Origin of the sequence: Saccharopolyspora hattusasensis (assembly GCF_050972075.1) — a bacterium.
Lineage (GTDB): Bacteria > Actinomycetota > Actinomycetes > Mycobacteriales > Pseudonocardiaceae > Saccharopolyspora > Saccharopolyspora hattusasensis.
Genome location: NZ_JBPCDC010000001.1, coordinates 3,870,560 through 3,980,867 on the forward strand (window position 1 = coordinate 3,870,560; position 110,308 = coordinate 3,980,867).

Here is a 110,308-nt window from a genome sequence, read left to right on the forward strand (position 1 = left end):
CGATCGGCTCGGTTCACCTCGGCGACCACCCCGTGAACGCTGGGCACCGGCGCTGTCCAGCCAGTCATGCCTGGGCGCCCTCCACTCGTCCTACTCGCCTGGGCCGTTCGTTCGGAGCATACGACCGGATGGGTCCGGCGGTCGAACATCATGTACGGCACCCGGGGTAGCTGTACACCTCATTCGAGCAGGCCATCCAGGTGGCCAAGCCCCGCTTTGCAGCTACCGTCCGCAACTATTTGATCGCGCGCAGCGCTGCGTTACCAATACATCTGATGTTTTCGAGACGTGCAGCCAGCGGTTGTGCGCGGCCCAGAACTACACCCCGGAGGACCCGCGGTTCACACGCGGTGTCCGGATTTGGGCCATTCTGGTTAAAAACTAACACAGGGTCTACATCTCACGAAAACCTCTCGCCACACTTTTGGGGCACGATGCCTGGTCCCCCGACGACGCACTGCAACTACACCCCGAGAGGCATCGATGAGCCTTCCGAGTGGACGTGGTCGCCGATTACACCTGATCTCCTTAATATCGGTTGCCTGCGCAGGCGTTCTTCTCCTGTGCTCGCCCACGCAAGCCAGCACACCCCTTCCGGGAAGGGAAAGCGCGATGAGCACGCAGGTGACCGAAGAACCGCCGAGCGGAACCGAGACCAACGCCACGATGGGCTCGCAGATCCGCAAGCACGAGGGCGGCGGCGATGACCCGCTGCTGACCCCGGACGTCGACCCGCTGGCCACAGTGGCCGGCATGGACGTCGCCAGCTACCAGCGCAACGTGAACTGGAAGTCCTGGTGGGACCAGGGCATGCGGTTCGCCTACGTCAAGGCGACCGAGGGCACGAGTTACAAGAACCCGTACTTCGCCCAGCAGTACAACGGTTCCTACAACGTGGGCATGATCCGCGGGGCGTACCACTTCGCGCTGCCGGACCGCTCCAGCGGCGCCGCGCAGGCCAACTACTTCGTGGACAACGGCGGCGGCTGGTCCAAGGACGGCAAGACCCTGCCGGGCGCGCTGGACATGGAGTACAACCCGTACGGGGGCACCTGCTACGGCAAGTCCAAGAGCGGGATGACCGCCTGGATCAAGGACTTCAGCGACACCTACCACTCCCGGACCGGGCGCTGGCCGGTCATCTACACCAGCACCAGCTGGTGGAACCAGTGCGTGGGCGGCGACTTCAGCTCGACCAACCCGCTGTGGGTCGCCCGCTACGCGAGCGCCGTCGGACAGCTGCCCTACAACTGGGGCATCTGGACGATCTGGCAGTACACGTCGTCGCCGCTGGACAAGAACACGTTCAACGGCGCCTACGACCGCCTCCAAGCGCTGGCCAACGGCTGACCGGTCGACCACGCGGTGCCGGCAAACCCCGACACCGCGTCGTCGGCTTTCCCGGGCGCGCGCGGTCCGGGGTGGGTGGCGATTTCGCGCGAAATCGCCACATCCCACGCGTGCCGGATGACGATTTCGCGCGAAATCGCCGCTCCCCGAGCCCGAGCCGCGGCGTCGATGCGCGGCGTCGATGCGCGCAGGCTCCAGGTGCCGAATGGCGCGTCGCGCAAGGCAGAATCGCTCGCATGGGTGAACGCAAGATCGGCTTGGTCGCAACGATCGCCGTCGCCGTCGTGGTGCTGATCGGCGTCAGCATCGCCTTACTGGTCTTCGATCCCCGGACGACCGGCGCCGACGCGCTGCGAACCGGCGGGCTGGCGGCCGGCTCGGTCGTCGCTCTCTACGCGCTGTGGCTCAACGACCGGCGCCGACGCGTCGAGGAGAAGCGGCAGGAGCTCGATAGCCAGCCAGCGGCAGGAGCTGGATCGGCAGCGCTACGCGCTAGAACAGCAGCGGCAAGCCCTGGAGGATCGCCGGACCGACCAGGATCGGGACCGCGCGGCGGACGAGCGCTTCGCGCGGGCGGTGGAGCTGCTCGGCAACGAGGCCGACCAGGTGCGGGTGGGCGCCATGCACGCCCTCGCGGGGCTCGCCCGCAACCAACCCGAATACACCCAGACCGTGCTCGACGTGCTGTGCTCGTACCTGCGGCGACCGTTCGACCATCCGAAGTGGACGATCGAGCGGAGCGTGGACGTGGTCACCGATGAGCAGCAACGCGAGCGGACGGTGCGGCAGACCGCCGCCAAGCTCGTCGTGTCGCTGCTGCCGACCACCTCCGATGCGCACCCGCCCCGCTACGACATCGACGTCGCGGCCGCCCGATTGGACCGCTTCGACCTGTCCGGCAGGGTCGTCGGCACCTTCGAGGCCCAGGCCTGCTGGTTTCGCCACAAGACGAACTTCGAGGGGACAGTCTTCCTGGGCAAGGTGGACCTCGGCAACGCCACCTTCCTGCACCCGCTGCGCGCCGCCGGGGCGGTGTTCCGGGGCAGGGCCAGCTTGCAGTGCCTGCACGGTCGCGCACCGATCGATTTCGAGCTCGTGGAGTTCCACGGCGAGGTGGATATGCAGACGGCGAAGTGCGCCGAGCACGTGTCCTTCCGGCAGGCGGCCTTCCACGCCGGGCTCGACCTCCGGCACGCGCGCTTCGACGGCGGCGTCGATCTCCGCGTGCGCGAGCCGTTGCCCAGCGTCGCGCTGTACAACACCGAGGTCGACACATCGATCCACGCCCAGGTGCCGGAGGATTGGCAGCTCGAACCCCTGACGGATGCGAATCGCGCACGCATCCGGGTGCATGCGGTCGGGCAGAATCCTTCGCATGGATGAGCGCAAGATCGGGCTGGTCGCGACGATCGCCGTCGCCGTCGTGGTGCTCGTCGCCGTCAGCATCGCTTTGCTGATGTTTGACCCCAGGACGACCGGCGCCGACGCGCTGCGGACTGGCGGGTTGGCCGCCGGTTCGATCGTTGCGCTCTACGCGCTCTGGCTCAACGACCGGCGGCGACGCATCGAGGAGGAGCGGCAGAAAACCGAGCGGCAGCGCCACGAACTGGAAAACCGGCGGGCGGAACTCGACCGCGATCGGGTCGCCGACGAGCGCTTCGCCCGCGCCGTGGAACTCCTCGGGCACGAGACCGATCAGGTCCGGGTCGGTGCGCTACACGCCCTCGCCGGGCTCGCGCGGAGCAACCCCGACTACGCGCAGACCGTGCTCGACGTGCTGTGCTCGTACCTGCGGCGACCGTTCACCCATCCTCGCTACAGCGCTGATTCCAACGCGCCCACCTCGGGATTCGCGGCCGATCAGGAGCGGCGTTGGACCGCGGAGGCCGTGGATGACGCGGAGCGGAAGCTCCAGGTGCGGCTGACCGCGCAGCGGCTAATCGCTGAACTGCTGCCGCGTGCGGAAGATGCCGATGCACCGGCATACGACCTCGACCTGACGAACGCGACGCTGGAGTACGTCGACCTGTCCGGCCGGAAGATCGGCACGCTCATGCTGCGTCACGCGAAGCTGTTCAGCAGCAACAACTTCAGCCGTTGCGAGTTCCGCGGCCCGGCGTGGTTCACGGCGACGACCCTCGGAACCGGCCGGCTGTTCGGCCGCTTCCGCTGCGAGAAGGCGGTTTTCCACGAGCGCGCGTGGTTCAGCCGAGTCAAGTTCCACGGCCGCGCGAGCTTCGACGGGACCCGCTTCAACGGCCGCAGCAAGTTCTCGGACGCCGTCTTCACCGACCGGATGTCCATGGTGGAAGCCGAGTTCACCGGCGAGGCCGACTTCCGAGCGATCCGCTTTGAAGCCGCCGCGATCATGCTCGACACCACATTCCACGGTGCAGTCCAGAACACCGGCATCACGACCAGCTCGGACCACGAAGTCATCCTCCCCGCCGGCTGGAAGGCCGGGAGCGCGTAGCCCGAGAAGGGGGTGGCCGGACGCCGGGTCGGGGGCGGAGCGCCCGGCCACCATGCGGTCCGGCGAGGGGAGGGGTTCCGCCGGACCAGGTCTCGCGGTCAGATGCGCAGGCGCGCGAGTGCTCGCCTGAAGCGCGCGAGTGCTCACCTGAGGCCAGAACATGGTTCTACCTGTGCGTTGAAGTTGACGTTTCAGCTGGTCAGGTCTCGTGAGTGTTGCTTCCGGTTCTTACCGGAAGCAACACTCACGACCTTGGTCTCCGTCGGCCTGTCAGGAGTACGCGGTGGGCGGTCACCTCGCGGACGACACCGGGGCCGTGACTGCGCTCAGCACGGTCTTCGACCGACTTTGCAAGCGCGCGTTGAGCGAGAAGCCGAGCCGAGACCTGATTGCGCGACATGCCGGTCGACGGGAGGTGCAACGATGGAGCTCTCCACTGGCCGATGAAGCGAACGGCCCGTTCGCCTCGATAGACGAGGTGAACGGGCCGTTCGCGGCGGCTCGGGATCAGCCGAAGAGCGCCGGGAGGGTGCCTTCCCAGGCTTCGCGGAGTTCCGCCAGGGGGATGTCCGCGACGTCCTGGATGTCCAGGCTCTGGGAGCCCGCGTCCGCGACACCGACCTTGGCCCACGGGAGGCCCCGGGCCGTGCACATGTCCGTGAAGCGGAGTTCCTCGGTGCGCGGGACCGCCACCAGGATCCGGCCCGCCGACTCGGAGAACAGCCAGATGAACGGGTCCGCGCCCTCGGGCAGGACCACCCGGGCACCGCACTCGCCGACCAGCGCCGTCTCCACCAGCGCCTGCGCCAGGCCGCCCTCGGAGAGGTCGTGCGCCGCCGAGATCATGCCGTCGCGGGAGCCCGCGACCACGATCTCCGCCAACAGCTTCTCGCGCGCCAGGTCGACCTTCGGCGGCACGCCGCCGAGGTGGTCGTGGGTGACGCGCGCCCACTCCGAGCCGCCGAACTCCTCGTGGGTCTCGCCGAGCAGCAGCAGCGTTTCGCCTTCCTCGCCACCGATTCCGGTGGGGATGCGGCGGGTCACGTCGTCGATCGTGCCCAGCACGCCGACCACCGGCGTGGGCAGGATCGGCTTGGCTCCGGTCTGGTTGTAGAAGCTGACGTTGCCGCCGGTCACCGGGATGCCCAGCTCCTGGCAGGCGTCGGCCAGGCCGCGCACCGCCTGCTGGAACTGCCACATGACGCCCGGGTCCTCCGGCGAACCGAAGTTCAGGCAGTTGGTGACCGCCACCGGCGTCGCACCGGTGGTCGCCACGTTGCGGTAGGCCTCGGCCAGCGCCAGCTGCGCGCCCGCGTACGGGTCGAGCCGGGTGTAGCGGGCGTTGCAGTCGGTGGCGACCGCGATGCCGCGCCCGGACTCCTCGTCGATGCGCAGCACGCCGCCGTCCGACGGCTGGGCCAGCACGGTGTTGCCGCGCACGTACCGGTCGTACTGGTCGGTGACCCACGCCCGGGAGCACAGGTTCGGCGACGCCACCATCCGCAGGATGGTCTCCCGCAGCTCGTCCGGAGTGGACGGGCGGGCCAGCGTGTTCGCGTTGTCCGCGACGACCAGGTCCTGCTCGGCGGGCCGCACGACCGGGCGCTCGTACACCGGGCCCTGGTGCGCGACGGTACGCGGCGGCACGTCCACCACGAGCTCGCCGTGCCAGTAGATCTCCAGGTTCTCGCCGTCGGTGACCTCGCCGATGACCGTCGCGGTGACGTCCCAGCGGCGGCAGACCTCCATGAAGGCCTCCACGTTGGACGGCTCCACGACGGCGCACATCCGCTCCTGCGACTCGCTGGAGAGGATCTCCGCGGGGTTCATCCCGGTCGCGCGCAGCGGGACCTGGTCCAGGTCCACCCGCATGCCGCCGTCACCGGCCGACGCCAGCTCCGAGGTGGCGCAGGACAAGCCCGCACCGCCGAGGTCCTGGATGCCCACGACCAGGCCCGCGTGGTACAGCTCCAGGCAGCACTCGATGAGCACCTTCTCGGCGAACGGGTCGCCGACCTGCACGCTGGGCAGCTTCTTGCGACCAGTGCCGCTCTCGTCGCCGTCAAACGTCTCCGACGCCAGCACCGACACGCCGCCGATGCCGTCCAGGCCGGTGCGCGCGCCGAACAGGATGATCTTGTTGTCCTTACCGCTGGCGTGCGCGAGGTGTAGGTCCTCGACCTTCATCACGCCGACGCACATGGCGTTGACCAGCGGGTTACCCGCATAGCACTCGTCGAAGACGACCTCGCCGCCGATGTTCGGCAGCCCCAGGCAGTTGCCGTAGCCGCCGACCCCGGCGACCACGCCAGGCAGCACGCGCTTGGTGTCCGGGGCGTCGGCCGGGCCGAAGCGCAGCGGGTCGGCCACCGCGACCGGCCGGGCGCCCATGGCCATGATGTCGCGGACGATGCCGCCGACGCCGGTGGCCGCGCCCTGGTAGGGCTCTACGTAGGACGGGTGGTTGTGGCTCTCCAGCTTGAACGTGACCGCCCAGCCGTCGCCGATGTCGACCACGCCGGCGTTCTCGCCGATGCCCGCGAGCATCTTCTCGCGCATCTCGTCCGTGGTGGTCTCGCCGAAGTACTTCAGGTGCACCTTCGACGACTTGTAGGAGCAGTGCTCGCTCCACATCACCGAGTACATGGCCAGCTCGGCCTCGGTGGGCCGGCGGCCCAGGATCTCCCTGATCCGGGCGTACTCGTCGTCCTTCAGCCCGAGCTCGCGGAACGGCTGGGCGGTATCCGGGGAGACTTTTGCCTGCTCGACTGTGTCGAATTCGACGGCCCGGCCGTCGGTGTCCACCTTTGCCAATTTGCTCACGCTGCCACCAGTGCATCCAGAACGGACAGGAACATGCCGAGGCCGTCGTCGGTGGGGCCGGTCAGGGGGTCGATCGCGTGCTCGGGGTGCGGCATCATGCCCGCGACCCGCCCGCGCGCGTCGGTGATGCCCGCGATTTCGCGCTGCGAACCGTTCGGGTTCTCGCCCTCGTAGCGGAACAGCACCCGGCCTTCGCCTTCGAGCTCGTCGAGGACGGCCTCATCGGCCATGTAGTTGCCCTCGCCGTGCTTGATCGGGATCAGCAGCTCGGCGCCCGCGTCGTAGCGGGTGGTCCAGGCGCTGCTGTTGTTCTCCACCTTCAACCACTGGTCGCGGCAGACGTAGTGCAGGCCCGCGTTGCGGGTCAGCACTCCGGGAAGCAGCCCGGACTCGCACAGGATCTGGAAGCCGTTGCACACCCCGAGCACCGGCATGCCCTTGCGCGCGGCCTCGACGACCTCGGTCATCACCGGGGCGAATTTGGCGATCGCGCCGCAGCGCAGGTAGTCGCCGTAGGAGAAGCCGCCGGGCACGACCACCGCGTCCACGCCCTTCAGGTCGTGGTCGGCGTGCCAGAGGGCGACCGATTCGGCACCGGCGCGGCGCACCGCGCGAGCGGCGTCGACGTCGTCGAGGGTGCCGGGGAAGGTGACCACGCCGATCTTCGCGCTCATGCTTCCACCCGGCGGACGGTCCAGTCCTCGATGACCGGGTTGGCCAGCAACGTCTCGGCGATCTTGGCGAGCGTGTCGTCGTCGACGTCGTCGGCGACCTCCAGCTCGAACCGCTTCCCCTGGCGGACTTCGGTGATGCCGTCGAATCCGAGACGGGGCAGCGCGTTGGCCACCGCCTGTCCCTGCGGATCGAGGATTTCCTGCTTCGGCATGACGTCGACAACGACTCGGGCCACGGGTGCTGCTCCCGGTTTCCGTGCAGATCCGCCGGGACCCCGGCGGATGGCCAGCAGTACCACCAAAGGGTAACTGAGCTGGGAGTTCGCCCTTCGCAGCAGGGGCCGCGGGTGCGGCGTGGCTCACCACCGACGCGTTCACGCGTGTCTTGTGTCACATTTTCGCCGGTTGTCTAAACCTTCGGGGCGTTCGGCCGTCTATATGTCCGGGGAAACCAAACCCCTGCGTTGATCGCAGATTATCTAGGGGGAACGCATACCCATGCGCACATTCAAGACGCTGCTGGCGGCCGGTCTGCTCACCGGCCTCGCGCTGACCACCACCGTTCCGGCGATGGCCGCTCCGAACTCCGCGCCGGTGGCCGCGGCGCCGGCGGAACCGCTGCTGACCGCCGACAAGGCGCAGGTCCGGGCGGGCAACACGCTGGTCCTGCGGCTGGAGCACGGCCCCGAGGGGGTCAACTGGATCTCGTCGGCGGCGTTCGTGCGCAACGGGGATCACCCGTTCGGCGCGGACGAGGGCCTGGCCCAGGTCGTGAACGACCGCGACGGCCGGGCCGAGGCAGTGGCCACCATCGCGGACGTCCCGCCGGGCGAGTACGACGTGCACACCCGCATCGGCGGCGGCGCCGGACCGACGATGAAGATCACCGTCACCAAGTGACCCGCCCCTCCGGGGGTTGAGCGAGGGGCATCCACGACCCGGCAATCCGTCCGGCAATCCGGGCACGGGTGCCCCTCACCCGTGAAAGTTCAGCTGCCGGCGTAAGGCGTTCACCTGCGACGATCTCGCGTCGTGGGACTTCCCGGTGTCGCGACTGCGGATCGACCAGGATGAAAAGGCTCAACGAAAATCGCGGATTGTCGGCGTGTTGCATCCCGACACGCCGACGGTTGTGGAGAACTTCCGCAATTTCAATGGAAATCGGACCTCTGATTTCCATTGAAATTGCGGTCCCCCTGGGGGGGACGTGGTCGGGTGGTCGCGTGTGACTAGTCGGAATGGTGGGGTTCGTCGGGCCTGCGCCGGAGCGGGTAGGTCGTGGAAGAGTGGGATTGCCGGCAGAGCTAGGAGGAAACACCGTGCAGATCACCCACTTCGGACATGCCTGCGTGCTGATCGAGACCGATTCGGCGCGGCTGCTCATCGACCCCGGCAAGTTCGCCGCGGACTTCGAGGACCTCCGGGACCTCGACGCCGTGCTGATCACGCACCAGCACTTCGACCACCTGGACCTCGACCGGCTGCCCGCCCTGCTCTCGGCCAACCCGGACGCCCACCTGGTCGTCGACCCGGGTTCGGCTTCGGCAGTCGCCGAGAAGGGGCTGGCGGCGACCACCGCGCGGCCCGGCGAGTCGCTGGAGCTTGGTGGCGCGGCGATCAACGTCGTCGGCGGCACCCACGCCGTGATCCACCCGGACATCCCGGTCATCGACAACATCGGGTACGTCGTCGACCACGGCGCCTTCTACCACCCCGGCGACTCGTTCTTCGTCCCCGAGCAGCGGATCGACGTGCTCGGCGTGCCGACCGGGGCGCCGTGGCTGAAGCTCTCCGAAGCGGTCGACTTCCTGCGCGCGGTGGCGCCGCGTGCGGCGGTGCCGATCCACGAAGCGGTGCTGGCGATGCCGCAGATGCACTACCGCATGTTCGAGCAGCTCGGCCCGAAGGACACCGCCGTCGAGGTCCTGCCCAAGGGCACCCAGACCACGCTGTGACCCACCTCCGGCCGACCTTCCCGTCGGCTTACGGCGCACGCGGACCGCTCGCTCCAGGTGGGACGCCTCGTCCTCGCAGGCTCGGAAGCCACGCACCGGAGACGACCGGCCCGCTGCGCCGATGGCGGGACTGGTGGTGTCAGTCGTCCCGGTCGTCGTCCCGGTCGTCGACGTGGTGGTGGTCGTCGACGTCTTGGTCGTCGACGTCTTGGTGGTGGTGGTCGCCATGCTGGTCGTCCAGATGGTCGTCGCAGTCGTCGAACCGATCAGCGGTCGTCGTCGAACCGATCAGCGGTCGTCGTCGAACCGATCAGCGGCGTCGTCGATGCAGGTCGGGGCCTGCTGGAATGGACGATCGGGAGCCCGCGCGCCGGAGGTTGGGCCGGCTGGGCCTTGCGGATGAAGTGGTTCTCATCCACTTCCGAGGTGCGCCGACCCGCGGGCGAACGAGGCATAGGTGACCGGTCGGGCGCCGTGGTGCAGCGCCAGGTCGATGGCGTCCAGCACCGCCTGCCGAGCACTCGGTTTCCGCAGCTCAGCGGCGTCCAGCGCGAGCCGGACCAACTGGCCGCGCCTGGCTGCCCGCCCGACCCCCAGCACGAGCGCCCGGCACCACCACGGCTCGACCCGCTCGCCCGGTCCCAGCACCCGGATCCGCGCCCGGTGCACCCTTCCGGTCGCGAGTTCGCGGACCGCCAGCGCATCCGCGCAGACCGAGAAGCCGCGCAGCTGCAATGCGGTGACCGTGCCGGGCGAGCCGAGCCAGCGCGGCGGGATGAAGGTGTTCGTCCGCAACCCGGATTGCTCCAGCACGGCCGACGCGGCGGCCAGCCGGAGCCCGGCTTCGTGCGCCGGAAGCCGAGCGGGCGCGAGTCGGGCGCGCAGGCCCGGGGACACCCGGGCGAAGCCGTGCAGGCTGACGGCATCGCGCCGCGCCAGGCGCTCCGCCACCCAGTGCAGCACCGGGGACTGCGGGCTACGGGCTTCGCGATGATCGGGGTGCGGCGAGATCAGTAGGGACAACGGGACCTGGCGGCTGTCCAGTGCGGCGGCGAAATCCGCGCACTGGTCCAGCACCCGGAGACCGAGGCCGGACAACGACACGACGAGCGGCGTGCTCACGGTCCCTCATTCCGCCCGGCCAGGGTGTCCGTGACCTGACCGCCAGGTGTCGCCCCGGCGCAAATCCGGCGAACCTCCACGTCGCCCACTTTCGGCACGCCCCGGCAGGTAGGGACGCCGACACGCCGACGCATTCCCCTACTAGATGATTGATTCCGTGAAGTTGGTGTTAGTGATCGAATGCGATGAGTGATCGTTTGCTGGTCGCGCCGGTTGTCCAGTTGTGCCAGATGGCGGCGGTCATGGCCAGTAGGCGTTGGGCGATGCGGGTGAACACGCCTGCTGGGGTGCGTCCGCCGTGTTGTTCGAGGCCGAGTTGGGCTTTGAGGGTCTGGTTGACCGACTCGATCCACTGGCGCACTCCGCCGAGGTTGCCGTTGCGGTAGGTCTCGTCCTTGCGGTCCGGGCGTAGCAAGCGCAGCGTCATCTGCTCGGTGAGATTCTTGAACTCCTTGCCGGAGAATCCCTTGTCAGCCAGCAGGATCTGGCCGTCGCGGATGAGGTGGTGGTTGTGGTCGAGCAGCGCGGCCAGCACCTCGCGTTCGCCGATCTTGGGGTTGGCCAGGCACCACATGATGGGTACCCCATCCCCGCTGCACACCAGGTACAGCTTGAGCCCCCAATACCAGCGGGCGTGTGACGCGCAGTACCCGTAGCCGGCGTGTCCGGCGAGGTCGGAGCGCTTGACGGTCTCGCGGGACATCCCGCAGGGCACAGGGGTGGCGTCGGTGATCCACAGGTCGTCGAACCAGGACGGGCAGCACGCAGCCACGGTCCGGATTGCCTTGCACAGCAACGGTTCCGCCGCACGTAAACGCTTGTTGTAGCCGGACTGTTTCGGCAGATACGGGAACATGGCGCGCCACTGCGGATCGCTGCGGATCGCTATGGATGTGCCGGATCCAGCGACGCTCCCCGTGGTAGCGCAGCAGGACCTGGGCCACGGCCAGCGTAATGAGCTCACTGTCCGTGAGTAGCGGTTGACGACCTCGCCCTGTGCGGGCGGGAACAACGTGGTCGTCGACGAGCACGTAGAGTGCGGTCAGGAGGGTGTTTAGTTCTTTGCTCACACATTGATCTTGAACACCCTCCTCCTCTACCCGCTCACCGGCCCTCCCTTCACGTGATCTTCACGGAATCAATCATCTAGGGGAAAGCGGCCGACCGCTGAAGGCCCGACGGTCGCGATTTCGCGAGAAATCACGCCCGGGTGGGGTGGCTTCGGCTTACTCCGCGGGGGCGAGCCAGTCGGCGAAGGACTGACCGGTGATCCGCTCGTAGGCCTCGACGTAGCGGGCACGGGTGGCGTCGATGACGTCGTCCGGCAGCGGAGGCGGCGGGGTGTCGGCCGCGCGGTCCCACCCGGAGGCGGGCGAGGTCAGCCAGTTGCGCACGAACTGCTTGTCGAACGACGGCTGAACCTTTCCGGACTCGTACCCGTCCGCCGGCCAGTACCTCGACGAGTCGGGCGTGAGCACCTCGTCGCCGAGCACCAGCGAACCGTCGCCGGCGAGGCCGAACTCGAACTTCGTGTCCGCCAGAATCACCCCGCGCCTGCGCGCGTGCTCCGCCGCCTGGCGGTACACCCGCAGCGTCAGGTCGCGCAGCTCCGCGGCGCGCCCCGCCCCTAGCTGCGCGGCAACCGCTGCGAAGCTCACGTTCTCGTCGTGCTCGCCGATCTCGGCCTTGGTCGCCGGGGTGAAGATCGGCTCGGGCAGCTCGGATGCCTCGGTGAGCCCGGCCGGCAGCTGCACCCCGCACACCGCGCCGGTGCGCTGGTAGTCGGCGAGCCCGGAGCCGGTCAGGTAGCCGCGCGCCACGCATTCCACCGGCAGCATCTCCAGCCGCTTCACCAGCAGGGCCCGGCCGCGCACCTCGGCGGGGATACGCGGGTCGTCGGCGGCGACCAGGTGGTTCGGCGTCACGTCGGCGAGCAGCTCGAACCAGAAGACACTCATCGCGGTCAGCACCCGGCCCTTGTCCGGGATGGGGGTGTCGAGCACGTGGTCGTACGCCGAGATGCGGTCGGAGGCGACCAGCAGCAGGTGTTCGTCGTCCACGGCGTGCAGCTGGCGAACCTTGCCTGCCGCGATCTGGGGGTAATCGGCGAGTGCAACCACGTGCGGATTGTCTCGCACCGGGCCCCGGGTGCTCGCACACGGGCGGTGGTAAGAACCCGACGTGGGTCGTCCGGACCAGCCCGAGCACAGGAGGACTTCGTGAGGACATTCACCGACTGGCTCCGCCAGCGCAGCGAGCCCGACTGGACCGCGGTCGTCACGCACCCGTTCACCCAGGGCCTGTTCGACGGGCTGGTGCCGGTCGCGTCGATGCGCTCCTACCTGGTGCAGGACTACCAGTTCGTCGACGACTTCCTGGCGCTGCTCGGTTCCGCGCTGGCAAAGGCCGACCGGTACTCGTCGCGGCTGGCGATCGCGGGCAGCATCGCCGTGGTCACCAGCGAGGAGAACACCTACTTCCGGCGCGCTTTCGATGCGTTGGGCGTCGGCGAGGCGGACCGGGTGCGTCCGAAGCTGGACGAGGCGACCGTGGCCTTCCGGGAGCTGATGAGCGACACCAATGCGCGCGGCAGCTACGCCGAGGTGTTGACGGTGCTGACCGTCGCGGAGTGGACCTACCTGGAGTGGGCGATGCGCGCGCCGGCCGCGCTGCCGGAGAACTTCGTGCACGCCGAGTGGATCACGCTGCACAACAACCCGGATTTCCGGTCCTGGGTCCGGTGGCTGTGCCGGGAACTGGACCGGGTGGGTGCGGACCTCGACGAGCGCGACCGGGCCCGCTGCCTGCGCCTGTTCCAGCACGCGACCCGCTGCGAACTCGACTTCTTCAATACCCACTGGTCGTGACGGCAGGTCTTCGGAAGCTCGTCTTGCCCAGTGGCGGATCCTCGCCGGCCGGTGTGGCGCGAACGGCCTGTTTGCCTCGTTAGCCGAGGTGAACGGCCCGTTCGCTCCATCCACCCAGCGTCGGTGTGGCGCTGCCGGTGCACACCCGCAACGCCACCAGCCGACTACGAGCCCTGCTCGTGCTGACCAACCTCGAAATCACCCGCCGACAAACGATCAACAAAAATGATCAGGACCGCCGACCAGCTCAAAGAAACCTGTCAGAGGATGTCGGCAGGGCGGTACGCCGCGGCCTCCGGGTGACGGGCCGTGATCTTCTCGATCTGCCCGACGATGTCGCCGACCTGGGCGGCTGCCGCGCCGGTGAAGGCGAGGCGGTCCGCCAGCAGGGCGTCCAGCTGGGCGCGGTCCAGCGGCAGCCGGTCGTCGGCCGCGAGCCGGTCCAGCAGGTCGTTGCGCTCCGCGCCCTGCTCGCGCATGGCCAGCGCGACCGCGACCGCGTTCTCCTTGATCGCCTCGTGCGCGGTCTCCCGGCCGACACCAGCCCGCACCGCCGCCATCAGCACCTTCGTGGTGGCCAGGAACGGCAGGTAGCGGTCGAGCTCGCGGGCGACCACCGCAGGGAACGCGCCGAACTCGTCGAGCACGGTCAGGAACGTCTCCAGCAGGCCGTCGAAGGCGAAGAACGCGTCCTGCAGCGCCACCCGGCGCACCACGGAGCAGGACACGTCGCCCTCGTTCCACTGGTCGCCGGCCAGCTCGCCGACCATCGACACATAGCCGCGCAGCACTACCGCGAGGCCGTTGACCCGCTCGCAGGACCGAGTGTTCATCTTGTGGGGCATCGCGCTGGAGCCGACCTGCCCCGGCTTGAAGCCCTCGGTCACCAGCTCGTGCCCGGCCATCAACCGGATCGTGGTGGCCACGTTGGACGGTGCGGCGGCGAGCTGGGCGAGCGCGGTGAGCACCTCGAAGTCCAGCGAGCGCGGGTAGACCTGGCCGACGCTGGTCAGCGTGCTGCCGAAGCCTAGGTGGCCTGCCACGCGGCGCTCCAGCTCGGTGAGCTTCGCCGGGTCGCCGCCGAGCAGGTCGAGCATGTCCTGCGCGGTGCCGACCGGGCCCTTGATGCCGCGCAGCGGGTAGCGCGCGAGCAGCTCCTTCACGCGGTGGAAGGCGACGAGCAGCTCGTCGGCGGCGGTGGCGATGCGCTTGCCGAGCGTGGTCGCCTGCGCGGCGACGTTGTGCGAGCGACCGGCCATCACGAGCTCGCCGTACTCGCCGGCGAGCTTGCCCAGCCGCGCCAGGACGGCGACCGTGCGGTCGCGGACCAGCTCCAGGCTGCGGCGGACCTGCAGCTGCTCGACGTTCTCGGTTAGGTCCCGGGAGGTCATGCCCTTGTGGATCTGCTCGTGGCCGGCGAGGGCGTTGAACTCCTCGATGCGTGCCTTGACGTCGTGGCGGGTGACGCGCTCGCGGGCGGCGATGGAGTCGAGGTCGACCTGCTCCAGCACCCGCTCGTAGTCGGCGACCGCCTGCGCGGGGACGTCGATGCCGAGGTCGGCCTGGGCGCGCAGCACTGCGAGCCAGAGCTTGCGCTCCAGGACGATCTTGTGCTGCGGGGACCACAGCTCGACCAGTTCGGGCGAGGCGTAGCGGGCGGCGAGGACGTTCGGGATGCTGGGCTTGACCGTCACGAACAGCCAGGATACCGGCGGGGTGTCGCCGTTCGGCTCACCCGGTCGCGCCATGCCGGAAGCCGCAACCGACGCGACGGGTGGGACGCGCGGGACAGGTGAAGGGCACTCGGCAGACCGCAGTCTCAATTGAAACCGCGGTCTCCTGGTCTCCCGGGGTCCCGGGGTCCCGGGGTCCCAGCACCAGTTTCAATTGAAACTGCGGGACACCTGGCGCCCTTCTTAACCCACCCGTTCGGTCGCAGCGCGGGTAGAGCACTTTCCCGCATTCCGCGCACAACCCGCGCCGTACGTCCGGTTCGCAGGTCTGTCCGCAGTCGGTGCATTCGAGGTGGGTGAATGTGCTACCGGCGGGAGTCGCCATGACCGCATCCTTACTCGGCACCACCCATTCGGTCCAGCCCTGCACGTGCACCCGGCCGCCCGCTTCTGCACGTGCGGCCGAAGATTACGGCAGGTAATCCCCGGAGCGAGTCCGGAAATCCCCGAACGACGGCAGGCGGTACATTAATCCAGAGCTAAATAATTCGGCCCGCGCTGGACGGCGAGAAATTCCGGCCATATCGTTGGGCCACCGAGTTGGCGCGAAAAAGGACTCGAACGGATGGTCATCGACGTGTTCGACGATGAACGGCAGGATGTCTTCTGGATCGTCGGCATGGGCCTGGTCGTGAGGCATGCCACCACCCTTCGCCCCGGTGCGGTGTACGCCGGGCAATCGATACCGTCCCTGTGCGGGGTTTCGATGAAGGTTCCGCAGCCCACCCCGAGCGGCCGAATGCCGAGCTCGAAGCCGATCACCGACAAATGCCCGGAATGCTCGAGGGAAGCGACCGAGGCGAATTTCGTGGAAACGACCTGGGACTTCTGACCCCGGCAGGCGGCGGAAAATCGATCGCCACGGAGCCGAGGCGCGCACTACCGTTGAACGCGCCATGACTCCGAACAGTGCCAGTTCGCTCCGATTCCTGTGGTCCCTGCTGGTGCAGCGGCCGGGCCTGCTGACGCTCGCGACGATTTCCGGCGCGTCGTGGATGCTGCCGACCGCCCTGATGCCGCTGGTCGTCGGCCAGGCGATCGACACCGGGATCCGCGGCGCCGACGGCGGCGCGCTGCTGCGCTGGGTGCTGGTCGTGCTGGCGCTCGGCGTCACGCTGATGGTCGCCGCCGGCGTGCTGAACTGGGCGGCGCACACGCTCTGGCTGCACGGCACGGCGGGCGCCCAGCGGATCGCGTTGAACCACGTGGTGGGCCTCGGCGGCACGCTGACCCGCAAGGTACGGGCCGGTGAGGTGGTCACGGTCGGTGCGTCGGACATCTTCCGCGTCGGCGGGCTGTTCGAGGTGATCGGCCGGGCGACCGGGTCGCTGGTTTCCTTCGCGGTCGCCGCGATCATGGTGCTGTGGATTTCGCCCGTAATGGGCGTCGTCGTGTTGATCGGCGTGCCGCTGGCGACCGTGGGCATCGGGCCGCTGCTGAACCCGCTGCGCCGCCGCAACGAGGCGCAACGGGAGCAGTTGGCGCAGGTCAGCGCCCAGGCGTCGGACATCGTGTCGGGCCTGCGGATCCTGCGCGGCGTCGGCGGCGAGTCCCGCTTTCACGTGCGGTTCGTCGACGCCTCCCGGCGGGTCCGGGACGCCGGGATCGCCGCCGGGCGGCTCGAGGCACTGCTGGCCGGTGCGGAAATCCTGCTGCCCGGCCTGGTCACGGTGCTGGTGACCTGGCTCGGCGCGCGGCTGGCGCTGGACGGCACCATCAGCGTCGGCGAGCTGGTCGCGTTCTACGGCGTGTCGGCGTTCCTGGTGATCCCGGTCCGCACCGCCACCGAGGCGGCCTACGCGTTGTCGGCCGGGCAAGTCGCGGCTGAACACATTCGTGCACTGTTGCGGCTGGAGCCCGAACCACCGCCGCCGAGGCGCCCGAAGTCGCTGCCGCCGGGCCCGCTGGACCTGTTCGACGAAGCGACCGGGCTGCGGATCCCGGCGGGCGAGCTGACCGTGATCGACGCTGGCGAGCAGGCGGAAGCCCTCGCCGAGCGCCTGGCCGCCGAGGCGATCGCCGGCGGCGTGCCGCTGTGCGAGGTCGATCGGGACGAGGCGCGCCACCGAATCGTGTTGGCGCACAACCAGGACCTGCTGTTCGCCGGACCGGCGCGGGCCGAACTTGACCTGGAGTCCGATGTGGATGTCGACAGCGCGTTGCATGCGGCCGATGCGCACGACGTGATGTCCGCGCTGCCGGCCGACGGGCTGCTGGACGAGCGCGCCCGCTCGCTGTCCGGCGGCCAGCGCCAGCGCTTGTTGCTCGCCCGCGCGTTGTGCGCGGACGCCGACGTGCTGATCCTCGACGAGCCGACCTCGGCGGTCGACGCGCACACCGAGGCGCGGATCGCCGAGCGGGTCAGCGAATTCCGCCGGGGCCGCACCACGGTCGTGCTCAGCCAAAGTCCGCTCTGGACAGCCGTGGCGGATCAGGTGAGGCGCGCGGGGGTCGGCGCATGACGACGAAGCTCCCGCTGGCGGACGGGACGGCGGTTCGCCGCTGGCTCTGGCGAACCCTCCTGGTGCACCGACGCCGGTTCGCCGCGATGATGCTGCTGTTCGGCCTGGCGACGCTGGTCGGGCTGATCGGCCCGCAGGTCCTCGGCGACCTCGTCGACTCGGTGATCATCGGCACCACCACCGGGCACATCGACCTGCTCGCCGCGGCATTCCTGGTGGTCCTCGTGACGCAGGCGCTGCTGGCGCGCTCGGCCCGGCTGCGCGCGACGATGCTCGGCGAACACCTGCTGGCGGAATCGCGCGAGAGCATGGTCGGCCACGCGCTGCGGCTGCCGCTGGGCATCGTCGAGGCGGCCGGCACCGGCGACCTGCTCAGCCGGGCCACCACGGACGTCGACCGGCTCGACTACACGATCCGCAACGCCGCGCCCGAGATCACCACCGCGCTGATCACGATCGTGCTGACCGGCGCCGCGATGATCGTCACCTCGCCGCTGCTCGCCTGCGGGATGCTGGTCGCCGTGCCGCTGATGGTCCTCAGCACGCGGTGGTACCTGCCGCGATCACTGCCGAACTTCCAGCAGATCGCGGAGTCCTGGTCGGAAGTCCAGTCGAGCACGCACGAATCCGTCGAGGGCGCGCGGACCATCGCCGCCCTGCGGCTGGCCGGGCGCCGCACCGCGCGCAACGAGCAGGTGCTGGGCCGGGCCCTGGAAGCCGAGAAGCGGCACCGGTTCCTGCTCACCGCGTGGCTGCCGTGCCTGGAGCTGTCGTACGTGCTGCCGATCGGCGCGATCCTGCTGATCGGCGGCTGGGCCTACCAGTCCGGGTTCGCCGAGCTCGGCACCATCATCACCGTCGTGCTCTACGCCCAGGCGATGTCGAACCCGTTCGACGAGCTGTTCATGTGGCTCGAAGAGCTGCAGACCGGGCACACGGCGCTGCAGCGCATCCTCGGTGTCCGCAAGGTCCCGGCGGCCGACGGCGGCGACTCCCCACGGCGCAACGGCGAGACGACTGGCCGCGACCTGTTGATCCGCAGCGCGCGCTTCTCCTACCGGCAGGACCGGGAAGTGCTGCACGGCGTCGACCTCACGGTGCCTGCCGGGCAGCGGCTCGTCATCGTCGGTCCGTCCGGGGCGGGGAAGTCCACGCTCGGCCGGTTGATCGCCGGGATCAGCCGCCCGGACTCCGGGTCGGTCGCCTTCGGCGGCACCGAGATCACCGAGCTGCCCGCCGAGCAGCTGCGCCGCGAAGTGGTGCTGCTGACCCAGGAACAGCACGTGTTCGCCTGCACGCTGCGGGACAACCTCACCCTGCCGGACGGCGAGGCGTCCGACGACCAGCTGACCGACGCGCTCAAGATGGTCGGGCTGCTGGACTGGGTGGAAGCGCTGCCGGACGGGCTCGACACCGTCCTGGGCGCCGGCGGTCACGCGGTTCCGGCAGCCCGCGCGCAGCAGCTCGCGCTGGCCCGGGTACTGCTCGCCGACCCGCACACCGTCGTCCTCGACGAAGCGACGTCGCTGCTGGACAACACCACTTCACGGGAACTGGAGCGGGCGCTTTCGACGCTGCTTGCCGGGCGCACGGTGATCGCGATCGCGCACCGCCTGCACAGCGCGCGCAACGCCGACCAGGTGGCCGTGATGGCGGAAGGACGCATCGTCGAGCTCGGCAGCCACGCGGAACTGCTCGCCGCCGACGGTTCGTACGCGCGGCTGTACCAGGTGGCTCAAAGAAGGTTCTGAAAGGGGTTTCCGCAACGGTGCGGGTAGCGGAACCTCAGACGCCGTCAAGACGGCGTCCTACGCAATTTCCGTCCTGCGGCACCCCTCGACTGTCCGGTGTGGACAACAGAAGTAAAAAATCGTCTCATGCACAGTGAGCACAAGTGTGCCGTTGCGGTGGCGGTGCGGGGGTATGTCGGCGTCGGGCGTCGGTGCTGCTGAGGTATGACGGTGCCCCGCACCTGTGGTGCGGGGCACCGTACTGGTGGCGGGGTCGCGACTAGGATCGGCTTCTCGTTTGTTCCCATTGAAACCAGTGCGAGAACCTGCCGCATCCGACTCGATACCTGGCAGCAAACAGACATCTGGCCCGCTATCGAACGCGTCCTCCAAAACAGCGACCACATCCGCCAACTACGCACCGAAGCCAACGCCACCCCGGCATGAACCGCCGCGTCGTGCATGGGGGTATCCGTTCCGGGTTCCCGACTGAAACGCTCTGATCAGGCGTTACAAGGAACCGCGGATCTGATCCGGTTGGAACTACCCCCTGTGGGTACCAGCCTTGGCGTGATCAGGACGTAGACACGACAGACCGGTCGGGGTGACGGCGATGTCTCCCGACCGGTCTGGTTTCTCCGTGATGACGGTTCGGCTACCGTGACCGCTGTGATTGATGTTCGCCACACCGCCCACGACGACGTGGTAGAACGCGCCGTTCCGTCCGGCTTGATCGGACCTCTGTCGTGTATGGGGAGTCCGGCGCGTCTGAGGGCTACCGCACCACGGCCGGCACATGGGTGCGCCTTGAGCGCCGCAACCGCGAACGTGCTGGCGGGCAAGCGTGGATCGGCCTCGAAGAATCCGCCACCATTCCCGGTGTCCGTAAGCCCTCGTGGTTCCAGTCGGCGACGTGGGACGACAAAGCGCGGGGGGTGGTGTGACGTGCAGATGAGGTGCAGCTCGTCACCGCCCCGACGGTCAGTAGTCTCGATACCGCCCTGACCCTGCCGGATTCGTGGTGGGCTGGCCTGTCGTCATCGCTTGATCAGCTCGCCGCGTACTCGACCACGCGCATCGGCATGAGTCAGCAGCACGTGACCCGCCGCATTACCGAGGTTTTCGGCGACGGTGCGGATACCACGGTGGACGAGTGGAGCACCGCCCACACGGATGTTCACTGGGACAACGTGACCACGGACGGATATCTGATCGATTGGGAGGATTGGGGCCGTGCGCCACGTGGACTTGACGCGGCATGTTTGTGGCAGGCGTCATTGCCGGTCCCGGAGCTGGCCGAACGGGTCCGGCAGGTATTCGCCGCCGATCTGGATACGCGTTCGGGGAAGCTGGCCATGCTGCTACAGGCGGCAAACGCGGTAAGGGCCGCTGCCCGGCTCGGCGGGCCGACACCATTGTCGGGGCCTGCGCGGGCAGCGGCCGATCAGCTACTTACCGAGCTGTAGAAACCCGGCAGCCAGCTCGGGCGTCAACTCGGCGCAGACACCCTCGTCTACGAGCATGCGCGCGATGGCGTCGGCAGGAACGCCGGTTTCGGCCGTGACCTGCTCGATGTTGACCGGGTTACCGGACAGCAGCGTGCGAACAACCGATTCGGCTTTCGCCGCAAACACAAGTTCTTTGCCGACTGCCCACACCGTCACGTCGTCCGGGCCGGTGATGATGTGCGGCGGAAAGTCAGTCAGGCACACCACGTCGGTCAACTCGCCGAACACGCCCCCAGTGATGACCCGACGTCGCGGCGGTCGCTCGGTCTCACGCGCCAACAGGTACGCATCTTGCGGGCAGCGGGCGATGAGTTGCGGCACCAGTTCCGCTAGCGTGTCGGTGTTGCCGTCGCGGTCCAGATCAAGCCGGAACGCCTCGTCCTGGCGGGACCGGTCAGCAATCCATGACAGCCAGTCCACCCCGGTTCGCTTCACAAATCCGAACGTGGCGTGAAGCGAGTAACCGGCTCGGTCGTCTGCTCGGTCGGTGCGAGTCGCCCGGTGCCAGTAGCCGCGTGGAATGTGAAGCACGTCCCCGGCCCGCATCGTGCCCGCCCAGAGAACTTCGTCGGGCGGCGCGTCGGCGCGTTCAACGTCGCGGTACATCGGCGCTACCCGCGAGGGTCCGCGCACTTCCCAGGACTTTTCGCCGCCGAGCTGCACGACCACAACGTCATGGTCGTCCCAATGCAGATTGAAACCGGCCGCATTGCTGGTCGTCAGGTAGGTATTCACCTGGACCAACTCACGGGACCACCATTGCAACGCTTGGCAGGCGATTTCCATTGCGGGATCGAACGAATCCAGCGTATCCAGGACGAGCGTGCATCCCTCTCTGATGAAGGAGGCTATTCGGTCCATGCGTGCCATCTGCCGAGCTTGCCCTCTACGGCTTGTGACGGCGCGCGTGTACTGGTCGGGGTGCAGCTCTTCACCGTGTTGGAAGACCCTCAGTTGCGGGAATTCCAACGACCGGCGCATGATGACGTCCAACAGTCGGGTTGAAGTGAGGATCTGTTGGCACAGCTCAGGATTCGGCATCGTGCTGTAAACGACACCAGCACCGAGCGGGCGAAAATCTTTCCATCCCAAAGCTTTTTCGATTGATGAAATAAGTGTGTGGTCCACGGATGATCATCCTTTGTTTGTGTACCAAAGAGAACGGCGGCGACAGGGTAGGCGTGCGCCCTGTCGCCGCCGATCACTTGTTGCGGATCACTCCGGGATGTTCAACCCGTCGCCGCCCTGGTCGCCGTGGCCATCGCCACCACCGGACTTGGATGGGTCACCGTGCACGAGGTTCAATCGGTCCTGCACGATCGGCAGCCGTCGGACGCCGATCACCAACTCTTCCTGATCTTCCATGGGGATTCCCTCCCTCCTGTCTCCATGCGGCTTGCGCCGCTCTTCCTTCCTTCCACCCTGGCTACGGCGTGACAGCCGCAATCCGGGTGAATCGTGGGGCCCGCTGAATCATCGGCTCCGCGTAGCCGGATCACCGGTATCGAGTAACGGTCTTCCGGTGCGGGTGCCGGTCGGGGGCGAACATGCGACACCCGCACCGGGGTCTCGACGAGCGCTGCGGGCTTGCTGAGAACAGCGCAGTGGGCAGCACAGTTCCGGCATCCGACCACGCTGACCTGAGCGTGTGACGGTGCATCGCCACCGACCACCCGCATGCCGCACAACGTCCACCCACGCCGAGCGGGGTCGCGTTCGTGGGCAGTGCGATGGTGATCGACCCAGATCAAGACGGGATCGGGGTCGGTGTCGTCGGAGAGGAACCACGCGACCGGCGTCCGGGCCTGTGGCAGAGCGATCGTGGCCCCGGCGTCCGGGCAGGGAGACCACCGATCATCGCGGCCCCTCCGCTCCTTGAAGGCGCTTCAACACGCCAGGGCACCCCGTGCACGGCACGGGGGCCGGTCCGTGTGGGTCCGCAGGCGCGAGGACACCCAGCGGCACTCCGCACAAGGACTCGAGCGCCCCGTAGAGAACGTAGTGCTCGACTCCGTTGCGGCTGACAAGCTTCCGGTAGCCGGTCACGACGGGATCACCCCGCTAATCGTGGGCCACAGACTGCTGCGTGAAACCCCGCTGCCGGCGGTTGCGGCGGACGCCTCGGTATAGGCGGTCTGCCACTCAGCGTCGTAATGGGTCCAGCGTTCGTGTTCGCGGACTTCGAGGTAAATCGGATCGGTGTGCAGGCACGTGGACTGGCTGCATCGCCACACGGTGGCACCGTCAGGGCCGAGAGTTCGACGTGGCATTACTGATCACCCCTGGCTTGTGGTCTAGGTGGCGGGGGATCGGCGTCCATGTACCCGATGCGGTGCCGATCCCCCGCCAGGCCGCGCCGGTTCGTTTGGAGGACGGGCTGGACGGGCCAATGGGAAGAAAACGCCGGAATCTTCCGGCGGCAGCCTCGCCAGCCACACCATTGCGGCTCTACGTGATCACTCACGCACTGAGAGTGTGCAACCGGTCAGCGGCTCGAACTGACACAGAATTGACACAAAGATCAGCGTTACCCTTGGATCATGCCTCCTGCCCGGAGGGACCGGCCCCCGGACTAGGTCCCCGGGGGTCTCGGGCAGACCAGGCGCACGAACAACTCCGGGCGAGAGGACGTTCACCATGACCACCACCGGTCCCGAGCACATCGGCTCGAACATCGCTCTCCGGCGCAAGGCGAAAGGGCTCACCCAGCACGCATTCGCCGCACGGATAGGAATTTCCTCATCCATGCTGACCAAAGTGGAGCGTGGAGAACGAGAGGCAAGTCATTCCACCGTTGCCGCCGCCGCACGAGTATTGCGGTGCACGGTCGAGGACTTGACCGGTCAGCCCTATGTTGACAACAAACGCGACAAGGCCGTTCACGCCGACATCGACGTTCTTCGGGGCGTGCTTCACCGAGTGGATCTCCCCAGCGACGTCACCCCCCGCGACATCGACGCGATAGCCGCCGATGTAACCAGCATCGAGAAGCTTCGGCGAGACGCCGAGTACCGCAAGCTCGCCGCTCGGCTTCCGGCGTTGCTCGAAGAACTATTCGCGGCAGTCCTGCTGTCGCCCGACACGCAGGCACCACGCCTGCATTCGCTCTTGGTGTCGGTCTACCGGGCCACGCACGTATTGGTGCATCGGCTCGGGTTCCCGGATCTCGCCCACGCTGTTGAACACCTCTTGGCCAAAGCCGCAGCGAAAACAGGAGATCCGCTGGCCGGGGCCTTGTCCGAGTGGGTTCGGGCGCAGCATTTCCAAGACGTGGGCGAATACGGCCATGGCCTGACCCTGATGGCAGGTGCCCTTCGCGACCTGGAGTCCGAACTTCGCTCCCCGGACTCCGCAACCCTCACCGTCGCCGGAAGCCTGCACCTGCGAGCGGTGACGCTCGCTGCACGCAACAAAGACCAGGACGCGACCCGCGAGCACGTCGCAGCCGCAAGCGACCTCGCACGGTCACTGCCAACCGACGAAGTGCATTACGGGCTGGTGTTCGGCATCAGCAACATTGCTACCCACGAAACCGGGGCGTTCGTAGAGTTCCAGGACTCCACAGCGGCATTGGAGGCGGCACAGCGATGGCGTCCATCAAGGGCCATGCCCAAGCAACGACAAAGCCACCACTTCATTGACCTCGCACGGGCCTACCACATGCACGGAGACCGCAAGAACGCCTTGCGGTCCTTGCAGGAGGCTCGACGGATCGCACCGCAGCAAACCCGTTCTGTTGACCGGATTACTGGGCGACACGCCGTCTAGATGGGGCTGCTTGTCACTGGGTAGTCGGTAGATCTGGTCCACCTTGATCGGAGAGGTGGACGAGGGTGTTTGACGAGGTTGAACGTAATGTCGGCTCGATCCGGCTTCCGCGGTGGGGACGAGTTGTGTCGGCTGCGGGGTCGGTGCCGTGGCTGGTGGTCGATCCCGATGGTGTGCCGGTGGAACCGGTGCGTCGGTTCCTGGTTGAGTTCGTGGCCCGGGACAACCGGCCGGGCTCGGTGCGCAGTTATGCCTATGATCTTCTGCGGTGGTGGCGGTGGCTGCGGGCCGTTGGGGTGGACTGGGACAAGGCCACCCCGGCTGAGGTTCGGGATCTGGTGCTGTGGCTCAAGCAGGCTGCCAAGCCCGGACAGAGGCCGCGGACGAAATCGGCAGGCACTGCGGGCTGTGTCAACCCGATCACTGGCAAGCGCCATCAGGGAGACCAGTACGAGCCGCGAACAATCCGGCACTCGAACGCGGTGCTGCGGAGCTTCTACCAGTTCTGGATCGAGGACATAGGTGCGGGCCCGCTGATCAACCCGGTGCCGCAGGAGCGGGTCAAGGGGCGTCGGCCCAACTCCCATCACAACCCTCTGGAGCCGTTCCGGGCTGAGGGCCGTCTGCGCTACAACCCCAGGGTTCCCAAACGGAAACCTCGGGCGATGCCCGACGAACGGTGGAACGAGCTGTTCTCGGCTATGCGCTCCAATCGGGACCGGGCGATCCTTGCGGTGGCGGTCAGCAACGGCGCCCGAGCGTCGGAACTGCTCGGCGTTCGAGGCGTCGATTTGGACTGGGGAGATCAACTGGTCCGCGTGATCCGTAAGGGCACCCGCACAGAGCAGTGGCTGCCCGCCAGTTCAGAGGCGTTTGTGTGGATTCGCCTGTATTTGGCCGATATCGGCGACCTGCTGGATCGAGACGAGCCGCTTTGGCTGACCCTCCGCCGCCGTGACCGGGGCACCGGACTGCGGCGTCAGCCGATGAACTACGAGGCTCTGCGTGCGGTTTTCCGTCGCGTTAACGCCGTCTTGGGAACGAACTGGTCCATGCACGATCTCAGGCACACTGCGGCGATCCGGATGAGCCGGGATGAGTCACTGTCCATGCGGGACGTGCAGACAATCCTAGGCCACGCGCACCTGAGTACCACGTCGGATGTGTATCTCGTGGAGGACGAGGCACAGGTGGTCCGTCGGGTCCAGCAGCATCTGACCGACCGGCAGCAGCCGCAGCAACCACCGCCGGTGGCGGTCGGATATGACGACGCAGACCTCTCGGTGTTGTTCGGGAGGAACCCACAATGACCACCGCGACAGTCCAGCTGAACCTCCGCAGCCGCCAAGGCCGACGCATCACCAACGACCACTTCCATCTGCTCGATCAGCGGCGAACCGGCTCCGCCGACCATCTGCCAATCGAGGATGTCCTGCGGTTGCTGCGCCAGCTACCGGACTGGCCAGGCCGCGCCGAGCACCAGAACCGGATCACCAAGGGTGCCCGTGTGATCTTGAACTGGCTGCTTGAACACCCCGGTTCAGGCTGGCAGGACAGATGGGTATCGGCCGGGGCCGACGGCGGCCCGGATTGGCTTGACGGGCTCGCGCCGGAGGACACACGTCAGCCTCACACCAAGCGGTATCAACACCTTGTCGGGCTGGCTGCCTTGGTGCTGTGTCGAGTGATCGTGCCTAACTACGACTTTCTTACCCGCTACCGGTCCAACAACCTGTTCGACCGGACACGGATGGTCATCTCGCCGAAGTCGTTCGCCCGCGTCGAGCGCGCCGCGATCGAACGGGGACTCAGCGCCCGCGAGCGCGGTGAGGCGTTGAGCGTGTGCAGCAAGATCGTGCTGCGCACCGGCAAGGACCTCGACCAGGTGACCGCGGAGGACGTGCTGGAGTTGCACGCCTGGAGCCATCGCCACTGCGGCAGAGCGGTCCGGGGGCTGCACCTGGCTTGGGATCTGCTCAGCGTGCTCGGAATCACCCCGGAAGGCGTCACTCTGCGGGCGGCCCTGAAACGAGGGCAACTTCGCACCGGGGAGTTGGTCGACGACTTCGATATCCAGTGCCGGCCTGTCCGCGATGTCCTCGTCCGCTATCTCGACGAGCGTCGGCCGGCGATGGACTACGGCTCGTTCCGCAGCCTGGCCAGCCACCTGGCCGGGCGTTTCTGGGCCAACATCGAGCAGCACCATCCGGGTATCGACACCCTGCACCTGCCAGACGAGGCGGCCCAGGCATGGAAAGAACGGGCGCGATTGTTCGTCACCAAGGACGGACAAACCAGGGAGAGCAAGGACTTCCACCGCCTCTTCATGCGAGTGAGGGCCTTCTATCTCGACATCCAGGAATGGGCGCTGGAGGACCCCAGCTGGGCGCCATGGGCGGTTCCCAGCCCAGTGCGCAAGATCGATACCCAGGGATATATCAAGTCCCGCAAGAGGATTATCTCCGAGATGCACCAGCGCGTCCGAGAGCGACTTCCTCATCTTCCGCTGTTGGCCGACGTCGCCGAACGCCTCCGGGCCGAGACAGCGGCGTTGCTGGAAGCCGCCGGCGAGCACGATCCGGGTGAAGTGTTCGACCACGCAGGCACTCGCTACCGCCGGACAGCCCCCAAAGCGCTGACCAGGACAGCCCGCCAACAGGCGAACCTTCCTATCGAAGCGCAGAACCTGGCCACCGATGAGACGACCAACCTGACCCGCCGCGAAGACGAGGCGTTCTGGGCCTGGGCGGTCGTCGAAACGCTCCGCCATACCGGCATCCGCCTCGAGGAACTACTGGAGATCACCCATCTAGCGTTGGTGTCCTACCAGCTGCCGGATACCGGTGAAATCGTTCCCCTGCTGCAAATCGTGCCGTCCAAAGGAAATGAGGAACGGCTGCTGCTAGTCAGTCCCGAGTTGGCCAGTGTCCTGGCCACCGTCATCACCCGGCTGCGCAAGGACAATGATGGAGCGGTCCCGCTCGTCGCCCGCTACGACCCGTATGAGCGAGTCACTGGCCCGCCCCTGCCGCACCTCTTCCAGCGAGCGTTGGGCTCCCGCCACATGACTATCAGCGTCACCACGGTCTACAAGCTCATCAACACAGTGCTGGCCGCTACCGGTCTGCGGGATGCAACAGGCCAGCCGCTGATCTACACGCCGCACGACTTCCGCAGGATGTTCACCACGGACGCGGTGACCGGCGGGCTTCCGGTTCACATCGCAGCAAGGTTGCTTGGTCACAAGACCGTGGCCACAACGGAAACCTACCTGGCTGTTTTCCAAGAGGACTTGGTGCGCTCTTACCGCGCCTTCCTCGACAAGCGGCGAGCCATGCGGCCGCAGGCCGAGTACCGCGAACCGACCGCAGAAGAGTGGCGCGAGTTCCAGCAGCACTTCCAGCTTCGCAAGGTGGCGTTGGGAGACTGCGGCCGTCCATATGGGACGCCGTGTCAGCACGAGCACGCGTGTTTGCGGTGCGCCATGCTTCGGATTTCTCCCAAAGAACGGCCCCGCCTGGTCGAAATCATCGGCAATCTCAAAGATCGCATCCAAGAAGCGAAGCTGAACGGGTGGCTCGGCGAGGTCCAAGGACTCGAAGTCAGCCTGAACGAGGCCACAAAGAAGCTCGTCCGCCTGGATCGCATGCGTGATCGACAGCCCACCGGCCCAGTCAACCTCGGCATCCCCATCATCCGCGACCCACAATGACCGACCTCGCCAACACGGCCCCAACATCACACTGGTGCCGCGATGTCGATACCCACAAGGTGCTGAACCCTGCCCGTCGATCATTAGTCCGGAAAAGGCTGCATCCGATGGTCCGCCAAACCGCCGCATTGCTGGTACACGATCACCGCAGGTCAAACCCCGATCTCACCAACTTCGCCGGTTGGCTCGGACTCCCCGGATAAACACGTCGGTCCCACAGCCGCCAGTGGCCGCAGAGCGAAGAATCAACGGTGACGGCTGAACGCTTCCCGCAGGGATGTACCCAGCGAACAACCCCAGCGGCGGCGACACAACGTAACCACCGCCGCGAAGCACCACCACAGTGGAGTAGCAGAACGTGACGAATGGTTACGTTGTGTCAAATTTTAGTGATCTTGTCCGGGTTACCGACAGATGATCAAGGTCTACGTCCTAACCCATTTCAATGGAAATTGCGGCGCCCTCGCCGAGAGTCGACAGGGTGAGCACAGCCTGAGGACCCACGGCGGTGCAAGCTGAGCCAAAGCTGAGCCCCGCACGGCAAGGCGGCTACCGCCGCTTATGGGAGGAGCATCTCAGCCCAGCTGAGAACGCAGCATCCGGCGCGCCGCCGCGCGCGGATCGGAGTCGCTCTCGATCAGCGCGTTCACCACCGCGCCGTCCACCAGCGCGATCAGTTCGAGCAGCCGCTCGCGGCTGACCTCCATGCCGCTGCGGGCGAAGATCTCCGCCAGCAGCTGGTGCAGTTCGGCGCTGAGCTCGCGCATCAGCGGAGCCAGGTAGGGGCGGCGCGGCGAGCCGACCAGCCGCTCGTACCGCAGCAGCACCGGCTCCACACCGCCGTCCCGCGACCCGGTGCCCAACAGCAGGTCCAGCAGCAGCTCGATCACGGCTTCGGTGCTGCGGGGATGCTCGACGAGTTCGTCGAGCCGCGCCCGGCCGGTGGCGAGCTCCTGCCTCGACTCGTACTCGACGGCGGCGGTAATCAGGTCGTCCAGGGACGAGAAGTAGTAGGTGGTGGACGCCAGCGGCAGGCCAGCGCGTTCGGCGACCGCGCGGTGCCGCACCACGTCGAAGCCGCCCTCGGCCAGCAGCTGGGCGGCAGCCACCACCAAGGCCTGCCGCCGCCGCGCACCCTTCGGAGTACTGGCCGCTGTCATGTCTGCCGATCCTAAGCGCCGCCGGGCATGGCCCGGACATTTCGGAAAGCCGGTCCCGACCTCCCGTTCTCGTGGAGAGCAGTTTGCCTGAGACTGCCCGCGAAACGTCGGGTACCCGGCCCGGAACTCAATCTCGGTCCTCGTTCGCGGCGGTGCAACCGCTTGGCCGCCGCACCGCCGCGTGGTCTCGACGCCTTCTCGCGAGGCCACCCCGTACCGAGAGGCGTTCTCGCGCCGCTTGTGCCCGGACGTCCACGAATCAGGGTGTCCCGTCAGTGGCCGACGCCGGCGAGGTTCAGGCCGATCACACCGGCGACGATCAGCACGATCGAGACCAGCTTCAACACCGAGAAGCCGTCGCCCAGCCAGACCATGCCCGCGATCGCCGTCAGCGCGGCGCCGATGCCGGTCCACACCGCGTAGGCGGGACCCGCGGGCAGCTCGCGCATCGCGTACGCCAGGCCCGCGAAGCTCACGGCGGCCAGCACGAAGAAGGACACCGTCGGGATCAGGCGGCTGAAGCCGTGCGAGAGCTTCAGCGAGATCGCCCAACCCGCTTCGAACACTCCCGACACCATCAGAATGATCCAGGCCGTCATCGCTGGTCGCCCTTCCCTCGGTCTTGCAGCGGAACCACCCACCGGGGCACCAACGTACCTATAATCTGGTACGAACGTACCGTTCTGGTGATGGAAGACACCACAAACCGGACGCGCCGGGTCGCGGAACAACGTTTCCGCTGGTCACCGAGGTAGGGCCGACTTTTGAAGCGGCGAAGCCCCTTAACCAAAGCACGCAGCTTGCACCGCCGCGGGTTCTCAGACGTCGTCCGACGAGGACGGCCCCGTGGCATTCATGAGTCGGGGGTCCCGCAGTCCAGACGGCGCCTGAGGTTCCGCCACCTGCACCGCTGTGCAAAACAAGCGCAACGACCTCTTTCGCACCCGAAACCGCTCACGGGCGGTGAGCAGGCCGAACCAGTCAGTACTGGGCGGCGAGGTCGCCCGCGATCGACGCGATCCGAGCGCCGTACGGCGCAGCAGGGGAACCGGCGTCCGGGTCGCTGAGCACGACGACCAACTTGCCGCTACGCGCCTGGCGCACCGACTGCTCGGTGCCGTCCGGGCGCCGCACGTCGCCGGGCGAGGTCTGGTCCGGCGACATCGCGCCCACCGGGCCGACGATCACCGTGACGCTGCCCGTCGAAGCCCCGTCGCGCAGCGCGAACGAAGCCGTCCGCGCGCCGGAAGGGCAAGGCTTGGTGGCGACCGGAGCCGTCCCGGCCGCCTCGGGCAGCTGCCTGGCCACCGCGGCCGCGAGCTGCGCGTCCGGCCCGCACCCCGAGCGGTCGCCCAGGACGACCGGCCCGTCGTCGCGCGGGGAGATCGAGGCGCGCTGCGGCACCGACTTGCCCGCGACGTTGCTGGTCTCCGACTGCCCGAACAGGCCGGTCCCCAGGCCCACGCCGCCCACCAGCACCGCTGCCGCGACGACCGTGCCCCCCACCGCCGCCATCCGGCGGCGAGCCGTGATCCGCCGCGAGGCCCGCGCCACGTCGTGCTCGTCGAACGACGACGGAGGAACGGACTGCACCGAATCGCGAAACAGCTCTTCAAGCTTGCGCTCGTCCACCTACCCGCACCTCCTCACGCCGACCGCAGGTCGCCGAGCTCGTCGCCCAGCGCTTCCCGCAACGCCGCCAGCCCCCGGGCGCACTGGCTCTTCACGGTTCCCTCGCTGCACCGCATGACCGCCGCCACCCCCGCGACGTCCAACCCCTCCAGGAATCGCAGCACCAGCACCGCGCGCTGCTTCGGCGGCACCTTCTGCAGGCCTGCGAGCAGGGTCTGCTTGGTCGCCACCGCGTTGTCGACGTCCGGCGAATCCACCGGGCGGTCTGGCAGCACCTCCGCGGCGCGCTCCCGCCGCCACGGCCGCCGGGACTCGTCGATCACCGCGCGGGTCAAGGTCCGGCGCACGTACGCGTCCAGCGCGCCCTTGTCGCGAACCTTGCGCCAATGCCGGTGCAACGCGATGAAGGCGATCTGGGCGAGATCGTCCGCGCGGTGCCAGTCACCGCACATCATGTACGCCATTCGACGCACCGCCTCCCGCCGAGCCACGAAGTACTCCGCGAACTCCTGCTCTTCGCGCTGGTCCACGCGGAACTCTCCGCTCGTTTCGTGCCTGCACCTGTAGGACGGGATCGCCGACCCCAACCGTTGCACGCCCGATGCCGTCGATCCACCCCGAGATTGATACCGCAGTCGCCGCATCCGTGTCCGCAGGGTTGTTGCCTTAACCCCGGGTGGATGTGATGTGATCTGTTCGTGACCAACATGGCACCGATCGACCTCCGCTCCGACACGGTCACGCGTCCCGACGAGCAGATGTCCGCGGCCATGGCCGCCGCGGAAGTCGGCGACGACGTGCTAGACCACGACCCGACGATGCGCGTGCTCGAGGAACGTGCCGCGCAACTGCTCGGCACCACCGCAGCGCTGTGGGTGCCGAGCGGCACGATGGGCAACCTGATCGCGCTGATGCTGCACCTGAAACGCGGCGATCGGTTCCTCGCGCCGCGCGGCTCGCACGTGCTGCACCACGAGCTCGGCTCCGCCGCCTGGCTGGCCGGCGGCATGCCGGACCCGCTGGAGTGGAGCGCCGGCCCGGGACGTCCGACGGCCGAGGCGGTGCGGGCGCAAGCCAACCTCGCCACGGGCTACGACAAGCTGAACACGACGCTGATGTGCCTGGAGAACACGCACAACGGGGCGGGCGGCGCCGTGATCCCGCTGCACGAGCACGCCCAGCTGGCGGCGGCTGCGCGCGACAGCGGGCTGCGGGTCCACCTCGACGGCGCCCGGGTCTGGAACGCCTCGGTGGCACTCGGCGTGCCGCCGGCCGCGCTGACCGTCGGCGTCGACACCGTGCAGGCCTGCCTGAGTAAGGGGCTCGGCGCCCCGGTCGGTTCCGTCGTCGCAGGTAGCGAGGACTTCGTCGGGGAAGCCCGCCGGGTGCGCAAGATGCTCGGCGGCGGGGTCCGGCAAGGCGGCGTGCTGGCGGCGGCCGGACTCGTCGCGCTGGACCGGATCGACGCGCTCGCCGAGGACCACGAGAACGCCCGCGCGCTCGCCGAAGGACTGGCCGAGATCGGCTGGGACGTCACCCGACCGCAGACCAACATCGTTCTTGCGGCGGTTCCCGATGTGCGGCTGACCCTGGAACGCTTGCGCGCGGCCGGGGTGCAAGCGGTGCCGATGAGCGGGCAGGTCCGGTTCGTGACGCACCGCGACGTGTCCACGGCCGACATCAAGGAAGCGCTGCACCGGATCAGCGAAGCTCGGGTCTGAGAACCTGTTCTGCACCGCGGGTGCAGAACAGGTGGGCCGAGAAGGATCGAGAACGGGTACTGGGCTCCAGTCTGGAGGACGCATGATGCGCTGGGTCGTGTTCGACTACGGCGAGGTGATCAGCCGACGCACGACGGCGCTGCCCGCGATCGCGGCGCTGCTCGACGCAGCTCAACCGGAGTTCGAGGAGGCCTACTTCGCCGAGCGCGTCGCCTACGACTGGGGCCGCCCCGACCTGGAGTACTGGCAGGCGGTGGCGGCGAGGCTGGGCAAGAGTGTCGACGCCGAACTGTCCGAGCGGCTGACCCGCGCCGACGTCGTCGGCTGGTCGGAGACCGTGCCGGAATCCGTGCAGCTGCTGGAAGACCTGCACCGGCAGGGCGTCACGATGGCGGTGCTGTCCAACGCGCCGTCGTCGTTCGGGCGAGCGGCGGAGCAGGCGAACTGGGCGCGGCTGTTCAAGCACCTGATCTTCTCGGGCGACCTGCGCCTGGCAAAGCCGGACGCGGGGATCTACCGGGCCCTGCTCGAAGCGCTCGACGCCCCGGCGGAGGAGTGCCTGTTCTTCGACGACCGCCAGGAGAACGTGGACGGAGCCAGCGAAGCGGGCCTCTACGCGGAGCGCTGGCAGGGCGCGGAAGCAGCCCGAGCCACCCTCCGAACCCACGGCGTCCTCCCCTGACCCCCGAGTACCGAAGGGCTTACTAGGTCAACGGTGCCCTTCACTCCTCACTTGATCGGATGAAGCGGTGCGGTGAGGGGCACCCTTGGGCGGCACAGCCGCTCGAAGGCGCCCCTCACCGCGTTCCAATCGAGGGTCAGGGTTTGATCTGCTTGCGGTCCCGGGCCCAGCCGATCGCGGCGGTCGCGACGAAGAGCACGCCGCCGATCACGGCGAGCCAGAACAGCCCCTTGATGACGAAACCCGCCACCGAGATCACCAGCCACAGCAGCAACAGGCCGCCGATCACCTTCCACAACATCGCAAGCACCTCAGCTCGACCGCGCCGGATCCCGTACTGCCTCCAGCGTGCCAGATAACCGGCCCGCAGCGGCCTCCCGAAAGCCCATACCAGGGAAAACTCAGGGAACCCCGAGATCAGCCGCTCCCACCGGCCGCAACCCATGAGCGTTTCTGCCCGCCACAGCGTCTAGCGAGAAGCGAACGGCCCGTTCACCTCGATAGACGACACAAACAGTCAGTTCGCTCCAACCAACGTCTTCCGGAACCGCCTTTGACAGCCCCGAAGTCAGGAGGCGCTTGGGAGCCAGCGGGCCAGGCGGTCCAGGGCTTCGGCGATGTCTTCGGTGCTCCCGGCGAACGACATCCTCAGGAAGCGGTTGCCCAGCACCGGGTCGAAGTCGACACCCGGCACCACCGCGACACCGGTTTCGTCGAGCAGCCGCCCGCAGAAACCCGTCGCGTCGTCGGTGAGGTGCCCGATGTCCGCCCAGGCGTAGAACGCCCCGTCGGCCGGGGCGACCCGGGTGATGCCGAGGTCCGCGAGTCCGTTCAGCAGCAGCTCGCGATTGGTCCGGTAGCGCTCGACGTGCGCGCCGACCTCGGCGTAGGCGTCTTCGGAGAACGCCGCGACCGCCCCGTGCTGGGACAGTGCGGGCGGGCAGAGCGTGAAGTTCCCGGTCAGCGAGTCCACCGCGCGGCGCAGCCGTGGCGGCACCAGCATCCAGCCCAGCCGCCAGCCCGTCATGGACCAGAGCTTGGAGAAGGATTGCATAGTCACCGGGTTGGCCGAGTACTCCCGCGCCGAGCGGGCAGGCTCCCCGAAGGTGATCCCGTGGTAGATCTCATCGCTGATCAGCTGCACGCCGTTGCGGTCGCACCACTCGACGAGACGGGCCAGCTCATCAGCGGGAATCACGGTGCCGGTGGGGTTCGCCGGGCTGGCGAGGATTAAGCCCTGTACCGGCTGCTCCAGCGCCTCCAGCATCTCCACCGTTGGCTGGAACCGGGTCGTCTCGTCGCAGGGCAGCTCCGCGACCTCACAGCCCAGGGCCGACAGGATGTTGCGATACGCGGGGTATCCCGGACGCGCCAAAGCCACCCGGTCCCCAGCGTCGAACGCGGCCAGAAACGCGAGCAGGAAGCCGCCGGACGCCCCGGTGGTCACCACGACTTCGTCTCGACCGATCGAGAGCCCGTAGGTGCTGCTGTAGTGCTCCGCGATCGAGTCACGCAGCTCCGGCAACCCGAGTTGTTCGGTGTAGCCGAGCGAGTGCCGGCCGAGTGCCGCAGCAGCGGCTTCACGGACCGCCTTCGGTGCGGGCGTCGACGGCTGCCCCGCAGCCAGCGAAACCACATCACCGTGAACCCGTTGCCGGGCGGCTGCGGCCGTCAGTACCTCCATGACCTGGAACGGCGGAATGTTGGCGCGTTGGGCTGCGGCAAGCTTCACCATGTGACTCAGCGTGCCAGACGCGTTAGCCCGATCGGGGATCGAGTGACCGACTTCGTGCGTGATTTCCCACGTGCCCCTCTTTAGTAGGTGAAGGAACTAAGGGTTTCCGGCTGGCGAGTGCGCCGCGTCCGCTCCTGCGTGGGCGACCCCAGCCGGTTCTACTTCCGTCCCTCACCCGTAAGAAGTCCAGGTAGCATGCACGACGAAGCCCCCTTCCAGCCTCCAGGCCGGGAGGGGGCTTTTTTCGTTTCTGAACTACTTCCCGAGCACGGGCACAAGTTCCTTCAGTAGGTAGGCCCCGCACCAGCGCGACTCCGTGTCGTTGTCGAGTAGTACCTCCTTAGTCAACGCCTTGGCGAGCTTCCGCGCGTCGGGAGCGGTCGCCGGCTCCCGCACTACTTGCCTCGAGATCTCCCAGTCCCATTGTGTGAGCTTCGAGACCTCGGAGACCAGGCTCAGGAACTTGACCTTCTTGTCGCTCTCCAGAACGTCGATGATCAGCGTCGTGTCTTGTGCCTTGTTGAGCTTCGCGAGCACGGCCAAGGCGTTTGCGCGCAGCGTCGACGTGTGTCCGGTACGGACCCACACCCGCATGTGCTCGATGCCGGGCTCGGTGAGCTTCGCAGCCAGGAAGAAGTCAACCGTACGGCTACTCGGCGCGGTAGCGAGTACTCCGGGGTCGCCGTTGTCAATCGACCTGGCCAGTTCGGTCAACGTGGGCCGGTCAGCGGTCATGACTCGCGGGTGCGTGATGTCGCGACGACGAAGCATGTCGTCTCCAATCGGGCCGAGTTGCTTCTCGTGCCCTCTCACGATATCGACTGTGACGGGCCTTCGTCCTGCCTCGATGTTGCTCAGGTGCGACTTCGAGACGTACAGATCTCGCGCCATCGCCGTGAGGCTGACTCCAGCCTCCTTGCGCGCCTGCCGCAGTGTCGAACCTACGTCCCCGTTTGAAAACACCTGAAAACCTCTATGCCTTCCGCGAACGATCAGTAACCGAGAGACTACTTCGCGGGCGGCCCCATCGGGAGAAACCCCGAAAATTCCCCGGCCCCGGTGGGGCTGCCCTTCCGTCCGACTGGAGGTGCCGTAACCCCGTGCCGGCTTTCTGCGACGACCGGTAGGTAACCGACCGTTCCCCTGAAGTGCTTCGAAAACGACCGGTAGGCAACCGACCGTCTACTGAAAGCCGCCCGAACCTCGCGGGCAAATACGGCGCATAAGGAGGTAGTGCTCATATTGTTCAGAACATGACGAAGCAGCCCATTACTCGCTACTACAACTTCGGCGTCACGTTCCGGTGGATCAAAGGCGAATCCCACATCGCCGTGAAACGTGGCTACGTCTGCGAGGGTCGCGCGTTCGTCGTCGTCCAGCAATCGCCGTACGAGGTCATGGACAGGCCGGACGAGGACCCCCAGAACGACAAGGAGACCTGGGTGGCGACCATCTCGGTTAATCCCGCCCAGTGGGGAAAAGACCGATATTTCGTCAACACCGCACGCGAGTGGGCTTTTAACAACCCCGGTTTGGTCGATCTCAGGAAACGCACCGACACATAAGGAGATAATGCATTGTCGTGTGACCACACCTACCAGCCCGATGGAGATGGGATCTGGGTCTGCACCCAGTGCGGCAAGCGCATGTAGCTGCTGACACTTGTTTTTGGTGCGGGGTCGCCGGGGGAATGCAGAAAACCTGACCGAGAGCCCATCTCGACGAGATCGGGAGGGGCTCTCCGAAGGAGCTCGCCGAAAATGCGGACCAGTGCACAGGGAGGAAACCGAAGTGAGTGTTCCCACGCACGGAGCTCGGCTCGCAATCGTCTGGGTCGATCACATGGGGGTTATCCACGAACGCAGGCCGGGCCGACGGCATGAGACGTACTGCGAACTAAGCGCGGGGACCTCGAACAAGGTCCCCGGCCCCCGCGCGTGTCGAACCTGCATCCGTGCCCGGCTCGACGAGGAGTGATCGCCACACCTCTACTCATCACTGGGTGGCGTCCTCCTCGAACAGGAGCGGGTCGTCCGTCCCCGTCGCGAGGAGCTCCTCTGGCCCGCGCATGTCGAACGTGAGCCGGTCCTCCCACGCCTTCGAGCCCTTCCGCCCCGGAGCCAGCTCGACGCGCACGCCCGCCGAGATGAGCGCGTTCCACTTCCCCAAGGTCCCGTCGCTTGCCCATCGCTGCGCGTACGTCTCGCCCGTGATCTGTTCTTCGAAGGTGGTCTCCGTCGGCCTGGCTTCGAGCTCCTTCAGTCGTCCCTGGAGCGCCCCTACTGCGGTGGCGAACTCCTCGGGGGCATCGTCGTAGAGTCCTTTCCGCCCGTGCTCGCGTAGCCGGGTGAGCTGTGCGCGGAGATCCGCGATCTCGGCCCGGTGGTCCTCTCCGGCGTGCTCGATCCGCTCCCTGAGCATCATTCGCCCAACAGCCCGCAGGAACTTCTTCTCGACCCAGGGTTCCAAGAGATCTGCGTACAACGTCGGCCCCGGGCAGTCCACGCCTTTCCGCCTCGCGATGCACCCGTACCGCCTCCGCGAGCGCCCGTCCCTGTTATCGGACCCGGTGATGTAGAGCTTCCCGCCGCAGTGCCCGCAGAACGCGACACCCACCAGGAGCGCCTTCCGCGCCTTCTGGCGCTGGTTCGGGTCCTTCCGGGTGGCCAGCTCCGCCTGAAGATCCCGCCAAGTCTCCCGGTCGACCAACGGCGGGCCGTACTGGACCGGCTGTCCATCGGGGCCGAGAACGGGAACGCCCTTGTGTCGGACGGTCCCGAGCATCCCCTCCGACCGGAGGAGGCGCATCGCGTTCGTGGTCTGCCAGCGACGGGCGGAGTAGTCGGTCCCCGACTCCTTGGCCCGAGCCTGGGGCGTCGGGATGCCCCGCTCGTTGAAGTCGCCGACGACTGCGTTCACCGCCTCCCCGGATACCACCCGATCCACGAGCTCCAGGAGCACGGGGGCCGTGTTGGGGTCCGGCTCCAACGCGTACCCGGAGCCGCTCGGGTGAGGGCATGTGCGGTAGCCATAGGCGGGCATCCCGGAAGGCCAGCGCGCGATCTGCCGCATGTACGTCCGTGCACCCTGGACGCGTTCCCGGATGGCCTGCGCTTCCATCTCGGCGACGTGGGCGAGGACGGTCGCGATCAGCCGCCCGACTGACGTGGAGTAGTCGATCGAGGGGGACAGGCTCACGCGACCGTTCACGCCTAGTGCTAGTCGAGGTGAAAAACATCCGCTCGCAGATCTACCCGAGCTCCCAAGAGCTCTACCAACTCCTCAACAAGGCCCGCATCCTGCAGGAAGCGCACCCGGACCAACCAATCGCACCGGTCTTCGTGTGCAGGAAAACACACCGAACGAGCTTCTGGATGGCGCAGCAACTGGGCTTCCTGATCATCGAGCGTGGCGCCCAGTTCGCAGGCACGGTCGAAGACGAGGAGACCCTCCACAAAGTCCGCATCGAGCTGCACTTCCAAGATCTGCTCCCCGGCAACGGCCCCAGCCTGCGCGTTCGAGACCGCTTCCGGGACACCCTCCCCAAATACGCCGCCACCTACGCCGCGAAGTGGCAGAAGACCGTCGCCAACCTCGATCTGGCGGACTGCATCCGGCAGCTGAAGTCCGCGAAGAACTACGCCGAACGGAGCCAGCTGATGGCGCTCTTCCGCGAGCACGTCAAACGCGCCGGCCACCTAGGTTTCTGAGCCTGCCAGTCGGCGACCCCAATGACTGCATCGCGCGCGTCCATGCGGTTCTTGACGATCTGGAGCATCGCCCCGTCCAGGGGGTCTGAAGTCATCGTGAAGAAGGTATGAACCCACGTTGGGCATCCTTCGTTCAGAAGGTATGGGAAACCGATGCTTGGGAGTGCGGACATGATGGCAAACGATCACGGCACGGTGCTCGCCACCATGGTCTTCAACCTGGTAGCCCCGACGGGAGTGATCGCGCCGGTCGGCGTGCAGCTCCGGTACGACAGCCGCAACCCGTACGAGATCTCCATGAAGCTCAACGTGGGCACGGACGGTCAGGTGGATTGGGTGATCGCCCGCGACCTGCTGGCCGACGGACTGATCGCCGAGGCAGGCGAAGGCGACGTGCGAATCCGCTCCCGACTCGACGAGCCGACGTTGGTCATGATCGCGTTGAGCTCGCCGTCAGGGCAGGCCACCTTCGAAGTGAATGCCGATCAGCTTGCCGACTTCTTGAACGACACCTACGACGCGGTCGCACCCGGTGACGAACACCGGTGGATGAACCTCGACGAGACGCTGAGCCAGCTGCTCTCGCACAACCTGTAAGGGCCCGGTTCTCCCGAAGCGCCGCACGCCAGGCGGCCAGCCGCGGCACCTGACGACGCCTCGTCCGGCAGCTAGCGGGTAGAGCGACTAAGCAGGCCTGCTGATCGTGCGAACCTGGCGAACGTGCACAGCGCCGCAGCCTGTACCTCGACATGCGGGTGCATACGGGGGATCACCCGTGGGATCACCCGCTGGCATCCGTCCCTGGTCACCTCGGTGACCAGGTTTGGAGGGCTTCGAGTGCGTCGGCGTGATTGCGGAGCTGCCGAGTGCGACGGTTCGATCCGCTACATCTCGACATCGATCTTGCCGTCGCGGACATCGCGCAGCGCGGCCAGATAGCCGACCGTGATCGCCTCGATGACCAGGTCCTCGGCTTCCGTCGGTCCTTCCCGGTATCCGAAGGCCGACCCTGCCAGGTGCCCAGTCGGCCCCGGCCACCTGGCCGCCCCTCGCTGTCCTCCGGTTGTGAGGTGCAGATGTCGAAGTAACCACGTTCACGACCAGGAGGCTGCGGGGACGACACCCCCGCACCCGGGCTATCTCGCGAGGACAGCCCCGACGCGACGTATTGGCATACCGCGTATTGGACATACCGCGTACTGGACGACATACCGCGCGTCTGGGATCCCGGAGCCTAGAAGGCCTCTGGTGTTCCGCCGCCGGCACCGCCATGCAAAACGGGCCTGGAAACAGGTGCCCGTCAGTAGCCCTGGTAGCCGCCGCCCTGGGACATGGACTTCAGGCCCGGGTGCCCTTCGAAGCCGCCGTAGCGGTCGAAGGTGTAGCGGACCCCGGCGATGATGTTGTCCACCGGATTCCAGATGTCGTCGTGCCCGGGGAGCTTGTGCGCCTGGAACGTCGGGTCGATGCACTGCATCAGGCCCTTCGACGGCGTTCCCTTCGCGGCGTTGGAGTCCCAGTCGTTGATCGCGTGCGGGTTGCCGCCCGACTCCTTCTGGATGATCGTCCAGATCTCGTCGATGTTGTCCTCGGTGACCGGGATGCCGTTGGCCTGCAGGATCTTGACGGCCTCCCGGATCCACTGCTCGACGTTGCCGGGCGGCGGACCGCTGCTGGGCGGGCCACCGCTGGGCCCGAGGCCACCGTCGCCACCGCCACCAGAGCCGCCTGAGCCGCCGGATTCACCACCGCCCCCGCCACCACCGGCACCACCAGAACCGCCGGAGCCACCGGACGAGCTCGACTCGCCGCCGGGCGTGGCGGACTGCTGGTTGGTCTGCGAGGGCGGGGTCATGTCCCAGTCGACCTGCCGACCCGGGGTCGGCGTGAACGGTTGCTCGCCGGCCTTCGGCAGCGAGGACAACGCTCCGGTGAGCCCTGCCGCGGCGCCGCGCAACTCGCCCAGCGCGGCGCCGAGCTTCGAGTTCGCCTCGTCGATCTTGCCGGTGGCCTCCTGGGCATGGTCTTGCATGGCCTTCCTGATGGCCTCGTCGCGCCGTCCCGCCGCCTCCTCCTTGGCGGCCTGGTCGGTCGTTCCGGCGATCTCCTTCTGGTAGGCGTCCTCGGCGCGCCGCGCATCGGCCAGCGCCCGCTCGCCGATCGCGTTGGCCTGGTCTTTGGCGGACCGCACCGCATCCGCCGCTCGGTCCAGCACGTCGGCCGAGCTCTGCAACGCCTCGCGGGCCTTGTCGAACCCGCCGGTCATCTTGCCCATGTAGGCGACGAAGGCGTCCGCGGAGGCACCCTCCCACGCCCCGTCGAGACTGCGCACGGACTGGTCTAGATCCCGCCCGTGGTCGCCGGTCTTACCGGCCGCCTCGCGCCAGCGGTTGCCGATCGCGCGGATGTCCTCCGGCCTGCTGTCTTCGATCTTGCGAAGCTGCTCGGCGAGCTCGCCCCCACCGGGCTTGCTCGCCACCTCTCCCGAAATCCCCATCTGGTCCCCAGCTCAGCGGAACGATTCGACGTTCGCCTGGTCGATGTCCTCGACGGTGGTCCGCACCGCGTCGAGCGCGCTGCTCGCGCTGCGCAACAACTGCTCCCCGGCGTCCAGCTCCCGCTTGCCCGTGACGTCGAGCTCGGTGATCGCGGACGCGAACGAACCCGCCGCCTCCAGCTCGCCGAAGATCGCGCCGTCGACGTGCTGGCCTTCGAAGCCGTCTCCGACCGCCCCGACCGGCCCGGCCTTGCCGTCCAGCACCGCTCGGCAGTCCTCCAGGGCTTGCATGTTGTAGCCCGCCTGGGTCACCGCTCCTCCTCGCGCTCAACCCCGCACGTTCGACGGCGGGCACCGCGACCCGGTTCCGTGGGCCAGAGCAAGGACATCAGAAAAACCCGCCCGGTGTCGGGGAATTCCCTATCACCGGGCGGATTTCAGCGAAGTTTCGGGCCGGTCAGGCGGTCGGAACGGATATTTCGCCCTGCACCGCGCGGAGCGCGATGTCGGTGCGGTAGTGCGAGCCGGGCAGATGTACGCCCTCGACCCGGCGGTACGCCTCCTCGCGGGCCGCCGCCAGGTCCGCGCCGGTGGCCACCACCGACAGCACGCGGCCGCCGGCGGAAAGCACCGCGCCGTCCTCCCGGCGACGGGTGCCGGAGTGCAGGACGCCCTGGACGTCGCCGCCCTGGATCACGTCGTCGACGCGCGGCCGCCCGGGGTAGCCCTCCGCGGCCACCACGACGGTCACCGCGGCACCGGACTCCCACTCAAGCGGCTGCTCGGCCAGCTCGCCGCGCGCGACGGCGTTGAACAGCGACGCCAGCGGCGTGCGCAGCAGCGCCAGCACGGCCTGGGTCTCGGGGTCGCCGAAGCGGCAGTTGAACTCGATCACCTGCGGGCCGCTGGAGGTCAGCGCCAGACCGGCGTAAAGCAGGCCGGAGAACGGCGTGCCGCGTCGCGCCAGCTCGTCGACCGTCGGCTGCACGATGGTGCGCACCACGGTCTCGACCAGGTCATCCGGTGCCCACGGCAATGGCGCGTAGGCACCCATGCCGCCGGTGTTCGGGCCCGCGTCGCCGTCGCCGACCCGCTTGAAGTCCTGCGCGGGCAGCAGCGGGACCACCGTGGTGCCGTCGACCAGGCAGAACAACGACGCCTCGGGGCCGTCCAGGAACGACTCCAGCAGCACCGGGTGCCCGCCGTCGAGCAGCTTGAGCGCGTGCGCCCGAGCCGCGTCGAAGTCGCCGGTCACCAGCACGCCCTTGCCGGCCGCCAGTCCGTCGTCCTTGACCACCCAGGTGGGGCCGAAGCGCGTCAGCGCGGCGTCCAGCTTCGCCGGGTTGTCCACCACTTCGCTGTGCGCCGTCGGCACACCGGCGGCGAGCATGACGTCCTTGGCGAACGCCTTGGAGCCTTCGATGCGCGCGGCCTCCTTCGACGGGCCGAAGCAGGGGATGCCAGCCGCCCGGACCGCGTCGGAGGCGCCCGCGACCAGCGGGGTCTCTGGGCCGAACACGACGAGGTCGGCCTGCCACTTGGTGGCCAGGCCGGCCACCTCGTCCGGCTTCGCGACGTCGACGCCGTAGGTCTCGGCGAGGGCAGCGGTGCCCGCGTTGCCCGGCGCACAGGCCAGCGCGGTCACGGACGGGTCGCGGGACAGCGCCAGGACGATCGCGTGTTCCCGACCACCGCCACCGATCACGAGGATTCGCACAAAACGTGAGCGTAGAGCGTGCGGCACGCCACGTCGGCAATGCCCCCCGCCAATCCTCGCGCGGATGCCGAGCCTGTTGGTGAATGGTCTGGGTGGGTGGTCGCTTAGCGGAACCTGAGAGCGGTTCCCTGGACTGCGGGTGCCCCTCCTGATGTATGACCAAATACGCGGCGGAGGGGCCGTCCTCGCAGAAAACCTCCCAGAACCCGCCGACGGTCGTCTTGGCAAGGTGAATGCAAGCGGCTACGCCGCTTCCAAAGGCGCGGACGGCATTCGCCGACAGGCGCTCACGTGGGCTGGATCATCCGGCCGATCCCGGTAGTTCACCTGACCGTTGTCGCCGGGTCGCCGTGCCTTGCGTGAATGGTCGATTGCGGCGGTCAGTGTTTTGCCCGAATGTGCAGCGTTGATCGACATGCTGCGCGAGACACAGGAGGGCAAATGACGATCCGGGTACGCCTGACGGCTCTGTCCGTCGCGGGCACAGCGGCGTTGGGGCTGATCACCGCGCCCGCCATCGCCGCACCGATCCGGCCGCAGGACACCGACCAGGTGGCGGTCTTCGGGCACCGAGGTGCCTCCGGGTACCGGCCGGAGCACACGCTGGCCTCCTACGAACTGGCGGCCCGGATGGGTGCCGACTACATCGAGCCGGACCTGGTGCCCACCAAGGACGGCGTGCTGGTCGCGCGGCACGAGAACGAGATCGGCGGCACCACCGACGTCGCCGCGCACCCCGAGTTCGCCGACCGCAAGACCACCAAGGTCATCGACGGCACCTCGCTCACCGGGTGGTTCACCGAGGACTTCACCCTCGCCGAGCTCAAGACGCTGCGCGCCAAGGAGCGCATCCCGGCAATCCGGCCGGACAACACGATCTACGACGGCCGCTACGAGGTGCCGACGTTCCAGGAGGTCCTGGACCTGCGCGAGCGGCTGTCCCGGGAGCTGCATCGCGAGATCGGCGTCGCCCCGGAGACCAAGCACCCCAGCTACTTCGCCAAGCTCGGCCTGCCGCTGGAGCCCGGCGTTGTCGAGGCGCTGACCCGCAGCGGCCTGAACCGGCCGAACGCCAAGGTCGCCGTGCAGTCCTTCGAGGTGGGCAACCTCAAGGAGCTCGACCAGGTGCTGCGGGTGCAGCTCGTGCAGCTGATCAGCAACTCCGGCGCGCCGCAGGACTTCATCGAGTCCGGTGACCCGCGCACCTACGCCGACCTGGTCAAGCCGGAGGGCCTGCGGGAGATCGCCGGATACGCGGACGTGATCGGCCCGGACACCAAGGTGATCCTGCCGGTGAACGTCGACGGCTTCCTCACCAAGCCGACGACCGTCGTCGCCGACGCGCACGCGGCCGGGCTCAAGGTGGTGCCGTACACGGTCCGCGCGGAGAACAACTTCCTGCCGGCCGACTTCCGGTCCTCGGCCGCCCCGGCCGCCTTCGGCGATGTCTTCGGGTTCTTCCGGGCGCTGTTCGACCAGGGCATCGACGGGATCTTCAGCGACCAGCCGGACATCGCCGTCACCGCCCGCGACGAGTTCGCCGCGACGCACCGCTGATCGGAACTCCGCTTCCGCTGCTCGAGCCCCGTGAGTGTTTTCGGGTGCCCCAACCCCCAGAAACACTCACGGGGCTGTTCTTTCACAGGTACCACGGCCATCGGGCCGCCTAACCTGTCCATGATGGACGGAGGTGCTCGGTGGCCCAATTGCTGCTCGTCCTGATCGGTGCGCTGCTGGTCACTGCCGTTGCGCGGAGCCGCGAGATCGCCTCCCCGCTGCTGCTGGTCCTGGTCGGCCTCGTCGCTTCGCTGATCCCCGCCACGGCGCACCTGGAGATCGATCCGGAGCTGCTGCTGACCGTCGTGCTCCCGCCGCTGCTCTACGCCGCCGCGCTGGAGAGCTCCTACACCAACTTCCGGGCGCGGATCGCGCCGATCGTGCACCACGGCGTGCTGCAGGTCGTGGCCACGTCGTTCCTGATCGGCTGGCTGGCCTACACGCTCATCCCGGAACTGCCGCTGAACTCGGCGATCGTGCTCGGCGCGGTCATCGCGCCGCCGGACGCGGTCACCGCCGCCGCGGTCGGCCGCCAGCTGAAGCTGCCGCGGGGCGTGATGACGGTCCTCGGCGGGGAGAGCCTGATCAACGACGCCGCGGCGCTGACGATCTACCGGATGGCGATCGCCGCGGTCGTCGGCACCACGCCGACCCTGGCCCAGGGGACGCTGGTGTTCGTGCTGGCCGTGGTGGACGGCGTCGTCCTCGGGCTGGTGTTCGGGATACTCGCGCAGATCGCCCGGACCCGCGTGCCGGACGTGCAGGTGGCGACCGTGCTGGGCGTACTCGTGCCGTTCATCGCCTACCTCACCGCCGAGCAGCTACACGGTTCCGGCGTGCTCGCGGTGGTGACCGCCGGGCTGTACGTCGGCCACAACCAGCCGCGTGCCCGGGCCGCCGGGCGGCTCCAGGAGCACACCGTCTGGGCGTCGATCAACCTCCTGCTGGAAAGCCTTGTGTTCGCTTACATCGGGCTGCAGCTGCACTCCGTCGTCGCAACGCTCGTCGCTTCCGGGCGCAACATCGGCGCGGTGCTGGTGCACGCGCTGATCATCCTGGCCACGACGATCGGCATCCGGATCGGGTGGATGTTCTGCTCCAACTACCTGCCAGGTCTGTCGCAGCTGCTGGCCACCACCATGAAGCGTGGCGCCCGGTGGCGGCGCACGGCCGTGCTCTCGTGGGCCGGGATGCGCGGCGTGGTCACCCTCGCGGCCGCGGGCGCGATCCCGCACACCACCGGCACCGGTGAGCCGTTCCCGGCACGGGAGCTGATCCAGTTCATGGCGTTCGTGATCGCGGTCGGCACGATCCTGGTGCAGGGGACGACGCTGCCGTGGCTGATCCGCAAGCTCGGCGTCACCGACCCGGACGAGGCCGCGCGCGACGACCAGGCTGAGTCGGAGGCCCGCGTGACCGCGACCAACGCCGCCCTGCGCTACCTGGACGGGCTCACGCCCGACGACCTGCACACCAGCCCGGAGCACTTCGACCGGATCATCGGCCGGATGCGGGCCCTGGTGGAGCATCAGGGGATGGCGGCGGCGGAGCAGGTCGGGCGCACGCCCGACGAGCGGGCGGACACCGCGAGCAAGGTGTTCTCCGACCTGCGCCGCGACCTGATCGAGGTGCAGCGCTCGGCGATGGCGGACGAGCGGGACGCGGGCAACCTCGACGACGAGGTGCTGCGCCGCGTCCTGCGCGAACTGGACCTACAGGAAGCCGCCCTGGACAGCTCCTGGCGAAACCGCTGACCCCAGTTCCCCGCAATTTCCATTGAAATCGAAGATCCGGTTTCAATGGAAATTGCGGAAGTTGTCCACAGTCATCGGCGTGTCGGCGTGCGACACGCCGATGATCCATGATTTCCAATTGAAATCGAAGGTCCGGTTTCCTTGGGCCTGTTCAGCGTGGCCGATCCGGAGCCGCGATGCTGGAAGCCCCGTGGCGCGGGGCTGCCGCAGGCGGGGCTGCAGCCTTGGCCCACCCTCGCAACCGGCACCGCCGCGGGTGCTCAGCGGCCTTCTCGCCAGGACAGCCCGGACGCGACGTATTGGTCATACGTGTGTCCGGGATCCTGCAGCCGAGAAGGCCGCTGAGGTTCCGCCACCTGGAAACGCTCGTTGAAATTGCGGTTCAACTCACGCCATGGTGTGGCGGACGATGGTCTGGTCGCGGCCGGGGCCGACGCCGATCGCCGAGATCCGCGCCCCGGCGAGCTCCTCGATCCGCTCGATGTAGGCCTGGGCGTTGGCGGGCAGGTCCTCGAAGGTGCGCGCCCCGCTGAGGTCCTCCCACCAGCCCGGCATCTCCTCGTACACCGGCACCGCGTGGTGCACGCCGGTCTGCGTCATCGGCATCTCGTCGACCCGCTCGCCGTCCACGTCGTAGGCGACGCAGATCGGGATCGTCTCCAGCCCGGACAGCACGTCCAGCTTGGTGAGGAAGTAGTCGGTGATCCCGTTGACGCGGGTCGCGTAGCGCGCGATCACCGCGTCGAACCAGCCGGTGCGCCGCGACCGGCCGGTGGTCACGCCGAACTCGCCGCCCTGCTTGCGCAGGTTCTCGCCGGCCTCGTCGATCAGCTCGGTCGGGAACGGACCGGCGCCGACGCGGGTGGTGTAGGCCTTCAGGATGCCGATCACCGCGTTGATCTTCGTCGGGCCGATGCCGGAACCGGCGCAGGCACCACCGGAGGTCGGGTTCGACGAGGTCACGAACGGGTAGGTGCCGTGGTCGACGTCCAGCAGGGTGCCCTGCGAGCCCTCCAGCAGCACGGTCTCGCCGCGCTCCAGCGCCTCGTTGATCAGCAGCTTGGTGTCGGCGATGCGGCTGGCGAACTGCTCGCCCTGGGACAGCACGGTGTCCACGACCTCGTCGACGTCCAGCCCTCGGCGGTTGTAGACCTTGACCAGGATCTGGTTCTTGATGTCCAGCGCGGCCTCGACCTTCTGCCGCAGGATCTTCTCGTCCAGCAGGTCCTGCACCCGCACGCCGACCCGGGCAATCTTGTCCTGGTAGCAGGGCCCGATGCCGCGCCCGGTGGTGCCGATCTGCTTCTTGCCGAGGTACCGCTCGGTGACCCGGTCGATGGCCACGTGGTACGGCATGATCAGGTGCGCGTCGGCCGACACCAGCAGCTGCGAGGTGTCCACGCCGCGGCCCTCCAGCCCGGCCAACTCCTCCAGCAGCACGCCGGGGTCGACGACGACACCGTTGCCGATCACGTTGGTCACGCCGGGGGTGAGGATGCCCGACGGGATGAGGTGCAGCGCGAAGTCCTGCCCGTCCGGCAGCACCACGGTGTGACCCGCGTTGTTGCCGCCTTGGTAACGGACGACCCACTGCGCCTGCTCACCGAGCAGGTCGGTCGCCTTACCCTTGCCCTCGTCGCCCCACTGGGCGCCGATCAGCACGATCGCCGGCATGTGAAACTCCAACCTGGATTGGGTGGTCGCCAGCGTGACCGCACGCTTCGCCCGCTCCCACCACGGGGTATGCCGGTCGATCAGGGTAAACCAGGAGCGAAACGTGAGTACCACCGCATTGTCCTGCGGAAACGTCGAGTGCGCAGCGCGCCCGTCCGGTGACGGAGTGCAATGGTTCGGCGTCCCGGCCACGCCGGGCCGCGACGACGTGGATCCGCTGGTCGCCGACACCGAGGAGCGGCTGGTGGTGCACGGCACCGACGCCGACCTCGCGGCGGTGGTGCTGCGCCTGCTCCGCAAGAACCGGCTGGCCGACCTGGTCGTCGGCTACGTCCCGGTCGCCGACTCGCCGGCCGCGCGGCTGTGGGGGCTCCGCGTCGGAGACTTCGACCGCGCGCTCACCGCGGTGCCGCGCCCGGCGGCGTTGATCAGGGACGATTCGGGTGGCGTGCTGCTCGGCGAGGGGACGATCGAGCCGATCACCGGCCAGGTGTATTGCGACGACGAGCAGGTACTCAACGGCGCTGCGGTAAACATCACCATCTCGCCGGACCCGGCCGCCACGCCGTTGCCGGAGCCCACCGCGGATCCGCTGAGCGCCATGCTCGAGCCGGCCGCCGACGGCCTGCTGGTCACCACCATCCGCCGCGGCCTGCTGCGCCGTCGGCGCGACGTCACGCGCGGTCGCGCGGTGCAGGCGTCGTTCCGCTCGGCGACGGTGCGCCGCGACGGCGTGGCCCATCCGCGCCCGATGGAGAAGTGGGTCTGGTACCGGCACACCGAGGACCTCCAACTGGCCCACTGAAATCAGAACTCCGCATTTCTACCAAATAGGATCCAATTTCACCCGAAATCGGGATCCCCCGACACACAACGCGCTGACCTGCGTCAATCCGGGCCGGATGGGCCCGAAATCACCCATTCCAAACGGGACGAGCGCCGACGGAACCAACTCGGCGAGCCGCAATTTCGGTGACTTCCGGAACCGGTGCGCCGGATTGGTGCGAAATTAACCAGGCGGTGGCACGATCGGTGGCGGTTTCACGCCAAGTTATCCGTCGGTCACGCTCCGGCATTGTCTTGGCCACCTGCGTGGGCAATGGTCAACACGGACACCGGCGAGACGCCCATGCGGAGGGAAGCCATGAGAGGCCACCGATCGTTGCGCGCGACCCTGACCGCCCTGCCCCTGGCGGGTGCCCTCGGCCTCGCGCTGGCCGTTCCGGCCAGCGCCGAGCCGCCCGGCATTCCCAGCCCGGAGACGGCGAAGACCGAACTCGCTGAGCTGACCGTCGCGCCGGAGGGCTCGATGGACGGCTACAGCCGGGAGAAGTTCCCGCACTGGATCGAAGGCCCGGACGGCTGCAACACCCGCGAGGCGGTACTCAAGCGCGACGGGAAGGACGTGGCGGTCGGCTCGGACTGCTACCCGACTTCCGGCAGCTGGTTCAGCCCCTACGACGGTGTGACCTGGACCAAACCGTCCGATCTGGACATCGACCACGTCGTGCCGCTGGCCGCCGCGTGGCGCTCCGGCGCCGCGAAGTGGCCCCAGGACCAGCGCCAGGCGTTCGCCAACGACCTGGAAGGCCCGCAGCTGATCGCCGTCACCGACAACGTCAACCAGTCCAAGGGCGACCAGACCCCGGACGAGTGGATGCCGCCGGAGGCCGGCTACCACTGCAAGTACGCGTCGATGTGGGTCGGCACCAAGCACAAGTACGAGCTGACCGTCACCGAGGCGGAGAAGTCCGCGCTGCAGAAGGCCCTCGACGGCTGCTGATCACCGGTGCCCCGCCCGACCAGCGGGGCACCACTCCGTCCGGACCTGGCCGGCGCGGCACTGCGCGAAATCGCCGTCCGAACGCGTCGGGTCCTGGCAGGACATACTTGGGACATCCGAGGCGTCGTGAAGAGGGCGGTTCGATGTCAGACCACGCAGAGCGCGCAGCGGTGCTGCGTTCCGAGGTAACCGCGCCGCCGGGCGGGGTGATGACCGACGAGGTCGGTGTGATCACCGGCGACCTGGAGCTGGCCACCGAATGCGCCGACGGTGACGTGACCGTGTGGGTGCGCTATGCGGGCGCCGCCGAGTGGTACCGGCTCTCGGCAGCCGACTGCCACCTCCACGACCCGCGCGATCACAGTGCGCTGCACACCGCCCTGGTAGCGGTCCTGCACCGCCCCTATGCCGGCCTACGTGGCTGAGCGAGGGGCCCTCACCCGGATTTCTCCTCGGGGTGCAGGGGCGGTAGGGCGGCGATCGCTTCGATTCGGCTGAGGCCCGTGGCCTGCAGGAGGTCCACCGCGATCGAGCGGACCTGCATCACCACCACCTGCATCGAGAAGTCCCCCTCGCCGAGGAGCTCCACTGTGGACTTCTTGGCAACCGACCGCGCGGCCTCGCGGGTCTGCAGCGGATCCACACCGCTGGCCAGCTCGTCGCGCAGCAGCACCACGGCGCCCGCCAACTCCTCCAGGAGCCCCGGCAGCGGGCGGGGCACCGGCTCGCCGTCCCGCAGCGCGGCGAGCGCGCGTCGCGCCAGCACGCGGGTGTTGCGCAGCGCGCGGTCGATCGGCGTCGCCGCCGTCTCGTAGCGCTCCAGGTCGCCGCGCCGCCGCCACCGGATGGGCGCGAACCGCGCGATCTCCTGCCCGGCCTCCAGCGCGGTGCGGAGTTCTTCCACGTGCTTCTGGCTCTTGCGCGCCTTCGCGAGCACATCGGTGGCGAGATCGCGGTCCTGCCGTGCCACCGCGTTCCCGACACCGCGCAGCGCGTCGGCGAGGGCACCGAGCACGAGGCGCCCGTTGCGGTGCGCCACGGCGAGCGGGTTCGCCGGCAGCAGTGCGGCGACGACGAAGCCGACCAGGCCGCCGATCGCCGCGTCGATCATGCGGGTCAGCCCGCCCGCGCTGGCCGGTGGCAGCAGCGTCGCGACCAGCACCGACGACGACGCGGCCTGCAGCACGATCACGACTCCGCTGTCCAGCAGCACCGCGGTGCTCATGGCCAGCGCGACGACCAGCGCGATCTGCCAGGCGCCGGTGCCAATGAACGAGATCAGGATGTCGCCGACGCCGATCCCGACGCTGACGCCGACCACCAGCTCCAGGGCCCGCCGCATCCGCTGGCCCAGCGTGACGCCGAGCGAGATGACGGCGGCGATCGGCGCGAAGAACGGGGCCGGGTGCCCGAACAAGTGGCGTGCCAGGAACCACGAGAGGCCGGCCGCGATCGCGCACTGGGCGATCGGAACGCCGGTGCGCATGAGGCGGCGCAAGCGGCGGACGAGCTCCTCGCGCAATCGGTGCACGGTGGACATTGTCCGACAGATCCCGGCGCAATCCGAGCGTCACCGAAGTGATCCTCGCTTGATCCTCGGGTGCGCGACCGGACCGGTCGCGCACCCGAGGACTCCGCTCAGAGCCTGTTGGTGCATAGTCTGGGTGGGTGGTCGCTTAGCGGAACCTGAGAGGTTCCCTGGACTGCGGGTGCCCCTCCTGATGTATGTCCAATACGCGGCGGAGGGGCCGTCCTCGCCAGAAAACCTCTCAGAACCCGCCGACGGTCGTCTTGGCAAGGTGAATGCAAGCGGCTACGCCGCTTCCAAAGGCGCGGACGGCATTCGCCGAGAGGCTCTTAGGCCAGGCCGTTCGCTTCCAGGGACGCCGGGTCGCTGTCGGCGAGCAGCTGGCGGCAGCGGTCGAACTCGTCGGCCTCGCCGATCGCCTTCGCGGCCTTCGCCAGCGCCGCGATCGAGCGGAGCACGCCCTGGTTCGGGGCGTGCCGCCACGGCACCGGCCCGAAGCCCTTCCAGCCCGCCTTGCGCAGGGCGTCCAGGCCACGGTGGTAGCCCGTACGGGCGTAGGCGTAGGCGGCGATGTTCTCGCCTGCGGTCAGCGCCGACTCCGCGAGCGCGGCCCAAGCGGCGCTGAAGGTGGGGTGGTGCGCGGCGACCTCGGCCGGGTCGGTGCCCGCGGCCAGTTCGCCCTGCGCCGCCTCGTTCTCCGGCAGCAGGGTTTCCGGCGGTTCCAACAGATTCCTCGTCATGCCCCAATCCTCCCAGGCGCGAAGACGGCCCGTCCGCCACCAGGCGAACGGGCCGTCGCGCTCCGCGGGTGCCAATTTCGCGAGAAATTGCGCCATCTCCGGGTGACGGGCGCCGCAACGCTCTGTCACCACCCGGGCTCCCCGCCATGGGGCCGCGCCAATTTCGCGAGAAATTGACGTTCACCCCGGTGACGGTCAATTTCTCGCGAAATTGCGCGCCCTCCGGGTGACGTCAGCCGGCGAGCATGCGGCCGGCGGACTTGAGGTTCTCGCAGGCGTGGGCCACGCGGGCGGCCATCGCCTGCTCCGCCACCTTCAAGTAGCTGCGCGGGTCGTAGGCCTTCTTGTTGCCGACCTCGCCGTCGATCTTCAGCACGCCGTCGTAGTTCTTGAACATGTGGTCCGCGACGGGCCGGGTGAAGGCGTACTGGGTGTCGGTGTCGATGTTCATCTTCACCACGCCGTAGGAGACCGCCTCGTGGATCTCCTCCAGCAGCGAGCCGGAGCCGCCGTGGAAGACCAGGTCGAACGGCTTCGAGCCGGCCGGCAGGCCCAGCTTCTCGGTCACCACGTCCTGACCCTGCTTGAGGATCTCCGGGCGCAGCTTGACATTGCCCGGCTTGTAGACGCCGTGCACGTTGCCGAACGTGGCGGCCAGCAGGTAGCGGCCCTTCTCACCGGCGCCGAGGGCGTCCACGGTCTTCTCGTAGTCGCCGGGCGCGGTGTAGAGCTTCTCGTTGATGTCGTTGGCGACGCCGTCTTCCTCGCCGCCGACGACGCCGACCTCCAGCTCCAGGATGATCTTGGCCTGGGCCGCGGCGGCCAGCAGTTCCTGGGCGATCTCCAGGTTCTCGTCCAGGTCGATCGCGGAGCCGTCCCACATGTGCGACTGGAACAGCGGGTGCTCGCCGCGGTTGACCCGCTCCTGGCTGATCTGGATCAGCGGCCGGACGAAGCCGTCCAGCTTGTCCTTCGGGCAGTGGTCGGTGTGCAGCGCGATGTTCACCGGGTACTTCGCGGCCACCACGTGCGCGAACTCGGCCAGCGCGGTCGCGCCGGTGACCATGTCCTTGACCTTGGTGCCGGAGGCGAACTCGGCGCCGCCGGTCGAGAACTGGATGATGCCGTCACTCTCGGCCTCGGCGAACCCGCGCAGCGCCGCGTTTAGCGTCTCCGACGAGGTCACGTTGATGGCCGGGTAGGCGAATTCGCCCGCCTTCGCCCGGTCCAGCATCTCCGCGTAGACCTCGGGGGTCGCGATGGGCATCGGTCGTCCTCCTCGGGTGGAGTCTTGTCATGGTGACGGGGATCGCGCAGCATCCTACGAGCTCGTGCCCGCTACCAGCGGGCACTTCCGGCCCGGTGCCACACTTTCGCGTCACAGTGCCCCAGCGGGGGCTCTTTTGGAAAGCCGGTGACAGGATTCAGAACAGACGAATCCTGTGGACATCCTCACACGCTGCAGGTTCGGCGGCCAGAGAGGCCACCGATTTGATCTTGAAGGCCGCTGCTACGCCCACGCCCCGCTGAGCAGATTCCACTCGCGGACGGTGGTCTTGGCGATCACGCCGGCCTCCGTGTAGGGGTCCGCGTCGAGGACCTTCTGGACCTCGTCGGCGTCGGCCGCCTCATAGATCAACTGCGCGCCGAGTTTGTCGGCGAACGGCCCGCCCGCCAGCAGCACGCCGCGGTCGGCGAGCTCGCGACAGTACTCCCGGTGCGCGGGACGCACCTCCAGGCGGCGCTCCTCGTCCTCGCCGTACACCAGATCGACCACGAACTTGGACATTCCGACACCTCCGTTGCGGATCACCGAACGATATCGACGCTACCCGGTCGTGGTACACCCGCCAGTGGCCAGCCGGTAGGTTGTTCGATCATGGCCGGTGATTCGCACAGCGCCGAACGTAGCGTCGAACGGACCCTCGGGCACCTGCGCACGTTGGACAGCCCGTCCACGCAGATCCCGGCGCTGCCGCTGACCCTGGAAGACCTGTACCGCCAGCAGCGCATGCGGATGGTGCGCCTGGCAATCCTACTGGTCGACGACCCGGCGACGGCCGAGGACGTGGTTCAGGAGGCGTTCACCGGGCTGTACCGCAACTGGTCCGGGCTGCGCGACGCCAAGGCCGCGATCGGCTACCTGCGGACCGCGGTCGTCAACGGCAGCCGCTCGGTGCTGCGGCGCCGCAAGACGGCCCGCGAGTACCAGCCGCCGCACCAGACCGATGCCCGGTCGGCGGAGTCGCTGGCGATGTTGACCGCCGAGCACCAGGCGGTCGTGGCCGCGCTGGGGCAGCTGCCACGCCGGCAGCGCGAAGTGCTGGTGCTGCGCTACTACGGGGACCTCTCGGAGGCGGAGATCGCCGAGGCCACGGGGGTGTCGCGGGGAACCGTGAAGTCGACCGCGAGCCGCGGGCTGGGGGCCCTGCAGAAGCTGATGGGCAACTGATCGAGAGGGAAGTCCGCGAAATCCACGGCGAACAACACACCTATTTGGTGTAGACCAATGGGTGGCTGGTAGCGGAGGATCGTCGGCGTGACCGCACACGCCATCGCCGTAGACGTCGGCGGTACCGAGATGAAGGCAGCCCTGGTGACCGTCGACCGCGATACCGCGCGGCCGTTGCGCCACGCGCGCCGCCCGACCCCGCGCGGCGCGGACGGTGCCGCGACCGCCGATCTCGTCGTCGAGGCCGTCGCCGAGGTGGTGTCCGACCTGCGTTCCGGCGCGGACGTGGTGGACGCCGTCGGGGTGGTGGTGCCCGGCGTGGTCGACGAGGTGCGCGGCGTCGGGGTGTTCTCCGCCAACCTCGGCTGGCGGGACGTGCCGCTGCGCGACCGGCTCGCCGCCCGCATCGGACTGCCGCTGGGCTTCGGCCACGACGTCCGCGCCGGCGGGCTCGCCGAGGTGCGCTTCGGCGCCGCCCGCGGGATGCGCGACGTGGTCGTGCTGCCGATCGGCACCGGGATCGCCGCCGCGATAGTGCTGGACGGCCGGCTCTACGCCGGGGGCGGCTTCGCCGGCGAGATCGGGCACATCGACATCGGGCACGGCGAACCATGCGGGTGCGGGAGCAGCGGCGGAAGGGTTGAAAACAACTTGACTTCTCTCCTCCCTGGAGGAAGGAGATTCAGTCCTCGCGGACTGAGCTTCCTGCTTCAACGACCGCAGCGTCCCCACCGTGGCGGTTCGGTCTCACACGATCTCACTCAGGCGTTCGGACCGGGGTGGTCCGGGTTCCCGCTCGACCAGCGGTACCCACGTACTTGCTCGGGTGTTCCCACTTGCGTGGGGGTGGTAGGTCTCACCTACCGAAATCAAGACTATCAGCGGTCGCTACGCGACCGACACGCGAGATCTGCTCCTCCCCACCCTGAAGGACGGGGCATCCGCAGATTGGAGATCAGGTGAACGATCCCGAACTGATCCTCGCTGGTGGGCAGGTCGTCACCGCCGACGGAGTGCTGGACGGAGGCTGGGTCCGCGTCTCCGGCGGGACGATCGCCGCGACCGGCACCGGCCCGGCGCCGGTCGGGCCCGCCGTAGACCTGGCCGGGCGGTGGCTGGTGCCCGGCTTCGTGGACATCCACTGCCACGGCGGTGGCGGCGGCTCGTTCACGGGCATCGAGGTCGACCAGTCGCACGCCGCGATCAACACCCACCGCGCGCACGGCACGACGACGATGCTGGCCAGCCTCGTGTCGGCGCCGCTGCCCGACCTGACCAAGCAGATCAGCGCGCTCAGCGAACTGGTCACCGACGGCCCGCTGGCGGGCATCCACCTGGAGGGGCCGTTCCTGTCCGCGGCGCGCTGCGGCGCGCACGACCCGGCGATCCTCCGGCCGCCGGAGAAGACGGCCGTCCAGCAGCTGCTGGACGCCGGGCGGGGCGCGGTGCGGATGATCACCTTGGCGCCGGAGCTGCCGGAATCGCTGAACGCCATCCGGCAGCTCGTGGACAACGGCGTGATCGCCGCGGTCGGGCACACTGACGCGGTGCTGGACCAGGTGGTTCCCGCGGTGGAGGCGGGCGCGACGGTGGCCACGCACCTGTTCAACGCCATGCGGCCGCTGCACCACCGGGAACCGGGCCCGATCGGGGTCCTGCTCGAGGACGAGCGGGTGACCGTCGAGCTCATCTGCGACCTGGTGCACCTGCACCCGGCGGTCGTGAAGCTCGCCGCCTCGCACGCGGGCACCGGGCGGACGGTGCTAATAACGGACGCGATCAGCGCCACGGAGGCGGGCGACGGCACCTACGAGCTGGGCAGTCTGCCGGTCACCGTGATCGACGGCGAACCGCGCCTGGCGGACGGCTCGCTGGCTGGCAGCACGCTGACGATGGACGTGGCGTTCCGGAACCTGGTCGAGTCCTGCGGGCTGACGGTGCCTGCAGCGGTCGCGGCCTCGTCGACGAAACCGGCGCGCCTGCTCGGCCTCGGCGACCGCATCGGCGAGATCCGGCCGGGCCTAGCGGCGGACCTGGTCGTCCTGGACGCCGACCTGGAGCTGGACGCGGTCATGAAGGACGGCACCTGGGTGACCAAACCGAACTGACCGCGGAAGACCACTCATGCCCCGGCGCTCCGGTGACCGCCGAACGCCGTGGGGTCGGTCGCCCCTCGCTACGCTCGGGGTGTGACCCGACCTGACCCCGCCCACCTCTTGTCGGCGGCGCTTCGCGCCCAGGCCGGGGGCAGCCCGGGCCCGGCTGCGCCGCCTGCCTCGCCCATTCCGCCCGCTCTGCCCCGCAAGCGCCTCCCGGTGGTCGGCGTGCTGCTGTTCGCGCTGGTCCTCGGTCTCCTGGCCGGCGGCATCGTCGGGGCGCTGACGCTGCTCCATCCCGTGTGGTGAAGTCCATATTCACGCGACCGAGTGATCGGCGGTGTTGCCCGGGGAAGTCGGCGGGTTTCTCGCCCGGGGGCTGGGCCGGGGGCAGTCACGGTACCGTTGGCAAGCGTGACGACCGAACTGCCCGCGATTGTCGACGCCGCCGCGAACACTCCCGCGCTCGCTTTGCTGCCGGACTGGCTGGATCCGGAGCACATCATCCAGTCGATGGGGCCGTTCGCCCTGATCGGCGTATGCCTGATCATCTTCGCCGAATGCGGCCTGCTCATCGGCTTCTTCCTGCCCGGTGACTCGCTGCTATTCGTGACCGGCCTGTTCGTCGCGACCGGCGCGATCGACACCCCGGTCTGGCTGGTCTGCCTGCTGTTGGCCGTGTGCGCGTTCGTGGGCAACGTGACCGGTTATTGGATCGGCCGCAAGGTCGGGCCGTCGATGTTCAGCAAGCCGGACTCGAAGCTGTTCAAGCGGGAGCACGTGGACAAGACCCACGAGTTCTTCGAGAAGTACGGGGCGCGCGCGATCATCCTGGCCCGGTTCGTGCCGATCGTGCGGACGTTCATCACCGCGGTCGCGGGCGTCGCGCAGATGGACCAGAAGAAGTTCTTCAGCTTCTCCGCGATCGGCGGTATCGCATGGACCGTCAGCATGACGATGCTCGGCTTCTTCCTGGGCAATATCCCGTGGATCAGGAACAACCTCGAAGCGATGGCGATCCTGATCGTGCTGGTCTCGGTCATCCCGATCATCATCGAGTACCTGAAGGGCCGTCGCGAGAAGGCCCGCAACCCCGCAGGCTGACCAGTCGCCACGTTCGCGCGGATCCGATTCGCCGGGTCCGCGCGAACTGCTTTCCGGGTCAGTTCCGGGAAGAAGATCGCCACCCTACACGGCAGAAAGCGACCCCGATGGAGCTCTCCCAGGTTCGTCTCCTCGTCGCGGACTTCCCAAGCTGCTACCGCTTCTACCGGGACGTGCTGCGGCTGGAACCGCAGTTCGAGGCCCCGGACGGGCCGTACGCGAAGTTCAGCCCGGACGGCGGCACGGCGGCCATCGCCTTGCAGGATCGCGCGCAGATGGCCGAGGTCCTCGGCGAACTCGGCGAGCCGCCTACGGCATACCGGTCGCTGGTCGTGCTGCACCTGGACGACCTCGACGGCTACTGCGCGGAGATCACCGCGCGCGGCGCCGAACTGCTCAACGGCCCGGCGCCGATGACGGACCGGATGCGCGTCGCGCACCTGAAGGACCCCGCCGGGAACCTGATCGAGCTGCAGGAGTGGCTGGCCACCCGCGGTTGATCACCAGGCTCCGGCTAGGTCCGCGTGCTGCTCGATCCAGGTGTGCATCACGACGCCCGCGGCGACCCCGGCGTTGATCGAGCGGGTCGAACCGAACTGCGCGATGGACACCACCAGGTCCGCGTCCTGCCGCGAGTCGTCCCGCAGGCCCGGGCCTTCCTGACCGAACAGCAGCACGCAGCGGCGCGGCAGCACAGTCCGCTCGATCGGCACCGCGCCGACGGTGTTGTCCACCGCCACCAGCGCGAGGTCGTGCTCGGTCGCGTAGCCGCGCAGCGACTCCACGTCGGGGTGGTGGTGGATGTGCTGGTACCGGTCGGTGACCATCGCGCCGCGCCGGTTCCAGCGCCGCCGCCCCACGATGTGCACGGCCTTCGCGGCGAACGCGTTCGCAGTGCGCACGACCGTGCCGATGTTGTGGTCGTGCTGGAAGTTCTCGATGGCCACGTGGAAGTCGTGCCGCCGCAGGTCCAGGTCGGCGACGATCGCCTCGCGCCGCCAGTACCGGTAGTGGTCCACGACGTTGCGCCGGTCGCCGTGCTCCAGCAGCTCCGGGTCGTAGCGCTCGTCGGTCGGCCACGGCCCCGTCCAGGGACCGACGCCGACCGTGGTGCCCCACTCGGTGGGACCGACTTCCTCGCTCACGCCAACCCGAGGTCGGCCAGGCCGAGCAGCGAGCGGTAGGGCAGCCCGGCGGCTTCGATCGCCTCACGCGCGCCGGTGTCGCGGTCGACCACGGTGGCCACCCCGACGACCTCGGCGTCTGCCGCGCGCAGCGCCTCGACGGCGGTGAGGACGCTGCCGCCGGTGGTGGAGGTGTCCTCAACCGCGAGCACCCGGCGACCGGTGACGCCCGGGCCTTCGATCAGCCGCTGCATGCCGTGCGCCTTGGTGCTCTTGCGGACCACGAACGAGTCCAGCGCGGGGCCCTCGGCGTGCATCATCGCGGTGGCGACGGGGTCGGCGCCGAGGGTAAGGCCGCCGACGGCGACGTAGTCCCAGTCGTCGGTGAGCTGGCGCAGCAGGCTGCCGATCAGCGGCGCCGCCTGGTGGTGCAGCGTCGCGCGGCGGAGGTCGACGTAGTAGTCGGCTTCCTTCCCGGAGGACAGGGTGACCCGACCGTGCACCACGGCGATTTCCCGGATCAGGCGGGCGAGCTCGGTGCGCTGCTGTTCATGCACTTTGACCACGAGTTTTCAGCATACCGGCCGGGTTGCCGGGGCCGGTGGGCGGCGGCTCAGGTGCGGTCGGGGACGGTGCGGGTGACGATCATGCGCTGGAGCTTATGCGGCACCAACCGGCCGAGGGCGACCAGCGCCTTGTACTGCACGCCCGGCACCGACACGATCTTGTCGCGACGCAGGTCGGCCAGGGCCTCGTGCACCACCTGGTCGGCCTGCAGCCAGAACGCCCTGGGCAGCCGCCCCATCTCCAGCCCGGCCCGCTGGTGGAACTCGGTCTGGGTGAAGCCCGGGCACAGTGCCATGATCCGCACCCCGGTTCCGGCCAGCGACACCGACAGGCCCTCGGAGAAGGCGGTCACGTAGGCCTTGGTCGCCCCGTAGGTGGAGCCGGCGACCGGGAAGAACCCGGCGACGCTGGACACGTTGATCACGTCGCCGCGGCCGCGCTCCCGCATCCCGCGCACCGCCGCGTGCGTCAGCGCGAGCACGGCGGCCACGTTGACGTTCAGCTGCCGCTGCAGCTCGGCACCGGTGGTTTCCCAGAACGAGCCGGCCGTGCCGAATCCGGCGTTGTTGACCAGCAGGTCGACCGGGCGCTCGGCGTCGGCGAGGCGCTCCTCGACCCTGGCGCGCTGCTCCGCGTCGGCAAGGTCGGCCCGGAGCACCTCGATCCGGACCCCGTGCCGGGCCTCCAGGCGATCGGCGAGTTCGGCGAGCCGTTCGGCGTCGCGGGCCACCAGGACCATGTCGTGGCCTTCGGCGGCGAGTCGGCGGGAGAAGGCGCGCCCGATGCCCGCGGTGGCGCCGGTGACGAGTGCGGTAGCCATGGGCCGAACCTACCGGCACCTTCACCCGCCCCGCCCACCCGCCGGCAGGGTTCAGTGTTTCCGTGACTCCCACCGGAATGAGTTGCGGATCAAAATGGAAATTGCGGACTGCTGGGGGTCGGGGTCAGCGCGAGCGGTCTGCCGACGGCTCCGCCTCGGCGTCGACGAGTTCGGCCGCGTCGTTCGCGCCGTCGATCTCGTTCGCGCCGTCGATCTCGTTCGGGTCGGTGCCGAACGGGTCGATCAGGTCGGCGAGGTCGCCGAGGTCGCGCAGCAGGCGCTCCAGGCGCGCCGGGTCGGCGTCGTCGGGGTGCATGGCCGCGAGCACCCAGTCGTTCTCCAGCCACACCACCGTGACGTCGTGCCCGATCTCCTCGGTCGCGTCCACGAGGTCCGGCGTCACCAGCGGCCGGGCCGCCGCCACCTCGGTGACGAAGGCGTACCGCGAGCCGACCGGGCCGAGCAGGTCCAGCCCGGCGGAATCCTGCGGCACCGGCACGTCGGGCAGCCACAGCTCGATGGCGGCCGGGCAGCTCCGCCGGCAGCGGATGGCGACCAGCACCGCGGCGACCTTGCCGTTGACGTCGAGGTCGAGGACGTACACCTGGCGGCGCCCGTCGGTGGTGAAGGTCGAGCCGGCCACGACGTCGGTGGCCGTCACCCCGTTGCACTGGGCGAGCACGCCGTGCTCCCACCTGGTCGGCAGGACCTGGTCGGCCTCGGCGAACTGCCAGCCGCGCAATGCGGCCCAGCGGCGCCGCTCCCGGTTGTTCGACGCGCGCTGGGATCGGTCGGCGATCAGCAGCGCGACGCCCGCACCGATGGCGACGACGGCGATGACGAACCAGAGCCACGCAGGTATGCCCACACTGCGCAGGGTAGTCCGATCATCGCCGAACACGAAGATCACCTGGACATCCGGTGCGGAACCGCCCCATCGGCTGAACGTGACCTGGGAAAACGCATCACGGAGAGGTGCGGTCGGGGCGATGTGCTCCGACCGCACCTCCGATCAGGTGATTCAGCCGCCGATCGACTGGCCGATCCAGTCCCGGACCACCACCGGGTCGGCGAAGATGTCGGTCTCGTCGCCGCACACCTGGACGTGCACGGCGATGCCCGCCGAACAGCACAACACCCCAGCCGGCGCTGAGGCGCAGAAAACATGCACCAATGAGATGGTGTTTTGCCTGGTCAAAGCCCGTGGTCATGCTGAGGTGCCCGGGCACCCGAACGCACTCACTGGCGTTGACCTGCGAAAACCAGCCCTACTAGGCCGGCCGGTCAGGAAGAGGCGAAGTTGTCGCAGAGGGTCTGCCACTCGTCCCGCTCCGGGGCTGGCCCGGGCAGCTCCGCGCCTCCCGAGCGCAGGCCTTCGAGCACCAGCCCCAGGTAGCGGGCGCGGAGCTCGGCGCGGCGGGACTCGCTGGTCGGCAGCGCGGGGTTGAGGTGCTTGAACAGCATCAGGATGTCCGTCCAGTCCACGTCCGAGCGCAGTTCGCCCGCCCGCTTGGCGGCGTCGACCAGGTCCTCGATCTCCGTCGCGACGCGCTGCTGCAGCTCCCGGAACTCCCCGGAGTAGGTGTGCTGCTGGTCCATCGGCGGCAGCACGGTACCGATCCCAGCGCCTTCCCGCAGGCAGCGACGCATGAACCGGACGAGGGCCTGCCACGGATCGGCTTCCTCGGCGCGGGCGGACTCCGCCTCGTCGACGATCCGCCGGAACGCGGTGATGCGGACCTGCTCGATCAGTTCCTGCTTGCTCGGGTAGCGCCGGTACACGCTCGCCACGCCGACCCCCGCGCGCTTGGCGACCTCGGCCATCGGCGCCGCGAAGCTCTGCTCGGCGAACACCTCGCGAGCTGCGGCGATGACCTGGTCGTCGTACCGCGCGGATCTGTTCGGTGTGGCCATGGCCACAGCATACGCCGGACCGGAATGATCCGTTCCGCTGCCGGGTTGAACCGGACCGGAATCATCCGTTCCGCTCCGGCCGACTGCGCGAGCAGGCCGCCGCGGCTGTTGGAAGCAGAGGAAGGCACTAGTGACCACCACGGAGCTCGTCCAGCCCCGCAGCGGTACCCGAGCGCTCCTCCGACGCGGCGCCCTGTCCCGGCCGGCCTCGTTCTGGTTCATCGGCGCGCTGTACGCCCTGTTCCTGATGGGCTCCACCGCGCCGTCCCCGATGTACTCGATCTACCAGCAGCGCTGGCACTTCACGACCACGGTTCTCACCGAGGTCTTCGCCGTCTACGCGGTGGTCATCCTGCTCGCGCTGGTGCTGTTCGGTTCCCTGTCCGACCACATCGGCCGAAGGCCGGTGCTGCTGGTCGGGCTCATGCTGGAGATCGCCTCGATGCTGGTTCTCGCGGTCGCGCCGGGCGTCGGCTGGCTGCTGGTGGGCCGGGCGCTGCAGGGCCTGGCCACCGGGTTGGCGACCAGCGCGATCAGCGGCGCCCTGCTCGATTTCCAGCGCCCAGGCTCGAACCACGGATCGCTGATCAACGGAGTTTCCGCGGGCCTGGGCATGGCGCTCGGCTCGCTGCTGGCGGGTGCCCTGGTGCAGTTCGTGCCCGGGCCGACGCTGACCAGCTACCTGCTGCTCATCCTCGGGTTCGTGCTCGCGATCCCCGGTGTGCTGCTGATGCCCGAACCGGTCGCACGACGCGGCGCGCTGCGCGAGGTGCTGCGCCCGCTGCGGCTGACGGTGCCAGCGGGCAAGGGCGGGACGTTCGCGCTGATGGCCACGACGCTGCTCGCCTCCTGGATCGTCGGCGGGATGTTCATGTCCCTCGGACCGTCGGTGGCCAAGGGCCTGGTCAGCGGAAACCCCTACCTGGTGGGCGGTTTGGCGGTCGCGGTGCTGGCCGGGTTCGGCGGGCTGGCGCAGCTGCTGCTGTCCGGGTGGGAGGCCCGGCGCGCGGTTCGGTTCGGCGCGCCACTGATGCTCGTCGGGCTCGCCGGGGTGGCAGCCGCCGCGCTGGAACAGGGCGCCGCGGTGTTCTTCGTCAGCTCGGCGGTGCTCGGCACGGGCTGGGGCCTGGTGTTCATGGGCGGTTTCCGGATGCTGACCGGCCTGGCGGCCCCGGAACACCGAGCGGGGACCGCGGCGCTGATCTACGTCGTGGCATACCTGTCGGCCAGCGTCCCCAGCGTCGCCCTGGGATTCCTAAGCACGGCCTTCGGCCTGACTACGGCAACGCTGACCTTCACCGCGACGGCGGCCATCTTCGTGACGACGGCGGCCCTCTCCACCTTCGCCCGCCACTGACCACCCCGGCGCGCCGCCGAGGTCGCGCGTTCGCTGTTATGCGGATCGCGACGAGCGTTTCGGTAAGCAGGACGCCGTGCGTGTTTTTGGGTGCTATGGCACCCAAAAACGCTCACGGGTGTTCTTCCGCCACAGCGCGGGCACCCCTCGCCTTCCCAGGTCAGGCCGCGATGACCACGAGGGATTCGTTGTCGTCCGTGGTGTCGACCCGGATCTTGTCGCCCTCCCGGATGTCTCCCGCCAGGAGCTTCCGGGCCAGTTGGTCGCCGATAGCCGACTGGACCAGGCGGCGCAGCGGTCGGGCCCCGTAGACCGGGTCGAAACCGTTGAGTGCCAACCAGTCCCGGGCCGCCGGTTGCACGTCGAGGGTCAGCCGGCGCTGCGCCAGGCGCTGGGCCAGGCGCTCCACCTGGATGTCGACGATGGACGTCAGCTCGTCCGTGGACAGCGAGTGGAACACCACCACGTCGTCCAGCCGGTTCAGGAACTCCGGCTTGAAGTGCCTGCGCACCACCGAGCGCACCGCCTCCTCGCGCTCCTGCTCGCTGAGGTTCGGGTCCGCGATCGCCTGCGAGCCGAGGTTCGAGGTCAGCACCAGGATCGTATTGCGGAAGTCCACCGTTCGGCCCTGGCCGTCGGTGAGCCGCCCGTCGTCGAGCACCTGCAGCAGCACGTCGAAAACGTCCGAGTGGGCCTTCTCCACCTCGTCGAACAGCACCACCGAGTACGGCCGCCGCCGCACCGATTCGGTCAGCTGCCCGCCCTGGTCGTAGCCGACGTAGCCAGGCGGGGCGCCGACCAGCCGGGCCACCGAATGCTTCTCGGCGTACTCGCTCATGTCGATGCGGATCATCGCCCGCTCGTCGTCGAACAGGAACCCCGCCAGCGCCTTGGCCAGCTCGGTCTTACCGACGCCGGTCGGCCCGAGGAACAGGAACGAACCGGTCGGCCGGTCCGGGTCGGCGACCCCGGCGCGCGTCCGGCGCACGGCGTCGGACACCGCCCGCACCGCCTCGGACTGCCCGACGACGCGCCTCTCCAGCTCGTCCTCCATCCGCAGCAGCTTGGCCGTCTCGCCCTCCAGCAGGCGGCCGGCCGGGATGCCGGTCCACGCGCTGACCACGTCCGCGACGTCGTCCGCGGTGACCTCTTCCTGCAGCATCGCCTGGCGCTCGGATTGCGTCTGCGCGGCCGCTTCGAGTTCCTTCTCCAGCGCCGGGATGCGGCCGTAGCGCAGCTCGGCGGCCTTGCCGAGGTCGCCATCACGCTCGGCGCGCTCGGACTCGCCGCGCAGCTGCTCCAGCTGCGTCTTCAGGTCGCGGACCGTTTCGATGGACTCCTTCTCCTGCCGCCACCGCGCGGTCAGCTCGGACAGCTTCTCGCGTCGGTCGGCGAGTTCGGCGCGCAGCGCGGCCAGCCGCTCCAGCGAGGCCGGGTCGTCCTCCTTGGACAGCGCCATCTCCTCGATTTCCAGCCGCCGCACGGCGCGTTCGACCTCGTCGATCTCCACCGGTCGGGAGTCGATCTCCATGCGCAGCCGGGACGCGGCCTCGTCGACCAGGTCGATGGCCTTGTCCGGCAGGAACCGGGCGGTGATGTAGCGGTCGGACAGGGTGGCCGCGGCGACCAGCGCGCCGTCGGTGATCCGCACGCCGTGGTGCACCTCGTAGCGCTCCTTGAGGCCGCGCAGGATCGCGACGGTGTCCTCCGGGCTCGGCTCCCCGACCAGCACCTGCTGGAAGCGGCGCTCCAGCGCGGCGTCGGTCTCGATGTGCTCGCGGTACTCGTCGAGCGTGGTCGCGCCGACCATGCGCAGCTCGCCGCGCGCCAGCATCGGCTTGATCATGTTGCCGGCGTCCATCGCGCCCTCGCCGGAGGCACCGGCGCCGACGATGGTGTGCAGCTCATCGATGAAGGTGATGACCTGGCCAGCCGATTCGGTGATCTCCTTGAGCACCGCCTTGAGCCGCTCCTCAAACTCGCCGCGGTACTTCGCGCCGGCCACCATCGAGCCGAGGTCCAGCGCCACGACGCGCTTGCCGCGCAACGATTCCGGCACGTCACCGGCGACGATGCGCTGGGCCAGGCCCTCCACGATGGCGGTCTTGCCGACGCCGGGCTCACCGATGAGCACCGGGTTGTTCTTGGTGCGGCGGGACAGCACCTGCACGACGCGCCGGATCTCGGCGTCGCGGCCGATCACCGGGTCTAGCTCGCCCTTGCGGGCGCGGTCGGTGAGGTCCTGGCCGTACTTCTCCAGCGCCTTGTAGGTGCCTTCGGGATCCGGACTGGTCACCCGCGCGGACCCGCGCACCTTGCTGAAGGCCTCGGTCAGCGCTTCCGGCGTCGCGCCGTGCTTTCGCAGCAGGTCGGCGACCCGGCCGCCTTCGGCGGCGAGCCCGACCAGCAGGTGCTCGGTGGAGACGTACTCGTCGCCCATCTCGGTGGCGAGCCGCTGGCTGTGCGTCAGTGCCCTGACCGCGTCGCGGGAGAGCTGCGGCGCGGACACCGTGCTGCCGCTGGCCGCCGGCAGCTTGTTGATGAGCTGTTCCAGCTCGCGGCGCACTTCCGTCGGGTCGGCGCCGACGGCGGTCAGCAGCGGCGCGGTCAGCCCGTCGCCCTGGGCGAGCAGCGCGCCGAGCAGGTGTCCAGGGTCGACGTCCGGGTTGCCGGCCACGGTCGCGGCCTGCACCGCGGACGAGATCGCCTGCTGGGTCTTGGTCGTCGGGTTGAACGCGTCCATTCCTTCACCTCGTCGCCGGGCGGCTGGTGCGGGTCTGTCATCTCTCCGCACCGGTAATCTTATACATCTTCAACGTGAGGAAAGTTGAGCGAGTTCCGCTCAAGTCCGGTGACTTCGGGCACGCGGATTCGGAAGAAGCGTCGATTTTGGGCGGAATGCCCCGGGCTCGCCGTCATCATCGGCGGCATCAAGGCCATCGGCGCCGCCACCAGCCATGATCATCTGCACCACGACGGCGCTGACCATCGTCATCGCCAAGACGCAGTTCTGGACGGACGCGCAGCAGCAGGTGCTGGCCGGCGGCGATACCCCGGACGCCGTCACCGTCCGGAAGTCCGAAAAGGTCTGACGCGCAGGGGCTTCCGCCGGTTCGGTCCGCAATTTCAATGGAAATTGCGGAAGTTGTCCACAACCCACGGCGCGTCGTGCCCCGACACGCCGTGGGGTCCGCAATTTCAATGGAAATCGAGGGTCCGATTTCCATTGAAGTTGCGGGGAAACCTCAGTCCTCGCGGACGGTTTGGATGTCGATCTCCACCTTCAGCGTCGTGCCGATCGCGGCGATACCCGTTTGCAGGGCCTGGTTGAACGTCATCGCGAAGTCCTCGCGGCGCAGCTGCGTCGTCGCCGTCGCCGAGGCACGGGTGCCGCCCCACGGGTCCGGGCCGACCCCGGCGAACCGGGTGTCCAGCCGCACCGGCCGGGTCAGCCCGCACAGCGTCAGCTCGCCGTCCAGGTCCCAGCGGTCGCTGCCGCGCGGGCGCAGCCCCGTGGACCGGAAGGTGATCTCAGGGTGCCGCTCGACGTCCAGGAAGTCCGCGTTCCGCAGGTGGTCGTCGCGCATCCCGTTGGCCGTGTCGATGCTGGCCGCCACGATCTGGACATCCACTGCGGACGATTCCACCGGGTTGCCTATGCGGACCTCGCCGGCGAACTCGTTGAACCGGCCGTGGATGCTGCTGATCCCCAAGTGCTTGGCGGTGACCTGGATCGACGAGTGCACCGGGTCGATCCGCCACAGCCCGGGCGCCGGCAGGTCGGCCCCGCCGACCCGGCGCAGCTCGACCTCGCCGAGGGTGGCCGCCGTCCCGTCGTGCACCAGCGCGGTCCGGGCGACGGGCTCGTGCCCGACCGCCATGACGATGGCGGTGTAGGTGCCGGACTTCAGCCCGGCGGCGACAACCGAGCCCCGCGGGTCGCCCTGCACCCTGGCGACCTGGGTGCCGGTGCCGTCGATGACGGTCAGCACCGCTTCCGGCACCGGCCAGCCGTCGCCGCCGCGCACCGTCGCGGTGACCGCCCCCGAACCGGCGGCGACGCCGGGTGCTTCGGCCTGCTGTTCGCCGAGATCCATCTAGAACATCCCCTCCGTGGCTTGCGGATCACCTGCCGCTCGTGAGTGGTCGTTCCGGTAAGAGCCGGAATCTTCACTCACGAGCAGGCGTGGCCCGATCCGCGGGCTCTCGTTCAAGTCGTGAGCGGGAGTTCCGGTAAGAACCGGAACGACCACTCACGACCGCTGGTCAGTCGGCCTGCGGGTAGCCGAGCTCGACGTCGTGCGTGCTCAGCTCACCCGCGAGCCGCAGCGAGGTGGCGACCGGCGGGTATCCGGTCGCGATCACCGTGTACTCGCCGTCCGGCAGGTCGGTGAAACTGTAGTTGCCGTCGATGTCGGTGGTCGCCGCGCCGACGACCGCGCCGCCGGTGTCCAGCAGCGTCACCCGCGCATCCGGCACCGCGACCCCGAGGTTGGCCGACCGGACCACGCCGCTGAGCTGCGTGCCGGACTGCAACGCGACGTCCAGCGTGGACTGGTCGCCGTCGGCCACGGTGACCGAGTTCGCCACCGGCCGGTAGCCGGGCGCGGTGACGGTCAGCGCGTAGGCCCCACCGACCAGGTCGGCGAACAGGTAGTGCCCGTCCGGTCCGGTGCCGGCGCTGGCCACGACCTCGCCGCGGGCGTCGGTGAGCACCACCATCGCCCCGGCAACGCCCTGCCCGCCGACGTGCACCAGCCCGGTGAGCCGCCCGGCGCCGAGCAGCTGAACGTCGTGGCGCACCGGGCGGTCGCCGACCACGACCATCGACGCGGCCGGCCGGTAGCCGCCGCCGGAGACGATCAGCACGTAGGTGCCACCGTGGTCGACCACGAGCTGGAACTGCCCGTCGTGGGCGGTCCGGGCGCGCTCGACCTGCCGGCCGTTGGCGTCGGTCAGGGTGAGCACCACCCCGGAGACCGGGGTGCCGACGGAGTTCCGGACGGTGCCGTGCACGAACAGACCGCCACCGTCGCCCGGGGCTGTCAGGTCGCCGGCCAGGTGCTTGCCGTTGGTCGCGTAGCGACGCGGCGCGACCGGCTCTGACCAGGCATCCGAGCGACCATCCACAGAGTTGTCCACAGGTTCGGCGGCCAGTCGCGCCGAGTGCGCCCCCACGCCCCCAACCTGGGCAGAGCCGTTCGCAGCGGCACGCGCCACGGCCGAGTTGTCCACAGGCTGGGTGAGGTTGTCCACAGCATCGTCGTGCGCGGCCACGGCAGCCGCCTCCCTTTCCTCGTGACTGTCGATCGTGGTGCGCAGCGGCGTCTCGCTGATGAAGATCATCGCGAGGAAGGTGACCACCGCGATGCAGGCGGAGACGAAGAAGATGTCGCCGATCGCGTCGCCGTAGGCCGCCCGCACGATGGTCTGCACCGGTTCCGGCAGGTGGTTGACGTCCAGCGAGCCACCGCCGCCCGAGCCTGCCGCCTGCGCCGCGCCGGGGATCTTCGACAGGCCGCGCATGATGTAGTCCGAGACCTGGGTGGCCAGCACCGCGCCAAGGACCGAGACGCCGGCCGAACCGCCGAGGGTCCGGAAGAACGTCACGACCGAGGTCACCGACCCCATGTCCTTGCCGCTGGTGGAGTTCTGCACCGCCAGCACCAGGTTCTGCATCAGCATGCCGACGCCGACGCCCATCAGGAACAGGTATACCCCGACGAGCACCAGGTCCGTCTCGTGGTCGATGCTGCTCAGCAGCCACATCGACGCGATCAGCACGACCGAGCCGATCACCAGGAACGGTTTGATCTTGCCGGTGACCCGGGAGATGATCTGGCCGGACACGGTCGAGGAGATGAACAGGCCGCCGACCAGCGGCAGCGTCATCAGCCCCGCGGTCGTCGGGGTGAAGCTCCGCGCGATCTGGAAGTACTGGCCCAGGAACACCGAGCCGCCGAACATCGCGGTGCCGACCGCGACGGTGCCGATGGTGGCCAGCGTGACCGTCGGGTTGCGGAACATCCGCAGCGGCACGATCGGCTCGCTGACCTTGGTCTCGATGAGCACCGCGATGATCAGCGCGAGCAGGCCGCCGCCGACGTAGGACGCGGTCTCCACCGACCACCATTCGAACTGCTTGCCGGCCAGCGAGACCCACACCAGCAGCAGGCTCACGCCGCCGACCAGGAACAGCGCGCCGAACCAGTCGATCTTGACCGGACGCTTGATCACCGGCAGCTTCAGCGTCCGGCCCAGCACGATGAAGGCGATCACCGCGATCGGCACGGTCACCCAGAAGCACCAGCGCCAACCCAACCACGAGGTGTCCACGATCAGGCCGCCGACCAGCGGCCCGCTGACCGTGGCGACCGCGAAGGTGGCGCCGATGTAGCCGCTGTAGCGACCGCGGTCGCGCGGCGAGACCATCGCCGCGATCACGACCTGGATCAGCGCCTGCAGGCCGCCCATGCCGATGCCCTGCAGGGCGCGGAAACCGATGAACGTCTCCATCGACTGCGCGAACCCGCCGAGCACCGAGCCGATCGTGAAGATCGTGATGGCCAGCTGGTAGAGCAGCTTCTTGCTGAACAGGTCGGAGAGCTTGCCCCAGATCGGGGTAGATGCGGTCGAGGTGAGCAGCATCGCCGTGACCACCCAGGTGTACTGGCCCTGGGTGCCGTTGAGGTCGGCGATGATCCGGGGCAGCGCGTTCGAGACGATCGTCGAGCTGAGGATGGCGACCAACAGCGCCAGCATCAGACCCGACATCGCCTCCAGGATCTGCCGATGCGTCATCGACGATCCCGCAGCGGGCTCGTCGCGCCCGTCCCGGCGGGCCGGCGCTGTCGCGTCCGGCGCCGTCTCCGTCGAGGTGGTCATCGAGTTCCTTCCTTGGTCACGGAGCCGGCGGCGCAGACTCCGTCGTTGATCGTGTAGCGACGGATGTCATCCATCGCTTCCCCCAGCAGTCGGGCGAGTTCGCGGACCTTGTCGTCGTCCCAGTGAGCCAGCGCCGCGCCGATCCACTCCGCCTTCCGGCGTTCCAGCTCCGCCACGGCGCGCTCGCCGTCGGGCGTGGCGCGCAGCAGCGCTACGCGCCGGTCCGCCGGGTCGGGCCGGCGGGTGATGAGGCCGGCGTGTTCGAGCTGGCCGACCTGGCGGCTCACCACGGATGCGTCGACGATCCGGTGGTGGGCAAGGTCCAAGGCACGGCATTCGCCGCGGAAGACGAGTTCGGCGAGCAACCCTGCGGCGGCGTACGGCACGTGCTCTGCCGTGAACTGACCCCGCTGCATTGCCACCTGTTTGAGCCCGAGCATCGCTCGAAGCGGTCGGAGCAGCTCGGCACAGGTCTCGTGTGTCGGTCCCATGAGCCCAATCCTTTAGTTGCCGAACGCAACTATAAGCCTATTTAGTTGCGCGTCACAACTTGTCAGGCTGTGACCCCACCCACCGGAAGGATCAAGAACCGGGCAGAAGGGCGGCACCCGGTCGGGAAATGCGAGAGGGGCACCCGTGCCCCGGTTACCGGGTCACGGGTGCCCCGCACCTCGTGAAACGTGCTCACATCATGGCGTTGAGCTTGCCCAGGAGTCGGGCCAGGTCCTTGAGATCCTGGGTGGACCAGCTGGCGAACTCGCCGTGCAGGTGCTTGCGGCGCTCGGCGCGCACCTTTGCCAGCCGCTCGCGCCCGAGGTCGGAGAGCTGGATGCGGCGGGCCCGGCCGTCGTCGGGATCCGGCACCCGCTCCAGCAGGTCCAGATCCACCAGGGTCGCGATCTGCCTGCTCACCGTGGACTTGTCCAGCCCGGTGCGGTCCGCGACGTCCATGCCGCGCAGCGGCCCCGCATCGTCGACCATCAGCAGCAGGCTGTACGAGGCGGGATCCAGGTCCGGGTGCACGTGCGCGGCCACGGCGGTCGACAGGTTCCGGGCACGGCGGAACATCAGCACCAACTCGCGCTCGACAGACTCAGCCGCTGAACGCCGGTCGACGCCTTCCTCGCGCACCCCGCCGGTCGAGCTCCGCGCCTCGTCCTCGATCACAGCTCTCCAACCCGCACCGCCGACGACCCCGGCGGCACCAATCGCCGACCCGCAAGCCAACGGTAGTCCGTTTCGCCCTACTCTAAGCGCCTGCCTCGAACTCAATTTGCGTGACGGTGCGGGTAGCGGAACCTCAGACGCCACCTGGACTGCGGGATCCCTAGCTTGCGTATGACACAAAACGCGGCATCGGCGCTGTCCTCGCCAGATTGTTGCCTGAGAGCCTGTCGGCGAATGCCGTCCGCGCCTTTGGAAGCGGCGCAGCCGCTTGCAGCCACCTTGCCAAGACGACCATCGGCGGGTTCTGAGAGGGTGGACATACATCAGGAGGGGCACCCGCAGTCCAGGGAACCTCTCTCAGGTTCCGCTAAGCGACCACCCACCCAGACCATTCACCAACAGGCGCTGAGGCCCGCAGCGGTGCCGGTTGCGATCGTGGGCTCAGCAGTCGTGGCTGCCCACCGGTTCGGGCCGGTGCCACGGCCGGGGCATGCCCTTGGACTCGAAGTAGTCGCCGCCTTTGCGCTTGACGTCGTCGGTGCCCCAACTGCGCTGGCGCAGCACCGGCATCATCCGCGGGATGTGCTTGCGGCAGTGGATGTAGGCCTCCTCGACCTGCACCACGACCCAGCGCTCGGGCGTGCGGCCGCGGTCGAACTCGGCGGGCAGCGCGGGGTGGATGGCGCGCACGCCGGCGTCCTCGACGATGCGGGCCTTGCCGTTGACGTGCAGGCCGATCAGGTCGGTCACGAAGTCCACCAGCAGGATCCCGATGTGCGGGTTCTGACTGATGTTGCCCAAGGTGGCCAGCACGCCGTTGCCCCGGTACTCCGGGTAGCAGAGGTGCCGGTCGTCGAGGACCTGCATGAAGCCGGCCGGGCCGGCGCGCAGGCTGGAGTCGCACTCGCCGTGCCGGTCGGAGGTCGCCACGAACGCCAGCTCCATCCGACCGATGAACTCCTTCATCAGCGGGTTCAGGTGGTCCAGCACCTGGTCGTCGTAGAACTTCCGGGCGCGCTTCTCGGTGCCGTAGGCGCGCTGCAGCAGGCGTTCACCAGCCGAGCCGGGCAGCGGGACCGGACCGTCCTCGACGAACGGGTCGCGCGGCGGCGCGTCGGGCTTCTGGCCGCGCTGCTGGATCGGGGCCGTGACCAGCCAGGGCTCGTTCGGGGTGGGCGGTTCTGAGAGCTCCAACTCCAACAGTGCGGCGTCGGCGGTACCGGTCGGGGGTAGGTGGTCGGGGATCACGCGCGTCACCGTGTCACGTCCGCATCTCTGCTAACAACGGTGAACACTAGGTTCCCCGCGACAGGTCCGTGCATTATCTACGTGAAGTAGTTATGAAGCACTCAAAAGTGGCATCAAGGCAGACGCGTCACGAGGCACGAGTTAGGGTCCACCCTGTGTCGGGGGACGCTTGCAAGTAGTGGTGTGCCTGCCTGGGTACGACCGCCAACGTGGAGAAGGCTGCCCCGAACCATGACAGCGAACGCCGTACTGAGCCCCGGACCCCAGAACCACGAGCCGTCGAACTCCGGTGTGAGCAAGATGGTTCGCCTCATCCGCGAGAGCTTCGCAGTCGTCGAGCCGCATACCGACGATGTGTCAAGGTTCTTCTACGGCATGCTCTTCAGCCTCTCACCGGCCACCCGCGACCTGTTCGCGGTGAACATGGAAGTGCAGCGCAGCAGGCTGCTGCGAGCGCTCGTGCACGTGATCCAGATGGTCGACAGGCCGGACGAGCTGCTGCCGTTCCTGCACCAGCTCGGGCGCGACCACCGCAAGTTCGGCGTGGTCACGGCGCACTACGAGGCGGTGGGCACCGCGCTGCTCGCCTCGATCAAGAGGTACGCCGGCGACGCCTGGACCGACAGCGTGGAGCGCGCCTGGGCCGAGGCCTACACCGTGATGGCCTCCGCGATGACCGAGGCGGCCGCCGCCGACGACGGCCCCGCCTGGTACACCGGCCAGATTCTGCACCATGAGCGGCTTAGCTGGGACGTCGCGGTGATCCGTGTCCAGCCCGACCACCCGGTCCCGTACCAGCCTGGCCAGTACGTGAGCGTGGAGGTGCCGCAGCGGCCCCGGCTGTGGCGCTACCTGACCCCCGCCAACGCGCCGAGCGACGACGGGATCATGGAGTTCCACATCCGGTCAGTGGAAGGCGGCTGGGTCAGCCGCGCGCTGGTCGGGCACGCCCGCCCCGGCGACCAGTGGCGGATCGGCTCGCCGATGGGTCGGCTGACCGTGAACCGGGAGACCTCGCCGGACGTCCTGATGATCGCCGGCGGTACGGGAGTGACCCCGATGCGCGCGATCATCGACGACCTCGCGCAGTACGGGGAGAATCCGCGCGTGCAGTTGTTCTACGGCGGCCGGACCCGCGAGGACCTCTACGACCTGGCGAACCTGCAGCGCGTCGCGATGCACAACCCGTGGCTGACGATCACGCCGGTGGTGGAGGACGACCCGGGCGTTTCGGGTGCGGAGCACGGCACGCTCGCCGAGGCGGTGACCCGCTACGGCGCGTGGCAGGACTGGGACGTCCTGGTCAGCGGCTCGCCGGGGATGATCCGGGCCACGGTCTCCCGGATGCTCGTCGCGGGCACGCCCCTCGACCACATCCGCTACGACCCGTTCACCCTGGACTGATCACCGCCCGACGACCGAGCGACGGGGGGCGTCTTCGACCGATCTGGTCGAAGACCCACCTCAGTCGTCGGCAGCGCGCGGTTCGAGCAGGAAGCCGCGCCCGCGAAAGCACTACGCTCCGGTCCAGATAACGCGCCAGGACACCGGGCACCAGCCCGGCAGGCGGCACGAACGCGAAGGGCGCCTGCTGGCCGGCTCACGGCCATCAGGCGCCCTTCCAGCGTTGCTATCGTCAGCGGTCAGCGCCGTTTGCGGTCTGGTTTCCAGATGACCAGGGCCGTTTCCTGGCGGATCGGGACCAGGTCCCGGCGGTAGGAGGCGTGCACCGCGGCCGCCGCCTGTTCGGCCGCCGCATGGGCCGCCGCCACCTCTTCGGCCAGTTCCTGGACCTTGGCGCGGAGCGCGTCGACCTCGTTCTCAAGATCGATGATCCGCTTGATGCCCGCCAGGTTCACGCCCTCCTCCTGGGAGAGGCGCTGCACCTCGCGGAGCAGGGCGATGTCTCGCAGGGAGTAGCGGCGGCCGCCCGCAGGGGTGCGCCCGGGCGAGACCAGGCCCAGCCGGTCGTAGCTGCGCAGGGTCTGCGCGTGCAGCCCGGACAGCTGAGCGGCCACCGAGATCACGAACATCGGCGTGTCCTCGTTGGCCCCCGGCGGGAACCCGAAGCCCGGATCCATTGGGCGACCGGCCATGACTACCTCCCAAGCAGCTCGTTCAGGTCGCGGCGCGGATCGTGGTCGGCTGTCGCCTTCGCGTAGTCCGCCAGCGCCTCGGCCGCCTTGTCGTCCAATTTGGACGGAACCACGACCTGTAACGTCACCAGGAGATCCCCGCTGCTGCCGTCCTTCTTGCCCACGCCCTTGCCGCGCACCCGGAAGGTACGGCCGCTGCCGGTCCCGGCCGGGACCTTCAGCGTCACCTTCCCGTCCAGGGTCGGCACGGTCAACGTAGTGCCCAGCGCCAGTTCGGGGAAGGTGACCGGAACCGTGATCGTCAGGTCGTCACCGGAACGTCCGAACACCCGGTGCGGGCTGACGTGCACCACCACGTACAGATCGCCCGCGGCGGCGCCCTGCCGACCGGGTTCGCCCTGTCCCGCCAACCTGATCCGCTGTCCGTCGGAAACCCCGGCCGGGATCCGCACCGTCAGCGTCCGGCTGCGGGTGCTGACCCCTTGGCCTCGGCAGTCCGGGCACGGGTCGTCGATCAGCTGACCGCGACCCCGGCAGTCCGGGCACGGCTCGCTGAACGCGAACGCACCCTGGTTGCGGGTCACCAGCCCGGAACCAGAGCAGGTTGTGCAGGAGCGCGGCCGGGTGCCCGGCCTGGCACCCGAACCGTGGCAGGTCGGGCAGCTCACCGGGCTGGACAGCCGCAGCGGAACCGTGGCCCCGCGCGCCGCCTCGCCGAAGTCGATGCGCACCTCGGTCTCCACGTCGGCGCCGCGCTTCGGGCGGTTCGCCGTGGTGGCACCGGGGCGGCGACCGCCGAACAGGCCACCGAAGAGGTCGCCGAGCCCGCCGCCACCACCGCCCCCGGCGCCGCCGAAGAGGTCACCGATGTCGAAGCCGCCGGTGCCACCCGGACCGCCGAAACCACCGAAACCGCCCTGGCCGCCGCCGAAACCGCCGGCGCCGAACAGCTTCCGGGCCTCGTCGTACTGCTTTCGCTTGTCCGGGTCGGAGAGCACCCCGTAGGCCTCGGAGACGGCCTTGAACTTGGCTTCGGCCTGGGCGTTGCCGGGGTTGGCGTCGGGGTGGTTCTCGCGCGCCAGCTTCCGGTACGCCTTCTTGATCTCGTCGGCCGAAGCTGCGGAGGAGACGCCCAGCTCGGCGTAGAAATCCTTCTCAAGCCATTCCCTGGCGCTCACCGGGCGCTCCTCCCCCCGTTCCTCATCAGCCCTGCTCGGACTGGTTCTCGCCGGTCGCCGGTTCGGCGGGCTCGGCGGCCGGCTCGTGGTCGGTCACCACGACCATCGCCGGACGCAGCACCCGGTCGCCGAACCGGTAGCCGCGGCGCAGAACGATCGTCACGGTCGGCCCGTCCACGTCCGGGGAGGTGCCGTGCTGCACCGCCTCGTGCACCGACGGGTCGAACTCGTCGCCTTCCGCGCCGAAGGGCTCCAGTCCGGCCGAGTTCAGCGTCGCGACCAGCTTGTCCGCCACGGCCTTGAACGCGCCGTTGAGGTCGCCGTGGGCCTCGGCGCGGTCGAGGTCGTCGAGCACCGTCAGCAGGTCGGCGGCCACCGACGCCTTCGCGCCGGCGATCACCGCTTCGCGGTCGCGTTCCACCCGCTTGCGGTAGTTCGCGTACTCCGCGGTGACCCGCTTGAGGTCGACGGTGAGCTCGTCGACCTGCTGCTGCAGCCCGGCCGAGTCGCCCGCCGCCTCTTCGGGCTCGGGCTGCTCGGTCGCCGGCTGCGCGGCCTCCTGCTCGGCGTTCCCGACGATGTCCTCGTCGAGAGTGCCGGACATCCTTTCGGCCACCTGCGCCTCTTCTCCGCTCGGAGCGGGCACCCGGCGCTGGCCGGTCACGGGGTCGATGCGCCGCCGATCCCGGACCACCACCGGCTCCTGCTCGCCTTCGTTGCGCGACATTTCCGGCCTGTCCGCGGTCACTTCTTCTTCTCGTCCTCGTCGTCGACGATCTCCGCGTCCACCACGTCGTCGTCCTTCGATGAGCTCGCCCCGGCTGCACCGGCACCGGCTGCACCGGCGGCACCCGCACCGGCCGCAGCGCTGGCACCCGCGTCGGCGTACAGCGCCTGGCCGAGGGCCTGCGACTCGGTGGCGAGCTTCTCCACGGCTGCCGAGATGGCGGGCACGTCGTCGCCCTTGAGCGCCTCGTTCACCTCGCCGACGGCGGCCTTGACCTTGTCCTTGACGTCGGCCGGCAGCTTCTCGTCGTTCTCCTTGAGGACCTTCTCGGTCTGGTAGACCAGCGTCTCGGCCTGGTTGCGGGCCTCGGCCTCCTCGCGACGCTTCTTGTCCTCGTCGGCGTGCGCCTCGGCGTCCTTGACCATCCGGTCGATGTCGTCCTTCGGCAGCGCGGAGCCGCCGGTGATCGTCATCGACTGCTCCTTGCCGGTGCCCAGGTCCTTGGCGGAGACGTGCACGATGCCGTTGGCGTCGATGTCGAAGGTGACCTCGATCTGCGGCAAGCCGCGCGGCGACGGCGGGAGACCGGTGAGCTCGAACATGCCGAGCTTCTTGTTGTGCGCGGCGATCTCGCGCTCGCCCTGGAAGACCTGGATCTGCACCGACGGCTGGTTGTCGTCGGCGGTGGTGAAGGTCTCGGAGCGCTTGGTCGGGATCGTGGTGTTGCGCTCGATTAGCTTGGTCATAATGCCGCCCTTGGTCTCGATGCCCAGGGACAGCGGGGTGACGTCCAGCAGCAGAACGTCCTTGACCTCACCGCGCAGCACACCGGCCTGCAGGCTGGCGCCGACGGCGACGACCTCGTCGGGGTTAACGCCCTTGTTCGGCTCGCGGCCGCCGGTCAGGTCCTTGACCAGGTCGGATACCGCGGGCATCCGGGTGGAACCGCCGACCAGCACCACGTGGTCGATGTCGTCGAGCTTGACGCCGGCATCGCGGATGACCGCCTCGAACGGCTTGCGGCAACGCTCCAGCAGGTCGGAGGTGATCCGCTGGAACTCGGCGCGAGACAGCGTCTCGTCCAGGAACAGCGGGTTCTTGTCCGCGTCGACGGTGATGTACGGCAGGTTGATGTTCGCCGTGGAGGAGCTGGACAGCTCGATCTTGGCCTTCTCGGCGGCTTCCTTGATCCGCTGCATGGCCATCCGGTCCTTCGTCAGGTCGATGCCCGACGAGGACTTGAACTTGTCGACCAGCCACTCGACGATGCGCTCGTCCCAGTCGTCACCACCGAGGTGGTTGTCGCCGCTGGTGGCCCGCACCTCGACGACGCCCTCGCCGATCTCCAGCAGCGAGACGTCGAAGGTGCCGCCACCGAGGTCGAAGACCAGGATGGTCTGTTCCTTCTCGCCCTTGTCGAGGCCGTACGCCAACGCGGCGGCGGTCGGCTCGTTGACGATGCGTAGCACGTTGAGGCCGGCGATCTGGCCGGCTTCCTTGGTGGCCTGCCGCTGGGCGTCCTCGAAGTAGGCCGGGACGGTGATCACCGCGTCGGTGACGTCCTCGCCCAGGTACGCCTCGGCGTCCCGCTTGAGCTTCATCAGCACGCGGGCGCTGATCTCCTGCGGCGTGTAGGGCTTGTCGTCGATCTGGACCTTCCAGTCGGTGCCCATGTGCCGCTTGACGGACCGGATGGTGCGGTCCACGTTCGTGACCGCCTGGTTCTTCGCTGGCTGCCCGGTGAGGATCTCGCCGTTCTTCGCGAAGGCCACGACGGACGGCGTGGTCCGCGAACCCTCGGAGTTGGCGATCACCGCCGGTTCACCGCCCTCCAGGACGGAAACGACGGAGTTGGTCGTCCCCAGGTCGATGCCGACCGCTCGCGCCATGCTGCTTTCCTCCCGACTTGTTGCCTGTGCACCCAAGCGCCATCCCGGGCACTTGAGCCTTGCTCACTCAAGTATTACCCACTGCTCATCATCATCGTCAATCCGGATTGAGCGCGAGTCACTCAAGCTTTCTGCCAACACAACGGTTGACCAGGCACGGGAGTTCCGGGGAGTGACGTGGCCGACACCGCCGCCGCGATCGGAACGCGGCGAATCGGCGGCCGGAAGCCGACACGTCGGCTTGTCGACATGTCGGCGTCGGAGCGGGGGTCAGGCCTGCTTGACGCGGATCTCGCCGCTGCCGCTGGACAGCGTTAGCCGCTTCCCGGCGGCCGGGTCCTGCGCCACGTCCACGTCGACGCCGCCGGAGCCGCTGTCCGTATCGACGCGGTAGCGGTCGCCGGGCACGGTCAATTCGATGCCGCCGCTCCCGGTGGACACCTCGACGGTCTGCGGGCTGACCAGTTCCAGCTCGACGTCGCCGGACTCGGCCTTCGCGACGACGCCCGGGCCGCGCAGGCCGCGCCCGCTGATCCCGCCGCTGCCGGTCTCGGCCCCGACCCGGCCGCCGATCTCGTACAGCGTGATCTCCCCGGAGCCCGTGTCCGCATCGACCGGACCGTCGACGTCGCTCACCGACACACCACCGGACCCGGTGTGCGCTCTGACTTCGCCGCCGATCCCGGCCAGCTTGATCTCCGCGGAGCCGGTTTCCGCGTCGACCGGACCGCGGACCTGGGTCACCGACACGCCGCCGGAGCCCGTGCGGACGTCGACCGGGCCACCGATCTCGCTCAGCAGCACCTCGCCGGAACCCGTCTCGACCTGCACCGACCGCATGCCCACCACGTCCAGGTCGCCGGAGTCGAGGTTGCCGTGAACGGGCACCGAGACCGGCAGCGTGACCTGGTAGTCGACGGAGCAGTTCCAGCCGCAGCCGGTGGGCAGCACCAGCGCGCCGCCCTCGACGCGGTGCTTGATCTCGGTGGCGCCGCCACCGCCACCCAAGAAGGCGCTCTCCCAGCGGTGGACCCGCTGCACGATCTCGGCGCGGGCGCCCGGAGCGTGGCGCACCTCGACGTTGCCGGCGCCGCCGGCGAGTTCGACGCGGTCGATCCCGTCCAGTCCGGTGGAGCGCTCCTGCGCGGATGACGAGGGCCACCCGAACAGCGCTGCTCCCCCGATCAGCACCAGCGCCGCCCCGCCCACCGCGAGCCCAACCCGAGCCATCGTCATCCCCCCAGCTTGCCGACTTCCGCGCCGACGAAGTTACGCACCGCGTCCGGCCCGCACCTCAGGGACACCCCGGAAACACCCCGGGAGTTCCCCCTAAACCGGCCTTCGGCGCAGCCACCGGAACCTTCGCCTTCGGCGATCTGGCGATATTTCCGCCACGCCCCGGAAAACCGCCGCCGGTGGCCCAGCGCACCCGGCGCAACCCGCTCTCGCCGGTGCGTCTCCTGATCGGCGCAGCGAACAGAGCTAGGAGATGCACCAATGCGCGTGATCAAGGACCGGCCGGTGATCAGCCTGGCGCCGGGCGAGACGGCGTCCGCGCCCTCTGATCCCCGGGCTGCCTGATCAATGCCCGTGAGCGTTTTTGGTCGCTATAGCGCCAAAAACCGCTCACGGGCATTCACCTGCGCAAACGTCCATCCACTTCGGCCCCCTCGGGTTTCCCGCCGCAGCCAGGAGTTTCACGCTCCGAAGACCTCGTCGTAGGCGGCCTCGAACGCCGCCAGGGACTTCGCGTCGAAGAGCACGAAGCGCACCTCGTCGACATCGGCCGGGGCTTCGCGCACCGCGCGCATCGCGATCCGCGCCGCCTCGTCAAGCGGATACCGGTAGACGCCGGTAGAGATCGCGGGGAAGGCCACCACTTTCGCGCCGAGTTCGTCGGCGACCCGCAGGGACTCCCGGAAACAGGAGGCCAGCAGCCCGGACCGGTCCTCGGAGGCGGCGTAGGTGGGTCCGACGGTGTGGATCACCCAGCGCGCCGGGAGTTCGCCGGCGGTGGTCGCCACCGCCTGCCCGGTCGGCAGCCCCTCCGGGAGCTCGCAGGACCGGATCAGCCGGCATTCCTGGAGGATCGCCGGCCCGCCGCTGCGGTGGATCACGCCGTCCACGCCACCACCGCCCAGCAGCGACGAGTTCGCCGCGTTCACGACGGCGTCGACTTCCTGCTCGGTGATGTCGCCCTGGACCAGCGTGACCCGCATGCGGGGGAGTGTGCGCCAGCACGCCCAACCCCGCTCGATGCGACCTGAATCACAACGTTCGGCGCAAACCTGCGGCTCCGCACGCCCCGGATGCGGACTACGAGGGGTTCCGGTAGTAGTGGCCGTCTCCCCGCCTAGGCGAATACTTGGGATAGAGCTTTCGCAGCTCTTTCACCTCGTCCTTGGCCGACAGTCCTCAGCCTGTTCGAGGACACCCACACCGCGCCCCGCGCCAAGACAGCCAGCGTGGACGTCGTCAACCAACGCTGATCCTGTGGAACAAGGAGAGCCGACCCGCCGATCGATGGCAGATACGAGCCGGACCCATTACGCCCTCCTACCGAGGGTGTTCACCCGCTTTCCAGGACTGCCCTCTGTTACCGTGGATCCCGGTAGGCCTCCGGGTCTGCTAACCCGCCTTAGACCCCGCCGAGTGCGGGGTCTTCGTGCATCCGGGGTTGGGTCATAGGCGCCAGACGTGCACGTTGTGCACCCGGTCTTCGATGTGCCCGGCCGGGGCCGGACAACACGAACCGCAACTGATCAGCCGGTCGAATTCCGCAGGTAGTCCACGGGTTGCATGAGGAAGCGCAGCGTCGGTTCGAGGTCGTCGGCGGTGGGCGGCTCGTCGGCGATGAGCGCCTGCATGAGCAGGCCGTCGATGGCGGCGAACAGCGCCCGGATCACCGGCTCGTCGCCGCCCGCGCCGTCGTTGATGAAGCCGGCGGCGACCTCGATCCAGCGGCGGGCGGCCGGGCGCAGCGCCGGGCGGCGGGCGGCGAGCAGGTAGAGCTCGTACTCGCCCACGGTGCGTTCGCGCTGGTCGCGCACCATCGACGCCAGTGCCTCGGCGATCAGCCGCGGCCAGTCGGAGTTCTCCCGGACCTGCCCGCGCAGCCGGTCGATCTCGACGATCAGGGTTTCGCAGCTCTCCAGCAGCGTGGCCACCAGCAGGTCGTCGATGCCCGCGAAGTAGTAGGCGATCGACGCCGGCGGCACCTCGGCCTCGCGGGCGATGTTGCGGTGGCTCACCGCTCCCACGCCGTCGCGGGCGACCACCCGAAGCGTCGCGTCGATGATCGCGCGGCGGCGGCGTTCACCCTTGGCGCGGCGGCCGTCGGTCTCCGCCTCGTCGGAGTTTCGTCGCGCCGCCGTCAATGCGCGCCGCCCAGTTCGAGCGCGACGACACCGCCGATGATGAGCACGATGCCGCCGATCTGCACCGCGGTGATCCCCTCTCCGAGGAACACCGCACCGATGATCGCCACCAGGGCGACTCCGGCTCCGGCCCAGATCGCGTAGGCGACGCCGACCGGCAGGCCGAGCTTGAGCACGGCGCTGAGCGCGCTGAAGGCCACCACGTAGCCGACCAAGACCAGGATCGATGGGACGGTCTTGCTGAACCCGTCGGACAGCTTCAGCGACACCGTGCCGAGCACCTCGCTCAGGATCGCCACCGCCAGCAGCAGGTAGGCCACACTTCCTCCCCAGAAACTTGAACGACTGCCCTACTTGTTCAGAATACGGGTGGCCGACGGCGCGGGAACGCAGGTTCCTAGTGGCCGAAGTGGGACTTCTTGTCCTTCTTGTCGCCACCGTCCTTGTCGCCGCCGCCGGAGATCATCGAGGCCACGTTGACCGCCGCCCAGATGTCCATCGGGATCATCGGCCAGAAGAAGTGCGGCCCATCGGAGGCGACGGAGGTGACCGCCCAGATCGCGACCAGGATGAAGGTGACGCTCGCCCAGTCCCGCCACTCCTTGACCATTTTCTTCTTGTGCCGCTCCTGCTTGACGACCTCCGGGGACGGCATCGCGGGCACCGGCTCCGGCAGATCGGCGACCAACGACTGCAGCTCGCCGAACGTCGTCGACGCGTAAGCGCGCCGCAGGCGCTCGTCGAACTCGACGATGGAGAGCCGGCCCTCGTCCAGCGCCGTGCGCAGCCGCCGCGCGATCGCCTCCGGCCCGCGTCCGACGCGCGCATCGATCCACTGCCCGATTCGGTCATGCCAAACCCCCTGATCCGCGCCCACCTGGTGACATGACTGAACAGACCGTTCGCCCGAACGAATACGTGGCGAAAATCGCACGATCGATCCCGATTTTGCCGTGTCCGACGCCGGAAACCTCCGGGGCTCGGCAGAATCCCGCCGTCGCGTCGCACGCGTCTAACAGGAACAACTCAGGAAACCCCAGCAACATCACCACGCCCCCTGCGGCGGGCGGACTGCCCGCGGAGCCCAGGATAGCGGGAGAAACTTGTACGGCTGCACAACTAGTTTTTCGCCCCACGGTCTCGCAGAATCACCGACTGTTCCCAACAACAGCGACGCCCGTATAGTTACCGACGAGTAACACGGCGTACGCTGCTTGCACCACCACCGCCCCCGGAGGAAAGGCACCCGAACCATGGGCGCTGTACAGATCACGCTCGGCGGGATCGCTGTCGTGCTCGGCATCGTCGCTTGGGGCATGTTCGCCGCGACGATCGCCAAGTTTGTGCGCATCATCCGCCTCGGGCAGCCGGACGGTACCCGCAACGGCCCCGTCCTGGCCCGCCTGGCCACCGTGGTCAAGGAATTCGCCGCGCACACGCGGATGAACAAGTTCCGCAACGTCGGCATCTGGCACTGGCTGGTCATGTGGGGCTTCCTGATCGGCTCCCTGGCTCTGTTCGAGGCCTACGGCGAGGTCTTCGTGCCGACCTGGGGTTGGCCGATCCTGGACGGCCTGGCGATCTTCCACCTCCTGATGGAGGTCCTCGGCGTCGGCACGGTCGTCGGCATCCTGGTCCTGATCGCGATCCGCCAGCGCAACCACCCGCGCCGCGCCGGCCGCGTCTCGCGCTTCCAGGGGTCCAACTTCGCCTGGGCCTACTTCATCGAGGCGGTCGTCCTCATCGAGGGCGTGGGCATCCTCGGTGTCCGCGCCGCGAAGTCCGCGCTGGGCGTGCACGAGATGCCGCTGTGGGCCGAATTCATCTCCGGCCCCATCGGATCCCTGCTGCCGGCCAGCCCGAACCTGGTGTCGTTCTTCGCCTTCGTCAAGCTGATGAGCGCCACGGTCTGGCTGATCGTGATCTCCAGGACCATGACGATGGGCATCGCGTGGCACCGGTTCAGCGCGTTCTTCAACATCTACTTCAAGCGCGAGGCCGATGGGGACGTGGCGCTGGGCGCGGTGAAGCCGATGATGTCGGCGGGCAAGCCGCTGGACTTCGAGGAGGCGGACCCGGACACGGATGTGTTCGGTGCGGGCAAGATCGAAGACTTCTCGTGGAAGGGCTGGCTGGACTTCACCACGTGCACGGAGTGCGGTCGGTGCCAGTCGCAGTGCCCGGCGTGGAACACCGGCAAGCCGTTGTCGCCGAAGCTGCTGATCACGTCGCTGCGCGACCACGCCTACGCCAAGGCCCCGTACTTGTTGGCGGGCGGCCGCAAGGACATGGCCGGTGACGAGGTCGGCATCACCGGTGACGACGCCGAAGCGCGGTTGGCGAAGGTCGACGTGCTGGCGTTGGCGGAGGCGGAGAAGCCGCTGATCGGCGGGCCCGAGGAAATGGGTGTCATCGACCCGGACGTGCTGTGGTCGTGCACGTCGTGCGGTGCGTGCGTGGAGCAGTGCCCGGTGGACATCGAGCACGTCGACCACATCGTGGACATGCGCCGGTACCAGGTGATGATCGAGTCGAACTTCCCGACCGAGCTGGGCGGGATGTTCAAGAACCTGGAGAACAAGGGCAACCCGTGGGGCCAGAACGCCAAGGACCGCCTGGCGTGGACCGAGAACCTGGACTTCGAGGTGCCGGTCTTCGACGGCGAACTCGCCGGCGACGTGGAGTACCTGTTCTGGGTTGGTTGTGCGGGCGCGTTCGAGGACCGGGCGAAGAAGACGACCCGCGCGGTGGCGGAGCTGCTGCACATGGCGGGCGTGAAGTACACGGTGCTGGGTCCGGAGGAGACCTGCACCGGTGACCCGGCGCGGCGGGCAGGTAACGAGTTCATCTTCCAGATGCTGGCCCAGCAGAACGTCGAGGTCCTCAACAGCGTTTTCGAGGGCCGTGAGCCGGGCAAGCGCAAGATCGTCGCCACCTGTGCGCACTGCTTCAACAGCCTGGCGAACGAGTACTCGCAGCTGGGCGGTGACTTCGAGGTGGTGCACCACACCCAGCTGCTGAACAAGCTGGTGCGGGAGAAGCGCCTGGTACCGGTCGCCCCGGTGGCGGAGGACGTGACCTACCACGACCCCTGCTACCTGGGCCGGCACAACAAGGTCTACACCCCGCCGCGGGACCTGGTCGGGGCCTCGGGCGCGACGTTCCGGGAAATGCCGCGGCACGCGGACCGCTCGATGTGCTGCGGCGCCGGTGGCGCGCGGATGTGGATGGAAGAACGCATCGGCAAGCGCATCAACGTCGAACGCGTCGACGAGGCGCTGGGCACGGCATCGACGAAGATCGCGACCGGTTGTCCGTTCTGCAAGGTCATGCTCTCCGACGGCCTGACGGCCCGCCAAAGCGAAAAGGTCGCCTCGGAGTCGGTCGAGGTCGTCGACGTGGCCCAACTGCTGCTGTCGGCGGTCAAGCGAGGCGAAAAGTCCACGGAAGACACGGCCGCACCCGCGGGCAGCTGACGCCAGAAACACCGAAGGGCGCCTCCTCCCCGGAGGCGCCCTTCGTCTCGCCACGAGACTTTCCAAGGCCCGAGTCACCACGGACTTCCGCTTCGGCCCGCTTCTGCTCACCACGCTCCCGCGGCGCCCCTGCCACATTGGCGGCGGAGCGCGAGGGCATGCCGGTCGAGATGCGTTGATCCCGGAGGTCAGAGGCATGCTGCATGAAGTCGATCTGCTGGGTGAGGCGTGCTTATGGTCGTGAGTGCGAATGCCGGTAAGAGCCGGTTGTCGCACTCACGACCTCAGCGCCCCGCAACCCGGGCAAGGAACGCCGCCCAGGACGAGGCCGGGAAGGCCAGCACCGGACCACCCGGATCCTTCGAGTCCCGCACCGCAACAGCAGGACCAGCGAACGCCACCTCGACGCAGTTACCGCCCTGCCCACTGCCCACACTGCGACTGCTCTTGCGCCACTTGGCTTCTGCGGATGCAACCTCGACGCAGGCGCCATTGTTTCCGCCACCGCTGCGGCTGGTCTTGCGCCACCTGACGTCGATCAGGTCTACCGCGTACATGCCTCTCGCCCTCGCTCACGCCGAGCTCACAGAGTCCGAGCGACCTGCTCGATCCGCTCCATCGACTTCTCACGAGACAGCGCAATCTCGCGCAGGTGCTCAAACACCAGACTAGCTTCCTGCACCTCGGGCTCTTTCTCGACATGGATCGAGCCGGTGGGATAGGCGATGTACAGCAGGTCTTGATCTTCCGACTCTGGGAAGCTGAGGATGATGAACGAACCCTCCATTCCTGGATGAGGTCCGGTTTCCCGCCCAATCACACGGAGCTCCACCTGCCTGTTCTCAGCCGTCTGCAGCACGTGGTTCAGCTGGTCGCGCATCACGTCTGGACCGCCGATCGGGCGTCCGAGCGCAACCTCGTCCAGTACGGCGACCAGCCGCAACGGCTGCTCGCCATCCACGATCCTCTGCTGCCTGATCAACCGGACCGAAACCTGGTTCTCGAAAACCTTTTTCGTGCGCCGCACCCGGTCGGCCTTGAAGATCGCCCGCATGTATCCCTCGGTCTGGAGCAGGCCCGGGATGTACATCAGCGACAGCTCGCGCACCGTACAGGCTTCGGTCTCCAGGTCGACGTAACCCCGGTCCTCCACGCCGTAGGCCCGCCACCAGCCGCGTTCCCGCGCCGCTCTCGCGAGGTCGAGCAGGTCGGGTCGTAGGCGTCGTAGAGGTCCATCATCGAGCGGATCTCGTGCACCGATGTCGCCACTTCGCCGGTTTCCTTGCGGCTCAAGGCACTCGTGGACATGTCCAGGCCTGCTGCGGCCTTCTCCTGCGTCATACCGGCTTCTTCGCGCAGCTGGCGAACTCGGCGCGCGAGTCGGCGGCGACGGAAAGTGGGGCTCGTGCGTGCCAACGAGATCTCCCGACCGGATCCTGATCGATCCATGATCCCACCGGGAATCCGGGATCGGGATTCCCGCATCAGGTAATCCCGATCGCGGATTCCCGTGCGGACGCTGGTGGCACGCCCAATCAACCGGGAGGTGCAGCCATGACACCGAAAATCTTCGGCCTGGCCGAGAAGACCGACACCGGCGAACCCGACCCGACGCGTGTCCGCATCTGGGGCATGCAGCTCCCGGACCGCGCGATCATGTACTGGCGCGAGGACCACCGGAACCAGTTCGCGGTCTTCGACGACGCGGCCAGCGCCGAATCCCGCTTCGGCGTCCTCTTCGACCTCACCCTCATCTGGCCGTGACACCGGTCGGGGATGGAGCGAACGGACCATTCGCGCGTCGCTAGACGGAGTCAGCAGGCCGTTCGCTTCACCCCACCAAGCACGCACCCGTTCGAGCCGACGGCCCAGGCCTCACGCAGCGGGTTGCGATTTCGCGCGAAATCGCCGTTCGCCACGCCTGGCAGGTGTCGATTTCGCGCGAAATCGCCAACGTCACCCGCGCAGGCACGCGAAGAACGCCGTGACGTCGTTGGCGAACAGGTCGGGTTCCTCCATCGCCGGGAAGGTTCCGCCCCGGTCGTACTCCGTCCAGCGCACGATGTTGTTGATGCGCTCCGCGAAGGGGCGGACCGGCGCGAGGATGTCCTTCGGGAACACCGCGACGCCGTGCGGGACGGTGCCGTTCTGCAGCTCCGCGATGACACCTTCCTCCTCCGCCTTGGCGGAATTGTCCGGAGTCTCCACAAAGGACCGGGCCGCCGAACCCGCCGTGTTGGTGAGCCAGTACAGCATCACCGTGGTCAGGATCCGGTCTCGGCCGATCGCGTCTTCCGGCGTGTCCTCGCAGTCGGTCCACTCCTTGAGCACGCCGACGATCCAGCCGAGCAGCCCGATCGGCGAGTCCGCCAGCGAGTACGCTAACGCCTGCGGCTTCGTGGACTGGATCAGCTTGTACCCGTACAGCTCGTCGGTGTACCGCTGCCACGCGCCCATCCGAGCGTGGTCGGCGGCGCTGAGCCCGGCCATCTCGTCCGGGTCACCGCCCGGGAAGGTGATCATCCCGTTGGTGTGCACGCCGATCACGTTGTCCGGCGCGAGAATCGCGAGCTCGCGGGAGATCCACGTGCCCCAGTCGCCGCCCTGCGCCCCATAGCGCTCGTAGCCGAGCCGGTTCATCAGTTCTGCCCAGGCCCGGGCGATCCGGTTGGCGCCCCAACCGGTGGCGCGGGTCGGCCCGGACAGGCCGTAGCCCGGCAGCGACGGGATGACCAGGTGGAACGACTCGCTGAGCGGCCCGATGACGTCCAGGTACTCGGCGATGGAACTCGGCCAGCCGTGCGTGAAGATCAGCGGCAAAGCGTCCGGCCGGGGCGAGCGGACGTGCAGGAAGTGGATGTTCTCGCCGTCGATTTCGGTGGTGTACTGCGGGAATTCGTTCAGCCGCGCCTCCTGCGCCCGCCAGTCGTAGCCGCTGCGCCAGTACTCCGCCAGCTCCCGCAGGTAGCCCAGCGGCGGGCCGTAACTCCAGCCCAGCCCCGGCACCTCGTCGGTCCAGCGGACCCGGGCCAGCCGTTCGCGGAGGTCGTCCAGGTCGTGCTGCGGGATGTCGAGACGGAACGGGGTGATGTCACGAGAGGCCATGCACACTCCTTCGTACGCTGTACGGTACTTAATACGCGCAAGGTCCCAGCGTTGTTCCCGAACCCGGGAAAAAATTCGAGGGGCACCCCAAGCGGGGACGCCCCTCGGGCATCGTGCCAGGTCAGCGACCCATTTCCGCCAGGGAACGGTCCTCGGTCTCCTTCAGATACTTCACCACGATCTCGCCCTGCAGCACCCACATCACAACGCCCCACGAACTTGCTTACTCGATTCAGCTTCGCGCGGCACGGGAACGCTGGCGGAACGCGTCTGGCGGGAGTTCACGATCCACGACGACGATGTGCTGGTCGAGAAGTCCGCGCCCAGCGCTTTCTTTCCCCGGCCGGTGCGCACTGCCGGAACTGTGACGCGCCGCGGAATCGACACGGTCCTGATCACGGGAACGGTCATGAACGTGTGCTGCGAATCCTCGGCCCGCGATGCGAGCACCCTGGGCTTCCGCGTGATCATGACTGCGGACGGCAACGCGGCAGGGCGCGACGACGAGCACAACGCCACGCTGCGCACCATCTACCGATCATTCGGCGATGTTCGCCCCACCGCCGAGGTGCTGGCGATGCTCGAAGGAACCGGAGTCAGCGACGGGTGTCGGTGCGCCGGAAGTTGAGGTAGGCCCGCGACGGCGTCGGCCCGCGCTGCCCCTGGTAGCGCGACCCGGCCTCCTTCGAGCCGTACGGGAAGTCCGCAGGGCTCGACAACCGGAACAGGCAAAGCTGACCGATCTTCATCCCCGGCCACAAGGTGATCGGCAGATTGGCCACATTGGAAAGTTCCAGGGTGATGTGACCGGTGAACCCGGGGTCGATGAACCCGGCGGTGGAGTGCGTGAGCAACCCCAGCCGCCCCAGCGACGACTTGCCCTCCAGCCGGCCGGCCAGGTCGTCCGGCAACCGCACCGACTCGAAGGTCGACCCGAGCACGAACTCGCCCGGGTGCAGCACGAACGGATCGTCGCCGGGCGTCTCCACCAACGACGTCAGCTCGTCCTGCTGCTTCGACGGGTCGATGTGGGTGTACCGGGTGTTGTCGAAGACCCGGAAGAAGCGATCCAGCCGGACGTCGATGCTCGACGGCTGGATCATGGCAGCGTCGAACGGATCAAGTTCGAGCCGACCGTCATCGAGCTCTTTGCGCAGGTCCCGGTCACTCAGCAACACGCCCCAAGCGTATCGGGAGCCCGGTTACGATCTTCGCCCACCACCGTGTTAGGCTGACAACGCCTCAGAGCAAGCCGAAGAGGTACGCGGATGTAGTTCAATGGTAGAACATCAGCTTCCCAAGCTGAATACGCGGGTTCGATTCCCGTCATCCGCTCCAACAGAGTTTTAGCACGTCAGAAGGGGTGCTCCCGATCTTCGGGAGCACCCCTTCTGACGTTTCAGACCCGCTTCGTGCTGCCCGCGTGCGGTTAGCTCGCGGGAGCCATGTGCATACCCGCCACGCCGAGCTGCGTGATGCTTTGCTGCGCAACGGAATCACAGCTGGTAGCCGAGGCGACCAAGGTCGACCCCAAGACGGTCGAACGGTGGATCACACGGTCCAGGACCCCCTACCCCAAACACCGTCATGCCGTGGCCGCGAGGGTACGCGAGTCCGAGACCTATCTCTGGCCCGATGCCATCGAGCCAGAACGCAGCGCGGAAGTCAGCGGTTCAGAGATCGTCAAGGTCTACCCGCACCGCCACGCCGTACCCCGCGACCTCTGGACGCAGCTACTCGACCGCGCCACCAGCGAAGTCGAGATCCTCGTCTACGTCGGCATGTTCCTCACCGATGACCGCAACATTCTGCGGAAACTCACCGACAAGGCCACCAACGGCGCCCGCATCCGGCTCCTGTTCGGCGACCCGACAAGCGCGGCGATCACCCGCCGCAGCGCCGAAGAGAACATCGGGAAGAGCACCATCTCGGCGAAGATCCGCCAAGCCCTCGCCTTCTCAAGCCGATCTCCACCGTTGCTGGGATCGAGGTCCGGTGCCACGGGACGACCCTGTACAACTCGATCTACCGCTACGACGACGAAATGATCGTCAACCCGCACGTCTACGGCTTCCAGGCCCCGCACGCCCCAGCCCTGCACCTGCGGCGACTGTCAGCGGGGGACCTGTTCGAGACCTATTCAGAGAGCTTCGAAGCGGTCTGGAACGCAGCCAAACCGCCGAAGTGGTAGACACGCTGACGTGCCCAAACGCGACTACTACAACGCCCCCGACGGCCCGCCCGCTAACAGCATCGTCGTCGCGGTCGCCGCCTTCGTCCAAGACAATGCAGGCCGAGTCCTGATGATCCGCCGAACCGACAACGACCAGTACGCCATCCCCGGAGGCGCACAAGACATCGGCGAAACCGTCGCACAGGCAGCCATCCGCGAGACGGCGGAAGAAACCGGCATCGACATCGAGATCGCCGGCCTGATCGGCGTCTACTCCGACCCCGGCCACGTCATCGCCTACGACGACGGAGAAGTCCGCCAGGAGCTCTCCCTCTGCTTCCGCGCCCGCCCCATCAGCGGCACACCCCGCACCAGCAGCGAAAGCATAGAGGTCCACTGGGTAGACCCCGCCGACATCGCCCCGCTCAACATCGGCCAGGCCAACCGCCTCCGCATCGAACACGGCTTGCAGCAACGCGCCGAGCCCTACATCGGCTGATCAGCCTGGTAGCGCAGCGATCCGGATCGCTGGGTGTTACGAGCCTGAATCCGAGCTGCTGATGGCTGTGGCGGTCGTGCATGACGTCGGTTATGCGCCAAACCTGGTAGACACGGGTTTCCATCCGCTGGATGGCGCGCGTTTCCTTCGGTCGGTCGGTGCCTATGAGCGGTTGTGCGCGCTAGTGGCGCACCACTCGGGCGCTCGGGTTGATCTCTCCGATGAGTTGGTGGAGTTCACTGATGAGCTGGGGCCGCTGCGGGATGCGTTGTGGTCGGATGGGCAGCGGTTGACGTTTGAGGGGCGGATCGCGGAGATCGAGCGGCGTTATGAGCCGGGATCGGTGATGCGGCGGTTCCTGGCTGAGGGCTATGACGAGTTGGAGGCCGCGGTGCCAGCGGACGACTCGGCGGCTCGTTGCCTTGTACATGCATCCAACGACGCGGCAACGACATAGCCAAATGCTCTTCAGCCAACTCCCTCGGCCACGCAACGAGATCCACTCAGTACACCAGAGCGGACGAGGACACACCGAACCGGTTGACGTGTCACCAGCTCGACCACGCTGACCCAGTTGCCAGTTTCGCTATCCAGTCTCCATCTGCGACAAACCGCAAAGGGCCGGCAACGGTACTCAGCTGCCGATGATCAACGCCTCGCAACGGCGCTCAGGCGGAAAGACCAAAGTACTACGCCCCAAGCAAGAAGTTCTAAGAGCCCTCATGGACCCTACCCACTGCATCTCCGTGATCATCATCACGATACCCATATGGCGGTACCGGAAAGTAGGGCAAACATTAATTATCGCTGACCTGCGTTAATTTTCTACGGAAAACCCAAGGAGGATATATGACGCAACCAGCCAACGATCTAAATGAATACAGAGAAAAAGTTAAAGAATACGAACTCGCCGCAAACAGCCTTTCTCATCTTAAGTCCACCCAGCGTGCATACTGGGGGATGATAATCGCCGGCGGACTACTTGCATTGCTTCTCGGCTACTCCGTCATTATAGGGCTCTGGCGCGAAAAGCCATTGATAACCCAGTACGTCGGGCTAATTCTCGTCGTGTTAATTATGGTACTGGGCGGATGGCTGGCATGGAGAAACAGTCCCGAAGTTACTGAGCAAAACCTAAACGTACGAAATCTCGCTCACGACAAACAGACGCTGGCAGCAAAACTACCACTGGACACCCCCGAAGCCCTTCGAATCTACAGGGAGAGCGCGCTAGATTGGATAGATCACTACCGCACGCGAGCCACTCGAAGCCGCCGCATAAATAATCTCTTCCAGGGAATTATTATTGTCGCTTCCGCAGTGGCTTCAACAGCTACGGCCATCACCGGAGAATTTCCCCCTATGCGATGGGCGGCTACAGTTCTGAGCGCCACTGTCACAGTTTCAGCAGGGCTTACTGCCTACTTTAAGTTCCGCGAGCGCGGCCATGGTCTTCAGGCAACAGCCGACGAACTTGAAAAGCACTACACAGCTGCACAATTCAAGCTAGACGATTTTGCAAACGACCAAGACGAGCAAGCGCGTCTGGAGCGTTTCGCAAGATATGCAGAGCGCTTGAAGGAAGAGCAGCGTAAACGCGAATTGCAGCTAGAGCAATCCCCGGAAAGATCCGGAGACCGCAACTGACCCGAATCCGTGAATAGTGGGTTGGGTTGATCATGTTGTATTTGGTGTTGATCTCCGCTGCGGTGTTTTTGGGTTGTGGGCATGGTGGTGGCCCGGTTGTCGCGCCGGGTTCGCGTTGTCCGGGTCCTTGGTCGGGGCCGGTGGGCCGGGTGGTCAGGGGATCGCGGGGAGTGTTCTCAGTGTGGTGAGGATCCCGGCGAGCAGGTGATGTCCGGGTGGGAGACGCAGGATGGCTTGTCCCGCATGGGAAATCAGGCGCGCGGGGACGCAGATGAGCCGGTGCCGTAGGGTTGCGATCATGGCTTTGCCGCCACGGATCCCGTGTCCTGTCACGGTTTCGCCATCGGGCTTGCCGGTGAGTTCGTGTAGCCAGGCGGCAATGTTCACCGCCAGCAGCGCGCCGTGCATCCAGGCGGTGTTGACTTCCTTGTAGCCGCTGGGCAGATGTCGTAGCGCGGCGCCATGTTTGCTGTCGCGAAACAGGTTTTCGATCGTGGTGCGGTGGCGGTACCAGTACTCGACCGCGACCGCCTTGGCTGGGGTGGACACGTCAATGTTGGTGCAGATGAACGAGTAGGCGTAGATCCAGTCAGCACTTCCGAGTTCATCCAGCGGCAGGGTGCGCTGGTTGGGGTGCAGGGTGCGGCGCCGCCGGGAACGGGGATCGGCCGAGACCTGGGAGATGTCCAGTTTCACACGGCGGATGAGGATCTCGGTGCCGGTGGGCCACCAGTTCGGCCTGTAGGAGGCGACCGCGACCTGCGCGCCGGTCATGTCCCGGGCGTCGGTCCAGTCGTCCTCCGAGAGCCCGTCCAGTAGCCGCCACAGAGGTGCGATGCGTTTCGCGCCGATCGCGAACTCCGCACCCTCGGCCAGCGCCGCCCGCGCGAGGGCACCGTCGAAATAACCGGTGTCGGCCCGTAGCCGTATCCGGGCGCCCCGCACCGCACGCGGCAGGCCTTTCAGCGCCCGCCGTAACATCGCCGGTGCGCTCGCACGAGCGTCGTCGTTGCCGGAGAACAACTCCGCGGCCAGCACTGCTTCGGTCTCCGCCCAACACGCCACATGCGGACGCCCCACACGCCGGCCCTCATGGTTATAGGCCACACCGCGTTTCTTACGCCCGTAGACTTCGACATCGGAGGTGTCCAGGTCGATCGTCACGGAGGCGGCCAGCCGCGCCCGCCGCGCCGCGGGCGAGAGCTCATACGCGCGTTCGGTGACCGCGGCGATCCCGGCCTCCACCGCCGTCCATTGTGGATCAGTGAACCGCCGTGCCAGACCGGCCGCGGTCGTTGAGGGCAATCCCGGCACCGGCGAGATCTTCTGGCCGGCGGCATCCTCACGTACCCGGTCCAGACCGACCAGGAAATCCTGCCCGGCCAGCTGCGCGCACGCCAGCCCCACCATCAGCTCACCCGGCCCGAAGCCTCGGTCCCGTTCCTTAATCGGCCCGACCGCCTCATCCAGCTCCGCGATCACACCCAGCCGGTCCACCAGCTCGGTCACCGCCGCCATCCCCGACACCTGGGTCAACGACACTGACAGCGCAATCCAGTCCGCTCGCGAATTCCTCACCACGAGCCAACGGCCCACCAACCTCGAATGGCAGGAGCCGCAGTACGGCTGGCCTGGGCCAGGTGCGCCCGCGGCTGGCGTGGTCTTGGAAGGGGCGAAGTACCCGCGCTGCCGGCTCGACGAAGTGCTCGTAGTCGCGTCTCTTGCGAGATCCTCGCGCGTGGCGGAGATCGAAGACCACTCCGGTTTCGGGCCCCAGATCGCAACTGCTCGGGTAGGTCCCGAGAAGGTACCGGCTTCTCCGAGCAACTTGCCTTCGCAGCCTTGCCTAGCGCTTCGCGGCAGCAGGGTTTTCCGTCATGCTGACGGGGTGAGGGCATCAGCGGTTCGGTTGGGTGCGACCTACCGGGTTCGTGTTGGGCCGGGGGACAACCCTGCTCAGTACCTCTCCGGGGATCCCGGGCGCAGCGAGGGCGATCTTGCGCTCTTCTTGCTGGCTCTTGGTAGTGGCGATGGGATCAGCAGCGAGTTCGAACTCACCGTTACCTCTGTTGAGCAGACGCTCGGCGGGGATGCCGCCGTTACCGGCATCCGGGTTTCCGACACCTCGCACGTCAGCGTGCCGCTGCCTCCGGAGATCGCTCAACAGCTAGGGCTTTCCGCTGACGTCGACTACGTCGTTGAAGGCGTTCTGAAGGATTCCAGCACCGGCCAGGTCGTGAGCCTCCCCAGCGACCAGACGTTGACCGTCCCGGTGCGCTGGGTGCATCCGCTGCCGTGCGCCGCGAGACGAGCGTTCCGCAGTCGGCTCACTCGCAAGCGGGGTGGGCTGGGCGTTCTCCTGGTCGGTTTCTGAACACGAATGTGCGTTGGGCTAGGAAGTTGAAGGTTGTCGCCACCGCTTGGGAGATCGCCCAGGCGAGCGTGATCTGCCAGGGCGAGTCCGGGAGGAGTCGGAGGGCCAATGCATTCACCCCTCCGACCAGGGCGAAGGTCACTACGAGGACGACGGTCAGCGCTGCGACCTCGCGCCGGTTTCGGCGCGAGGTGAACGTCCAGCGGCGGTTCACCAGGTAGACCGCAGTGCTTCCGATGATGAAGCTGAGGACTCGGGCCAGCTCGGGCCAAACCCCCGCGGCGAGGATCAGTCTGAGGCTGCCGTAGTCGACGACCGCGCCGCCGATCCCTACCAGGCCAAATCGGAACGCTTGCGAGAAGAAACCCAACCGCTTCGCCTGCCGCGGAATGCTCGCCGTGTTCGAAGTCAACGCTCCTCCAGAGGCAGCGCGTTCATGCCACAACCAGCCGTGACCGTACTACTGGACGCGGGTCGCCGGGTCAGCGCGGGTCAGCGCGGGTCAGAGGTCGAAGACCACTCCGGTTTCGGACTTCAGCACACAGCTGTTCGGGTAGGTTTCCGTGAAGCTCACGGGTTTTCCGTGCCAGTTGCCTTCGAGCTTCGCCGTGATGGGTTGGTACTGGTGGGTGCAGGCCTTCGACTGGTCCGGCGTCATCTGCCTGAAATCCGCTTGGACCGTTTCGAGTTCCGTGCACGCTTGCGCCGCGTGCTTGTGCGTGCCTCCCGCCGGGTGGCATTCGAGGACCGCGATGCTGCGCACCGAAGCGCCGCCCGTGTCCAGCGAGAGCCGGAGCGTGCTGGGGCCGTTCGCCGGGGCCGCCGCGACCGTCGATGCGGAGGCGATCACCGTTCCGGCGATCAGGGCCGACGTGAGCAGGGCACGACGCATTGGTTTCGCCAACACCGTTCCTCATTCCAACGAAGGCCGCGGCTATGCGCAGCACTAGTCTCTGGAGATGCGGACCGTCAGCACAAGACACCCGATGCGCGCCAACGGTGTCTCGTGCTGACTCGGCCCGACCGGCGGGCTTGCGAAATCCGGGAGAATCCGCGTTTTCCGCGCCTACCGGTGAAAGTCCGCCGCAGCGGACGTGGACAACGGTACTGGACTACATGACGTGATGATCATTAGCCCGAACGGGTAACGCCAGGAATCCTTTTGCCAGAGCCGGTCAGAAGAGGCGGGTGCCGTTGAGGACCGGGTGGTCGAAGCCCGCCAGGACCACGCTGTTGCCCTCGTCGTGGGCACCGGTCACCAGGACCTCGGAAGCGAGGTCGTGAGTGCGAAACCGGGCTCCAGCCCGGTTTCGCACTCACGACCCGGTGCATGGCTTCCTGTACGTGCAGGCGGCGGTTTCGCGCGAAAACGCCGTTTGGCCCCACTTCGATCCGCGCGGGTTCTGAGGGGCCCCGGGTGGTGTTCAGCTGGTGGTGCGGATTTCGGCGATCCGGTTTCCCAGGGCTGCGCCGAGTTCTGCTCGTCCTAGTGGGGCGAGGACGAGTTCCGGGCCGAGGCCTGGGCGGTGTTGTTGGGTCAGGCCGTAGCGGCCGTCCGGTTCGAAGGCGTCGAACCACTTCAGCACTTGGGAGCGGTGCGTGCGGCCCAGCCGGTCGCGGAGGTTCGCGGTGAACTGGCCGTCGCGGAAGTGGCAAAACAATCACTCGTCCGTCTCGCCGGTGGCGAGTTCTGCGACCACGTCGAGGTGGCCGAGGTGGCGGGCGTATTCCTGCAGCAGGTGGAACAGGACCCTCTCCAGGGTTGCCGGTTCCGCTCCTCTCCAGCGGGGGCCCGGTTGGCTCACCGCCGCCAGGTCCATGGTCCGCACGACCTCGCTGGTGTGTTCGCCCTGGGTCCGCAGACACGTCGTCAGGGACTCCCGGGTTCCCCCGGGTCGACTTGCCAGCGATCGCTCTTCCAGTCGCCCCATGGGTTTTCGACCTGCCGGCCTTCGAACCCCATTCGATCCAGCGCAGTTCGACGGGGGTCAGGTGCTTGAGCAGTTCCAGCGGTGTCCACCCGGACGGCAGTCGGCTGCGGCGCAGGTCCGCCTCCGGCAGGGCCTCGACCTTCACGATCGCGGTGGCGCGGAAGAAGTCGAGGTAGCCGAGGAACACGTCGCCACGCGACGACGCGGGCGCCGTCGGTTCCGGGAACGGGAGCATCCGGCGAGTATCCCCGTCACTGTGTGATCAGGTCCTCGGGGATCTGGGTGTCCGTGTTCATGGCCTCGAACAGTTCCGCGGCCTTCTTCTTGTCCCAGTTGTGCGCCGTGCCGTCGGTGACCGGGACCGTTGTCGTCACCACGCCGCCGGAGGAGATGCCGCGCATCGCCCAGGCCAGGGAGAACAGGTCGCCCGTGCCGTCCTCGTCGAGCATCGTCAGGGCGTTCGCGCCGGTGTCCGCCAGGGCGTAGTCGGTGAACGGGTTGACCAGCGTCGTGAAGCTCGACGCTTCCGAAGCGAGGGCGCCGATGAACTTGCGCTGGTTCGCGACGCGGTCCAGGTCCGATCGCGGCGTCGACTCGCTGTAGCGCATACGGACGAAGGTCAGTGCGTCCGAGCCGTCCATCTGCTGGCAGCCAGCCTGGAGCGTCTGGCCCGTCTTGGTGTCGTGCATCTCCTCGTCCAGGCACATCTCGACGCCGCCGACCGCGTCGACGATCGCCGCGAACCCACCGAAGCCGACCTCGGCGTAGTGGTCGATGCGCAGCCCCGTCTCCTGCTCCACGGTCTGCGCCAGCAGCTGCGGGCCGCCGCTCTCGAAGGCCGCGTTGATCAGCGTCTTGCCATGCCCCGGGATCTGCACCCTTGAGTCGCGGGGGATGCTGAGCAGCGTCGGGGCGGTCGAGTTGTCCGGCAGGTGCGCGATCATGATCGTGTCCGTGCGCTGGCCGGCCGCGTCGCCGACGTGGAGCCCGGCCGCCACCTCCGGGTCCAGTCCCTCCCGGCTGTCCGAACCCACGATCAGCCAGTTCGTGCCCGCCCCCGCGGCCGGTCTGCCCGGAAAGTCCGGAAAGGCGTCGATCCGCCGGATCGAGGAATCGACGTGGAACCAGAGCCACCCGGCGAACAGCACCGGCAGCAGCACCAACGCGAGCAGCACCAGCACCAAACCCCTGCGGGAACGACGCCGATGCGGGGGGCGCTCGGCGGCGCGAGCGCTCCAGTCGTTCCGGAACTGATAGGTGTCCATATCCGCGAAGACGTCCCGCTGGCCCGAAAGTTGCTCATGTCCCATGAAATGGGGCGTCGGGACGGAACACGGCCTGCCCGATGGAGTAGTCGTACGCGCGATGGGGTGAAGCCTCTAGCGTCCTGGCGTGTGACTGACTCTTCCTCGCACCTCGGTGCGACAGCGGATGCCTATGATGCCGTCGCCGTCCTCTACACCGAATACGTCCGCAACGCACTTGGCGGGCTTGCGCTGGATCGCGCGGTGCTCGCCGCGTTCGCCGAGCTCGCACGCAACACCAGCGCCGGGCACGTCGCCGAACTCGGGTGCGGCCCCGGACACATGACCGCGCACCTGCGGGAGCTGGGGCTGGATGTCTTCGGGATCGACCTGTCACCGGTGATGATCGACCTCGCCCGCGAGGCATACCCGCATCTGCGGTTCGAGGTCGGTTCCATGGACGCCCTGAACCTGCCCGACGACAAGCTGGACGGCATCGTGTCCTGGTACTCCATCATCCACGCCCCACCGCAGGCCGTGCCCTCCTACCTCGCCGAGTTCCAGCGGGTACTCGCACCCGGCGGCCACCTCTTGCTTGCCTTCTTCGAAGCAGAAGGCGGGCCGGTTACCGCGTTCGACCACAAAGTCACGACCGCCTACCGGTGGCCGATCGACGACCTCGCGGAACTAGCCGGCGAAGCAGGATTCGCCGAAATCGGCCGGATGCTACGCGAACCGCGCGAGGACGAGCGATACCGCCGAGGCCATCTCCTCATGCGCCTGGACAAGCAACTCGGTTGATCACCTTTCCCGTGAAGGGTTGTCGGGCAGTAATGAGCAGAAGGCATACGGCAGCAACGGTTGCAGTGCCGTGGAAGATTTACGCCCGTTTGCCGAAACGGGTGGTCAAGCCCTAGAGTGCCTTGACCGTCCGCTCGATTTCCCTTGCGGCGCCGGTAAATCTCCTGATCGAAGCCGGTGGGCCAGCCGCCCGCGCTGCCGCGGCGCGGCTGGTTGGCCCGCCCTCATCTCCAGTCCACACCGGACGGTTATCGCAGGCGCTTCGCGCGGAGGACGGTGTCGTGGGCGTGGTGGGTGCCGGGCGCGCTCCAGCGCCACCCGCGAGACGTCGACCCGCGGTGACCTTGCCAACCGCGCTCGGCCAGCCAGCGGGCGTCGGCACCTTCGCCGCAGCCCACGTCGAGCGCCTGCCCCGGCGGCAGGTCCACCATCTCACTGACGAGCACCCCGTTCGGCTCGCCACTGAAGAGCTGCTCGCGGCTCAGGTACCGCTGGTCCCAGACCTGCTGATTCGTTTCCGGCATTAGGCCGTGCCGGCGATCGCCCATTACGCGTTCGCAGTTGCGGGCTTCCGATTCGTTCGTGAACGGAGCTTCCCGTTGGGTCATCGCGGCCACCTCCTGCGACCAACGTGCACCCACCGCGGCCAACTCGGCAAAATCCTTTGCGGAAACAGCAACACGCCCACTTGCCGAAGGGGTACACGTTGACTGTTCACGGCACCACGTAAGCCGGCACACCGTTCTCCAGAAGCTACAAGGGGCAGGCATGACCAGCGTTCCCGGCTCAGGCATCCTCGATCATGGGGAGGTGCTGGTGTCACCGACATCGAGCACCTCGTGCGTGCGTTGTCAGAGCATGACCAGACCCGTAAGAAGGCTGAGTGCGGTATTGCCCGGTTTTCCGGCTCGCCTCGGCTCGTCGACCCGGCTCCCGGCCGACGTTCCAGCCACCGAATGACCCAACAGGCCGCAAGATTCGGGCGCAATTTGTCCACTATCGACTACATCTGGCAAACTCGACGGGAATCGGCCTTTCCAATTGCCTGGTCGGCATTCCGGACCGCCTCGACGATCAGCCGATCGTGATCGTCAGTGTGTCAACCCGACCCCGCCTCCATACCGAGAACGACGCAGCAGGTTCCAGCCGTTCCGGACGGGGTTCGCGGGTGCGGTGAGCCGGCTACCCGAGGGGAAGCCTTCGCAGCGCTCGTCGCCACGCGAGCGGGAGACGAGCAGCGCCCAGCCAACCGATCTCTTGTGGTTACCCAGGAACCATAGGAGAGTTACGTTGCAGAAGGCACTTCTCGATGGCTGGGAGACCCCATGGCGACCAAGCAGTTCAAGGGCTCGCCCGAGGAAGCAGACCTGGCGCGAGCGGATTCCTTGGCGCGGGAGATCTTCTCGGACGTCGCCAACAAGTGGGCGTTCCTGATCATCGAGTTCCTCGGAAAACGCACCCTGCGCTTCAGCGAGCTCCGGAACGAGATCGAGGGCATCAGCCACAAGATGCTCACCCAGAACCTGCGCATGCTGGAGCGCAACGGCCTGGTCGAGCGGAAGGTGCACCCCACCGTGCCGCCGCGGGTCGAGTACACCCTCACCGAGCCGGGCCAGGCCCTGCGCGCGACGATCGACGGGATGTGCGGCTGGACCCGCCGGTACCTCGGTCACATCGAAGCCTCCCGCCGCCGCTTCGACGCCTGACCAACCCGTTCAGTCGAGGACCGCGGTGGCTTCGACTTCGACCAGGTGGTCGGGCACGTCCAGTGCCGCAACGCCCAGCAGCGTGGCCGGCGGGACGGGAGTGCCCCCCAGCTTCTCCGCCGCCCGAGCGATCCCGTCCAGGAGCAGCGGCATCTTGCCGGGGGTCCAGTCGACGACGTGGACGGTCAGTTTCACCACGTCGTCGAAAGAGCCACCGACCCCTGCCAAGGCGGTGCCGACGTTGAGGTAGCACTGCTCGACCTGAGCAGCGAGGTCACCTCCGCCAACCGTGACCCCATCGGCATCCCAGGCGACCTGTCCGGCGATGTGGACCAGCTTCGACCCGGTCGCGATCGACCCCTGCCGGTACGCCTCGACTTCCGGCAATCCGTTGGGGTTCACCAGGGTGATGGCCATGTTGCCTGCCTCCTCGTCACAACTACGCTCTCTAACGGATACTCAGAAACCATAGGAGAGTGAATGATGACGTGGAAGAACGCACTTTTCAGTGACCGGGGTACCTCTCGGTGACCGCGCAGTTCAAGGCGCTGCCCACCGATCGGATGCGGACTGGCGGTCGGGCACCGCTTCGCGACAGCCAGGTAGTCGTCGACCCGTTGAAAGCCGATGAGGAGTCCGCCCTCGCCACCGGCATGCCGCCCGCAGGCCGTGGGTGAGGGCGTGCGCTGCGTGCGCTACCGGACCGGTAATTCCCGATCGTGACAGAAACCGCCGCCCTATCAGAGCAAGACGCCGACAGTCCCGGAAAACCCCTTGCGCCGCGGTAGTTTCCGGGCCCCAACGGCAGGCGGGACGTCAATCGTAGTCGCGGTCGGGGTGATCGATCAGGTCGCGCACGGTCACCCGAAGTGCGTGGACCGCATGGAGGTCGGCTGTGCGTCCGCGGCGGGCGAGTTCGGACAACGCGCCGCGGACATCGTCGCTTCCGGACTGGTCGCCGTGCAGGTCGGCGAACGCGACGAGGGCAGCCGGGTCGGGCAGGTGGTCGTCCCCACGCCAAACCTCGGCGGTGGTGTTGACCAGCACTCGCCTAGCGAGCGACCGGCAACCCGATTCTCCGCCCACCAGGGCGGGTCGTGGTTGTCCGCCGCAGAGCCGCAGTCCGTACGCCGCAGTCCGTACGCCGCAGTCCGTACAACGTTCCGATGGTCCTCAGGTGCCTTGTCGTGCGCTGGACGCACGATTGCTACCTGCGCGGAGAGTTCTTCGACCCGCTCGAGTGAGCGCGCCTGGGTTTCGGGGACCGCTTTGACGACGAGAACGGCTCCGACCTGCACGAGAAGGGCGGCCGCCTGCGGCGCCGATTCCCCCCGTGGCGTAACCGATTCCCGGCACGCGGCCGTCGAACTACCGTGGCCGCATGCACTCACCGATCACGGGCACGGCCGCTGGCGTGCCGTTCACCGCTCTGCCACCGGCCGACAACGGCCCCGCGCCGCTGATCGTCACCTGGCACATGCTTGATGCGCCGAGGTCGGACGCCGCGTTCGCTGCCGCGCTGCCGATGAACAACCTGCCCGCGTGGCGGGTGCACCTCGGCATGCCGATGTGCGGGGCGCGCATGGTCGACGGCAGCATGGCCGCCGGCTTGGAGCTGATCCGCAAGGACGTCCTGATGTCAGCTCTGTACCCGTTCGTCCGGCAGGCGTCGGAGGAGTTCCCGGCCGCACTGGCGTCGATCCGTGCGCAGCTGCCGGTCGATGACGGCCCGATCGGTGTGCTCGGCGGCTCGCTGGGCGGGGCCGTCGCGCTGCGGATCCTCGCAGGCACCGAGATACCGGTCTTCGCCGGTGCCGTCGTGAACGCCGCCATCCGGATGCGGTCCGTGGTGGACCTGTTCCCAGGCGACTACCCGTATGACGCCGAGTCCGAGAAAGCCGTCGACAGCCTGGATTTCGTCGCCGAAGCGGGCACCATCGCCGGTCGCGCGCCGCTGCTGGTCGTCAGCGGCGAGCTGGATCACCCGGCGCTGCGGGCCGACGCGTTGGATCTCGTCGACGCGTTGGGCGAACGGTCCGAACTGCTGTCGATCCCCGGGTTGGCCCACCCGCTCGCCGACGAGCCCGGCATCGAGCCCGCGCCACAGCTGCCACTGGCCCGCGAGGTGGACGCCGGCCTGACCACGTGGTTCCGACGCCACTTCACGGATGCAGGCTAGGCGGAGCCGGTGACCGGCCTGGTCGCGACGTCCAGCCGTGAGCGGTGCCCGCGCAGCAAGTCGGGCTGAGCCATCGCGGCGGCGCGGTGCGCACCACCAACAGCCGATCGGTCACGCCGCAACGGGACTCGCGACCAAACGAAGATCACGCTCACCAGGACGAGGACGGGCATGCGCCGCGTCATGAGCAGGCGGCCGACCCAGCCGCCGGGGCTTTCGCTTCGGGCTGACCGGCTGCGGCCCGCGACGCACGAGGTGGCGATTTCGCGCGAAATGGGTTATGAAGCAGTGGCCCTTCACGCGGGACCTGCCGCCTGATAGCCATGATCAAAACAAGCGCCCCAATCAGCCTGTACGCACTGTAACGGCTGATGTGAACAAGCGTCGTGATGTGTGCAATGTGCACAACGGCCATGATGCGGCGATGCCCCGCACCAGGGGTGCGGGGCATCGCTGCTGCTCTATGCTGTGTCGCTGTGGGCCGCTGGCCCGGCTATTAGTGGTAGCCGGGGCAGCGGCTCACGCCACGTGGTGGCCGTTGTGCCAGCCTTCACGGCCGTTGGTGCCGGTGAGCCGGGTTGAGTCCGCCCGCTTCCACCCCTTCACGGTGCCGTTGATCAGCTTGCGGACGTGTTCGACGTGTTCGGACACGTCCCGGTGCCAGATCAACCGCTGTTCGGAAAGCTCGCTCGTCAGTGGTCGCAGGACTCGCACCACGCCCGTGTCCTTTTCCACGAAGTCAGTGCGGCGAAACCGGCGGTTTTCGATCAGGTGGGACACGTACGCCTCCACGGACGGGCGGGCGACTTCCACCAGGTCCAACGCCATTGATCGTAGGTAGTCGTCGGAGTGGCACACACCCAAGTTCGGATCAAGCCCGGCCACGTAGCAGGCAAGCACGGTTTCGGCTTTGGCCACTTCATAGCAGTAATTCAGCATCGCATTAACAGGATTGGTCGCATTCCTGTTCGCGGTCTGTTTGGCGTTGGCGTTGTGGTTCAGTTCGCTGGTGCGGGAGTCGAAGAAACGCCAGTGATACGGCACCTGCCCATCGAATTGCAGCTCTAGCAGACGCCATGACTCGAAATACGCTCGCGCTTCGTCTGCTTCCACGCTGCGGCACTGCCGTTGAGTCGTGCAGTCATTGAGCCGGTCAATCCAGGTGCCCGCGTCCCATTCCGGCATCACCTCCGTGTGCCCAACGAACTTGGTTGCTAACAGGTGTTTGGTGATGTCCAGCGCAACGGGGGTATCACGCACGCACGCTTGCGCACGATGCAGTTTGGTATCCCGCATCGATTGCGCCGATGTGCTCATGAGCTCACCTTCGGGGTTGACCACCACCAGCGAAATCGGATCGGTGCGACGCTGCCCGCGTGGCGTGACACTGACACCGTGAATCCAGTTCATCGCGTCAATGGAAATGTGCCCGGTGTGGCCGATTACGACGATACGGCGCACGTGCCGATCCTTGCGGGCGATGGTGCGGGTGCGCCCGCGTCCGCACATGCCGTCTTTAATGACTAGTTCGCCTTTCTTCGTGGTGATGGAAATTCCGTGCCCGTCCACCACCAGGACGGACGGGTCACAGGATTCACGGGTGAATGTTTCGGTAATCGGTTCTGTCATGCCTCCGATTTTAGTGATGTACGGTCCACGGTGGTGATGATCAGTCGTGGTCGTGATCGCATTGTGTCTTTCCATTTCGTGAGCACGATCAGCGGGTCTGATTTCGCGTCATAGTCGATTCCCAAATCGGACGCTGCCAGGGTGCACGCGAACGTGACCACTGCCTTTTCCGTCTCGGGTGCGGGAGAACGACCGGCGAGTACATACCCCGCTGTCGTTCTGGGAATGCCCAGCTCCGCCGCAAGCTCATCGATGCTCAGATGCCCAATCACGGGCGTGACCAGCGCATACAGACGTTCCCAGCGATTCACGGTGCGGGCACGGGTGACGCCGCTGGCAGACAGCAACCCCTGTTGCACCAATTCGATTTCGTGGGATTCCTTGCCGACATAGCCGGTGGCGACTGCCCGCACGTGCTTGCGCACCAGCCACCCCCGGTAACCACGGGTGCAGGTGCGCCCGTCCGGTTGGTTGAATTTCGACTCCGGGTGAATCGCGTACATGTTCAACACATCGCGGTAGGACTGCACATACACAATTCCTGCCTCGATTTTCAGCATGTCTTCATCGGATTCACCTAGAGTGTCCACGCGGAATCCGTGACCGGGATTGTGTTTGTTTTGCCATTCTAGTTCAGTCCAGCGGGCGGCGTTGGGTTCATATGGTGCGATGGGCATGACTTTTCCGGGATACGTCGGCTGAATTGGGTGGGCGTGTCCCACCAAAATGAAGTTCGCCGGTTTGATTCTTTCCGCGTACGGTTTTCCCGCGTTCACGGTGTCGAAGGATCGCAGTAGCGACGGCTGAGACACTGAATACCGGCTGATGGCGGGTCGGTCCAACCAGGGCGGTTCGATCGCTTCACGTGCGGTTTCACGGCTGATCAGGTACTGCCAGAGCTGCCGAATCCAATGCGTGTCGGAGGTTTCCGGGTCGGTCGGATTCAGCAGATGCCCTAGCCCGTGCTCGGAATTTTTGTCGATCACCACTCGTTCATTGTCGACGTGGTAGAGCGCATAGCGTTTCGCTGAAATGCTGTAGCACCAGCCCCGGTATTCCAGCTTCAGCAGCTCGGGAATGCTCGCGTACGGGTTCAGGGCGTTGAACCTGGTGGCGATGCCGTCCACTGTGGCGTAGTCGAGTACCCCGATTTCGTGCAGTTGGCCTGCCTTTTCCGCAGCCACGATCGCCATGCTGTCGGTGTCGGTGAATACCCACGCCCCGCCCGCGTCGGTGACCGCTCGTTCCAGCATCGCGAGCATGAGCCGCGCCGCTGCGGTGATGCAGGTAGCGATAGGCGGGAACGTGAACGGCCCCGGCATTTCCGGGTTCTTCCGCTTTCCTAGGGGTTTATCGGCGTAGGACATGGCTTCACCGTCGCGTGCGTCGTCACGCTTGTTGAGTTCCGCGAAGATCCCATAACACCCGCTGTTGGCAAGGACCTTGAGAAAGTCACCGGTCGGGGTACCTTTGAACTGCGCCCGTCGTTCCACGATGAGAGGAAAGAAATCATCGCGTTCCGGGTCTATTTCTACCGTTCCGTGGAGAAGGGTCGGCCGGAGTCCATTCGCGGTGCCGCGTGCCGTGAACACGATGGTGTCGAGGATTTCCGGCGGCTTTCCCGTGAGCAGCGTGGAGGCGACCAAATCCGGGATGGCGTACCAGGTTTCGTCATCGTCGGTCAGGTAATTGACGCCGATGTTCGGTGCACCGCCGCCGGAGTACTGCGCCCGCACGGGCACCACGTCGGCATCCGGCCGGATTTTCGCGATGCCGACGAATTCCCGCCACGTTTCCGGTTCAAAGCACGCATCAAGCGTGATGGCATTCAGCAGTTCCTGTACCTTTTCCGCCTCATGCGTGACCTCGATACGGTCGGCTGTAAGTAGGGACCACATGCCCATGAGCGTGTTCACGGTCGGGTACATGCTGGTGAAGTCGTAGACGGCTACGGGCATTTCCTGGCGTCGGATGCGGCATTCCGCCCGTGCCCCGTAAAAGCTGGACATGGCGTATCCGAGGATTTCCGGGGCCACGTCGCCGCGTTTCAGTGGTTGCGGGATCCGCATTTTCCGGAAATACGATTTCGCCACCGACGCAGGCGAGTAGAGACGGGTCGGGTCCGTGTCGAGTTCGTGGCGTGCGAGTTCCTTGGACAATGCGGCGTAGAGTTCGGCGGACGCCAAGACATCACGTCGGCAATAGTCCGTGTATCGGTCAGTAATGCGACCGTGCTCGTCCGTGTGCATTTTTCCATGTTCCACCCCAAACGCTTCACACGCGGACGCCAGAGAATGCGAGCGATTCGACAACGCGAACGTCAGCGTGCGCAGATCAACGAAATTCCCGGCGAACGGTTTATGTCCGTTGATGCCCGAGAAGGAAATGAACGCCTTTTTGCTGTCCAGCATTTTGATACGCAACCGCGGGCGATATTCATTAATGCGCCCGTCGCGTGTACGCCACAATGCCAACGAAAAGCCACCGTGGTAATCTTTGCGTGCCTCGCCCGCGTCGATCGCAATGCGGGTGAAGTCGAACGGCAGGTTGAAACCAATGATGGTTTCCCGGTGCCGGTAGGCCACCTGCCACAGCCAGCGATTCGCGAACTCATCCCGCGACAGGAATTCCATGTAGCGGTTGGGTTCCCGGTCCTGAAAGCCCATGTCCACATCGGCCGGATGCGTCGCCGCGTAGCGCTGCAACACCGCGAAACCGTCCGGGTCGGTGGTCGGCAGGTCATCGGAGTACAGGATTCCTTCGGCCAGTGTCGACACCTGCCCGGTATCGCTGATGTGGCAGTACCGGAACATGCCGAACATTAGTTGCTGCCGGGTGTCGGTGGTGGTTTCGGTGTCGAAGACAAGAACGTATGATCCCATTCTCTAATCCATTTCCAGATGAGTTCTACGGCGGGGGTCTCCGGTAAACGACACGAGGAACCGTGCGAGCGTGACGGGCGAGATTCCATAGTCCATTGCCGCATCTATCAGGTGGCATACTCCGATGATCAGGCGGTCACGCCACTGTTCCGGCGGTATTCCGGTGGCGTTTTGCCGTAGCGAGATTTCGCGATGATGTGGCACGCACAACGCTACCGTCACGTCGCAGTGCTGAGAGGCGACATGGTGGATTTCGACGGGCACACTTCCGCAGAGCAGGCACTTATTTTCCGAGTGTGGCGGCGTATTCGTAGAGAGTTTCGAATGGGTCTTCTGTCTGCTGCTGTAGGTAGGCGTCGATGACGTCTTTACGAGTTTCAAGCGGTTGTTTTGGGATGCCACCGTATCCCCCTACGTGGGTGTTTTCGAATGGTCCTAGAAGTGTGCCGAACTGGTCATCATGTGACATGCGGTGTTTGCCGATCGCGCCCCAGTGTTTGGCGAGTTTCGTTTTGTCGCGGGTTGACCAGTTGTCGCGCACCTCAGGCCTGATGTTGCTCGGATCGGCCTGCCGGACGAACGCGGGGAAGTCCTTGCCCGCGTTCGGATGTCGTGCCAGATAATCGGCGTAGCGGCCGGGATTCCTGCGGGCGTCGGCGGGACGTTCCGGGGTCGCAGCGTGCCCGCGTGCTTTCGACAGCGACGCGCCCGATTCGTAGGCTTGCCGGGAAATGCCGCCACGTTCCAACCGCCGCCGATACGCATCAGACAGTGAATTCCAGGATTTACGCTGTCGGCTCATCGCGCTATACTGTTCCTGTTGGGTATTCGGGGCGAAGAAAGATCAGGCGTCCCCCTTCCCGAGATTCGGCGGGAAGGGGGACGTCTTTTCTCGTCACGTACGGACGCGCTTGTCCCACTCGCGATCGATCAGCATCCGGTCCGCCAAGGCGGCGATGTTCTTACCGGCCTGGTGCACACACATCGTGTCGCATTCCTCAGCGGTCAGCATGAAGATACCGATAGCGAAGGTGAACAGCGCCCCGTGGTCGATGTTCACGTTCGGGACTGCGGCCCGGATGTAGTCGTAGACGTGGGCGATCGATTCCGTGTAGATCGGCGTTCGGCCCATGTGCGCCCGGATCGTGAAGCGTGCTTCGGTGACGGCTTCCGTGGTTTCCATGACTGTCCCCAGATTCACGCCAGGTAGAAGGTACGGGCCGGAATGGTCTTGCGGTCATCGGGCTTGACCGTGAACGTCTCGCCCGTTTCTTCGTCGTACCAGTAATCCGACGGGCGCAGTCCGTGGCGGGAGTGAATAGGCCCGTACTGGCGTCCCAGACGATCGGTGGCGGCCTGCAACTGCCGGTACACACCCGCGCTGGAATCGTTGAACACGAAGTACTCATCGTGTTCGGTGAGTACCAGCACGGAGACGAATTCATCGGCGAACTGTCCCTCATTGAAGCGCCATCCCAACACGACCATGTTGGTGCCGATCAGACGTGCTTTGTCGTCGCCGGAGAGCAGGGAAGCCTGTCCGAGTACCTCATTGGCGTTGATCGCCTTGCTGGCGACTTGTTCGAATCCCTGCGCCAGGTACTCAATCACTTCACGCTCGGACAGCGTGTCGTGATTCCTGATCACTTCGGGCACATCAGCCCCGGTGTTCGTCTTGTTCGTATCAGCGCCGTTGTTCACATCAACCACCTTGTTCACATCAGTCGTGTTGTCGTCATCAGTCGTGTTGTTCGCGGCAGCGCTCTTACGTGGCATAAGTCATTCCGCCTTTCAAACGGGTTGAGTGGGAACGAGATCGACACTAATCGTCCCGCCTCCGAATTTCGATCACTTTTCGTAACGACTATCGGCGAACAATTGCGTTGATAGAACTGATCGTGTTAATGGAGCTGTTCGTGTTGATGGCCTTGTTAGGGTTGATCGCCGCAGCGTGCGCAATGGCGTATTCGAACCCTGATACGAACAACGCGCACAAGGCGATTGATACGAACAGCGGCGTTGATCGGCCTAAATGGTGTGATGCGGCCACACCCTGAGCGAGCGTGACGAGCGTCGCGACCCCCTCACACAGCCGCATCCGGTGCCGCGTGTCGTCGTCGCCCTGGTGCTCTGCGGCGGTGAACCACGAACTACACATGGCCGCGAACACCGCCGCAGACGTCCCCACGATCAGAATCGAGCTGTAGAGCGTCGCGTCATTCATGCCGCCCCCCACTCAGTTGAATTGGGTGGGTTTGGCGTCCGGCGGTGTCACGTTCAGTTTCGGAATGAGCACCACCGTTCCCGCATGCAGCGGACGCGACCAGTCGATACCCGGATTGTTGGCCGTGATCAGACTCGCGAAATAGCTGCTGTTCGCGGTGTCGTCTTTGTCCAGTCCATAGGCGACAGTCGCGATGCCGAAAGGGCTTGTGTCGGCAGACGATTTCCGTGTCTCCTTCAGCCCCAGCACCGTGTAAGGCGACCACTCGAACCCAAACGCGGCCGGGTTGGCACGGGAGGGACCCGTACCCGGTGCCCGCTGCTGCACCGGGTACGTGGTGGTCACGTTCTGCGCCTCCGGACGCGCCATC

The 110,308-nt window shown here is 67.5% G+C and carries 115 protein-coding genes, 1 tRNA gene and 4 pseudogenes (2 of these 120 cut by a window edge); 47 read left to right on the forward strand and 73 right to left on the reverse strand.

Features of this window, described 5'->3' with window-relative positions:
* Positions 1-68, reverse strand: the 5' end (the start) of a protein-coding gene (locus ACRXBZ_RS18135) for a putative bifunctional diguanylate cyclase/phosphodiesterase (RefSeq protein ID WP_433880094.1). It extends 2,098 nt beyond the left edge of the window; only the first 68 of its 2,166 coding nucleotides appear in the window; the start codon lies at positions 66-68; the stop codon falls past the left edge of the window.
* Between the two features lie 544 nt (positions 69-612).
* Here ACRXBZ_RS18135 and ACRXBZ_RS18140 point away from each other — a divergent pair.
* A complete protein-coding gene (locus ACRXBZ_RS18140) occupies positions 613-1,350 on the forward strand; it encodes a lysozyme (RefSeq protein WP_433880095.1) in 738 nt (245 codons plus the stop codon).
* A gap of 492 nt (positions 1,351-1,842) precedes the next feature.
* Here the strand turns inward: ACRXBZ_RS18140 and ACRXBZ_RS18145 are convergent, their stop codons facing one another.
* Positions 1,843-1,977: a hypothetical protein gene (locus ACRXBZ_RS18145; RefSeq protein ID WP_433880096.1), complete on the reverse strand. Its 135-nt coding sequence runs from the start codon at positions 1,975-1,977 to the stop codon at positions 1,843-1,845.
* Between ACRXBZ_RS18145 and ACRXBZ_RS18150 the strand changes: the two genes are divergently transcribed.
* Complete coding sequence (locus tag ACRXBZ_RS18150) at positions 1,972-2,733, forward strand: pentapeptide repeat-containing protein (RefSeq protein ID WP_433880097.1); 762 nt, start codon at positions 1,972-1,974, stop codon at positions 2,731-2,733. The genes ACRXBZ_RS18145 and ACRXBZ_RS18150 overlap by 6 nt on opposite strands.
* Positions 2,726-3,823: a pentapeptide repeat-containing protein gene (locus ACRXBZ_RS18155; protein WP_433880098.1), complete on the forward strand. Its 1,098-nt coding sequence runs from the start codon at positions 2,726-2,728 to the stop codon at positions 3,821-3,823. The genes ACRXBZ_RS18150 and ACRXBZ_RS18155 overlap by 8 nt, the downstream gene beginning before the upstream one ends.
* A gap of 507 nt (positions 3,824-4,330) precedes the next feature.
* On the opposite strand, the gene purL is transcribed toward ACRXBZ_RS18155, so the two are convergent.
* Genes purL through purS form a run of 3 tightly spaced genes read right to left on the reverse strand, consistent with a single transcriptional unit; the run spans position 4,331 to position 7,556 of the window.
* Positions 4,331-6,646 (reverse strand): phosphoribosylformylglycinamidine synthase subunit PurL, encoded by a 2,316-nt coding sequence (gene purL / locus ACRXBZ_RS18160; protein WP_433880099.1) that lies wholly within the window; start codon positions 6,644-6,646, stop codon positions 4,331-4,333.
* On the reverse strand, positions 6,643-7,320 hold the full coding sequence (gene purQ, locus ACRXBZ_RS18165) for a phosphoribosylformylglycinamidine synthase subunit PurQ (RefSeq protein WP_433880100.1): 678 nt from the start codon (positions 7,318-7,320) through the stop codon (positions 6,643-6,645). The genes purL and purQ overlap by 4 nt, the downstream gene beginning before the upstream one ends.
* Positions 7,317-7,556, reverse strand: a complete 240-nt coding sequence (purS, locus tag ACRXBZ_RS18170) for a phosphoribosylformylglycinamidine synthase subunit PurS (RefSeq protein ID WP_010312709.1) — start codon at positions 7,554-7,556, stop codon at positions 7,317-7,319. Before purS ends, purQ begins: the two co-directional genes overlap by 4 nt.
* A 262-nt stretch (positions 7,557-7,818) precedes the next feature.
* Here purS and ACRXBZ_RS18175 point away from each other — a divergent pair, with 262 nt between their 5' ends.
* From ACRXBZ_RS18175 to ACRXBZ_RS18185, 3 genes are all read left to right on the forward strand, one after another.
* Complete coding sequence (locus tag ACRXBZ_RS18175; RefSeq protein WP_433880101.1) at positions 7,819-8,220, forward strand: hypothetical protein; 402 nt, start codon at positions 7,819-7,821, stop codon at positions 8,218-8,220.
* A gap of 419 nt (positions 8,221-8,639) precedes the next feature.
* A complete protein-coding gene (locus ACRXBZ_RS18180) occupies positions 8,640-9,275 on the forward strand; it encodes an MBL fold metallo-hydrolase (RefSeq protein ID WP_433880102.1) in 636 nt (211 codons plus the stop codon).
* A 136-nt stretch (positions 9,276-9,411) separates the two neighbouring features.
* Positions 9,412-9,678 (forward strand): hypothetical protein, encoded by a 267-nt coding sequence (locus ACRXBZ_RS18185; protein ID WP_433880103.1) that lies wholly within the window; start codon positions 9,412-9,414, stop codon positions 9,676-9,678.
* A gap of 8 nt (positions 9,679-9,686) precedes the next feature.
* Here the strand turns inward: ACRXBZ_RS18185 and ACRXBZ_RS18190 are convergent, their stop codons facing one another.
* The 3 genes and pseudogenes from ACRXBZ_RS18190 to ACRXBZ_RS18200 form a co-directional block, all read right to left on the reverse strand.
* Positions 9,687-10,397 carry a DUF2334 domain-containing protein gene (locus ACRXBZ_RS18190; RefSeq protein ID WP_433880104.1) on the reverse strand — a complete coding sequence of 237 codons (711 nt, stop codon included), beginning with the start codon at positions 10,395-10,397 and terminating at the stop codon, positions 9,687-9,689.
* A gap of 169 nt (positions 10,398-10,566) precedes the next feature.
* Positions 10,567-11,467 (reverse strand): annotated as a pseudogene (locus ACRXBZ_RS18195) (IS982 family transposase).
* A 156-nt stretch (positions 11,468-11,623) separates the two neighbouring features.
* On the reverse strand, positions 11,624-12,517 hold the full coding sequence (locus ACRXBZ_RS18200; RefSeq protein ID WP_433880105.1) for a phosphoribosylaminoimidazolesuccinocarboxamide synthase: 894 nt from the start codon (positions 12,515-12,517) through the stop codon (positions 11,624-11,626).
* A 99-nt stretch (positions 12,518-12,616) separates the two neighbouring features.
* On the opposite strand from ACRXBZ_RS18200, the gene ACRXBZ_RS18205 reads away from it, so the two are divergent.
* Positions 12,617-13,264 carry a TenA family protein gene (locus tag ACRXBZ_RS18205; protein ID WP_433880106.1) on the forward strand — a complete coding sequence of 216 codons (648 nt, stop codon included), beginning with the start codon at positions 12,617-12,619 and terminating at the stop codon, positions 13,262-13,264.
* A gap of 260 nt (positions 13,265-13,524) precedes the next feature.
* Here ACRXBZ_RS18205 and purB read toward each other — a convergent pair whose 3' ends face one another.
* A complete protein-coding gene (gene purB / locus ACRXBZ_RS18210) occupies positions 13,525-14,958 on the reverse strand; it encodes an adenylosuccinate lyase (protein WP_433883910.1) in 1,434 nt (477 codons plus the stop codon).
* A 604-nt stretch (positions 14,959-15,562) separates the two neighbouring features.
* Between purB and ACRXBZ_RS18215 the strand changes: the two genes are divergently transcribed.
* The 4 genes from ACRXBZ_RS18215 (at position 15,563) to ACRXBZ_RS18230 (ending at position 20,655) form a co-directional block, all read left to right on the forward strand.
* Positions 15,563-15,829 carry a hypothetical protein gene (locus ACRXBZ_RS18215; RefSeq protein WP_433880107.1) on the forward strand — a complete coding sequence of 89 codons (267 nt, stop codon included), beginning with the start codon at positions 15,563-15,565 and terminating at the stop codon, positions 15,827-15,829.
* A 64-nt stretch (positions 15,830-15,893) separates the two neighbouring features.
* Positions 15,894-17,459 carry an ABC transporter transmembrane domain-containing protein gene (locus tag ACRXBZ_RS18220; protein WP_433880108.1) on the forward strand — a complete coding sequence of 522 codons (1,566 nt, stop codon included), beginning with the start codon at positions 15,894-15,896 and terminating at the stop codon, positions 17,457-17,459.
* Positions 17,456-19,210 (forward strand): ABC transporter ATP-binding protein, encoded by a 1,755-nt coding sequence (locus ACRXBZ_RS18225; protein ID WP_433880109.1) that lies wholly within the window; start codon positions 17,456-17,458, stop codon positions 19,208-19,210. Before ACRXBZ_RS18220 ends, ACRXBZ_RS18225 begins: the two co-directional genes overlap by 4 nt.
* A gap of 935 nt (positions 19,211-20,145) precedes the next feature.
* Entirely contained in the window at positions 20,146-20,655 is a 510-nt protein-coding gene (locus ACRXBZ_RS18230; RefSeq protein WP_433880110.1) for a phosphotransferase, read from the forward strand.
* Here the strand turns inward: ACRXBZ_RS18230 and ACRXBZ_RS18235 are convergent.
* Positions 20,638-21,825, reverse strand: coding sequence for a JmjC domain-containing protein (locus ACRXBZ_RS18235; RefSeq protein WP_433880111.1), 1,188 nt, complete (start codon positions 21,823-21,825; stop codon positions 20,638-20,640). The genes ACRXBZ_RS18230 and ACRXBZ_RS18235 overlap by 18 nt on opposite strands.
* An 87-nt stretch (positions 21,826-21,912) precedes the next feature.
* Positions 21,913-22,062, reverse strand: coding sequence for a hypothetical protein (locus tag ACRXBZ_RS18240; protein WP_168585763.1), 150 nt, complete (start codon positions 22,060-22,062; stop codon positions 21,913-21,915).
* 1,272 nt (positions 22,063-23,334) lie between these two features.
* Here ACRXBZ_RS18240 and ACRXBZ_RS18245 point away from each other — a divergent pair.
* From ACRXBZ_RS18245 to ACRXBZ_RS18255, 3 genes are all read left to right on the forward strand, one after another.
* A complete protein-coding gene (locus tag ACRXBZ_RS18245; RefSeq protein WP_433880112.1) occupies positions 23,335-24,465 on the forward strand; it encodes a helix-turn-helix domain-containing protein in 1,131 nt (376 codons plus the stop codon).
* Positions 24,466-24,530: 65 nt separating this feature from the next.
* Entirely contained in the window at positions 24,531-25,775 is a 1,245-nt protein-coding gene (locus ACRXBZ_RS18250; RefSeq protein ID WP_433877550.1) for a tyrosine-type recombinase/integrase, read from the forward strand.
* Positions 25,772-28,177, forward strand: a complete 2,406-nt coding sequence (locus tag ACRXBZ_RS18255) for a tyrosine-type recombinase/integrase (RefSeq protein WP_433877551.1) — start codon at positions 25,772-25,774, stop codon at positions 28,175-28,177. The genes ACRXBZ_RS18250 and ACRXBZ_RS18255 overlap by 4 nt, the downstream gene beginning before the upstream one ends.
* 575 nt (positions 28,178-28,752) lie before the next feature.
* Here ACRXBZ_RS18255 and ACRXBZ_RS18260 read toward each other — a convergent pair.
* The 4 genes from ACRXBZ_RS18260 to ACRXBZ_RS18275 form a co-directional block, all read right to left on the reverse strand.
* Positions 28,753-29,337, reverse strand: a complete 585-nt coding sequence (locus tag ACRXBZ_RS18260; protein ID WP_433880113.1) for a TetR/AcrR family transcriptional regulator — start codon at positions 29,335-29,337, stop codon at positions 28,753-28,755.
* A 272-nt stretch (positions 29,338-29,609) separates the two neighbouring features.
* The gene (locus tag ACRXBZ_RS18265; RefSeq protein ID WP_433880114.1) at positions 29,610-29,936 is read right to left on the reverse strand and encodes a DMT family transporter; all 327 of its coding nucleotides are present in this window, start codon (positions 29,934-29,936) and stop codon (positions 29,610-29,612) included.
* A gap of 382 nt (positions 29,937-30,318) precedes the next feature.
* Complete coding sequence (locus ACRXBZ_RS18270) at positions 30,319-30,969, reverse strand: hypothetical protein (protein WP_433880115.1); 651 nt, start codon at positions 30,967-30,969, stop codon at positions 30,319-30,321.
* 14 nt (positions 30,970-30,983) lie between these two features.
* A complete protein-coding gene (locus tag ACRXBZ_RS18275; protein ID WP_433880116.1) occupies positions 30,984-31,499 on the reverse strand; it encodes a SigE family RNA polymerase sigma factor in 516 nt (171 codons plus the stop codon).
* A gap of 177 nt (positions 31,500-31,676) precedes the next feature.
* Between ACRXBZ_RS18275 and ACRXBZ_RS18280 the strand changes: the two genes are divergently transcribed.
* Positions 31,677-32,690, forward strand: a complete 1,014-nt coding sequence (locus tag ACRXBZ_RS18280) for a threonine aldolase family protein (protein ID WP_433883911.1) — start codon at positions 31,677-31,679, stop codon at positions 32,688-32,690.
* An 82-nt stretch (positions 32,691-32,772) separates the two neighbouring features.
* Positions 32,773-33,372, forward strand: a complete 600-nt coding sequence (locus ACRXBZ_RS18285) for an HAD family hydrolase (protein ID WP_433880117.1) — start codon at positions 32,773-32,775, stop codon at positions 33,370-33,372.
* Positions 33,373-33,508: 136 nt separating this feature from the next.
* On the opposite strand, the gene ACRXBZ_RS18290 is transcribed toward ACRXBZ_RS18285, so the two are convergent.
* The 4 genes and pseudogenes from ACRXBZ_RS18290 to ACRXBZ_RS18305 form a co-directional block, all read right to left on the reverse strand.
* The gene (locus ACRXBZ_RS18290) at positions 33,509-33,673 is read right to left on the reverse strand and encodes a hypothetical protein (protein WP_010312751.1); all 165 of its coding nucleotides are present in this window, start codon (positions 33,671-33,673) and stop codon (positions 33,509-33,511) included.
* A gap of 267 nt (positions 33,674-33,940) precedes the next feature.
* Complete coding sequence (locus ACRXBZ_RS18295) at positions 33,941-35,107, reverse strand: pyridoxal phosphate-dependent aminotransferase (RefSeq protein WP_433880118.1); 1,167 nt, start codon at positions 35,105-35,107, stop codon at positions 33,941-33,943.
* Between the two features lie 255 nt (positions 35,108-35,362).
* The gene (locus tag ACRXBZ_RS18300; protein WP_433884152.1) at positions 35,363-35,878 is read right to left on the reverse strand and encodes a helix-turn-helix domain-containing protein; all 516 of its coding nucleotides are present in this window, start codon (positions 35,876-35,878) and stop codon (positions 35,363-35,365) included.
* Between the two features lie 51 nt (positions 35,879-35,929).
* Positions 35,930-36,070 (reverse strand): annotated as a pseudogene (locus tag ACRXBZ_RS18305) (helix-turn-helix domain-containing protein); the annotation flags it as partial.
* A 290-nt stretch (positions 36,071-36,360) separates the two neighbouring features.
* On the opposite strand from ACRXBZ_RS18305, the gene ACRXBZ_RS18310 reads away from it, so the two are divergent.
* Entirely contained in the window at positions 36,361-36,672 is a 312-nt protein-coding gene (locus ACRXBZ_RS18310; protein ID WP_433880119.1) for a hypothetical protein, read from the forward strand.
* 430 nt (positions 36,673-37,102) lie between these two features.
* Here ACRXBZ_RS18310 and ACRXBZ_RS18315 read toward each other — a convergent pair whose 3' ends face one another.
* Entirely contained in the window at positions 37,103-38,305 is a 1,203-nt protein-coding gene (locus tag ACRXBZ_RS18315) for a recombinase zinc beta ribbon domain-containing protein (protein WP_433880120.1), read from the reverse strand.
* 29 nt (positions 38,306-38,334) lie between these two features.
* Here ACRXBZ_RS18315 and ACRXBZ_RS18320 point away from each other — a divergent pair, with 29 nt between their 5' ends.
* The 3 genes from ACRXBZ_RS18320 (at position 38,335) to ACRXBZ_RS18330 (ending at position 39,905) form a co-directional block, all read left to right on the forward strand.
* Positions 38,335-38,817 (forward strand): hypothetical protein, encoded by a 483-nt coding sequence (locus tag ACRXBZ_RS18320; protein WP_433880121.1) that lies wholly within the window; start codon positions 38,335-38,337, stop codon positions 38,815-38,817.
* Positions 38,818-38,988: 171 nt separating this feature from the next.
* Positions 38,989-39,414 (forward strand): SsgA family sporulation/cell division regulator, encoded by a 426-nt coding sequence (locus ACRXBZ_RS18325; protein ID WP_433880122.1) that lies wholly within the window; start codon positions 38,989-38,991, stop codon positions 39,412-39,414.
* Between the two features lie 269 nt (positions 39,415-39,683).
* The gene (locus tag ACRXBZ_RS18330) at positions 39,684-39,905 is read left to right on the forward strand and encodes a hypothetical protein (protein WP_433880123.1); all 222 of its coding nucleotides are present in this window, start codon (positions 39,684-39,686) and stop codon (positions 39,903-39,905) included.
* A gap of 212 nt (positions 39,906-40,117) precedes the next feature.
* On the opposite strand, the gene ACRXBZ_RS18335 is transcribed toward ACRXBZ_RS18330, so the two are convergent.
* From ACRXBZ_RS18335 to purD, 3 genes are all read right to left on the reverse strand, one after another.
* A complete protein-coding gene (locus tag ACRXBZ_RS18335) occupies positions 40,118-41,314 on the reverse strand; it encodes a WXG100 family type VII secretion target (RefSeq protein ID WP_433880124.1) in 1,197 nt (398 codons plus the stop codon).
* Positions 41,315-41,326: 12 nt separating this feature from the next.
* Positions 41,327-41,626, reverse strand: a complete 300-nt coding sequence (locus ACRXBZ_RS18340) for a hypothetical protein (RefSeq protein ID WP_433880125.1) — start codon at positions 41,624-41,626, stop codon at positions 41,327-41,329.
* 145 nt (positions 41,627-41,771) lie between these two features.
* Entirely contained in the window at positions 41,772-43,031 is a 1,260-nt protein-coding gene (gene purD / locus ACRXBZ_RS18345; RefSeq protein ID WP_433880126.1) for a phosphoribosylamine--glycine ligase, read from the reverse strand.
* Between the two features lie 441 nt (positions 43,032-43,472).
* On the opposite strand from purD, the gene ACRXBZ_RS18350 reads away from it, so the two are divergent.
* Complete coding sequence (locus ACRXBZ_RS18350) at positions 43,473-44,588, forward strand: glycerophosphodiester phosphodiesterase (protein WP_433880127.1); 1,116 nt, start codon at positions 43,473-43,475, stop codon at positions 44,586-44,588.
* Positions 44,589-44,728: 140 nt separating this feature from the next.
* Positions 44,729-46,342, forward strand: a complete 1,614-nt coding sequence (locus ACRXBZ_RS18355; protein ID WP_433880128.1) for a Na+/H+ antiporter — start codon at positions 44,729-44,731, stop codon at positions 46,340-46,342.
* A gap of 387 nt (positions 46,343-46,729) precedes the next feature.
* On the opposite strand, the gene ACRXBZ_RS18360 is transcribed toward ACRXBZ_RS18355, so the two are convergent.
* On the reverse strand, positions 46,730-48,016 hold the full coding sequence (locus ACRXBZ_RS18360; protein WP_168585780.1) for an adenylosuccinate synthase: 1,287 nt from the start codon (positions 48,014-48,016) through the stop codon (positions 46,730-46,732).
* 103 nt (positions 48,017-48,119) lie between these two features.
* On the opposite strand from ACRXBZ_RS18360, the gene ACRXBZ_RS18365 reads away from it, so the two are divergent.
* The 3 genes from ACRXBZ_RS18365 to ACRXBZ_RS18375 all read left to right on the forward strand — a co-directional run bounded on the left by ACRXBZ_RS18365 (position 48,120) and on the right by ACRXBZ_RS18375 (position 50,224).
* Positions 48,120-48,821 (forward strand): hypothetical protein, encoded by a 702-nt coding sequence (locus ACRXBZ_RS18365; protein ID WP_433880129.1) that lies wholly within the window; start codon positions 48,120-48,122, stop codon positions 48,819-48,821.
* A gap of 339 nt (positions 48,822-49,160) precedes the next feature.
* Positions 49,161-49,799: an HNH endonuclease family protein gene (locus ACRXBZ_RS18370; RefSeq protein ID WP_433880130.1), complete on the forward strand. Its 639-nt coding sequence runs from the start codon at positions 49,161-49,163 to the stop codon at positions 49,797-49,799.
* A 143-nt stretch (positions 49,800-49,942) separates the two neighbouring features.
* A complete protein-coding gene (locus tag ACRXBZ_RS18375; RefSeq protein ID WP_433880131.1) occupies positions 49,943-50,224 on the forward strand; it encodes a hypothetical protein in 282 nt (93 codons plus the stop codon).
* An 11-nt stretch (positions 50,225-50,235) separates the two neighbouring features.
* Here ACRXBZ_RS18375 and ACRXBZ_RS18380 read toward each other — a convergent pair whose 3' ends face one another.
* From ACRXBZ_RS18380 to ACRXBZ_RS18395, 4 genes are all read right to left on the reverse strand, one after another.
* The gene (locus ACRXBZ_RS18380; RefSeq protein WP_433880132.1) at positions 50,236-51,339 is read right to left on the reverse strand and encodes an FUSC family protein; all 1,104 of its coding nucleotides are present in this window, start codon (positions 51,337-51,339) and stop codon (positions 50,236-50,238) included.
* 317 nt (positions 51,340-51,656) lie between these two features.
* Entirely contained in the window at positions 51,657-52,067 is a 411-nt protein-coding gene (locus tag ACRXBZ_RS18385) for a DUF3151 domain-containing protein (RefSeq protein ID WP_433880133.1), read from the reverse strand.
* A gap of 232 nt (positions 52,068-52,299) precedes the next feature.
* On the reverse strand, positions 52,300-53,334 hold the full coding sequence (gene fbaA, locus ACRXBZ_RS18390; RefSeq protein ID WP_168585784.1) for a class II fructose-bisphosphate aldolase: 1,035 nt from the start codon (positions 53,332-53,334) through the stop codon (positions 52,300-52,302).
* A 243-nt stretch (positions 53,335-53,577) separates the two neighbouring features.
* Positions 53,578-53,856 carry a YciI family protein gene (locus ACRXBZ_RS18395; RefSeq protein WP_433880134.1) on the reverse strand — a complete coding sequence of 93 codons (279 nt, stop codon included), beginning with the start codon at positions 53,854-53,856 and terminating at the stop codon, positions 53,578-53,580.
* Between the two features lie 90 nt (positions 53,857-53,946).
* On the opposite strand from ACRXBZ_RS18395, the gene ACRXBZ_RS18400 reads away from it, so the two are divergent.
* The 6 genes from ACRXBZ_RS18400 (at position 53,947) to ACRXBZ_RS18425 (ending at position 58,219) form a co-directional block, all read left to right on the forward strand.
* Complete coding sequence (locus ACRXBZ_RS18400) at positions 53,947-54,519, forward strand: SigE family RNA polymerase sigma factor (protein ID WP_433880135.1); 573 nt, start codon at positions 53,947-53,949, stop codon at positions 54,517-54,519.
* A gap of 87 nt (positions 54,520-54,606) precedes the next feature.
* Entirely contained in the window at positions 54,607-55,482 is an 876-nt protein-coding gene (locus tag ACRXBZ_RS18405) for an ROK family protein (protein WP_433880136.1), read from the forward strand.
* Positions 55,479-56,627, forward strand: a complete 1,149-nt coding sequence (nagA, locus tag ACRXBZ_RS18410; RefSeq protein WP_433880137.1) for an N-acetylglucosamine-6-phosphate deacetylase — start codon at positions 55,479-55,481, stop codon at positions 56,625-56,627. Before ACRXBZ_RS18405 ends, nagA begins: the two co-directional genes overlap by 4 nt.
* Positions 56,628-56,708: 81 nt before the next feature.
* Positions 56,709-56,924, forward strand: coding sequence for a hypothetical protein (locus ACRXBZ_RS18415; RefSeq protein ID WP_433880138.1), 216 nt, complete (start codon positions 56,709-56,711; stop codon positions 56,922-56,924).
* A gap of 105 nt (positions 56,925-57,029) precedes the next feature.
* Positions 57,030-57,719, forward strand: coding sequence for a DedA family protein (locus ACRXBZ_RS18420; protein WP_433880139.1), 690 nt, complete (start codon positions 57,030-57,032; stop codon positions 57,717-57,719).
* Between the two features lie 107 nt (positions 57,720-57,826).
* Complete coding sequence (locus tag ACRXBZ_RS18425; protein ID WP_168585790.1) at positions 57,827-58,219, forward strand: VOC family protein; 393 nt, start codon at positions 57,827-57,829, stop codon at positions 58,217-58,219.
* Here ACRXBZ_RS18425 and ACRXBZ_RS18430 read toward each other — a convergent pair whose 3' ends face one another.
* From ACRXBZ_RS18430 to ACRXBZ_RS18455, 6 genes are all read right to left on the reverse strand, one after another.
* Positions 58,220-58,864 carry a TrmH family RNA methyltransferase gene (locus ACRXBZ_RS18430; RefSeq protein ID WP_433880140.1) on the reverse strand — a complete coding sequence of 215 codons (645 nt, stop codon included), beginning with the start codon at positions 58,862-58,864 and terminating at the stop codon, positions 58,220-58,222. It lies immediately after the preceding gene.
* Positions 58,861-59,409, reverse strand: coding sequence for an orotate phosphoribosyltransferase (pyrE, locus tag ACRXBZ_RS18435; RefSeq protein ID WP_433880141.1), 549 nt, complete (start codon positions 59,407-59,409; stop codon positions 58,861-58,863). The genes ACRXBZ_RS18430 and pyrE overlap by 4 nt, the downstream gene beginning before the upstream one ends.
* Before the next feature lie 47 nt (positions 59,410-59,456).
* Positions 59,457-60,230, reverse strand: coding sequence for an SDR family NAD(P)-dependent oxidoreductase (locus tag ACRXBZ_RS18440; RefSeq protein ID WP_433880142.1), 774 nt, complete (start codon positions 60,228-60,230; stop codon positions 59,457-59,459).
* 124 nt (positions 60,231-60,354) lie between these two features.
* Complete coding sequence (locus ACRXBZ_RS18445) at positions 60,355-61,140, reverse strand: type III secretion system chaperone family protein (RefSeq protein WP_433880143.1); 786 nt, start codon at positions 61,138-61,140, stop codon at positions 60,355-60,357.
* Positions 61,141-61,251: 111 nt separating this feature from the next.
* Positions 61,252-61,428: a hypothetical protein gene (locus ACRXBZ_RS18450; protein WP_433880144.1), complete on the reverse strand. Its 177-nt coding sequence runs from the start codon at positions 61,426-61,428 to the stop codon at positions 61,252-61,254.
* A gap of 86 nt (positions 61,429-61,514) precedes the next feature.
* Positions 61,515-62,144, reverse strand: coding sequence for a TetR/AcrR family transcriptional regulator (locus tag ACRXBZ_RS18455; protein ID WP_168585795.1), 630 nt, complete (start codon positions 62,142-62,144; stop codon positions 61,515-61,517).
* 130 nt (positions 62,145-62,274) lie between these two features.
* Between ACRXBZ_RS18455 and ACRXBZ_RS18460 the strand changes: the two genes are divergently transcribed.
* Positions 62,275-63,501 (forward strand): MFS transporter, encoded by a 1,227-nt coding sequence (locus tag ACRXBZ_RS18460; RefSeq protein ID WP_433880145.1) that lies wholly within the window; start codon positions 62,275-62,277, stop codon positions 63,499-63,501.
* Between the two features lie 160 nt (positions 63,502-63,661).
* Here the strand turns inward: ACRXBZ_RS18460 and clpB are convergent, their stop codons facing one another.
* Positions 63,662-66,244 (reverse strand): ATP-dependent chaperone ClpB, encoded by a 2,583-nt coding sequence (gene clpB / locus ACRXBZ_RS18465; protein WP_433880146.1) that lies wholly within the window; start codon positions 66,242-66,244, stop codon positions 63,662-63,664.
* 214 nt (positions 66,245-66,458) lie between these two features.
* Here clpB and ACRXBZ_RS18470 point away from each other — a divergent pair, with 214 nt between their 5' ends.
* Positions 66,459-66,593, forward strand: coding sequence for a hypothetical protein (locus tag ACRXBZ_RS18470; RefSeq protein ID WP_433880147.1), 135 nt, complete (start codon positions 66,459-66,461; stop codon positions 66,591-66,593).
* A gap of 153 nt (positions 66,594-66,746) precedes the next feature.
* Here ACRXBZ_RS18470 and ACRXBZ_RS18475 read toward each other — a convergent pair whose 3' ends face one another.
* From ACRXBZ_RS18475 to ACRXBZ_RS18495, 5 genes are all read right to left on the reverse strand, one after another.
* Positions 66,747-67,598 carry a YceI family protein gene (locus ACRXBZ_RS18475; protein ID WP_433880148.1) on the reverse strand — a complete coding sequence of 284 codons (852 nt, stop codon included), beginning with the start codon at positions 67,596-67,598 and terminating at the stop codon, positions 66,747-66,749.
* A 169-nt stretch (positions 67,599-67,767) separates the two neighbouring features.
* Positions 67,768-70,302, reverse strand: a complete 2,535-nt coding sequence (locus ACRXBZ_RS18480) for an MFS transporter (RefSeq protein ID WP_490885440.1) — start codon at positions 70,300-70,302, stop codon at positions 67,768-67,770.
* A gap of 80 nt (positions 70,303-70,382) precedes the next feature.
* Positions 70,383-70,877, reverse strand: coding sequence for a MarR family winged helix-turn-helix transcriptional regulator (locus tag ACRXBZ_RS18485; protein ID WP_433880150.1), 495 nt, complete (start codon positions 70,875-70,877; stop codon positions 70,383-70,385).
* A gap of 193 nt (positions 70,878-71,070) precedes the next feature.
* Complete coding sequence (locus ACRXBZ_RS18490; RefSeq protein WP_168585800.1) at positions 71,071-71,553, reverse strand: MarR family winged helix-turn-helix transcriptional regulator; 483 nt, start codon at positions 71,551-71,553, stop codon at positions 71,071-71,073.
* Positions 71,554-71,994: 441 nt separating this feature from the next.
* Positions 71,995-72,810, reverse strand: a complete 816-nt coding sequence (locus ACRXBZ_RS18495) for a pyridoxamine 5'-phosphate oxidase family protein (protein ID WP_433880151.1) — start codon at positions 72,808-72,810, stop codon at positions 71,995-71,997.
* Positions 72,811-73,032: 222 nt separating this feature from the next.
* Between ACRXBZ_RS18495 and ACRXBZ_RS18500 the strand changes: the two genes are divergently transcribed.
* On the forward strand, positions 73,033-74,205 hold the full coding sequence (locus ACRXBZ_RS18500) for an FAD-binding oxidoreductase (RefSeq protein ID WP_433880152.1): 1,173 nt from the start codon (positions 73,033-73,035) through the stop codon (positions 74,203-74,205).
* Between the two features lie 239 nt (positions 74,206-74,444).
* Here ACRXBZ_RS18500 and ACRXBZ_RS18505 read toward each other — a convergent pair whose 3' ends face one another.
* The 9 genes from ACRXBZ_RS18505 to ACRXBZ_RS18545 all read right to left on the reverse strand — a co-directional run bounded on the left by ACRXBZ_RS18505 (position 74,445) and on the right by ACRXBZ_RS18545 (position 82,945).
* Complete coding sequence (locus tag ACRXBZ_RS18505) at positions 74,445-74,897, reverse strand: heat shock protein transcriptional repressor HspR (protein ID WP_433880153.1); 453 nt, start codon at positions 74,895-74,897, stop codon at positions 74,445-74,447.
* Positions 74,898-74,899: 2 nt separating this feature from the next.
* Positions 74,900-76,075: a molecular chaperone DnaJ gene (gene dnaJ, locus ACRXBZ_RS18510; RefSeq protein WP_433880154.1), complete on the reverse strand. Its 1,176-nt coding sequence runs from the start codon at positions 76,073-76,075 to the stop codon at positions 74,900-74,902.
* A gap of 25 nt (positions 76,076-76,100) precedes the next feature.
* Complete coding sequence (gene grpE, locus ACRXBZ_RS18515; protein WP_433883912.1) at positions 76,101-76,802, reverse strand: nucleotide exchange factor GrpE; 702 nt, start codon at positions 76,800-76,802, stop codon at positions 76,101-76,103.
* Positions 76,803-76,819: 17 nt separating this feature from the next.
* Positions 76,820-78,691: a molecular chaperone DnaK gene (gene dnaK / locus ACRXBZ_RS18520; protein ID WP_168585802.1), complete on the reverse strand. Its 1,872-nt coding sequence runs from the start codon at positions 78,689-78,691 to the stop codon at positions 76,820-76,822.
* Between the two features lie 270 nt (positions 78,692-78,961).
* The gene (locus ACRXBZ_RS18525; RefSeq protein ID WP_433880155.1) at positions 78,962-79,927 is read right to left on the reverse strand and encodes a DUF4097 family beta strand repeat-containing protein; all 966 of its coding nucleotides are present in this window, start codon (positions 79,925-79,927) and stop codon (positions 78,962-78,964) included.
* 461 nt (positions 79,928-80,388) lie between these two features.
* Positions 80,389-80,910: an O-acetyl-ADP-ribose deacetylase gene (locus tag ACRXBZ_RS18530; protein ID WP_433880156.1), complete on the reverse strand. Its 522-nt coding sequence runs from the start codon at positions 80,908-80,910 to the stop codon at positions 80,389-80,391.
* A 543-nt stretch (positions 80,911-81,453) separates the two neighbouring features.
* Positions 81,454-82,068: a TetR/AcrR family transcriptional regulator gene (locus ACRXBZ_RS18535; protein ID WP_433880157.1), complete on the reverse strand. Its 615-nt coding sequence runs from the start codon at positions 82,066-82,068 to the stop codon at positions 81,454-81,456.
* Positions 82,065-82,388 carry a DMT family transporter gene (locus tag ACRXBZ_RS18540; protein WP_168585805.1) on the reverse strand — a complete coding sequence of 108 codons (324 nt, stop codon included), beginning with the start codon at positions 82,386-82,388 and terminating at the stop codon, positions 82,065-82,067. Before ACRXBZ_RS18540 ends, ACRXBZ_RS18535 begins: the two co-directional genes overlap by 4 nt.
* A 77-nt stretch (positions 82,389-82,465) precedes the next feature.
* On the reverse strand, positions 82,466-82,945 hold the full coding sequence (locus tag ACRXBZ_RS18545) for a DUF1707 SHOCT-like domain-containing protein (protein ID WP_433880158.1): 480 nt from the start codon (positions 82,943-82,945) through the stop codon (positions 82,466-82,468).
* Positions 82,946-83,321: 376 nt separating this feature from the next.
* Here ACRXBZ_RS18545 and ACRXBZ_RS18550 point away from each other — a divergent pair, with 376 nt between their 5' ends.
* Entirely contained in the window at positions 83,322-85,544 is a 2,223-nt protein-coding gene (locus ACRXBZ_RS18550) for a (Fe-S)-binding protein (RefSeq protein WP_433880159.1), read from the forward strand.
* A gap of 284 nt (positions 85,545-85,828) precedes the next feature.
* Here the strand turns inward: ACRXBZ_RS18550 and ACRXBZ_RS18555 are convergent, their stop codons facing one another.
* Genes ACRXBZ_RS18555 through ACRXBZ_RS18565 form a run of 3 tightly spaced genes read right to left on the reverse strand, consistent with a single transcriptional unit; the run spans position 85,829 to position 86,960 of the window.
* A complete protein-coding gene (locus ACRXBZ_RS18555; protein WP_168589964.1) occupies positions 85,829-86,101 on the reverse strand; it encodes a DUF397 domain-containing protein in 273 nt (90 codons plus the stop codon).
* 26 nt (positions 86,102-86,127) lie between these two features.
* Positions 86,128-86,652, reverse strand: coding sequence for a DUF5753 domain-containing protein (locus ACRXBZ_RS18560; RefSeq protein ID WP_433880160.1), 525 nt, complete (start codon positions 86,650-86,652; stop codon positions 86,128-86,130).
* Complete coding sequence (locus ACRXBZ_RS18565; protein ID WP_433880161.1) at positions 86,634-86,960, reverse strand: helix-turn-helix domain-containing protein; 327 nt, start codon at positions 86,958-86,960, stop codon at positions 86,634-86,636. Before ACRXBZ_RS18565 ends, ACRXBZ_RS18560 begins: the two co-directional genes overlap by 19 nt.
* A 138-nt stretch (positions 86,961-87,098) precedes the next feature.
* Here ACRXBZ_RS18565 and ACRXBZ_RS18570 point away from each other — a divergent pair, with 138 nt between their 5' ends.
* Positions 87,099-87,308, forward strand: coding sequence for a hypothetical protein (locus ACRXBZ_RS18570; RefSeq protein WP_433880162.1), 210 nt, complete (start codon positions 87,099-87,101; stop codon positions 87,306-87,308).
* A 192-nt stretch (positions 87,309-87,500) separates the two neighbouring features.
* On the opposite strand, the gene ACRXBZ_RS18575 is transcribed toward ACRXBZ_RS18570, so the two are convergent.
* Complete coding sequence (locus tag ACRXBZ_RS18575) at positions 87,501-88,649, reverse strand: epoxide hydrolase family protein (protein WP_433880163.1); 1,149 nt, start codon at positions 88,647-88,649, stop codon at positions 87,501-87,503.
* Here ACRXBZ_RS18575 and ACRXBZ_RS18580 point away from each other — a divergent pair.
* Positions 88,648-89,277 (forward strand): isochorismatase family protein, encoded by a 630-nt coding sequence (locus ACRXBZ_RS18580; RefSeq protein ID WP_433880164.1) that lies wholly within the window; start codon positions 88,648-88,650, stop codon positions 89,275-89,277. The two genes, ACRXBZ_RS18575 and ACRXBZ_RS18580, sit on opposite strands and share 2 nt — an antisense overlap.
* On the opposite strand, the gene dcd is transcribed toward ACRXBZ_RS18580, so the two are convergent.
* The gene (dcd, locus tag ACRXBZ_RS18585) at positions 89,246-89,827 is read right to left on the reverse strand and encodes a dCTP deaminase (protein WP_168585808.1); all 582 of its coding nucleotides are present in this window, start codon (positions 89,825-89,827) and stop codon (positions 89,246-89,248) included. The two genes, ACRXBZ_RS18580 and dcd, sit on opposite strands and share 32 nt — an antisense overlap.
* Positions 89,828-89,913: 86 nt before the next feature.
* Between dcd and ACRXBZ_RS18590 the strand changes: the two genes are divergently transcribed.
* The 5 genes and pseudogenes from ACRXBZ_RS18590 to ACRXBZ_RS18610 all read left to right on the forward strand — a co-directional run bounded on the left by ACRXBZ_RS18590 (position 89,914) and on the right by ACRXBZ_RS18610 (position 92,968).
* Positions 89,914-89,987, forward strand: a tRNA-Gly gene (locus ACRXBZ_RS18590).
* 109 nt (positions 89,988-90,096) lie between these two features.
* Positions 90,097-90,840 (forward strand): annotated as a pseudogene (locus tag ACRXBZ_RS18595) (DUF5919 domain-containing protein).
* 10 nt (positions 90,841-90,850) lie between these two features.
* Positions 90,851-91,321, forward strand: a complete 471-nt coding sequence (locus tag ACRXBZ_RS18600; RefSeq protein WP_433880165.1) for an NUDIX hydrolase — start codon at positions 90,851-90,853, stop codon at positions 91,319-91,321.
* A gap of 61 nt (positions 91,322-91,382) precedes the next feature.
* The gene (locus ACRXBZ_RS18605; protein WP_433880166.1) at positions 91,383-91,778 is read left to right on the forward strand and encodes a hypothetical protein; all 396 of its coding nucleotides are present in this window, start codon (positions 91,383-91,385) and stop codon (positions 91,776-91,778) included.
* A 392-nt stretch (positions 91,779-92,170) separates the two neighbouring features.
* Positions 92,171-92,968 carry a DUF4231 domain-containing protein gene (locus tag ACRXBZ_RS18610; RefSeq protein WP_433880167.1) on the forward strand — a complete coding sequence of 266 codons (798 nt, stop codon included), beginning with the start codon at positions 92,171-92,173 and terminating at the stop codon, positions 92,966-92,968.
* 153 nt (positions 92,969-93,121) lie between these two features.
* Here ACRXBZ_RS18610 and ACRXBZ_RS18615 read toward each other — a convergent pair whose 3' ends face one another.
* Positions 93,122-94,564, reverse strand: coding sequence for an IS1380 family transposase (locus ACRXBZ_RS18615; RefSeq protein ID WP_433880168.1), 1,443 nt, complete (start codon positions 94,562-94,564; stop codon positions 93,122-93,124).
* Positions 94,565-94,856: 292 nt separating this feature from the next.
* On the opposite strand from ACRXBZ_RS18615, the gene ACRXBZ_RS18620 reads away from it, so the two are divergent.
* Positions 94,857-95,342, forward strand: coding sequence for a hypothetical protein (locus ACRXBZ_RS18620; protein WP_433880169.1), 486 nt, complete (start codon positions 94,857-94,859; stop codon positions 95,340-95,342).
* Here the strand turns inward: ACRXBZ_RS18620 and ACRXBZ_RS18625 are convergent.
* The 7 genes and pseudogenes from ACRXBZ_RS18625 to ACRXBZ_RS18655 form a co-directional block, all read right to left on the reverse strand.
* Positions 95,296-95,754 carry a GtrA family protein gene (locus tag ACRXBZ_RS18625; RefSeq protein WP_433880170.1) on the reverse strand — a complete coding sequence of 153 codons (459 nt, stop codon included), beginning with the start codon at positions 95,752-95,754 and terminating at the stop codon, positions 95,296-95,298. The genes ACRXBZ_RS18620 and ACRXBZ_RS18625 overlap by 47 nt on opposite strands.
* A 90-nt stretch (positions 95,755-95,844) precedes the next feature.
* Positions 95,845-96,246: an SSI family serine proteinase inhibitor gene (locus tag ACRXBZ_RS18630; RefSeq protein WP_433880171.1), complete on the reverse strand. Its 402-nt coding sequence runs from the start codon at positions 96,244-96,246 to the stop codon at positions 95,845-95,847.
* A gap of 271 nt (positions 96,247-96,517) precedes the next feature.
* Complete coding sequence (locus ACRXBZ_RS18635) at positions 96,518-96,658, reverse strand: hypothetical protein (protein ID WP_433880172.1); 141 nt, start codon at positions 96,656-96,658, stop codon at positions 96,518-96,520.
* 108 nt (positions 96,659-96,766) lie between these two features.
* The gene (locus ACRXBZ_RS18640; RefSeq protein ID WP_433880173.1) at positions 96,767-97,003 is read right to left on the reverse strand and encodes an ESX secretion-associated protein EspG; all 237 of its coding nucleotides are present in this window, start codon (positions 97,001-97,003) and stop codon (positions 96,767-96,769) included.
* Positions 97,004-97,273 carry a mycothiol transferase gene (locus ACRXBZ_RS18645; protein ID WP_433880174.1) on the reverse strand — a complete coding sequence of 90 codons (270 nt, stop codon included), beginning with the start codon at positions 97,271-97,273 and terminating at the stop codon, positions 97,004-97,006. It lies immediately after the preceding gene.
* A 91-nt stretch (positions 97,274-97,364) separates the two neighbouring features.
* Positions 97,365-97,508, reverse strand: a pseudogene (locus tag ACRXBZ_RS18650) (Mini-circle protein); the annotation flags it as partial.
* A 16-nt stretch (positions 97,509-97,524) separates the two neighbouring features.
* Positions 97,525-98,538, reverse strand: a complete 1,014-nt coding sequence (locus ACRXBZ_RS18655) for an LCP family protein (protein ID WP_433883913.1) — start codon at positions 98,536-98,538, stop codon at positions 97,525-97,527.
* A gap of 129 nt (positions 98,539-98,667) precedes the next feature.
* Between ACRXBZ_RS18655 and ACRXBZ_RS18660 the strand changes: the two genes are divergently transcribed.
* Positions 98,668-99,318, forward strand: a complete 651-nt coding sequence (locus ACRXBZ_RS18660) for a class I SAM-dependent methyltransferase (protein WP_433880175.1) — start codon at positions 98,668-98,670, stop codon at positions 99,316-99,318.
* Between the two features lie 248 nt (positions 99,319-99,566).
* On the opposite strand, the gene ACRXBZ_RS18665 is transcribed toward ACRXBZ_RS18660, so the two are convergent.
* The gene (locus ACRXBZ_RS18665) at positions 99,567-99,926 is read right to left on the reverse strand and encodes a hypothetical protein (protein WP_433880176.1); all 360 of its coding nucleotides are present in this window, start codon (positions 99,924-99,926) and stop codon (positions 99,567-99,569) included.
* A 717-nt stretch (positions 99,927-100,643) separates the two neighbouring features.
* Here ACRXBZ_RS18665 and ACRXBZ_RS18670 point away from each other — a divergent pair.
* A complete protein-coding gene (locus ACRXBZ_RS18670) occupies positions 100,644-101,024 on the forward strand; it encodes a winged helix-turn-helix transcriptional regulator (protein ID WP_433880177.1) in 381 nt (126 codons plus the stop codon).
* Between the two features lie 9 nt (positions 101,025-101,033).
* Here the strand turns inward: ACRXBZ_RS18670 and ACRXBZ_RS18675 are convergent, their stop codons facing one another.
* Complete coding sequence (locus tag ACRXBZ_RS18675; RefSeq protein WP_433880178.1) at positions 101,034-101,441, reverse strand: RidA family protein; 408 nt, start codon at positions 101,439-101,441, stop codon at positions 101,034-101,036.
* Between the two features lie 110 nt (positions 101,442-101,551).
* On the opposite strand from ACRXBZ_RS18675, the gene ACRXBZ_RS18680 reads away from it, so the two are divergent.
* A complete protein-coding gene (locus tag ACRXBZ_RS18680; RefSeq protein WP_433880179.1) occupies positions 101,552-101,701 on the forward strand; it encodes a hypothetical protein in 150 nt (49 codons plus the stop codon).
* A 139-nt stretch (positions 101,702-101,840) separates the two neighbouring features.
* Here the strand turns inward: ACRXBZ_RS18680 and ACRXBZ_RS18685 are convergent, their stop codons facing one another.
* Positions 101,841-102,071 carry an ABATE domain-containing protein gene (locus ACRXBZ_RS18685; protein ID WP_433880180.1) on the reverse strand — a complete coding sequence of 77 codons (231 nt, stop codon included), beginning with the start codon at positions 102,069-102,071 and terminating at the stop codon, positions 101,841-101,843.
* A 334-nt stretch (positions 102,072-102,405) separates the two neighbouring features.
* Between ACRXBZ_RS18685 and ACRXBZ_RS18690 the strand changes: the two genes are divergently transcribed.
* A complete protein-coding gene (locus tag ACRXBZ_RS18690; protein WP_433880181.1) occupies positions 102,406-103,203 on the forward strand; it encodes an alpha/beta hydrolase family protein in 798 nt (265 codons plus the stop codon).
* On the opposite strand, the gene ACRXBZ_RS18695 is transcribed toward ACRXBZ_RS18690, so the two are convergent.
* The 8 genes from ACRXBZ_RS18695 to ACRXBZ_RS18730 all read right to left on the reverse strand — a co-directional run.
* On the reverse strand, positions 103,200-103,376 hold the full coding sequence (locus ACRXBZ_RS18695; protein WP_433880182.1) for a hypothetical protein: 177 nt from the start codon (positions 103,374-103,376) through the stop codon (positions 103,200-103,202). The genes ACRXBZ_RS18690 and ACRXBZ_RS18695 overlap by 4 nt on opposite strands.
* Positions 103,377-103,722: 346 nt before the next feature.
* Positions 103,723-104,832: a CRISPR-associated endonuclease Cas1 gene (locus ACRXBZ_RS18700; RefSeq protein ID WP_433880183.1), complete on the reverse strand. Its 1,110-nt coding sequence runs from the start codon at positions 104,830-104,832 to the stop codon at positions 103,723-103,725.
* Positions 104,829-107,714, reverse strand: a complete 2,886-nt coding sequence (locus tag ACRXBZ_RS18705) for a hypothetical protein (protein ID WP_433880184.1) — start codon at positions 107,712-107,714, stop codon at positions 104,829-104,831. The genes ACRXBZ_RS18700 and ACRXBZ_RS18705 overlap by 4 nt, the downstream gene beginning before the upstream one ends.
* Before the next feature lie 283 nt (positions 107,715-107,997).
* Positions 107,998-108,516 carry a hypothetical protein gene (locus ACRXBZ_RS18710; protein ID WP_433880185.1) on the reverse strand — a complete coding sequence of 173 codons (519 nt, stop codon included), beginning with the start codon at positions 108,514-108,516 and terminating at the stop codon, positions 107,998-108,000.
* A 93-nt stretch (positions 108,517-108,609) separates the two neighbouring features.
* Positions 108,610-108,897 carry a hypothetical protein gene (locus tag ACRXBZ_RS18715; RefSeq protein ID WP_433880186.1) on the reverse strand — a complete coding sequence of 96 codons (288 nt, stop codon included), beginning with the start codon at positions 108,895-108,897 and terminating at the stop codon, positions 108,610-108,612.
* Between the two features lie 14 nt (positions 108,898-108,911).
* Positions 108,912-109,490 carry a hypothetical protein gene (locus tag ACRXBZ_RS18720; RefSeq protein WP_433880187.1) on the reverse strand — a complete coding sequence of 193 codons (579 nt, stop codon included), beginning with the start codon at positions 109,488-109,490 and terminating at the stop codon, positions 108,912-108,914.
* Positions 109,491-109,578: 88 nt separating this feature from the next.
* Positions 109,579-109,938, reverse strand: a complete 360-nt coding sequence (locus ACRXBZ_RS18725) for a hypothetical protein (protein WP_433880188.1) — start codon at positions 109,936-109,938, stop codon at positions 109,579-109,581.
* A 12-nt stretch (positions 109,939-109,950) separates the two neighbouring features.
* Positions 109,951-110,308, reverse strand: partial view of a hypothetical protein gene (locus ACRXBZ_RS18730; RefSeq protein WP_433880189.1) — the 3' portion only. 194 nt of this gene lie beyond the right edge of the window; the window shows 358 of its 552 coding nt (coding positions 195-552); its start codon lies off the right edge, out of view; it ends in the stop codon at positions 109,951-109,953.

What these genes read in the sequence shown, in the direction of transcription:
- ACRXBZ_RS18140 (WP_433880095.1), top strand. Translation starts at nt 613, where the DNA reads ATGAGCACGCAGGTGACCGAAGAACCGCCGAGCGGAACCGAGACCAAC.
- ACRXBZ_RS18150 (WP_433880097.1), top strand. Translation starts at nt 1,972, where the DNA reads ATGCACGCCCTCGCGGGGCTCGCCCGCAACCAACCCGAATACACCCAG.
- ACRXBZ_RS18155 (WP_433880098.1), top strand. Translation starts at nt 2,726, where the DNA reads ATGGATGAGCGCAAGATCGGGCTGGTCGCGACGATCGCCGTCGCCGTC.
- purQ (WP_433880100.1), bottom strand. Translation starts at nt 7,320, where the DNA reads ATGAGCGCGAAGATCGGCGTGGTCACCTTCCCCGGCACCCTCGACGAC.
- ACRXBZ_RS18175 (WP_433880101.1), top strand. Translation starts at nt 7,819, where the DNA reads ATGCGCACATTCAAGACGCTGCTGGCGGCCGGTCTGCTCACCGGCCTC.
- ACRXBZ_RS18215 (WP_433880107.1), top strand. Translation starts at nt 15,563, where the DNA reads ATGGTCATCGACGTGTTCGACGATGAACGGCAGGATGTCTTCTGGATC.
- ACRXBZ_RS18220 (WP_433880108.1), top strand. Translation starts at nt 15,894, where the DNA reads ATGACTCCGAACAGTGCCAGTTCGCTCCGATTCCTGTGGTCCCTGCTG.
- ACRXBZ_RS18225 (WP_433880109.1), top strand. Translation starts at nt 17,456, where the DNA reads ATGACGACGAAGCTCCCGCTGGCGGACGGGACGGCGGTTCGCCGCTGG.
- ACRXBZ_RS18240 (WP_168585763.1), bottom strand. Translation starts at nt 22,062, where the DNA reads ATGGAAGATCAGGAAGAGTTGGTGATCGGCGTCCGACGGCTGCCGATC.
- ACRXBZ_RS18245 (WP_433880112.1), top strand. Translation starts at nt 23,335, where the DNA reads ATGACCACCACCGGTCCCGAGCACATCGGCTCGAACATCGCTCTCCGG.
- ACRXBZ_RS18255 (WP_433877551.1), top strand. Translation starts at nt 25,772, where the DNA reads ATGACCACCGCGACAGTCCAGCTGAACCTCCGCAGCCGCCAAGGCCGA.
- ACRXBZ_RS18260 (WP_433880113.1), bottom strand. Translation starts at nt 29,337, where the DNA reads ATGACAGCGGCCAGTACTCCGAAGGGTGCGCGGCGGCGGCAGGCCTTG.
- ACRXBZ_RS18265 (WP_433880114.1), bottom strand. Translation starts at nt 29,936, where the DNA reads ATGACGGCCTGGATCATTCTGATGGTGTCGGGAGTGTTCGAAGCGGGT.
- ACRXBZ_RS18280 (WP_433883911.1), top strand. Translation starts at nt 31,677, where the DNA reads ATGGCACCGATCGACCTCCGCTCCGACACGGTCACGCGTCCCGACGAG.
- ACRXBZ_RS18285 (WP_433880117.1), top strand. Translation starts at nt 32,773, where the DNA reads ATGATGCGCTGGGTCGTGTTCGACTACGGCGAGGTGATCAGCCGACGC.
- ACRXBZ_RS18290 (WP_010312751.1), bottom strand. Translation starts at nt 33,673, where the DNA reads ATGTTGTGGAAGGTGATCGGCGGCCTGTTGCTGCTGTGGCTGGTGATC.
- ACRXBZ_RS18295 (WP_433880118.1), bottom strand. Translation starts at nt 35,107, where the DNA reads ATGGTGAAGCTTGCCGCAGCCCAACGCGCCAACATTCCGCCGTTCCAG.
- ACRXBZ_RS18300 (WP_433884152.1), bottom strand. Translation starts at nt 35,878, where the DNA reads ATGCTTCGTCGTCGCGACATCACGCACCCGCGAGTCATGACCGCTGAC.
- ACRXBZ_RS18310 (WP_433880119.1), top strand. Translation starts at nt 36,361, where the DNA reads ATGACGAAGCAGCCCATTACTCGCTACTACAACTTCGGCGTCACGTTC.
- ACRXBZ_RS18325 (WP_433880122.1), top strand. Translation starts at nt 38,989, where the DNA reads ATGATGGCAAACGATCACGGCACGGTGCTCGCCACCATGGTCTTCAAC.
- ACRXBZ_RS18335 (WP_433880124.1), bottom strand. Translation starts at nt 41,314, where the DNA reads ATGGGGATTTCGGGAGAGGTGGCGAGCAAGCCCGGTGGGGGCGAGCTC.
- ACRXBZ_RS18350 (WP_433880127.1), top strand. Translation starts at nt 43,473, where the DNA reads ATGACGATCCGGGTACGCCTGACGGCTCTGTCCGTCGCGGGCACAGCG.
- ACRXBZ_RS18360 (WP_168585780.1), bottom strand. Translation starts at nt 48,016, where the DNA reads ATGCCGGCGATCGTGCTGATCGGCGCCCAGTGGGGCGACGAGGGCAAG.
- ACRXBZ_RS18370 (WP_433880130.1), top strand. Translation starts at nt 49,161, where the DNA reads ATGAGAGGCCACCGATCGTTGCGCGCGACCCTGACCGCCCTGCCCCTG.
- ACRXBZ_RS18375 (WP_433880131.1), top strand. Translation starts at nt 49,943, where the DNA reads ATGTCAGACCACGCAGAGCGCGCAGCGGTGCTGCGTTCCGAGGTAACC.
- ACRXBZ_RS18380 (WP_433880132.1), bottom strand. Translation starts at nt 51,339, where the DNA reads ATGTCCACCGTGCACCGATTGCGCGAGGAGCTCGTCCGCCGCTTGCGC.
- ACRXBZ_RS18385 (WP_433880133.1), bottom strand. Translation starts at nt 52,067, where the DNA reads ATGACGAGGAATCTGTTGGAACCGCCGGAAACCCTGCTGCCGGAGAAC.
- fbaA (WP_168585784.1), bottom strand. Translation starts at nt 53,334, where the DNA reads ATGCCCATCGCGACCCCCGAGGTCTACGCGGAGATGCTGGACCGGGCG.
- ACRXBZ_RS18395 (WP_433880134.1), bottom strand. Translation starts at nt 53,856, where the DNA reads ATGTCCAAGTTCGTGGTCGATCTGGTGTACGGCGAGGACGAGGAGCGC.
- ACRXBZ_RS18400 (WP_433880135.1), top strand. Translation starts at nt 53,947, where the DNA reads ATGGCCGGTGATTCGCACAGCGCCGAACGTAGCGTCGAACGGACCCTC.
- ACRXBZ_RS18425 (WP_168585790.1), top strand. Translation starts at nt 57,827, where the DNA reads ATGGAGCTCTCCCAGGTTCGTCTCCTCGTCGCGGACTTCCCAAGCTGC.
- ACRXBZ_RS18440 (WP_433880142.1), bottom strand. Translation starts at nt 60,230, where the DNA reads ATGGCTACCGCACTCGTCACCGGCGCCACCGCGGGCATCGGGCGCGCC.
- ACRXBZ_RS18455 (WP_168585795.1), bottom strand. Translation starts at nt 62,144, where the DNA reads ATGGCCACACCGAACAGATCCGCGCGGTACGACGACCAGGTCATCGCC.
- clpB (WP_433880146.1), bottom strand. Translation starts at nt 66,244, where the DNA reads ATGGACGCGTTCAACCCGACGACCAAGACCCAGCAGGCGATCTCGTCC.
- ACRXBZ_RS18470 (WP_433880147.1), top strand. Translation starts at nt 66,459, where the DNA reads ATGATCATCTGCACCACGACGGCGCTGACCATCGTCATCGCCAAGACG.
- ACRXBZ_RS18475 (WP_433880148.1), bottom strand. Translation starts at nt 67,598, where the DNA reads ATGGATCTCGGCGAACAGCAGGCCGAAGCACCCGGCGTCGCCGCCGGT.
- ACRXBZ_RS18480 (WP_490885440.1), bottom strand. Translation starts at nt 70,302, where the DNA reads ATGACGCATCGGCAGATCCTGGAGGCGATGTCGGGTCTGATGCTGGCG.
- ACRXBZ_RS18485 (WP_433880150.1), bottom strand. Translation starts at nt 70,877, where the DNA reads ATGGGACCGACACACGAGACCTGTGCCGAGCTGCTCCGACCGCTTCGA.
- ACRXBZ_RS18500 (WP_433880152.1), top strand. Translation starts at nt 73,033, where the DNA reads ATGACAGCGAACGCCGTACTGAGCCCCGGACCCCAGAACCACGAGCCG.
- ACRXBZ_RS18505 (WP_433880153.1), bottom strand. Translation starts at nt 74,897, where the DNA reads ATGGCCGGTCGCCCAATGGATCCGGGCTTCGGGTTCCCGCCGGGGGCC.
- grpE (WP_433883912.1), bottom strand. Translation starts at nt 76,802, where the DNA reads ATGTCGCGCAACGAAGGCGAGCAGGAGCCGGTGGTGGTCCGGGATCGG.
- dnaK (WP_168585802.1), bottom strand. Translation starts at nt 78,691, where the DNA reads ATGGCGCGAGCGGTCGGCATCGACCTGGGGACGACCAACTCCGTCGTT.
- ACRXBZ_RS18525 (WP_433880155.1), bottom strand. Translation starts at nt 79,927, where the DNA reads ATGACGATGGCTCGGGTTGGGCTCGCGGTGGGCGGGGCGGCGCTGGTG.
- ACRXBZ_RS18530 (WP_433880156.1), bottom strand. Translation starts at nt 80,910, where the DNA reads ATGCGGGTCACGCTGGTCCAGGGCGACATCACCGAGCAGGAAGTCGAC.
- ACRXBZ_RS18550 (WP_433880159.1), top strand. Translation starts at nt 83,322, where the DNA reads ATGGGCGCTGTACAGATCACGCTCGGCGGGATCGCTGTCGTGCTCGGC.
- ACRXBZ_RS18555 (WP_168589964.1), bottom strand. Translation starts at nt 86,101, where the DNA reads ATGTACGCGGTAGACCTGATCGACGTCAGGTGGCGCAAGACCAGCCGC.
- ACRXBZ_RS18570 (WP_433880162.1), top strand. Translation starts at nt 87,099, where the DNA reads ATGACACCGAAAATCTTCGGCCTGGCCGAGAAGACCGACACCGGCGAA.
- ACRXBZ_RS18580 (WP_433880164.1), top strand. Translation starts at nt 88,648, where the DNA reads ATGCACACTCCTTCGTACGCTGTACGGTACTTAATACGCGCAAGGTCC.
- ACRXBZ_RS18575 (WP_433880163.1), bottom strand. Translation starts at nt 88,649, where the DNA reads ATGGCCTCTCGTGACATCACCCCGTTCCGTCTCGACATCCCGCAGCAC.
- ACRXBZ_RS18605 (WP_433880166.1), top strand. Translation starts at nt 91,383, where the DNA reads ATGGCTGTGGCGGTCGTGCATGACGTCGGTTATGCGCCAAACCTGGTA.
- ACRXBZ_RS18610 (WP_433880167.1), top strand. Translation starts at nt 92,171, where the DNA reads ATGACGCAACCAGCCAACGATCTAAATGAATACAGAGAAAAAGTTAAA.
- ACRXBZ_RS18645 (WP_433880174.1), bottom strand. Translation starts at nt 97,273, where the DNA reads ATGGGGCGACTGGAAGAGCGATCGCTGGCAAGTCGACCCGGGGGAACC.
- ACRXBZ_RS18655 (WP_433883913.1), bottom strand. Translation starts at nt 98,538, where the DNA reads ATGGACACCTATCAGTTCCGGAACGACTGGAGCGCTCGCGCCGCCGAG.
- ACRXBZ_RS18665 (WP_433880176.1), bottom strand. Translation starts at nt 99,926, where the DNA reads ATGACCCAACGGGAAGCTCCGTTCACGAACGAATCGGAAGCCCGCAAC.
- ACRXBZ_RS18670 (WP_433880177.1), top strand. Translation starts at nt 100,644, where the DNA reads ATGGCGACCAAGCAGTTCAAGGGCTCGCCCGAGGAAGCAGACCTGGCG.
- ACRXBZ_RS18675 (WP_433880178.1), bottom strand. Translation starts at nt 101,441, where the DNA reads ATGGCCATCACCCTGGTGAACCCCAACGGATTGCCGGAAGTCGAGGCG.
- ACRXBZ_RS18690 (WP_433880181.1), top strand. Translation starts at nt 102,406, where the DNA reads ATGCACTCACCGATCACGGGCACGGCCGCTGGCGTGCCGTTCACCGCT.
- ACRXBZ_RS18695 (WP_433880182.1), bottom strand. Translation starts at nt 103,376, where the DNA reads ATGCCCGTCCTCGTCCTGGTGAGCGTGATCTTCGTTTGGTCGCGAGTC.
- ACRXBZ_RS18700 (WP_433880183.1), bottom strand. Translation starts at nt 104,832, where the DNA reads ATGACAGAACCGATTACCGAAACATTCACCCGTGAATCCTGTGACCCG.
- ACRXBZ_RS18705 (WP_433880184.1), bottom strand. Translation starts at nt 107,714, where the DNA reads ATGGGATCATACGTTCTTGTCTTCGACACCGAAACCACCACCGACACC.
- ACRXBZ_RS18710 (WP_433880185.1), bottom strand. Translation starts at nt 108,516, where the DNA reads ATGAGCCGACAGCGTAAATCCTGGAATTCACTGTCTGATGCGTATCGG.
- ACRXBZ_RS18715 (WP_433880186.1), bottom strand. Translation starts at nt 108,897, where the DNA reads ATGGAAACCACGGAAGCCGTCACCGAAGCACGCTTCACGATCCGGGCG.
- ACRXBZ_RS18720 (WP_433880187.1), bottom strand. Translation starts at nt 109,490, where the DNA reads ATGCCACGTAAGAGCGCTGCCGCGAACAACACGACTGATGACGACAAC.
- ACRXBZ_RS18725 (WP_433880188.1), bottom strand. Translation starts at nt 109,938, where the DNA reads ATGAATGACGCGACGCTCTACAGCTCGATTCTGATCGTGGGGACGTCT.